The sequence below is a fragment of the Paenarthrobacter sp. NEAU-H11 genome, assembly GCF_050573415.1.
In the GTDB taxonomy this organism is placed as follows: Bacteria; Actinomycetota; Actinomycetes; order Actinomycetales; family Micrococcaceae; genus Arthrobacter.
This window is the reverse complement of sequence record NZ_JBNZGA010000009.1, coordinates 112,175-201,233: the sequence shown is the minus strand read 5'-3', so window position 1 is coordinate 201,233 and position 89,059 is coordinate 112,175. Positions and strand designations below refer to the sequence as shown.

Annotated in this window: 84 protein-coding genes (1 of these 84 only partly in view); 45 read left to right on the top strand and 39 right to left on the bottom strand. The window is 66.2% G+C overall.

The window, feature by feature from the left end:
• The first annotated feature begins 28 nt into the window (after positions 1–28).
• Positions 29–1,258, top strand: a complete 1,230-nt coding sequence (gene manD, locus ACQ3DC_RS13395; protein ID WP_321215139.1) for a D-mannonate dehydratase ManD — start codon at positions 29–31, stop codon at positions 1,256–1,258.
• 184 nt (positions 1,259–1,442) lie between these two features.
• On the opposite strand, the gene ACQ3DC_RS13390 is transcribed toward manD, so the two are convergent.
• On the bottom strand, positions 1,443–1,742 hold the full coding sequence (locus ACQ3DC_RS13390; RefSeq protein WP_157239592.1) for a DUF4193 domain-containing protein: 300 nt from the start codon (positions 1,740–1,742) through the stop codon (positions 1,443–1,445).
• A 229-nt stretch (positions 1,743–1,971) separates the two neighbouring features.
• On the opposite strand from ACQ3DC_RS13390, the gene ACQ3DC_RS13385 reads away from it, so the two are divergent.
• Together ACQ3DC_RS13385 and ACQ3DC_RS13380 are read left to right on the top strand one after the other, a co-directional pair.
• On the top strand, positions 1,972–2,520 hold the full coding sequence (locus ACQ3DC_RS13385; RefSeq protein WP_323058172.1) for a TetR/AcrR family transcriptional regulator: 549 nt from the start codon (positions 1,972–1,974) through the stop codon (positions 2,518–2,520).
• Complete coding sequence (locus ACQ3DC_RS13380; protein ID WP_430752457.1) at positions 2,517–3,470, top strand: DMT family transporter; 954 nt, start codon at positions 2,517–2,519, stop codon at positions 3,468–3,470. Before ACQ3DC_RS13385 ends, ACQ3DC_RS13380 begins: the two co-directional genes overlap by 4 nt.
• Here ACQ3DC_RS13380 and ACQ3DC_RS13375 read toward each other — a convergent pair.
• Positions 3,456–4,502 (bottom strand): aldo/keto reductase, encoded by a 1,047-nt coding sequence (locus ACQ3DC_RS13375; protein WP_157239588.1) that lies wholly within the window; start codon positions 4,500–4,502, stop codon positions 3,456–3,458. The genes ACQ3DC_RS13380 and ACQ3DC_RS13375 overlap by 15 nt on opposite strands.
• A 182-nt stretch (positions 4,503–4,684) precedes the next feature.
• Here ACQ3DC_RS13375 and ACQ3DC_RS13370 point away from each other — a divergent pair, with 182 nt between their 5' ends.
• Together ACQ3DC_RS13370 and malQ are read left to right on the top strand one after the other, a co-directional pair.
• Complete coding sequence (locus ACQ3DC_RS13370) at positions 4,685–5,419, top strand: GAF and ANTAR domain-containing protein (RefSeq protein ID WP_157239586.1); 735 nt, start codon at positions 4,685–4,687, stop codon at positions 5,417–5,419.
• Positions 5,420–5,751: 332 nt separating this feature from the next.
• Positions 5,752–7,947 (top strand): 4-alpha-glucanotransferase, encoded by a 2,196-nt coding sequence (gene malQ, locus ACQ3DC_RS13365; RefSeq protein ID WP_430752456.1) that lies wholly within the window; start codon positions 5,752–5,754, stop codon positions 7,945–7,947.
• A 143-nt stretch (positions 7,948–8,090) separates the two neighbouring features.
• Here malQ and ACQ3DC_RS13360 read toward each other — a convergent pair whose 3' ends face one another.
• Positions 8,091–11,186, bottom strand: coding sequence for an alpha-amylase family glycosyl hydrolase (locus tag ACQ3DC_RS13360; RefSeq protein ID WP_430752455.1), 3,096 nt, complete (start codon positions 11,184–11,186; stop codon positions 8,091–8,093).
• Positions 11,187–11,331: 145 nt separating this feature from the next.
• The gene (locus ACQ3DC_RS13355; protein ID WP_430752454.1) at positions 11,332–12,252 is read right to left on the bottom strand and encodes a lactonase family protein; all 921 of its coding nucleotides are present in this window, start codon (positions 12,250–12,252) and stop codon (positions 11,332–11,334) included.
• Between the two features lie 117 nt (positions 12,253–12,369).
• On the opposite strand from ACQ3DC_RS13355, the gene ACQ3DC_RS13350 reads away from it, so the two are divergent.
• Complete coding sequence (locus ACQ3DC_RS13350; protein WP_430752453.1) at positions 12,370–13,227, top strand: putative protein N(5)-glutamine methyltransferase; 858 nt, start codon at positions 12,370–12,372, stop codon at positions 13,225–13,227.
• 211 nt (positions 13,228–13,438) lie between these two features.
• Here ACQ3DC_RS13350 and ACQ3DC_RS13345 read toward each other — a convergent pair whose 3' ends face one another.
• The 6 genes from ACQ3DC_RS13345 to ACQ3DC_RS13320 form a co-directional block, all read right to left on the bottom strand.
• Positions 13,439–13,903 (bottom strand): YtxH domain-containing protein, encoded by a 465-nt coding sequence (locus ACQ3DC_RS13345; protein WP_430752452.1) that lies wholly within the window; start codon positions 13,901–13,903, stop codon positions 13,439–13,441.
• A gap of 111 nt (positions 13,904–14,014) precedes the next feature.
• On the bottom strand, positions 14,015–14,281 hold the full coding sequence (locus tag ACQ3DC_RS13340) for a GlsB/YeaQ/YmgE family stress response membrane protein (RefSeq protein ID WP_104996554.1): 267 nt from the start codon (positions 14,279–14,281) through the stop codon (positions 14,015–14,017).
• 133 nt (positions 14,282–14,414) lie between these two features.
• Entirely contained in the window at positions 14,415–15,248 is an 834-nt protein-coding gene (locus ACQ3DC_RS13335; RefSeq protein ID WP_430752451.1) for an aldo/keto reductase, read from the bottom strand.
• Positions 15,249–15,329: 81 nt separating this feature from the next.
• Positions 15,330–16,358 (bottom strand): NAD-dependent epimerase/dehydratase family protein, encoded by a 1,029-nt coding sequence (locus tag ACQ3DC_RS13330; RefSeq protein ID WP_430752450.1) that lies wholly within the window; start codon positions 16,356–16,358, stop codon positions 15,330–15,332.
• A complete protein-coding gene (locus ACQ3DC_RS13325) occupies positions 16,352–17,323 on the bottom strand; it encodes an aldo/keto reductase (protein WP_157239576.1) in 972 nt (323 codons plus the stop codon). Before ACQ3DC_RS13325 ends, ACQ3DC_RS13330 begins: the two co-directional genes overlap by 7 nt.
• Before the next feature lie 26 nt (positions 17,324–17,349).
• Positions 17,350–18,171, bottom strand: a complete 822-nt coding sequence (locus ACQ3DC_RS13320) for an aldo/keto reductase (protein WP_157239574.1) — start codon at positions 18,169–18,171, stop codon at positions 17,350–17,352.
• 193 nt (positions 18,172–18,364) lie between these two features.
• On the opposite strand from ACQ3DC_RS13320, the gene ACQ3DC_RS13315 reads away from it, so the two are divergent.
• Both ACQ3DC_RS13315 and ACQ3DC_RS13310 read left to right on the top strand, forming a co-directional pair.
• Positions 18,365–19,267 (top strand): helix-turn-helix transcriptional regulator, encoded by a 903-nt coding sequence (locus ACQ3DC_RS13315; RefSeq protein ID WP_157242758.1) that lies wholly within the window; start codon positions 18,365–18,367, stop codon positions 19,265–19,267.
• Between the two features lie 128 nt (positions 19,268–19,395).
• The gene (locus ACQ3DC_RS13310) at positions 19,396–19,611 is read left to right on the top strand and encodes a hypothetical protein (protein WP_157239572.1); all 216 of its coding nucleotides are present in this window, start codon (positions 19,396–19,398) and stop codon (positions 19,609–19,611) included.
• A gap of 84 nt (positions 19,612–19,695) precedes the next feature.
• Here ACQ3DC_RS13310 and ACQ3DC_RS13305 read toward each other — a convergent pair whose 3' ends face one another.
• Together ACQ3DC_RS13305 and ACQ3DC_RS13300 are read right to left on the bottom strand one after the other, a co-directional pair.
• A complete protein-coding gene (locus tag ACQ3DC_RS13305) occupies positions 19,696–19,908 on the bottom strand; it encodes a dodecin (RefSeq protein WP_139027623.1) in 213 nt (70 codons plus the stop codon).
• Between the two features lie 105 nt (positions 19,909–20,013).
• Positions 20,014–20,736, bottom strand: a complete 723-nt coding sequence (locus tag ACQ3DC_RS13300) for a FadR/GntR family transcriptional regulator (protein ID WP_157239569.1) — start codon at positions 20,734–20,736, stop codon at positions 20,014–20,016.
• A 159-nt stretch (positions 20,737–20,895) separates the two neighbouring features.
• Here ACQ3DC_RS13300 and ACQ3DC_RS13295 point away from each other — a divergent pair, with 159 nt between their 5' ends.
• From ACQ3DC_RS13295 to ACQ3DC_RS13270, 6 genes are all read left to right on the top strand, one after another.
• Positions 20,896–22,386, top strand: coding sequence for a four-carbon acid sugar kinase family protein (locus ACQ3DC_RS13295; RefSeq protein ID WP_430752449.1), 1,491 nt, complete (start codon positions 20,896–20,898; stop codon positions 22,384–22,386).
• Between the two features lie 44 nt (positions 22,387–22,430).
• On the top strand, positions 22,431–23,330 hold the full coding sequence (locus ACQ3DC_RS13290; RefSeq protein ID WP_323058159.1) for an NAD(P)-dependent oxidoreductase: 900 nt from the start codon (positions 22,431–22,433) through the stop codon (positions 23,328–23,330).
• Between the two features lie 70 nt (positions 23,331–23,400).
• Complete coding sequence (locus tag ACQ3DC_RS13285) at positions 23,401–24,867, top strand: GntP family transporter (protein WP_321215152.1); 1,467 nt, start codon at positions 23,401–23,403, stop codon at positions 24,865–24,867.
• Positions 24,867–25,718 carry a class II fructose-bisphosphate aldolase gene (locus ACQ3DC_RS13280; protein WP_430752448.1) on the top strand — a complete coding sequence of 284 codons (852 nt, stop codon included), beginning with the start codon at positions 24,867–24,869 and terminating at the stop codon, positions 25,716–25,718. Before ACQ3DC_RS13285 ends, ACQ3DC_RS13280 begins: the two co-directional genes overlap by 1 nt.
• A 153-nt stretch (positions 25,719–25,871) precedes the next feature.
• The gene (locus tag ACQ3DC_RS13275; RefSeq protein WP_430752447.1) at positions 25,872–27,185 is read left to right on the top strand and encodes an acyltransferase family protein; all 1,314 of its coding nucleotides are present in this window, start codon (positions 25,872–25,874) and stop codon (positions 27,183–27,185) included.
• A 236-nt stretch (positions 27,186–27,421) separates the two neighbouring features.
• Positions 27,422–27,751 carry a GNAT family N-acetyltransferase gene (locus ACQ3DC_RS13270; RefSeq protein WP_157239560.1) on the top strand — a complete coding sequence of 110 codons (330 nt, stop codon included), beginning with the start codon at positions 27,422–27,424 and terminating at the stop codon, positions 27,749–27,751.
• Positions 27,752–27,840: 89 nt separating this feature from the next.
• On the opposite strand, the gene ACQ3DC_RS13265 is transcribed toward ACQ3DC_RS13270, so the two are convergent.
• Positions 27,841–28,158, bottom strand: a complete 318-nt coding sequence (locus tag ACQ3DC_RS13265; protein ID WP_157239558.1) for a hypothetical protein — start codon at positions 28,156–28,158, stop codon at positions 27,841–27,843.
• Positions 28,159–28,489: 331 nt separating this feature from the next.
• Between ACQ3DC_RS13265 and ACQ3DC_RS13260 the strand changes: the two genes are divergently transcribed.
• The 5 genes from ACQ3DC_RS13260 (at position 28,490) to ACQ3DC_RS13240 (ending at position 34,839) form a co-directional block, all read left to right on the top strand.
• Positions 28,490–30,145, top strand: a complete 1,656-nt coding sequence (locus ACQ3DC_RS13260; protein ID WP_370460461.1) for a pyridoxal phosphate-dependent decarboxylase family protein — start codon at positions 28,490–28,492, stop codon at positions 30,143–30,145.
• A complete protein-coding gene (locus ACQ3DC_RS13255) occupies positions 30,142–31,512 on the top strand; it encodes a lysine N(6)-hydroxylase/L-ornithine N(5)-oxygenase family protein (protein WP_430752446.1) in 1,371 nt (456 codons plus the stop codon). The genes ACQ3DC_RS13260 and ACQ3DC_RS13255 overlap by 4 nt, the downstream gene beginning before the upstream one ends.
• Positions 31,509–32,078 carry a GNAT family N-acetyltransferase gene (locus ACQ3DC_RS13250; RefSeq protein ID WP_321215157.1) on the top strand — a complete coding sequence of 190 codons (570 nt, stop codon included), beginning with the start codon at positions 31,509–31,511 and terminating at the stop codon, positions 32,076–32,078. The genes ACQ3DC_RS13255 and ACQ3DC_RS13250 overlap by 4 nt, the downstream gene beginning before the upstream one ends.
• On the top strand, positions 32,075–33,964 hold the full coding sequence (locus ACQ3DC_RS13245; RefSeq protein WP_321215158.1) for an IucA/IucC family protein: 1,890 nt from the start codon (positions 32,075–32,077) through the stop codon (positions 33,962–33,964). Before ACQ3DC_RS13250 ends, ACQ3DC_RS13245 begins: the two co-directional genes overlap by 4 nt.
• 68 nt (positions 33,965–34,032) lie before the next feature.
• On the top strand, positions 34,033–34,839 hold the full coding sequence (locus tag ACQ3DC_RS13240; RefSeq protein WP_157239551.1) for an SDR family NAD(P)-dependent oxidoreductase: 807 nt from the start codon (positions 34,033–34,035) through the stop codon (positions 34,837–34,839).
• Here the strand turns inward: ACQ3DC_RS13240 and ACQ3DC_RS13235 are convergent.
• Entirely contained in the window at positions 34,789–35,898 is a 1,110-nt protein-coding gene (locus tag ACQ3DC_RS13235) for an FUSC family protein (protein ID WP_430752445.1), read from the bottom strand. The two genes, ACQ3DC_RS13240 and ACQ3DC_RS13235, sit on opposite strands and share 51 nt — an antisense overlap.
• A 226-nt stretch (positions 35,899–36,124) precedes the next feature.
• Positions 36,125–37,756: an MFS transporter gene (locus tag ACQ3DC_RS13230; protein ID WP_157239547.1), complete on the bottom strand. Its 1,632-nt coding sequence runs from the start codon at positions 37,754–37,756 to the stop codon at positions 36,125–36,127.
• A 519-nt stretch (positions 37,757–38,275) separates the two neighbouring features.
• Between ACQ3DC_RS13230 and ACQ3DC_RS13225 the strand changes: the two genes are divergently transcribed.
• The gene (locus tag ACQ3DC_RS13225) at positions 38,276–38,536 is read left to right on the top strand and encodes a hypothetical protein (protein WP_157239545.1); all 261 of its coding nucleotides are present in this window, start codon (positions 38,276–38,278) and stop codon (positions 38,534–38,536) included.
• Between the two features lie 129 nt (positions 38,537–38,665).
• Here the strand turns inward: ACQ3DC_RS13225 and ACQ3DC_RS13220 are convergent, their stop codons facing one another.
• Positions 38,666–41,158 (bottom strand): ATP-dependent DNA ligase, encoded by a 2,493-nt coding sequence (locus tag ACQ3DC_RS13220; RefSeq protein WP_430752444.1) that lies wholly within the window; start codon positions 41,156–41,158, stop codon positions 38,666–38,668.
• Positions 41,159–41,198: 40 nt separating this feature from the next.
• Between ACQ3DC_RS13220 and ACQ3DC_RS13215 the strand changes: the two genes are divergently transcribed.
• The 3 genes from ACQ3DC_RS13215 (at position 41,199) to ACQ3DC_RS13205 (ending at position 43,818) form a co-directional block, all read left to right on the top strand.
• Positions 41,199–42,341 (top strand): Ku protein, encoded by a 1,143-nt coding sequence (locus ACQ3DC_RS13215; RefSeq protein WP_421093733.1) that lies wholly within the window; start codon positions 41,199–41,201, stop codon positions 42,339–42,341.
• Positions 42,342–42,542: 201 nt separating this feature from the next.
• Positions 42,543–43,397 carry a class I SAM-dependent methyltransferase gene (locus ACQ3DC_RS13210; protein WP_421093734.1) on the top strand — a complete coding sequence of 285 codons (855 nt, stop codon included), beginning with the start codon at positions 42,543–42,545 and terminating at the stop codon, positions 43,395–43,397.
• Positions 43,390–43,818, top strand: coding sequence for an SRPBCC family protein (locus ACQ3DC_RS13205; RefSeq protein WP_430752443.1), 429 nt, complete (start codon positions 43,390–43,392; stop codon positions 43,816–43,818). The genes ACQ3DC_RS13210 and ACQ3DC_RS13205 overlap by 8 nt, the downstream gene beginning before the upstream one ends.
• Positions 43,819–43,936: 118 nt before the next feature.
• Here the strand turns inward: ACQ3DC_RS13205 and ACQ3DC_RS13200 are convergent, their stop codons facing one another.
• The 5 genes from ACQ3DC_RS13200 to ACQ3DC_RS13180 all read right to left on the bottom strand — a co-directional run bounded on the left by ACQ3DC_RS13200 (position 43,937) and on the right by ACQ3DC_RS13180 (position 48,683).
• Positions 43,937–44,212 carry an HPr family phosphocarrier protein gene (locus tag ACQ3DC_RS13200; RefSeq protein ID WP_157239538.1) on the bottom strand — a complete coding sequence of 92 codons (276 nt, stop codon included), beginning with the start codon at positions 44,210–44,212 and terminating at the stop codon, positions 43,937–43,939.
• A 64-nt stretch (positions 44,213–44,276) separates the two neighbouring features.
• Positions 44,277–46,361 carry a PTS fructose transporter subunit IIABC gene (locus ACQ3DC_RS13195; protein ID WP_430752442.1) on the bottom strand — a complete coding sequence of 695 codons (2,085 nt, stop codon included), beginning with the start codon at positions 46,359–46,361 and terminating at the stop codon, positions 44,277–44,279.
• 2 nt (positions 46,362–46,363) lie between these two features.
• On the bottom strand, positions 46,364–47,371 hold the full coding sequence (locus tag ACQ3DC_RS13190; protein ID WP_321215165.1) for a 1-phosphofructokinase family hexose kinase: 1,008 nt from the start codon (positions 47,369–47,371) through the stop codon (positions 46,364–46,366).
• Positions 47,368–48,174 carry a DeoR/GlpR family DNA-binding transcription regulator gene (locus ACQ3DC_RS13185; protein WP_421093736.1) on the bottom strand — a complete coding sequence of 269 codons (807 nt, stop codon included), beginning with the start codon at positions 48,172–48,174 and terminating at the stop codon, positions 47,368–47,370. Before ACQ3DC_RS13185 ends, ACQ3DC_RS13190 begins: the two co-directional genes overlap by 4 nt.
• 251 nt (positions 48,175–48,425) lie before the next feature.
• Positions 48,426–48,683, bottom strand: coding sequence for a DUF6458 family protein (locus ACQ3DC_RS13180; RefSeq protein WP_133349335.1), 258 nt, complete (start codon positions 48,681–48,683; stop codon positions 48,426–48,428).
• Between the two features lie 241 nt (positions 48,684–48,924).
• Here ACQ3DC_RS13180 and ACQ3DC_RS13175 point away from each other — a divergent pair, with 241 nt between their 5' ends.
• From ACQ3DC_RS13175 to ACQ3DC_RS13165, 3 genes are all read left to right on the top strand, one after another.
• Positions 48,925–49,569 (top strand): alpha/beta hydrolase, encoded by a 645-nt coding sequence (locus ACQ3DC_RS13175; protein ID WP_421093737.1) that lies wholly within the window; start codon positions 48,925–48,927, stop codon positions 49,567–49,569.
• Positions 49,570–49,963: 394 nt separating this feature from the next.
• Entirely contained in the window at positions 49,964–50,716 is a 753-nt protein-coding gene (locus ACQ3DC_RS13170; protein ID WP_321215168.1) for an HAD family hydrolase, read from the top strand.
• 149 nt (positions 50,717–50,865) lie between these two features.
• Positions 50,866–53,208, top strand: coding sequence for a glycoside hydrolase family 65 protein (locus tag ACQ3DC_RS13165; protein WP_430752441.1), 2,343 nt, complete (start codon positions 50,866–50,868; stop codon positions 53,206–53,208).
• A 21-nt stretch (positions 53,209–53,229) separates the two neighbouring features.
• On the opposite strand, the gene ACQ3DC_RS13160 is transcribed toward ACQ3DC_RS13165, so the two are convergent.
• The gene (locus tag ACQ3DC_RS13160; RefSeq protein ID WP_430752440.1) at positions 53,230–54,558 is read right to left on the bottom strand and encodes an MFS transporter; all 1,329 of its coding nucleotides are present in this window, start codon (positions 54,556–54,558) and stop codon (positions 53,230–53,232) included.
• 158 nt (positions 54,559–54,716) lie between these two features.
• Between ACQ3DC_RS13160 and ACQ3DC_RS13155 the strand changes: the two genes are divergently transcribed.
• Together ACQ3DC_RS13155 and ACQ3DC_RS13150 are read left to right on the top strand one after the other, a co-directional pair.
• Positions 54,717–55,529 (top strand): hypothetical protein, encoded by an 813-nt coding sequence (locus ACQ3DC_RS13155; protein ID WP_157239524.1) that lies wholly within the window; start codon positions 54,717–54,719, stop codon positions 55,527–55,529.
• Entirely contained in the window at positions 55,513–56,262 is a 750-nt protein-coding gene (locus tag ACQ3DC_RS13150; RefSeq protein WP_157239522.1) for a LamB/YcsF family protein, read from the top strand. The genes ACQ3DC_RS13155 and ACQ3DC_RS13150 overlap by 17 nt, the downstream gene beginning before the upstream one ends.
• A gap of 97 nt (positions 56,263–56,359) precedes the next feature.
• Here ACQ3DC_RS13150 and ACQ3DC_RS13145 read toward each other — a convergent pair whose 3' ends face one another.
• Positions 56,360–57,718, bottom strand: a complete 1,359-nt coding sequence (locus ACQ3DC_RS13145; protein ID WP_430752439.1) for a DUF445 domain-containing protein — start codon at positions 57,716–57,718, stop codon at positions 56,360–56,362.
• A 49-nt stretch (positions 57,719–57,767) separates the two neighbouring features.
• On the opposite strand from ACQ3DC_RS13145, the gene ACQ3DC_RS13140 reads away from it, so the two are divergent.
• From ACQ3DC_RS13140 to ACQ3DC_RS13120, 5 genes are all read left to right on the top strand, one after another.
• Positions 57,768–58,667: a glycerophosphodiester phosphodiesterase gene (locus ACQ3DC_RS13140; protein ID WP_157239518.1), complete on the top strand. Its 900-nt coding sequence runs from the start codon at positions 57,768–57,770 to the stop codon at positions 58,665–58,667.
• A gap of 58 nt (positions 58,668–58,725) precedes the next feature.
• Positions 58,726–59,175, top strand: a complete 450-nt coding sequence (locus tag ACQ3DC_RS13135; RefSeq protein WP_430752438.1) for a hypothetical protein — start codon at positions 58,726–58,728, stop codon at positions 59,173–59,175.
• The gene (locus ACQ3DC_RS13130; protein WP_370460458.1) at positions 59,172–59,972 is read left to right on the top strand and encodes an AzlC family ABC transporter permease; all 801 of its coding nucleotides are present in this window, start codon (positions 59,172–59,174) and stop codon (positions 59,970–59,972) included. The genes ACQ3DC_RS13135 and ACQ3DC_RS13130 overlap by 4 nt, the downstream gene beginning before the upstream one ends.
• Positions 59,969–60,280: an AzlD domain-containing protein gene (locus ACQ3DC_RS13125; RefSeq protein WP_157239514.1), complete on the top strand. Its 312-nt coding sequence runs from the start codon at positions 59,969–59,971 to the stop codon at positions 60,278–60,280. Before ACQ3DC_RS13130 ends, ACQ3DC_RS13125 begins: the two co-directional genes overlap by 4 nt.
• 461 nt (positions 60,281–60,741) lie before the next feature.
• Positions 60,742–61,068, top strand: a complete 327-nt coding sequence (locus ACQ3DC_RS13120) for a hypothetical protein (protein WP_231754822.1) — start codon at positions 60,742–60,744, stop codon at positions 61,066–61,068.
• Positions 61,069–61,077: 9 nt separating this feature from the next.
• Here ACQ3DC_RS13120 and ACQ3DC_RS13115 read toward each other — a convergent pair whose 3' ends face one another.
• Complete coding sequence (locus tag ACQ3DC_RS13115; RefSeq protein WP_104996592.1) at positions 61,078–61,302, bottom strand: hypothetical protein; 225 nt, start codon at positions 61,300–61,302, stop codon at positions 61,078–61,080.
• Between the two features lie 148 nt (positions 61,303–61,450).
• On the bottom strand, positions 61,451–62,086 hold the full coding sequence (locus ACQ3DC_RS13110; protein WP_157239512.1) for a TetR/AcrR family transcriptional regulator: 636 nt from the start codon (positions 62,084–62,086) through the stop codon (positions 61,451–61,453).
• A 121-nt stretch (positions 62,087–62,207) separates the two neighbouring features.
• Here ACQ3DC_RS13110 and ACQ3DC_RS13105 point away from each other — a divergent pair, with 121 nt between their 5' ends.
• From ACQ3DC_RS13105 to ACQ3DC_RS13080, 6 genes are all read left to right on the top strand, one after another.
• Positions 62,208–62,531: a thiamine-binding protein gene (locus ACQ3DC_RS13105; protein WP_157239511.1), complete on the top strand. Its 324-nt coding sequence runs from the start codon at positions 62,208–62,210 to the stop codon at positions 62,529–62,531.
• Between the two features lie 71 nt (positions 62,532–62,602).
• Positions 62,603–63,280 carry an O-methyltransferase gene (locus ACQ3DC_RS13100; protein ID WP_157239509.1) on the top strand — a complete coding sequence of 226 codons (678 nt, stop codon included), beginning with the start codon at positions 62,603–62,605 and terminating at the stop codon, positions 63,278–63,280.
• A gap of 105 nt (positions 63,281–63,385) precedes the next feature.
• Positions 63,386–63,865, top strand: a complete 480-nt coding sequence (locus ACQ3DC_RS13095) for a Dps family protein (protein ID WP_430752437.1) — start codon at positions 63,386–63,388, stop codon at positions 63,863–63,865.
• A 14-nt stretch (positions 63,866–63,879) separates the two neighbouring features.
• Positions 63,880–65,037 (top strand): acyl-CoA dehydrogenase family protein, encoded by a 1,158-nt coding sequence (locus ACQ3DC_RS13090; RefSeq protein ID WP_430752436.1) that lies wholly within the window; start codon positions 63,880–63,882, stop codon positions 65,035–65,037.
• Complete coding sequence (locus ACQ3DC_RS13085) at positions 65,031–66,437, top strand: PIG-L family deacetylase (protein WP_430752459.1); 1,407 nt, start codon at positions 65,031–65,033, stop codon at positions 66,435–66,437. The genes ACQ3DC_RS13090 and ACQ3DC_RS13085 overlap by 7 nt, the downstream gene beginning before the upstream one ends.
• A gap of 20 nt (positions 66,438–66,457) precedes the next feature.
• The gene (locus tag ACQ3DC_RS13080; protein WP_370460457.1) at positions 66,458–67,177 is read left to right on the top strand and encodes a glycosyltransferase; all 720 of its coding nucleotides are present in this window, start codon (positions 66,458–66,460) and stop codon (positions 67,175–67,177) included.
• A 72-nt stretch (positions 67,178–67,249) separates the two neighbouring features.
• On the opposite strand, the gene ACQ3DC_RS13075 is transcribed toward ACQ3DC_RS13080, so the two are convergent.
• From ACQ3DC_RS13075 to ACQ3DC_RS13050, 6 genes are all read right to left on the bottom strand, one after another.
• Complete coding sequence (locus tag ACQ3DC_RS13075) at positions 67,250–67,426, bottom strand: CsbD family protein (protein ID WP_157239504.1); 177 nt, start codon at positions 67,424–67,426, stop codon at positions 67,250–67,252.
• Positions 67,427–67,557: 131 nt separating this feature from the next.
• A complete protein-coding gene (locus ACQ3DC_RS13070; protein ID WP_157239502.1) occupies positions 67,558–67,815 on the bottom strand; it encodes a hypothetical protein in 258 nt (85 codons plus the stop codon).
• A gap of 357 nt (positions 67,816–68,172) precedes the next feature.
• Positions 68,173–69,372: a YihY/virulence factor BrkB family protein gene (locus ACQ3DC_RS13065; protein WP_430752435.1), complete on the bottom strand. Its 1,200-nt coding sequence runs from the start codon at positions 69,370–69,372 to the stop codon at positions 68,173–68,175.
• Between the two features lie 140 nt (positions 69,373–69,512).
• Positions 69,513–70,175: a DUF3618 domain-containing protein gene (locus ACQ3DC_RS13060; protein WP_430752434.1), complete on the bottom strand. Its 663-nt coding sequence runs from the start codon at positions 70,173–70,175 to the stop codon at positions 69,513–69,515.
• Positions 70,172–70,582: a phage holin family protein gene (locus tag ACQ3DC_RS13055; RefSeq protein WP_157242809.1), complete on the bottom strand. Its 411-nt coding sequence runs from the start codon at positions 70,580–70,582 to the stop codon at positions 70,172–70,174. The genes ACQ3DC_RS13060 and ACQ3DC_RS13055 overlap by 4 nt, the downstream gene beginning before the upstream one ends.
• Before the next feature lie 17 nt (positions 70,583–70,599).
• Positions 70,600–71,445, bottom strand: a complete 846-nt coding sequence (locus ACQ3DC_RS13050) for a hypothetical protein (RefSeq protein ID WP_430752433.1) — start codon at positions 71,443–71,445, stop codon at positions 70,600–70,602.
• 271 nt (positions 71,446–71,716) lie between these two features.
• Between ACQ3DC_RS13050 and ACQ3DC_RS13045 the strand changes: the two genes are divergently transcribed.
• Entirely contained in the window at positions 71,717–72,247 is a 531-nt protein-coding gene (locus ACQ3DC_RS13045) for a MarR family winged helix-turn-helix transcriptional regulator (RefSeq protein WP_430752432.1), read from the top strand.
• A gap of 60 nt (positions 72,248–72,307) precedes the next feature.
• Here the strand turns inward: ACQ3DC_RS13045 and ACQ3DC_RS13040 are convergent, their stop codons facing one another.
• The 8 genes from ACQ3DC_RS13040 to ACQ3DC_RS13005 form a co-directional block, all read right to left on the bottom strand.
• The gene (locus ACQ3DC_RS13040) at positions 72,308–72,643 is read right to left on the bottom strand and encodes a hypothetical protein (protein ID WP_430752431.1); all 336 of its coding nucleotides are present in this window, start codon (positions 72,641–72,643) and stop codon (positions 72,308–72,310) included.
• A 78-nt stretch (positions 72,644–72,721) separates the two neighbouring features.
• A complete protein-coding gene (locus ACQ3DC_RS13035; RefSeq protein ID WP_430752430.1) occupies positions 72,722–73,978 on the bottom strand; it encodes a D-arabinono-1,4-lactone oxidase in 1,257 nt (418 codons plus the stop codon).
• 57 nt (positions 73,979–74,035) lie between these two features.
• Positions 74,036–75,790, bottom strand: coding sequence for an amidase (locus tag ACQ3DC_RS13030; RefSeq protein WP_430752429.1), 1,755 nt, complete (start codon positions 75,788–75,790; stop codon positions 74,036–74,038).
• The gene (locus ACQ3DC_RS13025; RefSeq protein WP_430752428.1) at positions 75,787–76,893 is read right to left on the bottom strand and encodes an agmatine deiminase family protein; all 1,107 of its coding nucleotides are present in this window, start codon (positions 76,891–76,893) and stop codon (positions 75,787–75,789) included. Before ACQ3DC_RS13025 ends, ACQ3DC_RS13030 begins: the two co-directional genes overlap by 4 nt.
• Before the next feature lie 83 nt (positions 76,894–76,976).
• Entirely contained in the window at positions 76,977–77,696 is a 720-nt protein-coding gene (locus tag ACQ3DC_RS13020) for an alpha/beta fold hydrolase (protein ID WP_430752427.1), read from the bottom strand.
• 38 nt (positions 77,697–77,734) lie between these two features.
• Positions 77,735–79,696, bottom strand: coding sequence for a glycoside hydrolase family 32 protein (locus tag ACQ3DC_RS13015; RefSeq protein WP_430752426.1), 1,962 nt, complete (start codon positions 79,694–79,696; stop codon positions 77,735–77,737).
• 174 nt (positions 79,697–79,870) lie between these two features.
• Positions 79,871–81,469: a glycoside hydrolase family 68 protein gene (locus ACQ3DC_RS13010; RefSeq protein WP_430752425.1), complete on the bottom strand. Its 1,599-nt coding sequence runs from the start codon at positions 81,467–81,469 to the stop codon at positions 79,871–79,873.
• A 432-nt stretch (positions 81,470–81,901) separates the two neighbouring features.
• Positions 81,902–83,884: an adenylyl cyclase gene (locus ACQ3DC_RS13005; RefSeq protein WP_430752424.1), complete on the bottom strand. Its 1,983-nt coding sequence runs from the start codon at positions 83,882–83,884 to the stop codon at positions 81,902–81,904.
• A 289-nt stretch (positions 83,885–84,173) separates the two neighbouring features.
• On the opposite strand from ACQ3DC_RS13005, the gene ACQ3DC_RS13000 reads away from it, so the two are divergent.
• The 5 genes in view from ACQ3DC_RS13000 to ACQ3DC_RS12980 are tightly spaced (at most 2 nt apart) and all read left to right on the top strand, a layout consistent with a single transcriptional unit that may run on beyond the window.
• Entirely contained in the window at positions 84,174–85,466 is a 1,293-nt protein-coding gene (locus ACQ3DC_RS13000) for an ABC transporter substrate-binding protein (RefSeq protein ID WP_430752423.1), read from the top strand.
• Positions 85,467–85,468: 2 nt separating this feature from the next.
• A complete protein-coding gene (locus tag ACQ3DC_RS12995) occupies positions 85,469–86,458 on the top strand; it encodes a carbohydrate ABC transporter permease (RefSeq protein ID WP_430752422.1) in 990 nt (329 codons plus the stop codon).
• Positions 86,455–87,372 (top strand): carbohydrate ABC transporter permease, encoded by a 918-nt coding sequence (locus ACQ3DC_RS12990; protein WP_430752421.1) that lies wholly within the window; start codon positions 86,455–86,457, stop codon positions 87,370–87,372. Before ACQ3DC_RS12995 ends, ACQ3DC_RS12990 begins: the two co-directional genes overlap by 4 nt.
• The gene (locus ACQ3DC_RS12985) at positions 87,369–88,853 is read left to right on the top strand and encodes a glycoside hydrolase family 1 protein (RefSeq protein WP_430752420.1); all 1,485 of its coding nucleotides are present in this window, start codon (positions 87,369–87,371) and stop codon (positions 88,851–88,853) included. Before ACQ3DC_RS12990 ends, ACQ3DC_RS12985 begins: the two co-directional genes overlap by 4 nt.
• Positions 88,853–89,059 carry the 5' portion of a LacI family DNA-binding transcriptional regulator gene (locus ACQ3DC_RS12980; protein ID WP_430752419.1) on the top strand. It continues 846 nt past the right edge of the window, so the window shows 207 of its 1,053 coding nt (coding positions 1–207); its start codon is at positions 88,853–88,855; its stop codon lies beyond the right edge, outside the window. The genes ACQ3DC_RS12985 and ACQ3DC_RS12980 overlap by 1 nt, the downstream gene beginning before the upstream one ends.

The window sequence follows — 89,059 nt, the reverse complement described above, 5'->3', positions numbered from 1 at the left end:
CCATCGATTAAGAAAGCCTGGATCTGTTGTGAAAATCATTGCTGCCGATGTGTTTGTGACCAGTCCCTCCCGTAACTTCGTGACGCTGCGGGTCACCACGGAGGATGGTGTGACGGGTATTGGGGATGCCACGTTGAACGGGCGGGAGCTTGCGGTCGCCGCGTATTTGAAGGAGCATGTGGCGCAGTTGCTGATCGGGAAGGATCCGCACCGGATCGAGGATACGTGGCAGTTCCTGTACCGGTCCGCGTACTGGCGCCGGGGTCCGGTGACGATGGCGGCGATCGCGGCGGTGGATATGGCGTTGTGGGACATTAAGGGCAAGGTGGCCGGGATGCCGGTGTACCAGCTGTTGGGCGGGGCGTCGCGGAACGGGTTGCGGGCGTACGGGCACGCGTCGGGCGCGGATTTGCCGTCGTTGTTTGATTCGGTGCGGGAGCATCTGGAGCTGGGGTACAAGTCGATCCGGATCCAGACGGCGGTTCCCGGGATTAAGGCCGTGTACGGGGTGGCGGCGCAGGCGCAGGCTTCGGGGGAGCGGTATGACTACGAGCCGGCCGGGCGGGGTGCGTTTCCGGTGGAGGAGGACTGGGACACCCGTGCGTACCTGCGGCACCTGCCCACGGTGTTTGAGGCGGTGCGGAATGAGTTCGGTCCGGAGATCCCGTTGCTGCATGACGGGCATCACCGGATGACGCCGATCCAGGCGGCGAAGCTGGGCAAGGCGCTGGAGCCGTATGACCTGTTCTGGTTGGAGGACTGCACCCCGGCGGAGAACCAGGAGGGCCTGCGCCTGGTCCGGCAGCACACCACCACGCCGTTGGCGATCGGGGAGATCTTCAATACCGTGTATGACTTCCAGACCCTGATCAAGGAACAGCTGATTGATTACGTCCGGGCTGCGTCCACGCACTTCGGGGGGATCTCCCCGTTGAAGAAGGTGATGGATTTCGCGGCGCAGTACCAGATCAAGTCCGGTTTCCACGGGCCCACGGACATTTCTCCGGTGGGCTTCGCGGCGCAGCTGCACGTGGGCCTGGCGATCCATAATTACGGGATCCAGGAGTACATGCAGCATTCGGACAAGACCAACGAGGTCTTTGAGCAGTCCATGACGTTCGTGGACGGCTACCTCCACCCCGGGGACAAGCCCGGCATCGGCGTCGAGTTCAATGAAGAAGCCGCAGCCGCCTACCCCTACCAGCAGGCCTACCTGCCCTACAACCGCCTCATCGACGGAACGGTCCACGACTGGTGACCACGCGCTGCTGAAGGCCGGTTATTACCGCGCCCGGTCACGAGGTGGCGTGCCCGGGCGCGGCATTGCCGGCATGATTGGCAGGGCAGCCGCGCTGGCCACCACTCCCTTCAGCCCCTGGCGGCCCTGCCGGGAATGCTTCACCGGGCAGCGCATTGCCGGCCTCCGCCGGACAAGCCGCCCCCTACGACTCGCACTCCCGGCAGTACTTTTTGCCGTCCTTCTCCCTGGCGAGCTGGCTGCGGTGGTGGACCAGGAAGCAGGACATGCAGGTGAATTCGTCGGCCTGGACCGGCACCACCTGGATCAGGAGTTCCTCGTTCGAGAGGTCCGCCCCGGGCAACTCGAAGCTGTCCGCGAGCTCGGCCTCGTCCACGTCGGCTATAGCCTCCCGTCGGCCAGACTTCTGGGTCTTCAGCTCCTCGAAGCCGGCGTTCGGCTCTTCCTCGGGCGTCACCCGTGGAGCGTCATAGTCAACTGACATTGATGCGTTCTCCTGTCGGCTGGAAGCAGTTCGTTCTGAACAGAGCAACAACATGGAGGCGGGCCGCGTTATTCCCGACGGCTAAGTAGGTAGACTGATCTAACTACTATTGACCCAAGGAGCCGCTTTGTCCCTCCCGGAGATTGCCCGATCCGCCGCTCCCACTGCTTCCGCCGGTGCAGCCGCCGCCGCGCCAGCCCGTGCCGGCTCGACCAGGCGTAAGGCCCGAATACTGCTGCTTGACGCTGCAGCCCGGCTCTTCTACGCCCAAGGTGTGGGGGCCACCGGGATCGACGCCATCACCGCTGAAGCAGGCGTGGCCAAGAAGAGCCTCTACAACAATTTCTCCTCCAAGGCGGAGCTGGTGGCTGCCTACCTGGAAGCCCGGCATTCGGAGTGGCTCGGCCTGTACCGCCAGCGGCTGGAAACCGCGAAGACTCCGCAGGAACGGGTGCTTGCCGTCTTTGACGCATACATGGACCACGCGAATTTCGCCTACCGGGACGGGTTCAGGGGATGCGGGCTGCTCAATGCAGCAGCGGAACTGCCCGCGGGGGCGGCCGGGCGGGCGGCGGTCCGGAAGCACAAGGAAGAGGTTGAGGAGCTGCTGGCCGGGCATGTCGCCGAACTCCTGCCAGGGGATGAGCGTGCCGCGGGGCTGGCCCGGCACCTGGCTTTCCTGCTTGAGGGTGCCATGGCCAGGGCGGGGCTGGAAGGGGACGACCAGCGCCTGAAGGACGGCCGGACCATCGCTGCCCGGCTGTTGGAGGGGCTGTGAACCCGGGAACCGGAGATTTCAAAGTGCCGCTCTGGGGCGCTTTATGCGTTGCCGTCGCATCCGTGCTGTGGGGAACCACGGGCACGGCTGCCACCTTCGCCCCGTCGGTGAGTCCGTTGGCCGTGGGCGCGGTGGCCATGGGTATCGGCGGCCTGCTCCAGGCCCTTTACGCCGTCGGTGCCATCGCGGGGCAGTGGCCGGGCCTGCTGGACCGCTGGCGACTGGTGTCCCTGGGTGCAGCGGCGGTGGCCGTCTATCCCCTCGCCTTCTACAGCTCGATGCGTCTTTCGGGGGTAGCAGTGGGAACTGTGGTTTCCATTGGCTCGGCGCCGGTGGCGGCCGCCCTCATCGAGCGCTTCGCGGACGGAAAGCCGCTCACCCGCAGGTGGATGGCCGGAGCTTTCCTGGGTGTCACGGGCGCAGCAGTGTTGTCCTTCGCCGGGCAGGGGCACGGGCAGGCAGCCGGTTCCCCCGGCGAGTCATGGACGCCATTGGCGGGAATAGCCCTGGGCCTGGTGGCCGGTGCCACGTATGCACTGTATTCCTGGGCAGCCCACCGCCTTATCGGCGGCGGGCTGTCCTCGCGGGCTGCCATGGGAACTGTCTTCGGCCTCGGTGGGCTCCTGCTGATGCCCGTGCTTGCGGTAACCGGCGCGCCCCTGCTGGAATCCTGGACCAATTTCTCGGTGGGTGCCTACATGGCACTGGTTCCGATGTTTGCCGGCTACGTCCTGTTCGGCTGGGGCCTGGCCAGGATCCGGGCCAGCACTGCCACCGGCATTTCCCTGCTTGAAACGGTGGTGGCTGCAGTCCTGGCGGTGCTGGTGGTGGGTGAACGGCTGCCGCTGCATGGCTGGCTTGGCGCCGCCGTCGTGATTTTCAGCCTGTTCATCCTGACGCCGCGCAAGCCGGCCGCCGGCCCGGCGCCAGGGCCGCTACCGCCGTCGTAGTTCCGCGAACTCAATCGACGGGACGATCGCGCCGGCGTCCCGCTCCACGAAGTTGGTTCCCGGCGGCACCACGTCATCGATGGCGTCCAGAACGGATTCGCTGAGCTGGACGTCCGCTGCCCGCAGGTACGCCTGCAGGTGTTCCTCGCTGCGGGGCCCGATGATGACACTGCTGATGGCGGGGTGGCTGAGGGCGAACCCGATGGAAAGGTCCACCAGCGAAAGCTCCAGCTTGTCCGCCAGCCTGGCGAGTGCATCGGCCGCCAGGAGCTTGCGTTCGCTGGAGGGCCCGGAGATGTCGTACCGGCCGGGCAGTGAATGCACGCGGGTGGGTGCCTTGCCGGATTCCAGGACGAAGCTGCCGGACAGCCAGCCGCCGGCCAGCGGCCCGTAGGCCAGGACGCCCAGCCCGTATTGCTGGGCAATGGGCAGGACGTCGCGTTCGTTGCCGCGCACCAGCATGGAGTACGGCACCTGGTTTCCCAGCGGCGGGATGAGGTGGTTGGTGGTGGCCAGCCACTGTGCCTCCACAAGCTGCGCCGGGGTGAAGACGGACGTGCCGTAATAGAGGATCTTGCCCTGGCGGATCAGGTCGTTGAGGGTGGTGATGGTCTCCAGGACATCGGTGTTGTAGTCCGGCCGGTGTGCCTGGTAGAGGTCGATCCGGTCTGTCTGGAGCCGGCGAAGGCTGCCCTCCACCGCCTGGGTGATCCAGCGGCGCGAGTTTCCGGAATGGGCCGGGTTGGCGCTCATCTGGCCATGGAACTTGGTGGCGAGGAAGACGTCGTCGCGCCGTCCGCGCAGGGCCCGGCCCACCACCTGTTCCGACTCGCCCTGCGAATAGACGTCGGCGGTGTCGACGGCGGTGATCCCGGCGTCCAGCGCAGCCTGGATGATCCGGATGCCCTCATCGGCGCCGGTGGGGGCGCCGTGCGGTCCGCCGTTGCCTTCGCCGAAATTCATGGTGCCCAAAGTGAGCGGGCTGACCGGGGTACCCGACCGTCCGAATACCCGCAGTTCGCTGAGGCTCATCCCCGGTTCCTCCCGTTGCATAGCCACTAATGCCTTCGATCGTCACGAGGCTACACAGCTTCACGCGGGGCTGGCAGGCATACGCCTTAGTCCTTCGCTTTTCTTCGCACGGAGTAACGCAGGAGCCCGGGCGTGACGAATTATGGCGGGCGTTTCCCCCGCGGATCCGCTTATATTGGTGCATGGGCACCCCGAGCAATGATGAACAGTTCATCAAGTTGCATGACCTGATTATTAGCAGCAGCAACGTGAACGACTTCCTCACGGAGCTCTCCGAAGTGGCTGCATCCGCCCTGAGCGAGTCGGCGGGTTCGCGGGTTGAGTGCGGCGTGACATTGCGGCGACGCAAGCGCAGCGCCACCGTGGCGGGCAGCAGCGACCGGGCCAGGGAACTGGACAGGCTCGAGCAGGCTCTCGGTGAAGGCCCGTGCCTGGCCTCGCTGGAGACCATGCAGCCTGTTGTCCTGGCTGACGTGGACACCGATACCCGCTGGCCGGAGTACCAAAAGATCTTGGCCGCCAACGGCTGCCGGAGTGTGCTGGGCGTGCCCCTCGCCCTGGATGAGGACCAGGCAGCGGCCCTGAATTTCTTCGCCTCGGAATCCGGCGTCTTCTCCGACGCTGTCATCAGCAGGGCCCAGGGTTTTGCCGACCAGGCGGGACGGGCCGTGCGGCTGGCCCTGCAGATCGCGGACGCCCGGAACATGGCAGACGACCTCTCGGCCGCCCTGCAGAACCGCACCACCATCGATCTGGCGTGCGGGGTGATCATGGCCCAGAACCGTTGCTCGCAGGAAGAAGCCATGGCGCTGCTCACCAAGGCGTCCAGCCACCGGAACCAGAAACTGAGGGACCTCGCCGCGGAAGTCCTGAGCCGGGTGAGCTCAGGCTCCGTCAGCACGCACTTTGATCCCTAGCCCGTTGCAGGCTGGCCCGTGGCCGGGCCGCTGCATGAGGAACGGCCGCCAGCATGTATTCGAACCGGTCTGGCCCGACGTCGGCAGGCGCCCGCCCGGGCAGCTCCACCCTGGCGATGGTTCCGGTAGGGACTTCGATTCCCACTGCGTGTCCCGCCGGTTTCGTCTCGGCGCCGCCCTGCAATAATCTGAACCAACGGTTGTGCGCGGGGGTGCAGGCGCCCCGGTACAACAGGCAGCAACAGGCAGCACTGTAAGTTCGGGCCACATCACACCAGACGAGGCGGACACGCATGACGGCTTCAGACCAGCAGCACTCATATCGTCCAGGGATGCCAACTGATCCTCCGGGCACCCTCCCTGCTGCGGGGGAAGCTGCTGCCGGCGGGGCCATAGACCCCCACCTGCTCCAGAAGCTCGCGGACGCCCATGGAGTGGGCACTTCCTTCCAAGGCTGGGACGGGCTGCCGCACACTGTGGCCGAAAGTACCCTGATCAAGGTCCTGGCTGCCCTTGGCGTGAAGGCGGACACCAACCCGGCGATTGAGGCCGCGCTGGCGGAAGCGGAACTGGCGCCGTGGCGGCGGATGCTGCCTCCCGCCGTCGTCATCCAGCAGGGCGAGCCGGCGCTGGTCCCGGTCCATGTGCCCGACGGTGCCGCCGTCCGGCTGGGCATTGCCCTTGAGGACGGGGCAGGCACCGTGGACGCCGTCCAGCAGGACGTTTGGGAACAGCCCAAGGATATCGACGGCGTGTCCACCGGCCGTGCCACGTTCGCCCTCCCGCAGGACCTGCCCCTTGGCTGGCACACCCTGACCGCCGAGTCCGGCGGCGCCACTGCCACGGCAACGCTGGTGGTGACGCCGCGCCAGCTCACCACTGCCGAGCCCCTCGAACAGCGCCGCGGCTGGGGGCTTGCCACGCAGCTCTATTCCGTGCGCTCCAAGCGGTCCTGGGGCATTGGCGACTTCGCCGACCTGGCTGACCTGGCTGCCATCAGCGGTGAGCGCGGGGCCGACTACGTGCTGGTCAACCCGCTCCATGCGGCCGAGCCGGTGCCGCCGGTGCAGCCGTCCCCATATTCGCCGTCCACGCGCCGGTTCTTCAATCCGCTCTACATCCGCATCGAAGCAATTCCCGAGCTGGCCTACCTGAGGCCGCGCAGGCGGGCCGCTGTTGAACAGCTTCGGGAGGAAGTCGCCGGGCTAAACAAGGAGGCCGGCCGGCTCGACCGGAACGCCGTCTATGCCGCCAAACTCCAGGCCCTGGAAATGCTCTATCACGTCCGCCGCTCCCCGGCCCGGCAGGCCGAGTTTGACGAGTTCTGCCGGATCTCCGGGACCGGGCTGGACGATTTCGCGCTCTGGTCCGCCATCCGTGAAGACGTCGCGCCGGACGATCCCCTGTGGACGGACCCGGCCACTTCCATGGGCACACCGCAGGCTGAAGCACTGCGCGAAAAGCTTGCGGACAGGATCGGATTCCACCGCTGGCTGCAGTGGATCTGCGATGAGCAGCTCGAGGAGGCCCAGAAGGCAGCCCTGCGCTCCGGTATGCGCCTGGGCGTAGTGCACGATCTCGCCGTCGGCGTGGACCACAGCAGCGCCGATGCCTGGACGCTCCGCCACGTGCTTGCTCCCGGCACCAGCGTGGGCGCACCGCCGGACATGTACAACCAGCAGGGCCAGGACTGGGGGCAGCCGCCGTGGCATCCCGCCCGCCTGGCCGAGGCCGGTTACATCCCGTTCCGGAACATGCTGGCCACCGTTCTGCGGCACGCCGGCGGCATCCGGGTGGACCACATCCTTGGGCTTTTCCGGCTCTGGTGGATCCCGGTCGGGAACGCCCCGGGTGATGGCGCCTACGTCCGCTATGACCATGAAGCGCTGATCGGCATCCTGGCACTGGAGGCCCAGCGCGCCGGGGCCGTCGTGATCGGCGAGGACCTGGGCACCTTCGAACCGTGGGTGCGTGACTACCTTGCCGCCCGCGGCATCCTGGGAACGTCCATCCTTTGGTTTGAGTACGACGGCGATTCCCCCCTTGCGCCGGAAAAGTACCGGACGCAGGCACTTTCCAGCGTCAACACCCACGACCTTCCGCCCACCGCCGGCTACCTTGCCGGCGACCACGTGGCGCTCCGCAGCCGGCTCGAACTCCTGGAACGGTCCGAGGAAGAGGAACGGGCCGAGCACAACGCCTCGCTGGAGAAAATGCTGGCCCTGCTGCGCGAGCGCGGCTACCTCCAGGGGGACCCCGGTTCGCTGGCGGGGACCGAGGAACAGACCATCGAGGCGCTCCACCTCCTGCTCACGCAGACGCCGTCGGTCCTGTTGGGCGTTGCCCTCGTGGACGCGGTGGGGGAGCGCCGCGTCCAGAACCAGCCCGGCACCACCGAGGCCCTGTACCCGAACTGGCAGGTCCCGCTGGCCGGGCCGGACGGCAGGCCGGTGTTCCTTGACGACCTTCCCGCCAACGCGCGGTTCAACTCGCTGCTGGCAGCGGTGGACGGTGCCCTGCGCAGCTAAACGCCACGTGGGCCCACACCAGCAGGGTTCCCTGGGCGAGCTTGCGAGGCTAGGGTGCGGGTGGGGAGGGCCACTTCGCGCCCATCCAATGCTCCGGATGGGACGCGAAGTGACCCCGCGATTTCGGCTTTCGCGGGGCTCCGCTAGCCGGCCGTGATCAGGTGGCTGAAGTGGTCATAGCGGAAAGTGACCGGGCCGCCGTCGTGCTTGAACACGATGTTGCCGCCCGGGGAACTTCCGCCCGCGCCGTAGCTGACACCCCAGGACCGGTCAAGGGCGGCCTTGAACTCGTACGTTCCCGCGGCGAGATTCGGCACGGCCAGCTTCCAGACGAGGCCGGCCGGGTCCAGCACCAGCTGCGCCTGGTCGCAGGCCGGATCCCAGTCCTTGATGCAGCCCAGTTCGCTGTTCATGCTCCCAGCAGCCGCAACGGCGCCGGGCTGCTGGGAGGCGTACACGGCCGTGATCACGTGCGTGCTGTTGTCATAGCGGAACGTCACGGGGCCGCCCGGATGGTCCAGGGCGATGTTCGGCCCGTTGAGCTTGCCGCCGGCGCCGTAGTTCTCCGCCCAGCCGCCGTTCAGTGCAGCCTTGTACTCGTACTGGCCGGCAGGCAGGTCCACCGTGAGCCGCCAGATCTTGTCGGCCGGGTCCAGTGCCATCCTGGCCTGTGAACACGTCGGCTCCCAGGGCGCCGCGCAGCCCATGGCCTGGTTCAGGGACCCAACCACGGTCACTGAGCCGGGCTGCGGGGCATCGCCCACCGTGACCGTCCGGGCCGCGCTGGCCACGCTGAAACCGGGACCGGTCATTGTGGCCCGGTAGGCCACCTTGGTGCCGTCCTCAAGGTTCGAGATGTCGTCCGTGGCCGAGTAAACGGGTGAGGACCCGTCGGTGGCAACCGTGGTCCACTCGCCGCCGGCCACGCTGCGTTCGAAGGTAACCTCGTGGCTTGCCTTCTCGGGATCGACGGTGGCGCTGAGCTCCACCGAGCCTTTCACGTTGCTGCCTTCCACCGGCTTCTGCAGCGTGATGACGGGTGCGGGAACGTTTGCCGTGCGGGACTGTGACGTGGCGGTGTGTCCGCCGTTGTCCAGTACGGTGGCGCGGTACTCCATCGCCGTGCCGGCGTCGAAGGCCGCCACGTCGTGGAAGACCTGGTACGGGGCAGTGTCATCAGTGCCGATGGGCGTCCAGTCCCCGCCTGCTGCCTTGGCTTCGAAGGTGACCTCATAGAACGAGGAACCGCCGACGTCGGCCGTCACCTTGAGGCGCCCGTTGTCACCCTGCGCGGGTGCCGGCTCCTGGAGGACGACGGCGGGCGCTTCCTTGGAGTGCGGGATCCTGCCGGAGGACTGGTACACCACGGCGGAAAGCGGCGGGACGGTGACGGCCAGCTTGCCGTCCGCCGAAGTCTTCGCCTCGTCCGCGCCTTCGCCGTAGATCCGCGTGTAGGTGCGCTTGGCAATGTAGGCGGGTACCTCTGCGGTCTGTGCCTGTTCGCTGTTGTTCAGCGCCACGACATACTCGCGCTGGTCCGCCGCATCCGTGCGGGAGAAGGCGTAGATGCCGGGCCCGTCGGAGGCATAGCGGTGCTGGTGGGCGCCGTCGCGCAGGGCCGGGTGCTCCTTGGTGAGCGCGGCGAGCTCGCTGATCTTGCCGTACAGCGGGTGCCCGGGGTTGAAGTTGTCCTCGGCGTGCGTGGCCTCGGTGCCCAGCAGGTCGTCGTCGAGGTATGCCTCCACTTTGCTGGGGAAGAGGGTCTGGCGTGCGTCCTGGTCCCCGCCGGGGCCGGTGAAGCCCTGCTCGTCGCCGTAGTAGATCACGGGGTTGCCGCGGGAGAAGTACATCAGTTCGTGGGCCAGCCGGTCGCGGGCCACCTTTTCGTCGTCCGTCGCTCCGGGGTTGTCCGCGGCGATGAAGCTGCCGATGCGGCCCATGTCGTGGTTTCCCAGGAAGGTGGGCAGCTGGTACACGTTCGAATCTGCATCCGTGTACCAGTCATCGCCGGCGAAGAACGTCTCCAGGGTGCGGGTGTCCTGTCCCTTGGAGGCGAAGCTCCGCGCCGCCTCCTGGAAGGGGAAGTCCAGGACAGCCTGCATCTGGTTGCGGGTGGTGAACTGGGAGGTGAAGCTCTTGGTGGTGTCGAAGACCTCGCCGAACATAAAGAACTCGTCCTTGCCCTGCGCTTTGGCGTAGTTGAGGACGTCCGGGCCGAACTCCTGCCAGAACTCGTTGTTGACGTGCTTCATCGTGTCGATCCGGAAGCCGTCCACGCCGAAGTCGCGGATCCAGGTCTTGTAGATGTCCTTCATGCCGCTGACCACTTTGGGGTGCTCGGTGAACAGGTCATCCAGGCCGAAGAAGTCGCCGTAGTAGGCGTCCTCACCCGCGAAGGTTGTGTCACCGCGGTTGTGGTACAGCGTTGGATCGTTCAGCCAGGCGGGGACCTTCAGGTTCTGCTCTTCGGCTGTCAGTTCGGGAATGTAGGGGAAGGATTTCAGTGGGTCGAGTTCCGGGAAGTTGTCCGCGCCGGCGTAATCGCGGTCATCGAACGCCACACCGTCCGCGGTCTTGTAGGGCACTTCATCCTTGGAAACGTATCCCTGGCGTGCGCCGTCCTTGTAGCTGATGACATCAGCCGTGTGGTTGGTGATGATGTCGAAATAGACCTTCATGCCGCGGCTGTGGGCCTCATCAATGAGGGCCTTGAGCTCGGCATTGGTGCCCAGGTGCGGATCGATCTGGGTAAAGTCGGTGATCCAGTAGCCGTGGTATCCGGCCGATCCGTCCTCTGTCTGCACCGCTTTGTTCTTGAAGCTGGGGGTGAGCCAGATGGAAGTGGTGCCCAGGCCCTGGATGTAGTCGATCTTGTCCAGGAGGCCCGCAAGGTCTCCGCCGTTGTAGAACCCCTTGTTTGTGGGATCGAAGCCGGACACCATGGGATCGCTGCCCAGGCCGCCCTGGTCATTCGCGGTGCTTCCGTTGCTGAAGCGGTCCGCCATCACAAAGTAGAAGTTCTCATCCGTTACGGGGGCGCGGAGTGAGTGAAGGGCCGACGCCGACCCAGGGTCTTTGGGGCCAGGTGCAGCCTGGGCGGGAAGGACTGCCGCGGAGGCGGCGACGGCGGCTGCCAGCAGTCCGGCGGCAACGGCCCGGGCCGGCGCGGCCGGGGGTGTGGTGGATCCTGGAGACTTTCGGGCGCGTGGGGGCGCGCTGGGACGGGTGCGGAATATCAAGGCTGAGACCTTCCTGGGAGCGGCGCTGCTGTTCAGGCTTGCCGGCGGACAACAGCCGGCAATTGCTGTAAGGGCTCACAGGTAAGCAAGCTTCCTTGTGAGCCACGGCACAACTGTAAGCGCTTGCATTGAATAACTCCAGTGTTTAGCCAATGGCGTCCGCGGTTCCGCTTGGCCTCAGCGCTTCCTGCCGCCGCCCCTTGGAACATCCAGCCGGCCGCGCCGGGGCGGGGACCAGGGCAGTCGGCGACGGGACCTGCACGTCGTTGACCATCCCGGTAGGGATGCCAGTCACGTCATCCAGGGCGAACGTTGCCACGTTGTCCGACCGCTCGTGGGCTACGTGCAGCCACGTTCCCCTGACCAGGTGGTGGCGCGGCCAGTTTCCGCCACTGGGATCTCCGCGGCGGAGTCGCCCGGAGCCCGGCCGCCGGAGGTGGCCGGACCACGGAAGATCACCTCGAATGTCCCCGTTTCCGAACGGGAGGGCAACCTCATGGTCAGCCACCAGGCCGGTGCCCGGCACATAGTTCCAGACCCGGAGGGTGTCATGGCCCAGGTCCGTCGTCATGACGCGTCCGTCCGCCAGCATCAGGCTGGCGTGGGCCCGGCTTTGCCGAGGTTCACCCGGGTCGAGGCCGGCGTGCGGATCCACCGATGGTGCCGCCGGGAAGCAGCCTGTCATCCCGCCGTCGTCATCCAATCCATAGAGCAGGACCTGCCCGTCGCCCCAGCAGGCGGACGTAAGGAAGCGGCCCAGGGGGTCCACTGCCACATGGCATGTTGCATCTCCGGCGGGTTGAGAATCACCCAGCGGCTCCAGTCCGAAGTCACCCGTGCGGCGGAAAGCCCGGACCATCCCGCGCTGCTCGGCCACCGCGTACACCACCGGCAAGGCGGGATGAACGGCAAGGAACGACAGCGAATCCGCGTTCACTGCCGTTCCCAGCCATTCGAGGCTTCCGTCCCCGTGCGCGGCGAGGGCACCGATGCCATCGGCACGGCCGCCTCCACCGGCGGTGTAGCTACCGGTCCAAATGAGATCGTCCTGTGCAGGCGGGATCATAGGTCCATCCTGCCAACAAGCGCTGCCGTGCGGTGCAGTTGCGGACTAGCATTGAACTCCATCCGGCCCAGGCCGGCTCGGCTTGTTGAAACGCCCGGCTCGCAGAAAGGTGTGCCCTTGCCAGTTTCCGGGATCTCCGCGCCCCACGCGTTTGCCGCCACAGTTTCCGCGTTGCGGGCCGCCGGATGTGTATTTGCCGAAGATGAGGCGGGGCTGCTCATCAGTGAGGCGCCCGGCCCTGCAGCGCTCGCTGACTGGGTTGGCCGGCGCAGATCGGGCGAGCCCCTGGAGTACATTCTTGGCTGGGCCGGCTTCGACGGACACCGGATCGCTGTCGAGCCGGGGGTCTTTGTGCCCCGGCGCCGGACCCGACTGCTGGTGGACGAGGCCGTGGGACTGCTGCAGGGCGGCCGGTTTTCTGCACCCCGCATTGTTGTTGACTTGTGCTGCGGGTCCGGGGCAGTCGGGGCGGCCATTGCGCGACGGGACCCGGGCATCGAGCTGCATGCTGCAGACGTCGACCCGGGCGCCGTGAAGTGCGCGCGCCGCAACGTGGGGCCGGTGGGCGGATGCGTGTACGAAGGGAACCTGTTTGCCGCGCTTCCGCCCGGGCTCCAAGGCCGGGTGCGCGTCCTGGCCGTGAATGCTCCCTACGTCCCCACAGATGCGATAAGAACGATGCCGCCGGAAGCCCGCCTCTATGAGTCGCGGACAGCACTCGACGGCGGCCCGGACGGGCTTCACTTCCACCGGCGCGTGGCCGCAGGGGCGCTGGAGTGGCTGTCCTCCGACGGGCATCTGCTCATTGAGACCAGCGAGCACCAGGCTGAGGGAACCGCATCCGTTGTGGCCGCGGCGGGCCTTGCCGTCCGGACAGTCCATTCGGACGAACTCGACGGCACTGTAGTTATTGGCAGTGCCGGCGTTGGCAATGCCGGTGTTGGCGCTGCCGGGCCTGGCACTTCTTTAGCCTGAGCCCGGTCCAGGGCGGGCTCGGCTGGACCCCACCGAACCGTTAGGGCCGGGAAGGGAGGCGTGCGGGCCTGCAGTTTAGCTAAGACGCTGCTGGCCGCCGCGTCCCCCAAGGATCGCGACGGCCAGCAAAGCCATTCAGTTGTAGCACAGACCCGCTGTTTTTCCGCTGTCAAGCGGGACGGGCCGTCACAGGCCGGACGGTGTGCCGGGGCTAGGCCTTTGAATTGGTCTCGTCGGAGGTGCCGAGGTTCAAGGTTTCCGGGTGGGTGGAGTGCGCGGGGATGTGGTCCTCGCCAAGGTCGTCGCCACTTGGGGTGCTCCTGCCTGGAGCGCCAGCGGTAGAGGCACCCGGAACTGTGGTGCCAGTGGCACTGGCTGTCGTGCCGGCGTCGGACGTTGACGATTTGGTTGCGCCGGAGCCGGAGGAGCCTTCACGCTGCACCGCTGAGCCGATCACCGTACCTGCCCGGCGTGCGGCCTCACTCAACTGGTCCGCGACCTCGGGAGCCTTTTCCTTGATGGCTTCCGTTGCAACCGCCACCTTGTCCTGCACGGGCTTGCTGTCCCAGATGCCCGCAGCGCGTGCCTTGAGCTTGTCATAGGCGGCCCTGCCGGACCGCGACCCAAGCACGTACCCGGCGGCAATGCCAACGCCCAAAAGAAGTTTGTTTTTCATGATGAACTCCTGCTCACTGAGAAGGTTTCACTTCCGGCCAGAGAGGCCGGGAGATAGGAAAACCGGCCCGGGGATGTTGTCCCCAGGCCGGTTTCCTGGCTTACGCGACAGTTAGCCGCGAGCGCCGCGCTTGGTGACCATGCCGTAAACCAGCAGCACGATAAGCGCGCCGCCGATGGCCAGCAGCCACGTCTGCAGGGAGAAGAACTCCTGCAGTCCGCTGCCAAAGATCATTCCGCCGATCCAGCCGCCGAGGAGTGCTCCGACGACGCCCAGGACGAGGGTGATGATCCAGCCGCCACCCTGCCGGCCCGGGAGGATCGCCTTAGCGATCGCACCAGCAATAAGTCCGAGAATCAGAAATGCAAGAAATCCCATTTTTCGTTCCTCTTCCTAAATAAAGGAGGCCTCCGGATCCCGGAAGCACTTCATCCTTCTGCCTCAATAGTAATCATGCTTACTATCTATTTGCCAACCCCGGGTTCCCGGAAAAGCCCACTTCAGGCCCGTTTCAGTGCCCTGTCACGTCGGAATCATTGCCCGCACCGGGACCTTCGTCCAGGACCGCTAATTCCGCTAGATCCTGCGGATCCAAGGCGAAATCGAAGATGTCCAGGTTTTCCCTCATCCGGTCCGGATTCGACGTTTTCGGAATCGTTACAATTCCGTTTTGAACATGCCAGCGAAGGACCAGTTGGCCGGGCGTTTTTCCGTGCTTTTCGGCTAGTTGGAAGAGGATGGGAGCACCGAGCAGGCTGGCCCCGGCGCCTCCCAGCGGGCTGTAGGACTCGGTGACGATTCCGTGCTTTGCATGGAATTCCCGCTCGGCCGCGCGCGTGACCGCCGGCGTCAGCTGGATCTGGTTGACGGCGGGGACCACGTCAGTAACGGCCATCAGCCGTTCCAGGTGGGAGGGTTTGAAGTTGGAGACGCCGATGGAGCGCACTTTTCCTTCCGCCTGGAGCCGCTCGAAGGTCTTCCACGTGGAGATGTACTCGTCCCGCGCGGGCAGGGGCCAGTGAATAAGCAGCAAGTCCACGTAATCCAGCCCCAGCCGCTTCAGTGACCCTTCCAGCCCTTCCACCGCCCTGTCGTTCCCCTGGTATTGGCCGTCCAGTTTGGTGGTGATGAACAGCTCGCCACGGTCCACGCCGCTGGCCCGGATACCGTTGCCCACGCCCTGCTCGTTGCCGTATTTCACGGCTGTATCGATGTGCCGGTAGCCGGCTTCCAGGGCCTGCACGACGGCGGTGGCCGCCTGGTCGTCGTCCAGCGGCCAGGTGCCAAGGCCCACCTGGGGGATGGAGTAGCTGTCATTGAGTTTGATCAGCGGTGCAAGTGTCATTTCACCAGTCTCTCCCGGATCGGCTTCCCCGGGCCTTTGAATGCCCGGGGAATATTGGAAGGCGGCGCTGCCCGCCCGGCGTTAGGCACCCCGCCTGGCCCAGCCGGTCAACCGGTCACTGAGGTACATGAATTCCCGGTCCACCACCTGGAGGCCAGGGTTCGCGTCGTGCCAGTCCACGATTTCGCGTGCGCCGTCGGCGAAGGGAATGGTGGCGCAGTAGCCGGGGACCAGGGACTTGATCTTGGTGTTGTCGAAGACCACCGAGTGGGAGCGGTCGCCCAGGAGGTTGGGTCCCAGCTCCGGGCTGTGGGCGGCGATGGTTTCGGAGGCAACGTGGACCAGTTCCGGGTCCGCAACACCGGCTGCACGGGCGAACAGCCGGTAGATCTGGTTCCAGGGCAGGTACTCGTCGGATGTGATGGTGTAGCTCTCGCCTACCGCTTGCGGCAGGCCGAGCAGCCCCACAAAAGCCTTGGCAAAGTCCATGCTGTGCGTCAGGGTCCACAGCGAGGTCCCGTCCCCGTGCACCATGACCGGCAGCCCCGCCCGTATCCGGTGGAGGTCCGTCCAGCCGCCCACCATGGCGATTTTGGTGCGGTCGTACGTGTGGGAGGGGCGCACCACGGTGAGCGGGAAATCCTGTTCTCTGTAGGCCTGGTAAAACAGTTCCTCGCAGGCGATCTTGTCCCGCGAGTACTGCCAGAACGGGTTCTTCAGGGGCGTGGATTCGCGGATTGGAAGCCGGGTGGGCGGCTTTTGGTACGCAGAGGCGGAGCTGATGAACACGTACTGCCCGGTGCGGCCTGTGAACAGGTCCAGGCTGGCCTTGGCGTGGTCGGGGGTGTACGTGATGAAGTCCGCGACGGCATCGAAATCGCGCCCGCCCAGCGCGTCACGAACCGCGGAGGCGTCCCGCACGTCCGCGGTGAGGGTTTCAGCCCCTTCCGGGACCGGCCTTGTGGACCGGCCCCGGTTGAGGATGGTCAGCCGGTGCCCCAGTGCGACGGCGCGTTCTGCGGCCGCCGCACTGATGACGCCGGTGCCGCCGAGGAACAGGATGTTCCTCGGCGGCACCGTACCGGCGTCAGGGGTGGACGGGTTCACCACGCGTAGTCTTCCGGCGCCGTACGGTGCCCCGGGAAGATGTCGTCCAATCGTTTGAGGGTGTCGGCGTCCAGGGTTACGTCCAATGCCCTGACGGCGGCGTCGAGCTGTTCCTGGGTGCGCGGTCCCACGATGGGTGCCGTGACGGCAGGCTGGTGCAGGAGCCAGGAAAGGGCGATGTCGCCCGGCTCGTGGCCCAGCTCATCGGCGAAATCCTCGTACTGCCGGATCTGGTCTTCGTGCTTCTTGAGTGTTTCGGCCGCGCGGCCCTCGGTGCGCCGGACGCCGTCGCGCTCCTTCTTCAATACCCCGCCCAGGAGCCCGCCCTGCAGCGGTGACCAGGGGATGAGCCCCAGCCCGTACTGCTGGGCCGCCGGGATCACTTCCAGCTCCACCTGGCGCATGAACAGGTTGTAGATGGACTGCTCGCTCACCAGGCCGGTGTAGTTGCGCCGCCTGGCCGCCTCCTGGGCCTGGGCAATATGCCAGCCGGCGAAGTTGCTGCTGCCCGAGTAGAGGATCTTCCCTTGCTGGACCGCCACCTCGATGGCCTGCCAGATTTCGTCCCACGGGGTGTCCCGGTCGATGTGGTGGAACTGGTAGACGTCGATGTAGTCCGTCTGCAGGCGCTTCAGGCTGGCGTCGAGGGCGCGGCGGATGTTCAGGGCGGAGAGCTTGGACTCGTTGGGGCGGTCCGTCATGGTGCCGTAAAGCTTGGTGGCCAGGACCGTGTGCTCGCGGCGCTCGCCGCCCTTGGCGAACCAGCGGCCAATGATTTCTTCGGTCCAGCCGCGGTGGCCGGCGCCGCCATAGACGTTGGCAGTGTCGAAGAAGTTGATGCCCTGTTCGCGGGCCGAATCCATGATGGAGTGGGCGTCCGCTTCCTCGGTCTGCGGGCCGAAGTTCATGGTGCCGAGGCAAAGGCGGGAGACTTTCAGGCCGGAGCGGCCCAGATGGGTGTACTGCATGGCTGAATCCTTTGGGTTTCGTGGTTCTACAGCTGCGTGAAGGCGGCGACGGCGGGATCGGAGCCGATGCGGGCTCCCGATTCAAGGGCGCTGATGGCGGCAAGCTCCTCGTCGGAGAGGGTGAGGGCGGAGGCAGCGAAGTTCTCCCGGATCCGGGCGGCCTGGCTGGACTTGGGAATCACGATGTTTCCCGCGGCCAGATGCCAGGCGAGCACCACCTGCGCCGGGGTGGCATTGTGGGCGTTGGCGATGCCGGTCACCGCATTGCCGTTCAGGTCTCCGCCCTGTCCCAGCGGGCTGTAGGCCTCCACGGCGATGCCAAGGCCCCGGCACTTGGCCGCAAGGTCTGCCTGCTGGTAGCTGGGGTGCAGTTCGATCTGGTTGACGGCCGGGACGATCTCCGAGGACTCCAGCAGGGTGTCCAGGTGCTCGGCGAGGAAGTTGGAAACGCCTATGGCGCGGATCTGGTTGTTCTCGTAGAGCCGTTCCATCTCCTTCCAGGCCTGGACGTACAGGTCCTGCGACGGGACGGGCCAGTGGATGAGGTAGAGGTCAACGTAGTCGAGGCCCAGGGCTTTGCGGCTGTTCTGGAACGCTTCCTGCGCGCGGTCCTGCTCGCCGTTCCGAAGCTTGGTGGTTACAAAGATGTCCTCGCGCGGAATGCCGGTAGCCGCGATCGCGGCACCCACGCCCGCCTCGTTCCGGTAGGCGGCGGCCGTGTCTATGTGGCGGTACCCGGCCTCGAAGGCGTCCTCCACGGTCCGCTGCGTGTCCTCCGGCGGTACCTGGAAGACGCCGAAACCAAGCTGGGGGATGGTGACGCCGTTGTTCAGTGTCAGCTCTGACATTGGGGCTCCTTGAAACATGCGGGGGTGGGGTGCCGTTGACTCGACGGGAGAAAGCGGTTTCCGCTGGCTCGCTTTTGAGCCTATGCACTTTTGGCCGGGAAGTCAGCAGGGGAACCTGATTCTGTTTTTCCTAGGACTCCCAGTCCTACCTTCGTTGTAGGAGAGAGCCACCATGGCGGGCACAATGGTCTGCATGGGTCAAAGCGCGGAGTTCGGAAAATTCCTCAAAGCCATGCGGTCCCGCCTGAGTCCTGAGGACGCCGGTGCGGGACCCACCTCCGGTGCCCGCCGGGTTCCCGGCCTCCGCCGCGAAGAAGTCGCCCGGCTGGCAGGGGTGAGTACCGACTACTACGTCAGGCTGGAGCAGGGCCGGAACATCCATCCGTCGCGGACCGTCCTTGAGGCAGTGTCGAGGGCCTTGCGGCTGGACGGCAGCGAGCATGCGCACATGATGGACCTGCTGGAAAACTGTGCCGGGTCCGCGAGGTCCAGCACATCAGCCGCCCAGGCTGTCCGTCCGGCGCTGCGGCAGCTCCTGGAGGCGATGGGCGACGTTCCGGCCATGGTGCTGGGCCGGCGCAGTGACGTCCTCGCCGGCAACAGGATGGCCTTCCTGCTGTTTGCGGATTTCCCCGCGCTGCCGGCTGCCGAACGCAACCTGACCCGCTGGCTCATTCTTGACCCGTCTGCCCGCGAGCTCTTCCGTGACTGGAAAACCGTGGCGGCGGAAGCGGCCGGAGCGTTGAGGCTGGATGTAGGCCGCCACCCCAACGATGCCCAGGCCAACCAGCTGGTGGGCGAACTCGCTGTCCATAGCGAGCACTTCCGCCAATGGTGGGCCGGGCACCGGGTGGCCACCCGGTCGGCAGGAAGCGTGCGCCTGCACCACCCCGCCGTCGGGGACCTGGAACTGAACTTTGAAAACCTTGTCCTCCCGGACGATCCCGACCAGACGCTTCGGGTGTATTCGGCCCGGGCCGCTTCGCCGTCGGCCGACGCCCTTGCACTGCTCGGCAGCCTGGGAGCACCCCAGCCGGCGGCCGAACGTGAATCCGACCGCAACACCGCTCCGGCCACGGCGGAAAGCGGGGAGTGACGGCGGCCGGAGCCGTTGTACTTTTGGCCAGTTGAGGCGGGTGTTTCTGGCCACGAGCCCATTGGGGAAAGATTGCACTTTTCCTAGGCTGGAAGCGCAAGGTTTCTCCACCAAGGATGGTCTCAACGATGAAACGCATCGCACTGCTCAAGGAACGCCAGGCTGCCGCCGCCGACGCCCCCTCCACCGCCACCGGTTCGCACTGCCCGGCGTCGGGCCTGTGGAGCCCGGACCACGATCCGCACACCGTCCTGTCCTTCTTCGAAGGACAGGTTTTTCCCGCGTTCGACGGCATTCCAACCGTTTGGCGGCGCCGCTCGGCCGGCACCGTCTCGGCGAACTAGGCCCGCTTAAACGCCAACTGACTCGCAGCAGACGTCGTCAAAACACGGTTTCGCGACGTCTGCTGCGAGTCAGTTGGGCGGGAGTTAGTGCTCTTCCAGCCGGAAGCCGATCTTGATGGTGACCTGCCAGTCGGCGATCTTGCCTTCTTCGAGGTGGCCCCGGATCTCCTTGACCTCGAACCAGTCAAGGTTGCGGAGGGTCTGGGAAGCCTTGGCGATCCCGTTGCGGACGGCGTCGTCCACTCCCTGGTCCGACGTGCCGACGATTTCAGAAATGCTGTACGTGTGGTTGGACAACTTCGCTCCTCGTGATCAACGGTGCTCCCGGTTGCGGGCGGTCCTTGAAGACTAGTGGCACTTCCAGAACGTTGACCAGCCCTTATCCGATGTTCCGCACCGCCGTCAGGACGAACCCGCGGCCTGCTTCGCCTCGAGCACCAGGTTCTTCAGGTCGTCCAGGGTCTGCTGCATGTGCGCGTCCATGGCCTGCCGAGAACGGGTAGCATCCCGCGACTCCAGCGCTTCGGCAATGTTCTGGTGGTGCCGGATCGCATGCTCCTGGATCTCACGGACGGCCGAGGTTTCAGTGCGCCGCTTTTCCAGCACCCGGTGCAGCGGCTCGAACAGCACAGCCACGAAGACGTTCTCCGAGGCATGCAGGATCAGGTCGTGGAAAGCCAGGTCCGCGGCCACGAACGCGGCCACGTCATTGACTTCGTGGGCGGCACGCATGGCCGCCACATAGCCGTACAGGGCCTGGATCTCAGCGTCGCTGATCCTTCCCGCCGCCAGTTCACAGGCGCCGGCTTCCAGCATGCGCCGCAGTTCGATGAGCTGGATGGAAGCGTCAGCCTCGTTCTTGCCCTCGGAAGCGGCGCGCAGCACGGCCTCCAGCGATGCCCAGCGGTTGAGGGGGTTCACGAACGTGCCCCGGCCCCGCTCGACGCTCAGGATCCGCTGCGCCTGGAGCGTTTTCATGGCCTCGCGGACCGTCATCCGGCTGACCTCATGCCGGGCGCTGAGCTCATGTTCGCCGGGGACGGTGGCGCCGGGCGGGAACTCACCGGCGATGATGCGGTCCAGGAGCTCGTCGGCCACCTGGCCCACCAGTGATTGCCTCGCCATGCTGCCCCCGTTATTCCCTCATTGGATATGTCAGACAAGTCTACTTGCGCGTCGTTATGTCCTGTGCCACACTAAAAACCAAATGCAAGATGTCTGACATCTTACACCTTCCTTTTACATCAGGATCCGTCAGAGGATCCATACACAACGGAGTGCACTGTGACGCTTGAAGCAGACGTCCTGGCCGCGTATCCGGCCGAGGTCCGGATTCCCGCCGAACTGGTAGCCAGCACCCTGGCTGCCTCAAACGCGGAGACCCCGCGTGTCCTGGTCGTGCTCGACGACGACCCCACCGGAACGCAGTCCGTGGCAGACCTGCCCGTGCTCACCCGCTGGGACGTGGAAGACTTCATCTGGGCTTTCAGCCAGTCGAAGCCTGCCGTCTACGTCCTCACGAACACCCGCAGCCTGGACCCTGCCGAGGCTGCCGCCCGCAATGAGGAGGTGGTCCGCAATGCCCTCGCAGCAGCGGGTTCCCCGGAAGAACTGCGCCTTGGCTTCGTCAGCCGCAGCGATTCCACCCTCCGCGGCCACTACCCCCTGGAGCCGGACGTCATCGCCGCCACAGTATCGGACGTCAGCGGGGAAAAAACCGACGGCGTTGTGCTGGTTCCAGCCTTCCCCGACGCCGGGCGGGTCACCATCGGCGGCGTCCATTACATGCGCGGCACCGCAGACGCGGCCGGCACCCTCATCCCGGTGTCCGAAACAGAGTTCGCCAAGGACGCCACCTTCGGCTTTTCCACCTCCGTAATGGCTGACTACGTCGAAGAGAAGTCCAAGGGCCGCTTCGCCGCGGACACGGTCATCGTCCTGGACCTGAACATCATCCGCGCCGGGGCAGCGGCCAGCGACCCGGCCCACGGTGCTCAGATCAGCGCCAACGCCATCGCCGACGCAATCGAACGGGCCACGGATTCCACCCCCATCGTGGCGGACATCGTGACCGAAAACGACCTCCGTGCCCTGTCCCTCGGCCTGGAAGAAGCCGAACGGCGCGGCAAGAAGCTCCTTTACCGCGTAGGCCCTCCCTTCGGCCGTGCCCGGATCGGCCAGGAAATCCGCGCCGAACTCAGCGGTGCGGAAGCCTACGCCGGAAACACACCGTCGGTAGCAGGCGGCCTGATCGTCGTCGGCTCCCACGTCGGCGTCACCACCCGACAGCTCAAGGCCCTGACGGAGCAGCACAGCGCCGCACGCATCGTGGAGATCGACGTCGAAAAGCTCCTCGGCCCGGAATCCGCCAGCCACTTGGACCAGACGGTGGACGCCGTCGTCGAGGCCCTCCACGGCGGGGACGTCATCGTCCACACCAGCCGCCTGCTCATCAAGACAGACGACCCCGCCGAAAGCCTGCGGATCGCACGCACCGTGTCCGCCGCCGTCGTCGCCGTGGTGAACCGGACACTGAAGACCTTCCCGCCGCGGTTCGTCATCGCCAAGGGCGGAATCACCTCCTCCGACGTGGCCGCCCACGGCCTGGAAATCCGGCACGCCATTGTCCGCGGCCCCATGCTTCCCGGCATCGTCTCGCTCTGGGAACCGGTGGACGGCCCCGCCAAGGGCATCCCGTACATCGTCTTCGCCGGCAACGTGGGCGACGACCAGTCACTGGCCGACGTCACCCGCAAGCTCAGCAACACCTTCTAACCCCCACCGGCTCCAGATCCCGCACACATTCAATGGAGAACACCATGACCAGCAACTACACCGTCACAGTCCTGGGCCTCGGCGCCATGGGCCTGCCCATGGCCACGCGCCTCGCGTCCCAGCTGACAGTCCACGGCTTCGACATCGCCGAACCGCGCCTGAAGCTCGCCGAAGAAGCCGGCATCGCCACCTTCGCCTCTGCCCGCGAAGCCGCCAAGGGTGCCGACGCCGTGCTCCTGGCCGTCCGCAACGGCGAGCAGCTCAACGACGTCCTCTTCGGCGAGAACGGCGTGGCCTCCGTGCTTGAGCCCGGCGCCGTCGTCATCCTTGGCAGCACCGTGGGCACCGAAGCCATCCCCGCCACGGTGGCCAAGCTCGCCGAATACGGCGTGGACCTCGTTGACGCACCGCTGTCCGGCGGCCCCAAGCGCGCCGGCGAAGGCGACCTGCTGATCGTCGTCGGCGCTTCCCCCGAAGCCCGCGAAAAAGCAGCCCCCGCGCTGGACCTGCTGGCTTCCACCCTGACTGTTGTGGGCGACAAGCCCGGCGACGGACAGGCCCTCAAAACCGTCAACCAGCTCCTCTGCGGCGTGCACATCGCCGCAGCGGCCGAAGCCATGGCCCTCGCCGACGCCCTCGGACTGGACCAGGCCAAGACCCTCGCCGCCCTCGAGGCCGGCGCCGCGGGCTCGTTCATGCTGTCCAACCGCGGGCCGCGCATCCTTGAGGCCTACAACGAGGAAGGCGCCGAGGTCCTCTCCCGCCTGGACATCTTCGTCAAGGACATGGGCATCGTGGGCAAGGCCACCCGTGCCGCCGGCCTGGCAGCCCCGGTTGCCGCTGCTGCCGAGCAGCTCTACCTGCTGGGCCAGGCCCAGGGCCTCGCCGCCGCCGACGACTCCGCCGTCATCAAGGTCGTTGCGCCCACAAAGCGCACCGCGTAGCCACTTTCCTCAACCAGCGCCTGATGGCCGGTCTTCCGGAAGACCGGCCTGTCAAAGGAGACACCCCGAAATGAACCACCTGATGCACCCGCTGATCGCGCGGGCGGCTGAAACTCCAGCCATCAAACCCGCAGTGGAGCTTGGCACTCCGCTGCTCCTGACCATCGCAGCCCTCGGCATTGCCGTGCTGCTGGTCATGATCATCCGCTTCAAGATCCAGGCCTTCGTTGCCCTGCTCACCGTCAGCATCCTGGTTGCCGTCGCTGCCCAGATCCCGCTCAAGGACGTCTTCACCGTTGTCGCCAACGGTGTCGGCAGCACCATGGGCAAGGTGGCATTGCTGATCGCACTCGGCGCCGTCCTGGGCCGCATGATCGAGGTGTCCGGCGGCGTCCAGTCCCTTGCCGCCCACTTCACCGCAAAGCTCGGCGCCAAGCGGGTTGCCGTGGCCCTCACCGCCGTCGGCTTCCTGGTAGCCATTCCGGTCTTCTTCGAAGTCGGCGTCATTGTGCTGGTCCCCATCGTCTACGCCTTCGCCAAGATCGCCAAGGTGCACCCGGTCAAGTTCGGCCTGCCCATGGCCGGCATCATGCTCGCCATCCACGTGGCCGTTCCGCCGCACCCCGGCATCGTGGCAGGTGCCGGCGTCTTCGGTGCCGACATCGGACTCATCACCCTGATCTCCCTGGCCATCTGCATTCCCCTGGGCTTCCTGTCCTACTGGGTTGCCAGCATCATGAACCGCAAGGAGTACGAGCTCCTCCCGTCCGTCAAGGCACAGGTTGAAGAATTCGGCTCCGACTCGCTGGTCAAGGTAGGCCACGACGGCCCCGGCGCCATGGCTGTTGCCCCGCCCCGTCCCGGCCTGATCATTTTCCTCATCGCCGCCCCGATTGTGCAGATCCTCCTTGGCACCCTGGGCACCCTCTCCATCCCCAAGGACAACTCCTGGTACGGCCTGGCCGCGTTCATCGGCAACCCGTTCTTCGCGCTGCTGGTGGCCGTTGCGCTGTCCTTCTTCCTGCTGGCCGTCCGCCGCAACTGGTCGCTGAAGGAAACCGGCGAAATCTTCGAGGGAGCCCTGCCCCCCATCGCCTCCATCCTGATGGTGGTTGCCGCCGGCGGCGTGTTCGGTGAAGTCCTCCGCACCTCCGGGATCGGCGCCGCCCTCTCCCAGACCCTGGACCACCTGGGCCTGCCCGTCATCGCCCTTGGCTTCGTCATCTCCCTGGCCCTTCGCGCCGCGCAGGGTTCGGCCACCGTTGCCATCGTGACCACCACCGGCCTGCTGACGTCCGCCGTGATGGAAGGCGGCTACACCCCGGCCCAGATCGCCGTGATCGTCATCGCCATCGGCTTCGGTTCGCTCGGCCTGTCCCATGTCACCGACGCCGGGTTCTGGACCGTGGTGCGCTACTACGGACTCACTGTTTCGGACGGCCTGAAGACGTGGACCGTCCTGACCACCATCCTGGGCCTGGCCGGCTTCGTCCTGACCTTCATGGCCTGGATCCTGGTGGGAGGCCTGGGCGTCTGATGCGTACCCGACTCGACCGCCTGGTGACCGCCGCCCTCCAGCAGGGTTCCGCCATCCCGGCCTTCACCTGCTACGACTTCACGACGGCGCTGGCCGTGGTGGCAGCGGCGGAGGAATCCGGCCGTGGCGTCATCCTGCTGGTGGCCCCGAAGACTGCCGCCACGTCGAACGGCCTGCGCCTCATCGGTGCCCTCCGTGGCCTCGCTGACGCTGCGTCCGTCCCGGTGGCGGTGCAGCTTGACCACGCAACGGACCTTCGGGTGATGGCCGACGCCGTTGCGGCAGGGGCGGATTCCGTCCTCGCCGACGGTTCCTCCCTCCCTTACGAGGACAACATTGCGCTGGTCCGGGCGGCCCGTGCGCTGCTGGGGCCGGACGTGGTACTTGAAGCCGAGCTTGGCGGGCTCGCCGGCGACGAGGACCGCGCCTTCAGCGCGGACCAGCCCGGCGTCGCCGTGGCCGGCCTCACCGACTCCGCCCTGGTGGAGGACTTCGTGGCCCGTACCGGCGCGGAACTGCTGGCCGTCGCCGTCGGAAACGTCCACGGTAAATACAAGGGCGAGCCGCAGCTGCGCTGGGACGTGCTGCAGGACATTGCGGTGCGCACGCACCTTCCGCTGGTCCTGCACGGCGCTTCCGGAATCCCGGCGGAGGAGCTGGTGAAGGCGGCCTCCATGAACGTTGGCAAGGTCAATTTCAACACGGAGCTCCGCACCGGCGTCCTGGCCACACTGGAGGAGCAGCTACCGGGCCACCGCGCCGACGGCGAGAACCTGCAGGCGCTCCTGGGCCACTGGAACAGCTCCGCCCGCGACTTCGCAACCACCACGCTGGCGACGCTCACGCGCTGAGATTTCCGCAGGGGAGGGAGGCCGGGATCAACCATGATCCTGGCCTCCCTCCTTTTTGTGATCCTGGTGCCCTCCTCAAGCTCACCCTTAACCTGAGCCTGCTTCCGGGCGCACAATGGAGCTGTAACGAGCAGTTACCGCAAAGGAATGAACATGGGCGGCGCACAGGAGCAGGGGACATCTTCGCAGCCCGGTCCGGCGGGCACCCGCGACGAGGTGCTTGACCTCGTCCGGTTCTTTTGCCTGGCACTGGTGGTGGTCGGCCACTCCATGATGGGTAGCCCCGTACTGCATCCGGACGGAACGGTCACTACCCACAACACCCTGGCCGAGCAGGACTGGTTTGAACCCGTGATCTGGGTGTTCATGGTCATGCCGCTGTTTTTTGTTGCCGGCGGCACCACGGGCCTGCAGTCCTGGCAACGGCTCAAGGCCGGGGGCGGCACCGCCGCTGAGTTCCTCCAGGCACGGCTCCTGCGGATGGTGCGCCCCGCCGCTGCCCTGCTGGCGGTAATGTTCCTTGGGCTCTGGATGGCCGGGCTGCTTGGCGTGCATCCGCAGGTGGTGGAGCTGATGGCAGCCGGGGCCGGGATGCCGCTCTGGTTCCTCGCGGCGTACCTGGCGGCGCAGCTTTCCATTCCGCTCCTGGCCGCCTTCCATGCGCGGAGCCCGTGGCTGGCTATTGGGGTCCTTGCTGCCCTCGTGGTGGCCGTGGACTGCCTTCGCGGAACGCTGCCCTTGCTCGCATATGCCAACCTGGTATTCCTCTGGTGTGCGGTGCAGCAGCTGGGGTTCCTGGCCGCCGACGGCCGCTTCGCCAGGCTCTCCAAGTCCGGCCTGCTGGCGCTCATCCTCGCCGCGAACCTCCTGCTCGGCCTCGTCGCTGCCCTGGGCCTGTACTCCGGGAACATGCTGGTGAACCTCAACCCGCCGAACCTGACCCTCTTCCTCCTGGGTATTTCGCAGGCCGCCCTGATCGAACTTGCCCGGCCTGCGCTGGTTCCGCTCTGCTCCCTCGGATGGGTACGGACGCTGCTTCGGGTGGCGGGCGGCCGTTCGCTGACCGTGTACCTGTGGCACCTTCCCCTGCTGGTGGCAATGTCAGGCCTGCTCCTCCTCACCTCCGTCCCCAAGCCCGCCGCCGGAACCGCGGAGTGGTGGTGGTCGCGCCCCGTGGTCCTGCTGTCACTGCTCCTGCTGCTGCTTCCGGCGGTGGCGGCGTTCGGCCGCCTGGAGGATCGGCCGACGGCGGCACTTCAGGGCCGCCGTCCGCCCGCCATGGCGGTGGCGGCCGCCGTCGTGGTGGTCTTCACCCCCGCCGCGGTAGGGGCCGCAATCAATGGGCTGACGCTGGCATTGCTGGGGGCCGGGGCAGCCTGCTTCCTCCTGGCACTGGTGCTGCTTCACGGGGTGCGGCGCCCGCTGCGGACCGGATCCGCTCCCACGGCAACGGAAATGTCCCGCTAGCCAAACTTCCCGCCAGCCCAACTACTTGGCCGGAGGAATCGCGGCCCGGGCGGCTTCGCCGGGCTGCATGCCCGTCATGGCGGCGGCGGAACAACTGAGAGCGGGCTCGGAACCACCGTCCGCGAAGCGGGAGCTGAGATCCAGTCCTGGCTCCAACGCACCGGACTCCTTCCGGCCGGGCAGGACACCGGGGCGGAGGCATTGCCAGCGGAGTGAAGTAGTGCCAGTGTCGAACCATGACCGAGAACACGATGTCCAGCGAGGATAAGTTCGCCCCCGACGTCTCTGTGCGGCGCAACGATGCGCAGCACCGTTATGAGCTTCACGTGGGTGATGTCCTCGCCGTCCAGTCCTTCTACCGGGACCTGCCGGGCCACATAGACTTCTCCCACACGGAGACCGGCGAGGAATTCGAAGGGCAGGGACTGGGACGTGTCCTGGCCCACTTTGCGCTCGACGACGTGGTGGCGTCAGGAAAGCGGATCATTCCGCATTGCCCGTTCATCGCCGGCTACCTTCGTAAGCACGAGGGGTACGAGCAATACGTGGATTGGCCGGACAGCTGATCCGCTCCTGAACACTTGAGCCGGACGGCTGAGGGGGACCAGCCGATCCAGCGCCGTCGGGGAGCCCGCCGAGGGGCGTTTCCCAGCAGTCAGCTGGCGAGTGCGTGTTCGGCGAGGACCGGGACGTCGATGGTGAAGCCGCAGGCACAGCGGTACGTCTCCACGTGCTCGGAAGCAGCTCCCAGGCCCATGCCCACCGGGACCACCGAGGTTCCGTCCACATAAACGGGCATCCGAACAGGGAGTGCTTCCGGATCCAGCAGCTGCATCGGGGCGCGGCAGTGCATCCGTGAATTGAGTGTGACCAGCAAGCCCATATCCGCGGGCCGGGTGACGCTCAAAGAAGATTCTGCTCCTGCGTCAGGCTCCCCGGGCACCGTAAGCTGGTCTTCAATAACGCTGGTCATGATGTTCATCCTTGGGCTTCTTTCACGAAGCTGCCGGCGTTGGCAGCCCCGCCGCGAACTGCTTGCGGAGGTTCATTTACCCCATAAGCAAAGCATGCTTACTAATTGTTCGCCAAATTGACGCTTGCGCCCTCAGTGCATCTTGCCCGCTTCCGGCTGGCCGGTTATTTTGCAGCAGGACTGCCCCGGCTGCCAGTCAATGACGCCGAAAAGGGCCCGCGCAGGGCAGTTTCACGACTCCTTCGCTAAATGCATCACAAAAGTTTGATTAAAAGGGTTACCTAAGTAAGGCTTGCCTTTTTTCGATGTAATGCCGACCGAAGGAAAACCAGTGCCGCTGCTGCCCCGCCTTGACGAGCTGGAAATGGATGATCCGCCCAACACCAATGGAGCGACGAGCCATGACCGGCCAAACCATGACCGGCCAAACCATCAGACCCCAGTTCAGGAACCTGGCGGCAGGGACTTCGGCTCGCGTGTGGAACTCGCGCTGGCGGCCAGCAACCACCTCCTCAACGCACGCAACTCGCCGCGGTATGTGGCCCAGGTGCTGCAGGGCGTAACGGCCGTTGCCACGAAACTTGAGCGGACCGCCCGGCCGTTCACCGGCGTCGGACCCTCCGAACTGGAGGCCCGCGTAGGCGCCGTGGACCTCGAAAGACCCCTGCCGGACACGGCCGCCGCCCTCCAGGAACTCGAGGATGTGTACCTGCGCGATGCCGTGTACTTCCACGACGCCAGGTACGCCGCCCACCTTAACTGCCCCGTGGTCATCCCGGCGCTGGTGGGCGAAGCGGTCCTGTCCGCGGTGAACTCCTCCATGGACACGTGGGACCAGAGTGCAGGCGCCACCATGATCGAACGCCGGCTTATTGACTGGACCGCAAAAAGGCTGGACCTTGGTGACGCCGCGGACGGCATCTTCACCTCCGGCGGCAGCCAGTCCAACCTGCAGGCCCTGCTGATCGCCCGCAACCATGCCGTTGCCGGCCTGCGGCAGGACCCTGCCCGCGCCGGGCTCCGGCTTCCGGCGCTGCTGGACACGCTGCGGATCTTCACGTCCGAGGACAGCCACTTCAGTATCCAGAAGTCGTCATCAATGCTGGGCCTGGGGTTCGACGCCGTCGTCACCGTCCCCTGCACGCCGGACCACCGGATGGATCCTGCCGCCCTCGCCGAGGCCCTGGCCGGCGCACGGGACGCCGGTTTGACCCCGATGGCGGTGGTGGCCACCGCGGGCACCACGGACTTCGGCGCTGTCGATCCGCTCCCGGAGCTCGCCGCACTGGCCCGGGCCTACGGGGCATGGTTCCACGTGGACGCTGCCTACGGCGGCGGCCTCATTGTCTCCGGCCGCTACCGGCACCTCCTTGACGGCACAGGGCTTGCCGACTCGGTCACCGTCGACTTCCACAAAACCTTCTTCCAGCCGGTCAGCTCCAGCGCCCTGCTGGTGCGCGAACGGACCATGCTGCGCCACGTCACCTACTATGCGGACTACCTGAACCCGCACAGCGCAGCGCTGGCAGCCATCCCCAACCAGGTGGACAAGAGCATCCAGACCACCCGCCGGTTTGACGCCCTGAAGCTGTGGCTGACCCTGCGCATCATGGGCGCGGACGCCATCGGCGCCCTGTTCGACGAAGCCATCGACCTCGCCGCGCGTGTGGGCAAGCTCCTCGCCGCCGACGACGCCTTCGAACTCGCCGCCCCGCCCCGGCTCAGCACCCTGGTTTTCAGGTACCGGCCCCGCCTGGACAGCGGCGACCGGATCAGCGAGGACGCGGCGGATGCCCTCAACCCGGCCATCCGGGCGGCGGTCTTCGCCTCCGGGGAAGCGGTGGTTGCCGGAACCACGGTGGGCGGCCGGCACTACCTGAAGTTCACGCTCCTCAACGCCGAGGCCACGCTGGAGGACATTTCCGGCATCATCAACTTCCTGCGCCGCACGGGCGCCGGGCTGCTGCGCAGCGAGGCGACCGCATGAGCAACACCGCCACCCAAAAGGCAGGCAGGCGCAGGATCTACGACTTTGCCGCGGTCGGCGTCGGGCCCTTCAACCTGGGCCTCGCGGCGCTGGCTGAACCGGTGGAAGGGCTGGACGGCATCTTCCTGGAACGCAGGGAATCCTTTGACTGGCACCCCGGGATGATGCTGGCGCCCGCCCACCTGCAAGTGCCCTTCATGGCCGACCTCGTCACCCTGGCCGATCCCACCTCGCCATACTCGTTCCTGAACTTCCTCAAGCAGGCCGGCAGGCTCTACCGGTTCTACATCCGGGAGAATTTCTACCCGCTGCGGGCGGAGTACAACCAGTACTGCCAGTGGGTGGCCGGGCAGTTGCCCGGCGTCCGATTTGGCACAGCTGTGCTGGATGTAACGTACGACGACGGCGTGTACCGGCTTTCCGTCTCCGGTCCGGGAGGGCCTGAGGTGCTGCTGGCGCGGCGGCTGGTGCTGGGCACGGGCACCTCCCCGGACGTGCCCGGGGCTGCGGCAGGGATCGTGGCCGATTCACGTGCGGGAGCCGGGGGAGTGGTCCTCCACACCGCCGACTACCTGGCGCGGAAGGCAGAACTGCAGCAGCAGCGCAGCATCACCATCCTGGGCAGCGGCCAGAGCGCCGCCGAGATCTACTACGAACTGCTCCAGGAATCGGACGCCCACGGGTACCAGCTGAACTGGGTGACCCGCTCCGGCAGGTTCTTCCCGCTTGAATACACCAAGCTGACGCTTGAGATGACTTCGCCCGAGTACGTGGACTACTTCCACGCCCTCCCGCAGCACCAGCGCGATTACCTGAATAAGGCCCAGAAAAACCTCTACAAAGGCATCAATTCGGACCTGATCGACGCCATCTACGACCTGCTCTACACCAAGAGCATCTCCGGAATGGTGGACACCCGGCTGCTGACCCACTCGAGCCTGACCGCTGCCTACTGGAACCCCGGGGCCGGGACCCACACCCTGCACCTGGAACATGCGGAGCAGGGCACGTCCTACACGCTGGACAGCGAAGCGGTGGTGCTGGCCACCGGCTACGGCTACCAGGAACCAGGTTTCCTCGCCGGCATCCGGGACCGCATCGACCGGGACAGCGCGGGCAGGTTCGCCGTGGACCGGAACTACAGTACCGGGGTCCAACCCGGCGAGATCTTCGTCCAGAATGCCGAGCTGCACACCCACGGGTTCGCCACCCCGGACCTGGGCATGGGCGCCTACCGCAACTCCTGCATCCTGCGCGAAATGACCGGCCGCGAGGTGTACCCCGTGGAGCGCAGCATTGCGTTCCAGCAGTTCGGGCCGCCGGCTGCGGTTGGCTCTCCGCTGGATTGCGGACCGGTGCCGGCATGACATTCACCTTCCGCTGCCTCGACGCCGAAGCCGACGCGCCGCTCCTTCACAGCTGGGTGACCCGGCCCTACGCCTCGTTCTGGGGCATGCTGTCCGCCAGCGTGGAGGACGTGGTGCAGGAATACAGGAACATCCAAGCGAGCGGCCACCACCACGCGGTGCTGGGGCTCGACGGCGGCGTCCCCGCCTTCCTGATGGAGGAGTACCGTCCCGCGTCCTCGCCGCTGGCCGCTGTGTACCCCGTCCTTCCCGGGGACGTGGGGATGCACCTGCTGGTGGCCCCGCCGTCGGCCGCACCCGTGCGCGGCTACACCGCCGCGGTGATGGACGCCGTCCTGGCACGACTCTTCAGCACGCCGGGAGTGGACCGCATTGTGGTGGAGCCGGATATCCGGAACACCAGGATCCACGCCCTGAATCAACGCCTGGGCTTCCAGCCCGCAGGGGCGGTCACCCTTCCGGACAAGGACGCGCTGCTGAGTTTCTGCAGCCGAGACGATTACCTGGCCGCCCGAACGTCCCTTCTGCCCGCCCTTCCGCCCGTAACCCAGGGAGCACCACTATGACTATCGATCTCGATCCCGCCGCCACAACCACCCCCGGGCAGCCCTCCGCCGGCCCTGCACCGCATCCCGGCCGTGTACCGCATCTCACCGGCGAAAGGTGGGACAACGCCAACCGGCACCTGCTCCGCAAGGCACTCGCCGAGTTCTCCCACGAACGGATCCTCACCCCGGAACCGGTGGGAGGTAAGCCTGGCGGGGCCGGGGCGGACGGGCGCGGCCGCTACCGGGTCCGCAGCGATGACGGCACCTCCGAGTACCAGTTCAGCGCCCGGATCCTAAGCATGGACCACTGGGCCATCGATCCCGGCTCCATCCGGCACTTCCGGGGCGGCACCGAGGCGCCGCTGGACGTGCTGGAGTTCATCACCGGGTTCCACGGAATGCTGGGCATCAACCTCCATATGCTCCCCGTCTACCTCGAGGAGGTCGGCAGCACCCTGGCGAGCCACGCCTACAAGCAGTGGGCCGGCCAGCCGACGGCGGCTGAACTCGCGGCAGGGATCACCGGCGGCGAGGACCCGGCGGCCGACTTCCAGGCCATTGAGCGCAGCATGACCGAGGGCCACCCCTGCTTTGTTGCCAATAACGGCCGCCTGGGCTTCGGCATCAGCGACTACCACGCCTTCGCACCGGAAACGGGCGCCCCGGTGCAGCTGGAGTGGATCGCCGTGCACCGCACCCGCGCCGTCTTCACTGCATCGGAAGGGCTGGAGTACCGGGCGCACCTGCAGGCCGAGCTCGGATCCCTGCTGGGCACCTTCACCGCTGAACTGCAGCTGCAGGATCTCGATCCGGACCAGTACTTCCTCATGCCGGTACATCCCTGGCAGTGGGAGAACAAGCTCACGGTCACGTTCGCGGCGGAGATCGCCCGGCAGCGCATCGTCCACCTGGGCGCCGGGACGGACAGCTACCAGGCGCAGCAGTCGATCCGGACCTTCTTCAACACCAGCGACCCCGTCCGCCACTACGTCAAGACGGCCATGTCCGTGCTGAACATGGGCTTCATGCGCGGGCTGTCGCCGGAGTACATGAAGGCCACCCCGGCCATCAACGACTGGCTGCGGAACCTGATCGAGGCGGACGATGCACTTCAGCGCCGCGGGTTCACCATGATCGGCGAGGTCGCCGCCATCGGCTACCACAACGGCTACTACGAGGCAGGCGCTGCGGGCGGTTCGCCGTACCGGAAGATGCTCTCCGCCCTATGGCGCGAAAGCCCCCTGCCGCTGCTGCAGGACGGGCAGCAGCTGGCCACCATGGCCTCGCTCCTGCACGTTGACGCGAGCGGCAGGCCCATGGTTTCGGCGCTCATCGAGCGCTCCGGCCTGCCGGCAGGGGACTGGCTGCGGCGGTATTTCGAGGCCTACCTGGTTCCACTGGTTCATTGCCTCTTCCGGTATGAGATGGCGTTCATGCCGCACGGCGAGAACGTGATCCTGGTGTTCGAAAACGGCGTACCCGTCAGGGCCGTCATGAAGGACATCGCCGAGGAAATCGTGGTGATGGGGGACCGGCTGGACCTGCCGGAGGATGTATCCCGGATCCGGGCGGAGATCCCGGACGGCCAGAAGGTGCTGGCCGTCTTCACGGACATCTTTGACTGCATTTTCCGTTTCCTGGCCGCGCTCCTGGACGGGGACGGAAGACTGGGCCAGGACGACTTCTGGCGGATTGCCGCCGCTGCGGTCAAGGACTACCAGGGGCAGCATCCGGAACTTGCCGGCCAGTTCGCCCGGCATGACCTCTTTGCCGCCGACTTCGAGCTGTCCTGCCTGAACCGGCTGCAGCTGCGCAACAACCAGCAGATGCTGGACCTGGCAGACCCGTCCGGCGGGCTGCAGATGGCAGGACGCCTGGCCAATCCGCTGGCGAGGTTCGCCTGAGGACCACGCCTGGTACCACACGGACAGTGGACCGGGACGGGAGATCGGCGCCTCGCTAGGCTTGCAGCATGACCACGCCGCACCCCCAGCAGGATCTTTCCGGGACAACAGCCCTCGTCACGGGGGCCAGCGCGGGGCTGGGGTCCGAGTTCGCGCGCCAGCTGGCCGCCCAGGGCTGCAACCTGGTGCTGGTTGCGCGGAACCGGGCCCGCCTCGAGGAAGCAGCGGCGGGCCTGGAACGGCGCTACGGAACCACTGCCGAGGTGCTTCCCGCAGACCTGACGGACGACGCCGGCGTGGCCGCCGTCGTCGAACGCCTGTCCGATGCGCGGCGTCCGGTGGGGATCCTTGTCAACAACGCCGGAATCGGCCTGCTGCACAACTTCGAGGACAACCACATCTCGGAGGAGAAGAAACACCTCAAGCTGCACGGGGAAACCGCCATGGAGCTTACCCATGCCGCGCTCAAAGGCATGCTGGAGCGGGGCGAGGGCCGGATCATCAACGTGGCCAGCATCGCCGCTTTCCTGCCGCGGGGCACCTACTCCGCGGCGAAGGCCTGGCTGGTGAGTTTCAGCCGCTGGGCAAACCTGGCCTACGGCAAACAGGGCATCAAGGTCACCGCGGTGTGCCCGGGCTTCACCCACACGGAGTTCCACGACCGGATGGGCATGGACAAATCGGTGGCGCCGTCCTGGGCCTGGCTGCATGCCGAGCGGGTGGTGCGGGAAGGCCTGGCGGACAATGCCCGGGGCAAGGCGGTGTCCATCCCCTCCAAGAGGTACAAGGTGGTGGCGGCCGTTGCCCGGGTGGCGCCGGCAAAGCTAATGGCGGGGCCGCCGCGGAAGCCGAAACAGGGACGGAAACCCGAGTAATGCTGACGGCGAGCGCGACCCCGCCCGCCGGACAGCCACCACCACGCCGATTCCCACCAGCGCCCCCACCATGGTCTCCACAGCGCGCTCCAGGATCAGGACCGCCGGGTCGGCGGGGGCTGCGAGCTGGGTCATCAGCAAAATGACCGGCGTGAAGGAAACCATGGCCAGGCCGTAGTGGCGGGTCATGAACAGCTCGGTGGTGAACTGGAAGAGGATCACCAGGAGCGCCAGCACCACGGCCTGCCGGCCCGGGAACAGGCCCGCCAAGGACCATGGCACCGAAAGAATGGCGGCGGCGGTGACCCCCAGTCCCACGAACGTCCCCACGATCCGGTGGATGCCCCGCCGGACGCTGCTCGGAAGGTCGGCCCCGGCCAGCGGCACCGCAGCCGCGGCCATGGCCCAGTGCGGATGCCCGCTGCCCGTCAGGACGCCCACAGTGCCGGCTGCACCCACTGCCAGGACGTACCGGGAGGCATGCACGAGCATCTCCCGGTGCCCGGCGGGGCTCATGGCCGGAGCAGCCCGGACGGCGCCGCGCTGCCAGGACCTGCGGCGGATCCAGCCGCCGAAGCCCACCAGCATGGAGAACGCGGCAGACCCTGCGGCGATCAGCATGGCCACCTGCCACGGAACCACAGTGGGCACTGAGGCGCAGGCTCCCAGCGCGAGGATCCCAAAGAACGGTCCGTTGGGCTTGAGCCGCACGCGGTCCGCGAAGAGGGATCCGACGCCGGCGAGGACAGCCTCCACTCCCACGAGCCACCATGAGTGGAGATGGTTGACGGACAGGAACACGCCCACCGCCACACCGCCCAGCAGGACGACGGCGGCCTGGGACTGGTGTCGGAGCCGGAGCTGGTGCGGCTCTGAGCGCCCGTACATGCCGATCAGGGCACCAAAGACGGCATAAATCATGAGGTCTGAACGACCTGTGGCCAGGAGCAGGAGTGACGGAACCGCAACGCTGAGGGCAACGCGCAACGCCGCCAAATGGTCATTGTTGGCCGGTTCCAGCCGATGGAGCGCGCGCACCTGCACGAGGACGCGTTCCATGACTCATCACCTCTTGCTGTTCCAGTACGGCCTTTTGGAAGTTATCACCGTGGGGCAGGGCCCGTCATTTCCACTGCCCGGCGCAGGACTCGGAACGTCATTCCGGCCGGTACGCCAAAGGCCCGCCCCTTCGTGCTTCCTCCAAGGAAACACGAGGGCGGGCCTTCTGGGCGTGGGCCGCAAGACGGGGCTCCGGACCGGCAGGACCGGTTCCGCCGGAGTGCGACTAGGCGCCGGCAGGAACCTTGTCGGCCTCGCGTGCATCGGCGTCGCGCGCATCGGTGATGTCCTGGGTCTCGAACGGGAGTTCGTCCAGGTTGAGCAGCGGGTTCTCGTCCTGCGTGGCAACCAGTTCGCGTGCCTCGGCCTGGGTATCCACGCTGGGCATGGACCCTGGCAGCGGGCGCTGGGCCGACTCCTTGAGGAAGTAGATGGCCACGGCACCCACCAGGGAGGTTCCCATCAGGTAGTACGCGGGCATCATGTCGTTGCCTGTGGCGCTGATGAGGGCTGCCACGATGAACGGAGTGGTGCCGCCGAAAATGGCCACCGAGAAGTTGTACGCGATGCCCATCGCCCCGTACCGGCTGGAGGTGGGGAACTGCGCCGGGAGGGCGGAGGCCAGGTTGGCGACGTAGAACGTCACCGGGAATGCGATCAGCGCCAGGCCGGCCAGGGTGGACCAGATCTCGCCGATGCCGATCAGCAGGAAAGCCGGAGTGGCCAGGACCACTGTGCTGACTGCGCCGATCCACAGGACGGGCCGGCGGCCGATTCGGTCCGACAACTTTCCGGTCAGCGGAATGCAGAGGCTCATGACCACCAGCACGGGGATGGTCAGGAGGGTGCCGTGCACCGGATCGTAACCCTTGGACTCCGTGAGGTAGGTGGGCATGTAGGACGTCAGCGCGTAGCCGGCGGTGTTTGCTGCGGCCACCAGGATCATGGCAACAATGATGGAGCGCCAGTAGGCCTTGACGATGCCCACCGGGCCCTTCGCCGTTGCCTGGTCGGATGACGCCGCATGCTTCGCGAGATCCTCCTGGGCATCCAGGGTGGCCTGGAACTGGGGGGACTCCTCGATCTTGCTCCGGAAGTAGACCGCGATCAGGCCCAGGGGCCCGGCCACCAGGAACGGAATACGCCAGCCCCACTCCTCCATGGCTGCCTGGCCGAGCGTCAGCTGCAGGACCGAGACCAGGGCGGCCCCGATGGCGAAGCCCATGTAGCTGCCCAGGTCCAGGAAGCTGGCGAAGAACCCGCGGCGCTTGTCCGGGGCGTATTCGCTGACGAACGTGGTGGCACCGGCGTATTCACCGCCGGTGGAGAAGCCCTGGACGATCTTCAGCAGCACCAGCAGGCCTGCGGCCCACAGCCCGATCTGGGCGTAGCCGGGCAGGAGGCCGATGGCGAACGTGCTCGCTGCCATCAGCATCAGCGTGGCGGCGAGGATCTTCTGCCGGCCCATCTTGTCGCCCATCCAGCCGAAGATCACGCCGCCCAGGGGGCGGGCAATGAACGTGGCGGCGAAGGTGCCCAGCAGGAACAGCGTCTGGGTGGTGGGGTCCGACTCCGGCAGGAAGACCGGACCCATGGTGGTGATGAGGTAGCCGAACACGCCGACGTCGTACCATTCCATGGTGTTGCCCACGATGGTGCCGCCGAGGGCTTTCTTCAGCATGGGCTGGTTGACGACGTTGACGTCCGATTCCTTGAGCCGGCGCCGCGCGAGCAGCTTAGGCTTGCGCGGGCTTTTGGTAAGAGCCGACGACGGGGCGCCAGGGGGTGTAGCTGGGTTGGTTCCAGAGGCGCTGTTGACGCCTGCGGAAGAGTCTGTCGTGCTTCGGTCTGTGGGCATTTGGGCAACTCCTGTGGAGGTCATTTGCTTGCGACTTGTAGCTGCGCCGCTCCGGGCAGGCCTTCAATTTTACGCGAATGCCGTAGCGCCTGCGTGGTTTATGCCGTAGGATCACCCGTTTGGCAGCCGTATCCGGCAGGTTTACCCGAATTCTTTTCCCGGCTTTTCCCGCGCCATCACTGGCATGCGGCGGGACCAGGCCCATCGTTACCCAATCTTTTTCGTTTTATGCGCCACACCCCCGTGAATCTGTCCCAAGATGGCGCTGAAAGTGACCGGGACCACGCCGGGCCGGACCTCCCGGGCGCACACCGGGCCGCGGTCCAGGGGCACTTTTGCCGGCCCAGGCGGAGGGGGTTCACAGGTGCCGTGTGCGTCCCTAAGGTTGTTCCATGGAAACACTTTCTTTCAGGTAGGGGACGCCTGCGGCCAAGCCACCGCGGGCCGCTTCGAAAGTTTTTGCCGGGGCCCGGTTTTGGCCACTCTCGATAGCACTTCATCTGTGGAAGGGAAGAACAAATGGCTGACGAAAAGCGTGAATTCCCCATCAATCCGGAGGTTGCGGACCACCTCGCCGCGGCAATGGACACTCCGGACATGCCGGGTGCCGAAGCGCCCCTTGCCCCACTGGGGGGAACCGGGCAGCGCACCTGGCCGGATGGATACGGAAAGCGCCGGCACCCGAAAGAGCGGGATGCAGGCCACGGCCGGATAGGGCAGGGAGCCGCAGTGACGGCGATCCACCGCACCAGCCGGCCGCAGATGCCGCACTCGTCCTAGGCCCGGACACTTTAGGACGCGCATCCTGCCTGGCGACGCGTACATGGCCTGGCGACACCGAAATCCGGTGCGCCAGGCCTTTTGCGTGTCCCGGATCAATCTGGCCTTCTTCGCGAGTGGCCGGCCGGCTCAGCCTTCGCGCACAACCTCCGCCGGGTCCTTGTCCAGCCGCCAGCCCCGCCACACGGGATGCCGCAGCCTCCCGGTTCCCGTCCACTCGCTGTAGGTCACTTCGCCGACAAGTTCGGGGGCAATCCAGTGCGCGTCGGCGGCATCCGGGCGCGGAACGTCCAGGAACGGCGAGGTCTTCCGGGCCAGCCGTTCCACGGTTTGCCGCAGTTCGGCAAGTTCCCTCCCGCTGAAACCGCTGCCCACCCGCCCCGCGTACTGCAGCTTCGTCCCTTCCGGAATGCCCACCAGCAGTGAGCCCACGGTGTCTTCCCGCCCGCCTTTGCCCGGGCGCCAGCCGCCCACCACAACCTCCTGCGTCTGTTCCACCTTCAGCTTGATCCAGGTACGGGTCCGCTGCCCGCTCACGTACCGGCTGTCGGTCCGCTTGGCCATCACCCCTTCGAGGCCCAGCTCCCGGGCACTCTCCAGGATGTGGTCCACCCGGTCCTCGAGGACCGGAGAAAGCCCCGCGGGGCAGCCCGATGCGGTGAAGAAGTCCTCCAGCCGTTGCCGGCGCTCGGCGAGCGGCAGCCTCCGGAGGTCCGTTCCGTCGTCGTGCAGCAGGTCGAAAAGCATCAGCTGCACGGGAATGGCAACCCGGGCCCGTGCGACGTCGGCGGGCCGGGTGAGCTTCATCCTTCCCTGCAGGAGCCCGAAGTCGGGCCTTCCCGCCGCGCCGATGGCCACGATCTCACCATCGGCAACGAACGGCCGGGCCGGCCAGCAGGCCCGGTCCACGAGTTCGGGGTAGGTGCTGGTGACATCGTTGCCGTTGCGGCTGAATATCCGTACCGTCCTTTCGTCTCCCACGAGGATGGCGCGGACCCCGTCCCACTTGAGTTCGAACTGCCAGTTGCTGCCCTGCAGGTCGGCGGCGTCTCCGGAGGTGGCCATCATGGGCCTGTAGTCCCCGGGCCGCACCGCAACGTCTTTATCCCGTGCCTCCTGGCGCAGCTCATCGTGGCGCGGCTCGTGGTGGTTCGGCGCCCCGTGTGGCTCCTCGTGGGCCGACTCCCTAGCCGGAGCCTCCTCCTGTCCTTCCCGCGGCGGTGCGTGCCGCCGTCGTCCGCCAGGCCGCCCGGGCTCCATGAGGTGGATAAGCCACTGGCCCTCGGAATCCCTTCCCTGCCCCCGCCCTGTGTGGATAAGCGCGAACTTCCTGGTCCCGCCCAGCCCTCCTCCTTCCGAACCGGTGAGGGTGGCAATGACTTCCCTGCCGTTGATCCACTTGTCCAGCTCATACGTCCCGTGGTCCCAGATGGTTACCTCGCCGGCGCCGTATTCCCCTTTGGGAATAGTCCCCTCGAAGCCCGCGTAGTCCAGGGGATGGTCCTCGGTCTGCACTGCCAGGTGGTTCTTGCCGCCGGACTCAGGCACCCCCTTCGGCAGTGCCCAGGACACCAGCACTCCTTCATGCTCCAGGCGGAAGTCATAGTGCAGGCGGCTGGCGTGGTGCTCCTGGATCACAAAGGTATTCCCGCTGCCGGCCGTGCCCGTGAAGGGTTCCGGAGTCTTCCCGGGATCACGCATGGAGCGGTACTTCTCCAGCCGGGGGTCGTTGCCGGCGTTATCGACGGCGGCGAACGGGTCCTTGCCTTCCTGCACGCGCCGGATCACCGCCTTATGGTCCAGGTGGCTGAGGCCGGGGGAGCCGAGCTCCTCCCAGGTCCGGGGCGCAGCCACCATGGGGGTGGGGCGGCCACGCAGCGAGTACGGCACGATAGTCGTCTTGGCTGCATTGTTCTGGCTCCAGTCCACCAGGACCTTGCCCTTGCGCAGGCTCTTTTTCATGTCGCTGACGGCCAGGTCCGGGTGGTCGGCCTCAAGGGCCCTGGCAAGTTCGCGGGCGAAGCCGGAGACCTGGTCAGAGGTCTGGCTCCGGTCCAGGGCGGCGTACAGGTGGATGCCCTTGCTGCCGCTGGTCACCGGCACGGGGTCCAGGCCCACGTCCTGGAGGATGGCGCGCGCCAGGAGGGCTACTTCAACGCACGCCTCCAGGCCGGCGCCTTCGCCGGGGTCCAGGTCCAGGACCAGCCGGTCGGGGTTCAGTTGGTTGCCGTGGGAGTCCACCTGCCACTGCGGAACGTGGATTTCCAGGGAATTGATCTGCCCGAACCAGGTAAGGGTGGCGGGGTCGTTGACCATCGGGTAGTAGATGGTGCGGCCCTTGTGGGTGATGGCTGCCCGGGGGAGCCAGCCCGGAGCCGAGTCCTCAAGGTTCTTCTGGAAGAACACCTCGCCGGGCTTATCGGCGGTCCCGACGCCGTTCACCCAACGCTTCCTGGTGGCCGGCCTGTTGTACGCCGCCGGGATCAGGACGTGGGCCACGGCGGCGTAGTAGGCCAGGACGTCCGCCTTGGTGGTGCCCGTCTCCGGATAGATGATCTTGTCCAGATTGGTGAGGGTCAGTTCCCGCCCTGCCACCCTGACACGCTCCTTAGCGGCGGGCACGGGGCTTCACCTCCGGCGTTGCGTGATGTTCACTTGAGGAATGAGAGCCATCTGGAAAGGTGCCATCGCGTTCGGCCTGGTCAACGTGCCCGTGAAGGTCTACAGCGCCACTGAGGATCATGACATCAGTCTGCACCAGGTCCACAACGCCGACGGCGGCCGGATCCGCTACCAGCGGCGGTGCGAGGTCTGCAGCCAGGTCATCGATTATTCGGACATCGAGAAGGCCTACGAGGAGGACGGCCGGACGGTGGTCCTGTCCAAGGACGAACTCAAGGCCATTCCGGCGGAGAACAACCATGAGATCGAAGTGGTGCAGTTCGTCCCGTCCGAGCAGCTTGAGCCCATGATGTTCGAGAAGAGCTACTACCTTGAGCCGGACTCCAAGTCTCCCAAGGCCTACGTGCTGCTGCGCAGTGCGTTGGAAGACACGGACAGGGTGGCCATTGTCCAGTTCGCGCTGCGGGAGAAGACCCGGCTGGGCGCTTTGCGGATTAAGGACGATGTCCTGGTGCTCCAGTCCCTCCTGTGGCCGGACGAGGTGCGGGAAGCGAAATTCCCTTCCCTTGATGCATCCGTCAAGATCTCCCCGCAGGAGCGCGATATGTCCGCGGCCCTGGTGGAGTCCATGGCGGCCGATTTCGATCCCGCTTCCTTCACGGACGACTACCAGGTCCAGCTCCGCCAGCTTATTGAGGCCAAGCTGGAGCAGGGTGAATCGCTGGACACCGAGGAAACCTTCGGCGTGGAGGCCGGCGAGGGCAGCAAGGGTGAAGTCATCGACCTGATGGAGGCGCTGAAGCGAAGCCTGGACCGGAAACGGGGCGGCGGGTCCGATGCCGCGGCAGGACGGGCGGGTGGCGAAGCCGGCGGGGACTCCGGCAGCGACGCCGGCGAAGACGAAGCCGCCAAACCGGCGCGCAAGCGGTCTACCGCGGCTAAGACCAGTGCCGAAAAGACCGGCACCACGGCGAGGTCCGCGGCAGCAAAGTCCACGGGAACGCAGTCCGGCGCAGCCACATCCGGCACGGCCAAGTCCGGCGCAGCCAAATCCGGCACGGCCAAGTCCACCACGGCAAAATCCGCCGCCGCCAAGTCGACAGCGGCCAAGTCCGCCGAAAAACCCGCCGCCAAGGCGTCCACCAGCAAGGCGACGGGCACCCGGGCGCGCAAGCCTGCGTGATGGCCCCTGTGATGGCCAGCCGCCTGCGGATCCTGATCCGGTACCCGATGCCATGTACATGAAACTACTAAGCTTGCTTGCGTTCCGGTAGCGGGGTGCTCTTTACAGCCGGGTCCGGTGCGTCCACAATGAGTCGCATCGCAGCCACCGCTGTGCCCACAGCGTGCTGACACTCCAACGGCCCTGTGAGGAGCGCTGAACATGAACGATCAGACAGATGCAGCCGAGGCGGACCGGGCACTCAAACAGAAACACCGGGCCATGTGGGCATCCGGTGATTATCCGGCCCTCGCTGACGAGATGCTCCTGGACCTCGGCGCCATCCTGGTTGAAGCCTGCGGCATTACCTCCCGCCACAATGTGCTGGATATCGCCGCCGGATCAGGCAACGCGGCCATTCCCGCGGCCATGATGGGAGCCAAGGTGGTGGCCAGCGACCTCACCCCCGAGCTTTTCGAGGCCGGCCGCCGTGAGGCCGCGAACCGGGGAGTCAGCCTGGACTGGAAGGAAGCCGACGCGGAGGCCCTGCCCTTCGCCGACGCCGAGTTCGACGTCGTCATGTCCTGCCTCGGCGTCATGTTTGCCCCCCACCACCAGGCGGCGGCGGACGAACTCCTGAGGGTGTGCAAACCGGGTGGAAACATAGGACTGTTGAGCTGGACCCCGGAGGGGTTCATCGGCAGGATGTTCGACACCATGAAGCCCTTCGCCCCGCCGCCACCGCCGGGAGCACAGCCGGCGCCGCTGTGGGGGAGCGAAGAGCACGTGCGGGAACTGCTGGGGGACAGGATCACGGATACCGCTGCGCGCAAGCAGACCCTGGCCGTGCGGAGCTTCCATCAACCCGGCGACTTCGTCCGCTACTTCAAGTCCCACTACGGCCCCACCATCTCCGTCTACAAATACATCGGGGAGGACGGGGACAAGGTCAAAGCCCTGGACCAGGCCCTGACGGAACTGGCTGATTCCTTCGGCGATGCCCACGGCGACACCCCGTTCCAGATGGAGTGGGAGTACTTGCTGTTCACTGCGAAGAAGGCCAAGGAAAGTGCCTGATTACGTGGCCACGTCCTCGGTCACGGTTGATGCCCCTCCCACCCGCGTGTGGGATGTCATCACGGACCCGGCGGCCACGAAGGAGTTCATGGTTGGCACCGAGCTCTCCACGGACTGGACCGTGGGCGGACCCATCACCTGGAGCGGCAACTGGGACGGCAAGGACTACGAGGACAGGGGCACGATCCTCGAGGTGGTGCCCGCCAGGAAACTGGTCTACACGCATTTCAGCCCCCTCGCCGGGCAGGAAGACAAACCGGAGAACTATCACACCCTCACCTGGACGCTTCAGGACAAGGGCGGCCGGACGCTTTTGACGCTGACCCAGGACAACAACACCACGGCGGAGGCGGCTGACCACTCAAAAGGCATGTGGGACAAGCTCGTGGCGGACGTGAAGAGGATTTCCGAGGGCAGTTAACCCGCCTGGTTGGGATGGGGCGGGGGATTAACGCAAGCGGCCGTCGTCGGGCGTTTCCCTGGGAGGGAAGGCCCGACGACGGCCGTGCGGCTTGGCCGCCGGGGCAGCCTGTCAGCTGCTAGGCGTCGTGGTCCGTTTCCAGGATCTGGACGAGGCGGTCCAGCGCGGTGTCCGCGCCGTCACCTTCGGCGCGAAGGACCACCACGTCGCCGTGCGAGGCGCCCAGGCTCATGAGGGACAGGATGCTGGCAGCGTCCATCGCCTCGTCCACCGGCTCGCCCTCGCGGGCGATGGTGATGTCCAGGTCGTACTCTCCTGCTGCCTCGGCAAAGATGGCGGCGGGGCGGGCGTGCAGGCCCACGCGGCTGGCGACGGTTGCTGTGCGTTCTGGCATTGTTGCTCCTTAGTCTTCCGGCGGCTGGTTGAAATGCCGGGGTAGAGGTAGTGGGTGAGGCAGGTCAGACGGTTGCTGGGACGGTTTCCACCGTAGCAGCGCTCTTGGGGGCGGCCCAGCGCTTGAGGCCGATCACGGCCAGGGCGGTCACGATGGCACCGGCGACGATCGAGAGGACGAACATCAGCACGTTGCCGATCGCGAAGAACACAAAGATGCCGCCATGGGGAGCCTGCGAGGTGACCCCGAAGGCCATGGTCAGTGCGCCGGTCAGCGCGCCGCCCAGCATGCTGGCAGGAATGACGCGGAGCGGATCAGCAGCAGCGAACGGGATAGCGCCTTCGGAGATGAAGGATGCACCCAGCAGCCAGGCAGCCTTGCCGTTTTCGCGCTCAGCCAGGCTGAAGAGCTTGCGGTCCAGGACGGTGGCCAGGGCCATTGCCAGAGGGGGCACCATGCCGGCGGCCATGACCGTTGCCATGATCTGCCACGGCGCCTGGTTGTCCGCGCTGCCGGCGCTGAGTCCCGCAACGGCGAAGGCGTAGGCCACCTTGTTGACGGGACCGCCCAGGTCGAAGCACATCATGAGGCCAAGGATGATGCCCAGGACCACGGCGGAAGCGCCGGTCATGCCGGAGAGCCAGCCGTTAAGGGCGGTGGTGAGGCCGGCGATGGGGCCGCCGAGCAGCAGGAACATGAGTCCGGAAGCCGCGATGGAGGCGAGCAGCGGGATGATGACCACGGGCATGAGGCCGCGCAGCCAGCGGGGAACCTGCCAGGTGCCGATCACGTGGGCAACGTAGCCGGCCAGGAGGCCGCCCACGATGCCGCCGAGGAAGCCGGCACCCATGAAACCGGAGACTGCACCGGCCACGAAGCCGGGGGCGATGCCGGGCCTGTCAGCAATGGCGTAGGCGATGTAGCCGGCCAGCGCCGGGACCAGGAAGCCCATGGACAGGGCGCCGATCTTGAACAGGACTGCGCCCAGGTAAGCGGCGAGTCCGCCCTCGGGAAGGTTGCCGAAGTTGTTCTCCACAACCACCTTGTCCGCGACTTCGGTGATGTCGTAACCACCCAGGAGGAAGCCCAGGGCGATCAGGAGGCCACCGCCGGCCACGAACGGGATCATGTAGCTCACGCCGGTGAGCAGGGCCCTCTTCAGCTTCTGGCCGATGTGCTCGCCCTTTTCGGCGGCGGCCTGCTCAGCCTGTTCCTCGGCACCGAAGTGCGGGACGCGCCGCGCGTTCGGGTCCGAGGCTGCGGCCAGCGCCTCCTGGACCATCTTGGCGGGTTCGTCGATGCCCCGCTTCACAGGGGCGTTGATGACCGGTTTGCCGGCGAAGCGCTCCTTGCCGCGTACGTCCACGTCCACCGCGAAAATTACGGCGTCGGCGGCAGCAATGACGGCGGGATCCAGCGGCTTGGCGCCGGAGGAACCCTGGGTTTCCACCTGCAGGTCGACGCCGGCCTCCTGGGCAGCGGCCACCAGGGAGTCAGCTGCCATGTAGGTGTGCGCGATGCCGGTGGGGCAGGCGGTCACGGCCACGAGGCGCTTGGGACCGGCCGGGGCTGGTCCGGCCGTAGCCGCGCCGGAAGCAGCGGCGCCAGAGCCCGCCGAAGCAGTGCCTGCCGACGCCCCCGCGGACGCGCCGGAAGCAACAGCTTCAGCGGGTACCGCGGCTGCATGGGCTGCAGGCTTGTCGGCCAGCGCACCGTCCACCAGTTCCACGATCTCTTCGCGGGATGAGGCGTTGCGCAGGGCCGTGGTGAAGTCCTTTTTGATCAGGGACCTGGCCAGCTTCGAGAGCAGCTTCAGGTGCTCCTGGTCGGCTCCGTCCGGGGCTGCGATGAAGAAGACCAGGTCCGCCGGGCCGTCCTTGGCTCCGAAGTCCACCTTGGGATTGAGGCGGGCCATGGCCAAGGTGGGTTCCGTGACGGCGGCCGAGCGGCAGTGCGGGATGGCGATGCCGCCCGGAATGCCGGTGGCGGTCTTCTGCTCGCGGGCGAAGGCGTCAGCGAAGAGGCCTTCAACTTCTGTTGCGCGTCCGGCGGCAGCTACTTTGCTTGCCAGGTGCCGGATCACCGCCTCGGGCGCGTTGCCCAGGTTCTGGTCGAGCTCGACCAGGTCCGTGGTGATGAGCTGGGTCACTGTCAATCCTTTCGAAGGGCCGTGATGGTTACGGCATCCGGGGTGGTTTGGTGTACTGCCGGAACCGTTGAACCGGGCAGGGAGGCGGCTGCGGCACCGTGGGCCACAGCCTGGCGAAGGCAGTCGGCCGGGGCGGCGCCCCGGCCATGGGCGAGCAGGTAGCCGGCCAGCGCGGAATCGCCCGCGCCCACCGTACTGACCGCGGCGACCGGCGGATGCGTGGCCAGCCACGCGCCGTCGGCCGTTACCAGGACAGCTCCCTTGGATCCGAGAGTTGCCAGCACAGCACCCACGCCGGAACGTACGACAGCGGCCGCGGCGGCCGCGGCCGCCACCGGATCCGCTTCCAGTTCGTCAGCGGTAGCCGCGGCGAAGCCGGCTGCAGCAGCCAGTTCCGCCAGTTCTTCGGCGTTGGGTTTGAGGAGGTCCGGTTTCCCGGAACCGTTGACGGCCGGTTCAGCACCGGCATCGCCTCCGGACATTGCGGCCGCGAGCGGCGCACCGGAGGAGTCCACGGCAATGAGCGGTGCGCTGCCGTTTCCGGCTGCGCGGATCCGGCGGGCCGCCGTCGCGTAGAAATCAGCAGGGAATCCCGGCGGCAGCGAACCTGCAAGGACCACCCAGCTGGCTCCGCGGGAGCTCTCCAGCAGCAGTTTGATCAGGGCTTCCTGCTGGTCCGCATCCATGACCGGACCGGGCTCATTGATCTTGGTGGTCACGCCACCGGGTTCCGTGAGGGCCACATTGGTGCGGAGCGGTTCGCTGATGGGCAGGGAAACGAACGGCACCGCGCTTTCCCGCAGCCCGGCCAGGACGGGATCGCTGTCCGCGCCGGGGAGGACGGCAACGGAGTCCAGGCCGGAGGCAACCAGTGCACGGGACACGTTGACGCCCTTGCCGCCCGACTCCTGGCTGACGGAAACGGCACGCTGCACTTCGCCCCGAACCAATGGGCCCGGCAGTGCCACGGTCCGGTCAAGGCTGGGGTTGGCGGTGAAAGTGACGATCATGCGATCACCACGTCAACGCCGGCTTCTTCAAGGGCGGCCGCCAGTTCCGGGCCGGGCTCGCTGTCTGTAATCAAGGTGTCCAGATCTTTCAGGGAGGCGAACTGGACCAGGGTTTCCGTGTCCAGCTTGGAGGAATCGGCCAGCACAACAATCCGGCGGGCCGAGTGGACGAAAGCTGCCTTAACCGCGGCTTCCTCGGGGTCGGGCGTGCTCAGCCCAAAGCTTGCGTGGATTCCGTTGGTGCCGATGAAAGCGATGTCCGGCCGCAGTTTGCCGGCGGCCTCCACGGTTGACTGACCCACGGCAACCTGGGTGATTCCGCGGACCCGGCCGCCGAGTATCTCAAGGGCGATGCCGGGAACGCTGGAGAGTTTGCCTGCGATGGGAACGGCGTGGGTGATGGCCACCAGTTCCGCCCGCGGTCCGGTTGGGTCGGAAGGTTCGACGGCGGCGCGCCGCGAGAGCATGTCCGCCAGGACTTCCGTAGTGGTGCCGCCGTCGATCAGGACGCTGCCGGTGGAGTTGCGTGGAATGAGGGCCAGCGCGGCTTCGGCGATCCGGATTTTCTGGTCCGGCCGCTGGATGGCGCGCTCGTTCACGCTTTCCTCGGTGGTGCTGAACCGGTCTGCGGCAACGGCTCCGCCGTGGACGCGGCGGACGGTGCCGGCATTCTCGAGGGCGGCAAGGTCGCGGCGGACGGTTTCGGTGGTGATGCGGAAGCGCTCGGCCAACAGGGTCACGCTGACCCGGCCGCTGCCGGCAACAAGCTCGGCAATCTTTTGCTGGCGCTCCTCGGCGAACACGTACCCTCCGTTGCGTAGGTCTTCTGGTGGTGTGGATTGTTCACTGTGGCTGCCGTTCCTGCGTGACTGGCATCACATGATGTTGAGTTACTTGACTTTATCTTTGCTTGTGTTGGTTTGTCAATGGAAACCCACATGAAACAAAGTGGCACTTTCGGGGACAGCAAAAAGCCGGGCCGGACCATGGATGGTCCGGCCCGGCTCCTCGGGTCAACGTCGTGTCCTGCGCTGCGGCGCGGAACCCGGTGGTGCTACAGCCCGCCGTCGCGGCTTTCGTTCCGCGTAATGCGTTCCCCGGTGTTCGGGTCAACCACGGAGCGGGTCTCGCTGACGCGCCGGCTGCGGCCCGGGGAAGCGAGGATGAGGGAGGCGATGAGTCCGATGACGCCAACCGCCATCAGGATGTAGCCGATGAGCACCTGGTCCACGAAGGGGATGAGGCCCGGAGCGACCGCCCAGGCAAGGATGGCGCCGAGGGCGATAAGGAAGATGGAGGATCCGATTCTCATGCTTTGCTCCTTGTTGTCACGGATGGAAGCCTTCTTGGGCCGCGGACTTTTGGTAAGCATGCTGTCCGTTAAGCGTCACGCTACAGCCCGGGGTGGCTGTATTCAATGGCGGGGGCCGGCGCGTAACCCATTCGTTGTGCTGTGGCGCCTGTGAAGGAAGAGGCTGATGCGACTCGATGACGTTGCCCGCGGACCGGCACGGCTCGGGCATCAAGCCACGCTTGCTGGCTAGGCTGATCCGATGGAAACAGTTGTGTGGTCCAAACCTGAAGGCGAGCGGGCGGGCACCCCACTACTTGTGATGATGCACGGTTATGGCACGGACGAGTCCCGCATGGTGCGCCTTTTTGAGTACCTGCCGCCCGAGTTCACGTGTGCGGCGCTCCGCGCGCCGATGCCGATTGGTGACCATTACGGCTGGTTCATGCTGGACTACTTCCTGGCCAATGACTTCGCGGATGTCATTAAAGCCTCGAGTGCCGTCCAGGCCTGGATCAACAGCGTCAAGGCCCGGCACAGCAGCGTAAGCCTGCTCGGCTACTCGCAAGGCATGGCAATGGCGAGCACTCTGCTGCGCCTCCACCCTAAGGACTATGAGGCGGTGGTGGGACTTTCCGGTTTTGTGCTCCGGAATGAACTGCTGTCCCTCACGGAATCCTTCGACACCAGGCCGCCCTTCTTCTGGGGCCGGGACAAGGCAGACCTGGTCATCAACGAGGACGCGATCGCCTACACCGAGGAATGGCTCCAGCAGAACACGCTCCTGACCGCCAGGACCTACCCCGGCATGGGCCATGCGATGTCGAAGACGGAGATGGTGGACGTGAGCGTCTTCCTGCGACACTATGTGCTCCGCCCGGACGGGTCCGGAAAAATCGACGCGTGACGCTCTCCCGTGCTGAGACGTGCCTCACGCAAGGCCCGCTAGAAAAAACAGTTGCCAGCTAAATTTGTAAGCGCTTACACTCATCTTCGGCCGTTATCGCGGCCCTGAACTGGGCGGACAAGGAGATCAGCGCGGTGTCGAGGGTTTACTGCAGCCGGATACTGTCCCATGCCCTTTATCCGGCCAGCGATACTGGAGGTGCCGCCGGTTTGTCCGACGACGGGCGCCGCGTCCATCATGGTAGGGATACACCGATCAGCAATGCCAGAGCCGAGGCGCTCCCCATACAGACCGCCGCCCGTGGCCGCAGATCGTTCGGGCACCGATGCCTCCCCAACTCCAAGCATCCAGCCTTCAAGGCTGCCCGCCGTCCTGAAAGGACAACGCACCGCTGATGACTGAAAACACCGCAGCAGACAACGCAGCAGCCGAGGTGTCCGCCTGGGCTGGTGCCTCTGCCATCCTTTTCGACCTGGACGGGGTGCTGACCCCCACGGCAACCGTCCATGAGCGGGCATGGCAGGAACTGTTCGAGGACTACCTGGCGGCGCAGCCCCAGGTTCCCGGATACAGCGAGAGTGACTACTTCGACCACATCGACGGCAAGCCGCGCTTCGACGGTGTCCGCGATTTCCTGGCCTCGCGGGGGATTGTGCTCCCCGAGGGCCCCACTGACGACGACCCCGCCAACACCACCGTGCAGGGCCTGGGCAACCGGAAGAACAGGATTTTCAACGACATCGTGAGCGCGGGGGTGGAGCCCTTCCCCGGGTCGGTGCGCTTCCTCGAAGCCGCGCTGGAACGCGGACTGAAGGTCGCCGTCGTCTCTTCCTCCCGAAACGCTCCGGCCGTCCTGGCGGCAGCCGGACTCAGCGCCCGTTTCCCGGTGGTGGTGGATGGCGTGGTCGCGGCAAGCGAAGGCCTGCCCGGCAAGCCCAGTCCCGCCACTTACGAGTACGCCGCCCGCCTGCTGGGCCTCCCCAGCGGGGAGTGCGTGGTGGTGGAGGATGCCGTGTCCGGCGTCCAGGCCGGCGAGGCCGGAACCTTCTACTCGGTCATCGGCGTGGACCGCGGCGCCGGGCGGCAAACGTTGCTCGACGCCGGAGCCACCCTGGTGGTCAATGACCTCAAGGAACTTCTGCCCTAGAGACGGCAGCCTTCCCCGAGGCCGCCCGCTGCTACCCCCGGCAGCTCCCGTCAGTACGCATTACCCCTGAACGCAGCACCCCCCCCGAAAAGTATCCCCAGGCCGGCAGCAAACCGGTTGCCCGGCCAAACGCCTAAGGACCCAACACCATGGCCCTGATCTCAGCGGACCGCGAAAGATTTCCCAACACACCCTGGCAGCTCGTGGAAACACGCCACGAAGCGGGCAGTGAAGGGACGCTGGAAACACTCTTTGCCCTCGGCAACGGACATCTGGGGATCCGCGGCGCCCACTGGGCCGCCGCCGACTCCGACCTGCCCGGCAGTTTCATCAACGGGCTGCACGAAATCTGGGACATCAAGCATGCGGAAAACGCCTTCGGGTTTGCCCGGACCGGCCAGCGCATCCTCTACATTCCAGATGCCAACAACTTCACCGTGGTTATCGACGGCGAGTCCCTCAGCCTGGCCGAGTCCGAGGTGCTGGATTACCGGCGCTCCGTGGACTTCTCCACCGGAGTGTACGAATGCCGCGTCACCTGGCAGTGCCGCTCCGGCGCCGTCGTCACCACAACCGAACGCCGCGCCGTAGGTTTCGCCTCCCGCGGAGCCTTGGGGATCTCCCTGGATGTGGTGACGGACCGTGAGGTTTCCGTGGATGTCACCTCGTCGGTGATTAACCGCCAGGACCAGCCCGTTGAGGACCACTCTGTCCACGATCCCCGGCGGGCGGGCCGGCACGCCGGACGCGTGCTGCTGCCCCTGCGCCTCGAAGGCGGCGACGGATCACTCCGGCTGGCGTGGGAGGCTGCCGAATCCAAGCAGCGCGTGGGCGTTGCGGTTGACCACTGGACCTCCGCAGGGCACCAGCCGTTCGACACGCTGGTGGACCAGGACGACAGCAGCGTGCGCTACGTCCTGGCCGTCAGCCCGGGAGAGCCGTTCCGCCTCGAAAAGAGCGTCAGCTACGCGGCAGGCCCGGCGATCCAGGACCCTTCGCTCGACCCCGCCGCGGCCGCGGAGGAAGGCCTCCGCCCGGTGGAGGACATCTTTGCCGAGAGCGAAGCGCACTACCGCGACTACTGGGCCACCTCCGACATTGTGGTTGACAGCCAGTCCGTGCTGCAGCAGGCCATCCGCTGGAACCTGTTCCAGCTCGCCCAGGCGACGGCGCGTGCCGGCGTCGCCGGCATCCCCGCCAAGGGCGTGACGGGATCCGGCTACGAAGGCCACTACTTCTGGGACCAGGAGGTGTACCTCCTGCCGTACTTGACGTACACAAACCCCGCCGGTGCCCGGCAGGTCCTCGAATTCCGCCATGGCATGCTCCCCGTGGCCAAGATCCGGGCCAAGGAACTGAGCGTTGACGGCGCCCTGTTCCCGTGGCGCACCATCAACGGGCTCGAAGCCAGCGCGTACTACGCCGCCGGCACGGCACAGTTCCACATCGCCGCTGCCATCGCCTTTGCCACCAACCGGTATTTCTGGGCCACCGGGGACACCGCGTTCCGCGACGGGTTGGGCGCCGAACTGCTGATTGAAACGGCGCGGATGTGGATCTCGCTGGGCTTCTTCGGCAAGGACGGGCTCTTCCACATCCACGGCGTCACAGGTCCCGACGAGTACACCGCCGTGGTCAACGACAACCTCTACACCAACGTGATGGCCCGCTTTAACCTGCGTGCTGCCGCGGCTCTGGAGCATGCGGGCATCATGCAGGAAGAGCGGGAGCTGTGGGAGGCGGCCGCCAACCGGATGCAGCTGCCGTTCGATGAGCGCATGCAGGTGCATTCGCAGGACAACGACTTCATGCACCTGGAACCGTGGGACTGGACCACGCCCCGGTCCAAGTACCCCCTGCTCCTGCATTTCCACCCGCTGGTGATCTACCGCCACCAGGTCCTGAAGCAGGCAGACACCGTCCTGGCAATGTTCCTGCAGTGGCAGGATTTCACGCCTGAGGAAAAACACCGCGCCTTCGACTTCTACGACCCCCTGACAACGGGCGATTCAACCCTTTCGGCCTGCGTCCAGGGCATCATGGCCGCCGAGGTGGGGTACTCACGGCAAGCGCTGGACCACTTCACCAACGCCTTGTTCATCGACCTCGATGACACGCACGGCAACACCATCGACGGCGTGCACATCGCCTCCACCGGCGGGGTGTGGAGCTCCCTGGTCTGCGGTTTTGCCGGGTTGCGTGACCAGGGCCCCATTCCGTACTTCGACCCGCGGCTGCCGTCGGAGTGGGACGGGCTCACTTTCCACCTGAAGATCCAGGGGCGCCTGTTGCTGGTTGAACTCCGTGCAGGGGCCATCACCCTCACGGTCCGTGAAGGGGAAGCCCTGGCCGTGGACGTCCGCGGCCAGCTGGTCACCGTAGGTGCCGAGCCCGTCCAGGTGGCGCTCGAACCGGTGCCGGAACCGGAGCCCACGGTTTTCCCCAGCGGACATCCGACGGCGAGTATCCCCGTGGTGCGTGCCAACAGCTGAGTGAGGTGCGGCGGTGGGAGCCTAGTCTCCTGCCGCCGTCGTGCGCTCCGCCTCGGGTAACCGGTCCAGCGGGTGGGCCAGTTCGTCGTCGGGCATGCGCGCAGCGGCCATGGCAATCACTGCCATGACGGGGCATACGCCGCCGGCCACCAGGAAGATCAGCCAGACAGGCAGGACCTCGGCGGCCGGACCGGCCAGCGCCATTGAGACAGGCATCAGGGCGAGCGAAACGAAGAAGTCCAGGCTGGACACCCGGCCCAGCAGGTGCGGCGGGACGCGCCGCTGGAGCAGGGTGCCCCAGATGACCATGCCCACGCTGCCGGTGGCGCCGAAAACGAACAGCGCGGCGGCGATGGCCCAGAAGCTGTCCATGACGCCGACTGCGGCCAGGGGCAGGCTGCCGGCACCCCAGGACACCATCATCACCGTCAGGTAGCGGCGCGGCAGCCGGAAGGACGCCGTGAACAGCGAGCCAAGGGCGGCACCCACCCCCATGACGGCCAGGAGGAAGCCGAACATGCGGGAGTCGCCGGCAAGCTGGTCGCGCACCACGAACGGCAGGAGTACCTCGATGGGCCCGATCAGGAACAGCACGGAGATGCACGCCCAGATAAGGGTCCACAGCAGCCAAGGTGTTTGCCGGGTGTAGCGGACTCCCTCGCGCAGGTCGTGGAGGAAGGATGTCCCGGGGGCCCCGGCGCCTTCGCCGGCCGCCGCCCCGCGTCCGTCCCGCTCCGCCCCGTTGGTGGGCGCGGCCTGTGCATGCTGGCCCAGGAAGTTCAGGACGATGAAGGCCAGCAGGTGGCAGGCGGCCACTGCCGTGACAGCGTGCGACGGCGACAGGGCAGCCACCACCATGCCCGCCACCGCAGGGCCCGCCGCCTGCTGGAGCACGGGCCGCATGGAACCTTCCATCCCGTTCGCCGCCAGCAGGTCCTGCGCGGGGAGGATGCGCGGCAGGATTGCGGAGTAGGCGGGAAAGAAGAACGCCGCGCCGACGCCGAGGACAAAGGAACCCGCTGCGACGTGCCACAGCTGGAGCAGGCCCGTCATGGCGAGTCCGCTGACGGTGGCTATCACCGCAAGGTTGGCGCCCTCCACGGCAAGGATCAGCCGGCGCTGGGGGACCCGGTCCGCTGCGATGCCGCCGGCCAGGACGAACGCCACCAGGCCGGCGCTGCCCGCGGCCGCCACCAGGGAGAGTTCCAGCGGGCCGCCGCCCAACTGGATCACCTGGTACACCATGGCCACGGCCCACATGCCGGAACCGAAAATCGAGATGGCCAACGCTGCGATGAGCACCCGGTACTCGCGGTGCGCAAAGGGCCGCAGGGCTTTTGGGGTGGGCATAGGGTAAGTCTAGGCTTTGGGCGTATGCCGGGGAGCCAGCCCAAACCGCCCTCCCGGCCGCGGCAGGTGGGGATGGCACTGGCGGTAGCCTAATGTTAAGCAACCTTAGTATTAGCGATTCCGGCATCGGCCCGCCGGCGAGACAAACAGAGGTGACCATGGCTACGCGCAGCAACCCCGCAGTACGAATCGCGCAGGAAACTGCCCACAACGCGGTATTCGATGCCGACGGCAAGCCCAAGCCCGGTGTCCACAACATGCTCCTCAGGGCGGTGGAGATCCAGCGCCCCCTGGTGGTGGCGTACATCCGCCGGCTGCAGAGGAAGCACCCCCGGGCCACGGCCGCGCAGCTGGCTGACATCCTGGAGCGCGACTACCTCCGCGCCGTCACCGGCGGCGGCGCGCTGGTGGGCGCAACCGCCGTGGTGCCCGGTGTCGGGACGGTGGCGTCCCTTGGGCTCTCTGCCGCCGCCACCGTGGGGTTCCTGGAGGCGACGGCCCTCTACTCCACCTCCCTTGCGGAACTGCACGGGATCCGGCTGACCAACCCCGAGAAGGCCAGCACCATGGTCATGGCCATCATGTTGGGCGAGGAGGGGACTGCCCTGCTTGGGACGCTCAGCGGCCAGGCGGCCGGAAGGGAAATGAACGCCAACAAGGCCTGGGGCAATGTCCTTTCCAAGTCGATGGCAGTGCCGGGCTTCGGCAGCATCCGGAGCAGGATCCAAAAGGCTTTCCTCAAGAACCTCCTCAAGCGCCAGGGGTCCGCGCTCTTCGGCCGGGCCCTGCCGTTTGGCATAGGTGCTGTGGTGGGCGGAGCCGGTAACCTCATCATGGGGCGCGCTGTGGTGGCCAACGCCAAGGAGGCGTTTGGCCCCATGCCGGACACCATCCCCGGAGAGCTCACCGCTGCGGCCGCGGCACAGGACAACAAAAAGCTGGAAGGCAACACTTTTGGATCTCAACGCTGACCTTGGCGAATCGTTCGGTTCATGGAAGATGGGGGACGACGCCTCCATGTTCCAGCTGGTCACCAGCGCCAATGTGGCCTGCGGTTTCCACGCCGGAGACCCCGTCACCATGCTGGACAGCTGCAGGGCTGCCTACGAACTGGATGTCACGGTCGGCGCGCACGTGGGGTACCGGGATCTGGCAGGCTTCGGCCGCCGCTCGCTGGACATGAGCTTCGACGAGCTGTTCGGCGACGTCCTGTACCAGTTGGGGGCGCTCGACGGCGTTGCCCACGCCGTGGGTGCGTCCGTGGACTATGTGAAGCCGCACGGAGCGCTGTACAACCGGCTGGTGCGCGACGCGGAACAGGCTTCCGCTGTTGTGGCCGCCGTGAACGCCTACGATCCCGGCCTTCCCATCCTTGGGCTGCCGGGATCTGAGCTGCTGAAGCAGGCGAAGGAGGCCGGCCACCCGGTGTTTGTCGAGGCCTTTGCGGACCGAGCCTACCTTGCCGACGGAACGCTGGTGCCGCGCTCACAGGAAGGTGCCGTGCTGCACGACGTCGACGCGATCGTCGAGCGGGCCGTGCGCCTTGCGACCAAGGGGGAAGTAGTGGCCCTGGATGGCAGCGTTGTGCAGGTCCGGCCGGATTCCCTGTGCATTCACGGTGATACTCCGGGAGCCGTTGGGATGGCTGCCGCAGTCCGGGCCGGGCTTGAAGCGGCCGGCGTGGAGCTGGAGTCGTTCGCCTAGCCTGCGTCCTAAAAGCAACGCGGGGTCACTTTTGGCCGGTGCGGGGCCGTTTATCGGGTACTAAGTGACCTCGCGTTGCTTCGAAACGGTCTGTGGCCTACCCAAATATCAGGTGCGCCACAGTAAAAATTGCCAGCCCGGCCAGCGACCCCACCACGGTGCCGTTGATCCGGATGAACTGCAGGTCCTTGCCCACCTGGAGTTCGATCTTTTGCGAGGTTTCCTCCGCATCCCAGCGGGCCACGGTATCGGTAATCACTCCGGCGATGTCGGAGCGGTACGTCCGCACGAGGTAGCCGGCGGCGTCGCCGATCCAGGTGTTCACCTTCCCGGCGAGCTCGGGGTCGCTGACCAGCCGGGAGCCGAAGTCGCGGACCGCAGCCTTGAACTTGATGGTCAGTTCGCTGTCGGGATCATCCACCGCACCCAGGAGGGCGCTCTTCACGGTGCCCCACGTGCGGGAGGCGAGTTCGCGCACCTCGGGATCGCCCAGGACCTGGGCCTTGATGTCCTCGGCGCGGGCAATCATTGCCGGATCGTGCTGCAGGTCCTGCGCGAGGTCGTTGAGGTACTTGTCGATGGACTGCCTTACCTGGTGGTTCGGGTCGGCCTGCACCGCGCGCACGAACTTCAGGATCTCCACGTAGACCTTGTCGCCCACCAGTCCGTCCACGAACTGCGGCACCCATGTGGGGGAGCGGTCAGACACCAGGTGGGTGACAGTATCGTGGTTGTCATCCACCCAGTCGGCGGCCCGGTCCACCAGCAGGTCCACCAGCTTGTGGTGGTGCCCGTCGTGGAAAATCCGCTCCGCCATCTTCCCCACGGGAGGTCCCCACGGCGGAGCCAGCAGGTGCTTGCGCACCATTCCCTCGATGACCGCCTGGACGTCGTCGTCGTTCAAAACCTTGAAAATACCCCGGATCAGGGCGGCGCCCTCCTTGGCTACCCTGTCTGCGCCGGCCGGCGTGGCAAGCCATTCCCCGGCCCGGCGGGCAATGTTGACGCTGGCCAGCTTCTCCTGGACCACCTGCTCGGAGAGGAAGTTAGTCTCCACGAATTCGCCCAGCGAGGCGCCGATCTGGTCCTTCCGGCGCGGGATGATGGCGGTGTGCGGGATCTTGATGCCCATGGGGTACTTGAACAGTGCGGTAACGGCGAACCAGTCAGCCAGCGCGCCCACCATGCCGCCCTCGGCTGCGGCCCGCACGTACTGCAGCCACGGATACTCCTTCTGCAGCGCGAAAGCGAAGACAAAAATCACCGCCATCACCACCAGCAGCCCGAGCGCCACCAGCTTCATCCTCCGCAGCGCTGCCGCCTTTTCGGCGTCGCCAGGGCTGAGGTGATGGACGACGGCGGCGCGCACCTTCGGGCGGCCGTTCGGGTCGGGCGCGGCGGAAGGCGCTGGCCCGGTGGGTGCTTCCCGGGTAGTTGGCTCAGAGTTCACCTGCATGTGCCAAGCCTAGCCCCGCGGTTCGCGCCGGGTCGGCTACCGTGTCTCCATGACCAGTGACGAGTCCGGGCCGCAGCGGCCCACGGTCTTTGCCCACCGCGGTTCCAGCGCCGCCTTCGCCGAACACACCCGTGCCGCCTATCTGCAGGCGCTGGCAGACGGCGCCGACGGCGTGGAGTGCGATGTCCACCTCACGCGTGACCAGCACGTTGTCCTCCTGCACGACGCCAACCTGGACCGCACCTCGGACGGAACCGGGCCCGTCGCCGAACGCACGCTGCGGGAACTGAGGCACCTGGATTTCTCGTCATGGAAGGGCGTGCGTATTCCCGAAACGTACGGGGCGCTGTCCGAGCAGTTCCTGACCCTGCCCGAACTGCTGGAGATCCTCCGGGGCGCCGGCCGGCCGGTGAAGCTGGCCATCGAACTCAAGCACCCCAGCCCGTACCAGCTCAAGCTCGAGGACCGGGTCCTGGAGGTACTGCGGGACGAGGGCTGGGATCCACTGACCTCTTCGCTGGACAACGTGTCAGTGACGTTCATGAGTTTCAGCCCGGACTCAGTGCGGCAGTTGCTCCACTCGGTTCCCCCTGAATTCGTCTGCCAGCTGGTGGACGATGTGGACATCCGGGTAATCCGCGCGGGTCTGGGCTTCGGCGTGATAACCGGCGGTGCAATTGCCAACCTGATGAAGGCCGCCCAGCTGGAAGGTGAGCGGATCCTGGACCTTGGCGAGGTGGGTATGGCCGGGCCCGGAATCGAGTACGTGCGCCGGCACCCGGCGTCCGTCCAACGCTGGCTCGCCGCCGGCCGGCGCTTCCGGGTATGGACGGTGGACACGGAACAGGATGTGGCGCTGTGCACAGGACTGGGCATCCAGGAGATCACCACCAATGTGCCCGCCCGTGTCCTCAGCCAGCTGGAGCTTGCCTCGCCCCAGGGCAGGTAAGTTCCCGGCCGCAGGGATGGTTTCGGCGCTTCCGGCGGTGCTGTGATTGAGTTGAACCATGCCTCTTCCCCGCTCCGGCCGGGCCGCCCAACACCTTTCTGCTGCAGCCATGAGCGCACTGCTCCTGGCCAGCGCCATGAAGCACTTCCGCGACCCCGGCTTCTACCGCCAGGTGGTGCCCGATTACCTGTGCCGTGACGACGGCGCTGCGCCCTCGCGGCCCTTCGCCCTCCTTTCGAGGGAGGAATGGATCGCGGTGAGCGGCCTGCTGGAGCTGGCAGCCGCCGTCGGAATCCTGGTCCCTGGAACACGAAAGGCAACCGCCACAGCCACCACCATGATGTTCGCTGCGTTCCTCGCGGGGCATGTCGACGCCCTCCGCCGGGCTTACGGGCCGCGGGGAACCCGGGCGCAGCGGAAGGTGCACAGTGTGCGGCTTCCGCTCCAGGCGCCGCTCATTTCGTGGGCTTGGAGCCTGCGGAAGCCCGCCGTGGGGGCGGGCCTGTGACGCTGCTGGCATCCCCGGCAGTGCGGATGGGCATCTCCATCAGTATCGCCACCGGCCTGTACGGCGTTTCCTTCGGCGCGCTCTCGGTCACGTCAGGGCTCAACTTCTGGCAAACCATGGCCTTGAGCCTGCTGCTGTTCAGCGGCGGCTCGCAGTTCGCTTTCATCGGTGTGGTGGCGGGCGGCGGCTCCGGCATCGCGGCCATGAGCGCTGCCACGCTCCTGGGAATGCGCAACGGGATCTACGGCATGCAGTTGAACGCCCTCCTGCACCCCACGGGCTGGCGCAAGTATGTGGCCGCCCAGTTGACCATCGATGAATCCACGGCCACAAGCTCCGGCCAGGCGGACCCCGCTGAACAGCGCCGCGGGTTCTGGGCTGCGGGCATCGGAATCTACGTGCTGTGGAACCTGTTCACCGCCGTCGGCGCGCTCGCCGGCAGCGGCCTGGGCGATCCAAAACAGTGGGGACTGGACGGCGCAGCGGTGGCTGCATTCCTTGGCCTGCTGTGGCCGCGGCTCAAGGGACGCGAGCCCGTTGCCATCGCCGTTGTGTGCGCCGTGGCCACCGTGATCGCCGTTCCCTTTGTCCCTGCGGGCGTCCCAATCCTCGTGGCGGCGGTGGTGGCTGCCGTGATCGGCTGGTTCAGCCACGGCCGCAGTGATGAAGGCCTGGAGCCGGATGTCGACCCCTACCGGGAACGCCACCGGCATGGCGGCAGGGGCGGCAGCCCCCTCGCGGGCCCGCATGAAGGCCGGGCCCGCGCGAAGGAGACAGGACAGGGGACAGCCGAATGAGTCTCTGGATCTGGCTCCTGATTGCGTGCGCCCTGGCCTACGCCTGGAAGCTGGTGGGCTACTTTGTCCCGGCCCGGCTGCTCGAAGATCCGAGGATGTCCCGTGTGGCCGGCACCATGACCATCGGATTGCTGGCATCCCTGACCGTGGTGAATACTTTCGCAACCGGCCAGTCGCTGGTTGCTGACGCAAGGCTGGGAGCACTCGCGGCTGCCGCCGTAGCCCTGGCGCTTCGGGCGCCGTTCCTGGTGGTGGTGCTGGCCGGAGCGGGCACGGCTGCGCTCTTGAGGATCCTCGGCTGGAATTGAGCGGGTGCCCCCGCCGGAAGCCCATGTTGCGATGTGGTGAAGATCAGTCACGTTGTGCTTTCCCGGTTGTACTATAAAAGCGGCTATGCAGTTGGCCATGGGATCTTCAGATGAATGGCGGCCATGGAAAATCAGCTGCACGCGGCCGGGGAAAGAGCCGGGCGTCCTCACCAGACAAACGTTCGACGACGGGCTGGACTGCCTGCCAAACGCTTCTTTACGCGCTTTTCCGGCCTGGCGGATGTTCCGGCCGAGGACCTGGAGTCCCTCTCCCGGAGCCTGTGGAAGTCATTTGAGCTTGATCCCGCATCCCAAATTCCGGCACTGCAGGCACTGGTGCGCCAGGAGCTTCGGGGCAGGGGGGATCCCGGCGAATAGCAGGCCGTGATCCCTGGGGCCTGTCTATGGTGGACTGGAACCAGGCCGCATTCCACTGCGGCGGCCATGAAGGAGGAACCGACATGAATGACGACATGAACGATCAGTCACGTCCGGAGCAGCCGGAGCATGGCCAAGGTGCTGACGGCGGCGCAGCCCGGGACACTGATTCCCGGGAGGCCGATGCCCGGGAGGCCGCGAAGAAGACGGCCGCAAAACCAGGACCCGACGTGCACGCACCGGAGCGGCACGGGAAGCCGCGGCAGGGCTACCTTGATCCAAGCGGTTCCGAAGGTTCCAGGGAGATGCGCGATACTGCACGGCGCCGCAGGGACGCGGAGGAAAAGCTGCAGCAGCACCTGATGGAAGCCAAGGACCATGTTCCCAACGAACACCACGGGCACCACTAAGGCATAGGGTCAGGCCACCCCGTGGGCTTCGCCGTCAGGCGAGCCGGCCCTGCGGCTGCATTCTTCGACAGCCATCTCATACCAGGTCTCCACACCAAATTCGGGCTCGGGCGTGTCCAGGTTCTGGTAGAGGGCATCCAGCAGGTGTGCCAGTTCTTCCGCGGTCATCGTGGGGAGGATTTCCTCCGGCCCGCGGGGATCATTGAGGTAAAGGTTCAGCTTTGAGCTGTTCATCTTAGTGCGGCCGTTGCCCGGGGGAGGTACTTGGATTGCTGCATGCGTCACTCCAAAATCAAGACACAGAGGGCTGGCTGCGTAACCCTTTCTGAAGTCTAGTGGCACCCTCAGGACGCCCACAATGGGGTTGCCGTTCAGTGGACTGCTAGCCCGGCTGGGTCTCCGCCAGGGGAGACGGCGGGACTGGCACATGCGCCGGAAGCGGCCGGGACGGCCGGGACGTGCGGATGGCATCCTCGATCAGGGCCAGCGGCCGGCGCCAGGCGTCGGACCCTGGCTCCATGGTGTCCACTACGCCAATGAGCATTGCGAGCAGCCGGAACATGTCGGTCATGGAGATGTCCGCACGCAGGCTTCCCTGGCCCTGCCCGCGCACCAGCAACACGCTGATTGATTCCATGAGTGAGCCCGTAATGCCGGTCAGGAGCTCACGACGGCCCGCGACGGCGCCCAGCAGGTTGGCATCAGCGCTGGCAGCAGCCATCAGGGCCTCGAGGACCCGCAGCAGTCCGGCGGTCGCGTCGATATTGGCCAGGGCGTCGTCGATCACGGGGTCCACTGTCAGGCGCAGCTGCCGGTTGAGCGCGGCGAGGACCAGCTCTTCCTTGTCAGCGAAGTTCCGGAAGAGGGTGGCCGGGCCCACTCCCGCCGTTGCCGCGATGGTCTGCAGCGGTACTTCGGGGCCATACTCGCGGAAGCACTGGCGCGCCGCTGTGATGATCTTGTCCACGTTCCGCGCTGCGTCGGCGCGGAGCGGCTTGCGGACGACTGCGAGGCTCATGCGAAAAGGTTAGCAATGGAGCTTTCGGCGTTCACTGTTACTGGAGGGTAGTGGGTTATGTGACGCGCCAGGCCACCCGTTTCCCCCTGCAACCCTGCAGGATGCATGGCACACTGGCACCATGTTGCTTGCGTTTTCTGTTGCCCCCTCCGGCGCGCCCAGCGAAGGTTCCCGTCCCTCCGATGCTTCAGTGCACGACGCCGTTGCGGCCGCCGTCAGGATCGTCCGGGAATCGGGGCTTCCCAACAAGACGGATTCGATGTTCACCACCATCGAAGGCGAATGGGACGAAGTTTTTGACGTAGTGAAGCGGGCCACCGAGGCAGTGGGACGGTACGGAAGCAGGGTGTCCCTGGTCATCAAGGCCGATATCCGGCCCGGCTACACCGGTGAGCTGACGGCAAAAGTGGACCGACTGGAAGAAGCGCTCGCTGACGGTTCCTGACCCGCGGCGGCCGCATCCGCCGTCGGCCTTTTGCTCTGGACCCCGACGCGGGCCCGTGCCAGACTGTGGCAATGTTCGAGCACAAGCCCCGGCCAGAGTGGATTGCGGCTGAAGAATACCTGTCCGACGTCGTCGTCCGTCCGGATTCCGCCCTGCAGCAGGCCATTCGCTCCGCCGAAGAGGCCGGCATGCCCGCCATCGAAGTGGCTCCCAACGCCGGAAAGCTGCTCAAGCTCCTGGTCCAGATCTCCGGCGCCCGCCGCGTGCTCGAAATCGGCACCCTCGCCGGCTACAGCACGATTTGGATGGGGCGGGGCCTTCCCGACGGCGGCAGCCTGGTCACCTGCGAGTTCCTGCCCAAGCATGCAGAGGTTGCCTGGGCCAACATCGACGCCGCCGGCTTGGGGGAAAAGGTCGAAATCCGGCTGGGACCCGCGCTGGAAACGCTGGCCGCACTTGAGGAAGAAGCCCGGGAACCATTCGATTTCATCTTCATCGATGCGGACAAGGAGAACAACAGCGGTTACCTGGACTGGGCCGTCCGGCTGGGCCGGCCCGGGTCGACGGTGGTGCTGGACAATACCGTGTGGGAGGGAGCCATTCTTGACCCCGGGATGGACCCGGTCAACGCGCCGGGAATCATCGACGCGCTGAAACTCCTCGGCGAGCATCCCCGGCTCGATGCCACTGTTATCCAGACGGTGGGCTCGAAAGGCTGGGACGGATTCGCGCTGGCCCGCATCCGGTAGCGCTGTGCTCATGTTGCCGCGCTCGATGCTGGAACTGCTAAGTATGCTTAGAATGAATTTTCGGCTGGAGTGCGGCCGGACAGAGAGCAGCAGCGGAGGAAACTGATGAAAGCGTCACCCACCCTGGCCGGCAATCTGCAGACGGTGCTTACCGATCTCATAGAACTGCACCTGCAGGGAAAGCAAGCCCACTGGAACGTTGTGGGCACGAATTTCCGTGACCTGCACCTGCAGCTTGACGAGATTATTGCCGCTGCCCGGCTCTTCGCCGACCAGGCTGCTGAACGCATGCGCGCCCTGCACGCCCTTCCGGATGGCCGCAGCGGCACTGTCGCGGCCGGCAGCCGGCTGGACGAATTTCCCGCAGGGCTGACCTCCACGAAAGAGACGGTCAAGCTCATTACGGCCAGGCTGGAGCGTACGGTCCAGACTATGCGGGATGTCCATGATGAAGTGGATGAGGAGGATCCCACCAGCGCGGACCTGCTCCACGCGGCCATCGAGCGGCTGGAGCAGCTTGCGTGGATGGTCAACGCCGAGACCATGGCGGCCACGGCATCCGTCACCGAGCCGGCAGGCAAGTAGGCGCCGCCGCCCCGATGCCGGAACTCTCCGAAGAACACAGCCCATCACCGGCCGGTAACGCGCCGGCCAGCCCACACACACTGGTCCGGCTGTCCGCGAACGGGGTACGGCCTGGCGGCGTGGATGCCTTGTTCCAGGCCGTCTCCTCGGCCGTCGGCGACGCCCCCGCGTTGCTTGCATTGGCCCGCGACGCCGGGAAGGAGTGGCCGCGGCCCGGCGAAGGCAATACCGGGCTTCTCTGGGAGCTCCTGGCAACGGTGGCCGCGATTGACGTCGCTGCTGCCCGCGTCTTCGAGCCGCACCTGGATGCCCTGGCCATCCTTGCGCAGGCGGGCCATGATCCTGCCCATGCCACGGGGACGTGGGGTGTATTCGCCGCGGAAGGTCAAGGCTTCCGGCTCAAGGCGGAAGCCAAGGGTTCCTCGGTTTTCCTCACCGGGTCCAAGCCCTGGTGCTCCCTGGCCCCGCTGCTTGACCACGCGGTGGTCACGGCCCACACGGACGACGGCGGCCGGGCGGCCTTTGCAGTGGACCTGCGCCACCCCGGCGTGACCTGCGGGGAACCGGCGTGGGTGGCACGGGGTTTGCGGGAAATTCCCAGCGGGCCGGTGCGGTTCGACAGGGTCCCCGCTGAGCCGTTGCAGGGAACCAACTGGTATTTCAGCAGGCCCGGGTTTGCCTGGGGCGGCATGGGGGTGGCCGCGTGCTGGCTTGGCGGAGCTGTGGGCATTGCCCGGGATTACCGGGATTCCCTGCATGCCGGAATTCTTTCAGGCCGGGAGCCTGACCAGATTGCGCTTGCCTCACTCGGCGAACTGGACCGCCTCCTTACCTCCACACTGCAGTATTTGGCAGGAACGGCGGAGCGCATTGACCGCCGGGAACGGGACTCCCTGGAACAGGGAACTGCCGGGCAGGGTGCTGCCGGGCAGGGGACCGCCGGGCAGGCATCGGCGTGGAGCGATGCGCTGCGGGTGCGCGGAACCTGTGCCGGCGCCGTCGAACGCGTCCTGTCGGTGGTCGGCAGCAACCGGGGCCCGGCCCCGCTGGCCTTCGACGAGAAGTATGCCAAACGGACGGCCGACCTGGCCCTGTACGTCCGCCAGCACCATGGCATGCGCGACGACGCCCAGCTGGGCGCCCTGGCCCTGAAGGGTGACGCGTGGTGGTGACCTTCCTGCACACGGACGAGGGGACTGACGAGTCCGCCTGGGCGGGAGGGGGACTCGCAGTCCTTCCGGAACTTCCGCTGGGTCCGCAGGAGCTCGCCGCCATGAAGTTCCTGGTCCTGGCCGCCCACCCGGACGACGAGACGCTCGGAGCGGGCGGCCTGCTGGCACGGCTTCAAACACTCGGCGCAGAGGTGGAGGTGCTGTTGTTCACGGCAGGGGAGGCCTCACACCCCGCCTCCACCACCGTCTCCCGGGAAGAGCTGACCGCCATCCGCCTGGCAGAGTTCGCAGCTGCCCTCGAATCCCTGGGGCTCAAAGACCGCTGGCGCTACCATGGCCTGCCGGACAGCGGCCTGGCGGAGCACGCCGGGGCCATCACCCGCTGTGTCAGTGAGGCCGCGGCGGGGCTGGCCGGCCCTGCGGGCCGGCTCGCCATTGTTGCGCCCTACCGGGCCGACGGGCACGGAGACCACGATGCCCTGGGCGCCGCCGCCGCTGCTGTTGCTGCCGACGGCGGTTATGCCCTGCTGGAGTACCCCATCTGGTACTGGCACTGGGCCGGGCCCGGGCACTCCGACTGGCAGTCCTGGGTACGGCTGCCATTAGAACCAGGCGAAGAGTCCTTAAAGGCGCAGGCCTTGCAGGAGCACACCAGCCAGACGCGGCCCCTTTCGCCGCACCCCGGCGACGAAGTCCTCCTGGATGAGTCCTTCCTGCGCCATTTCTCCCGGCCCTTTGAAACTTTCGCCTGGACTGCTCCGCAGGAGTTTCCGGCCGGAAAGCAGGATGCCGCCGGCAAGGCGCCCCATACCAGCAAGGACGCCCGGCGCATCTTTGACGGTGTCCACTCCAGGGAACCGGACCCCTGGCACTACACCACCAGCTGGTACGAGCGGCGGAAGCGCGCGCTGACGTTGGCAGCGCTGCCCGCCGAACACTATGCCTCCGGGCTGGAGCTCGGCTGCTCCATCGGGATGCTGACAGCCGATCTTGCTGCACGGTGCACGAACCTGCTGGCCGTCGATGCCAGCGGCGCCGCCCTGGAACAGGCAGCCGAACGCCTGGCCCCTTTCCCGGGAGTAGCAGCCAGGCAACTGACGCTTCCCGGTGAGTGGCCCGACGGAAGCTACGACCTTGTGGTGATGTCCGAGGTGGGGTATTACCTCGCCGCCGATGAGCTCGATGTGTTGCTCGAAAGGATCAGGGAATCCGTTGTGCCGGGCGCCGCCCTGGTGCTGTGCCACTGGCGGCATCCCATCTCGGGCTGGGCGCTCGACGGCGAAAGGGTCCACACGCGGGCACGGGACCGTTTGGCGTGGCCCACTGCCGGCCTGTACCGGGAACGCGACTTCCTGCTTGAAACCCTGATAGCGCCCAACGCCTCGGTGCCTGCCCCTTGACGCCGGTTGAGAGGGTGGCCGTGGTAATCCCGGTTCACAATGAGGAAGACCACCTGGACGCCGCCCTCACCGGCGTTACGGCCGCCGCTTCGAGACTGCAGCTGGCCCAGCCTGGAATTGGCGTGCGGGTACTTGTGGTCCTTGACTCCTGCACCGATGGTTCTGCTGCCATTGCAGCCACCTTCACTGCCAGGAACAGCTGTTTTTCTGCCGTGCCGGTCGCCTTCCGCAGCGTCGGGCGGAGCAGGCGTGCCGGGATCTGGCAGGTGCTCGGCGCTTTAAGCGACGACGGTCCTGAGGCCGCGGCAGGACTGTGGCTGGCCAACACTGACGCCGATTCGGTTGTTCCGGACAACTGGCTCGTGGGTCAACTGGAGATAGCTGCAGCGGGGGCCGATGCGGTCCTCGGGTCCGTGGAAGTGGATCCTGCGGGTGTCACGCCGGACTTGCTAAGCCGTTGGGAGTCCATGCACCCGTTCGCGGAAGACCATCCGCATGTGTTCGGAGCAAATTTCGGCATCCGCGGCTCGGCATACCTTCAGGCCGGCGGGTTCCCGCGCCACCTCGCACATGAGGACCGGGTGCTGGCGGCGCGGCTGCGGGAAAAGGGGTTTGACGTAAGGGCCACTGACACCGTCAGGGTGCGGACCTCGGGCCGGACACAGGCGCGGGCCCCGCAGGGGTTCGGCGCCTACCTGCGCACGCTCGGCATGGACATCGCACTGGCGCCGGAGAATTAGGCCAGCGCGGGACTGGACGGCTTAAACGGAAAGGGTCCGCTGCGTTTCCGCAGCGGACCATTTCCAGGAGGACTAGTCCTTTCGGAATGCGTCCTTGACCTTTTCGCCGGCCTGCTTCAGGTCAGCTTTGGTCTGGTCCATCTGGCCCTCAGTCCGGAGGCTTTCGTCATCAGTTGCCTTACCGGCCGCTTCCTTTGCTTTGCCGCCCATCTTCTCGGCGGCATTGTCAATCTTGTCGTCCAAACCCATGGCATTTCTCCCTTCGGCTTGTGGCCTGCGGCAATGCGCATGCCGTTCTCCCATGCTAGCCAGCCTGGGGTGTTGTTCAACAGGTCGCTGGCTGGATCCGCCAGGCAGTTGGCCGCAAAGCCGGGGGATGCTCAGACCAGGTCAGGGGCGCTGGCCACGATGTAGTCCGCGGCCGCGGGTCCGGTCATCGACAGGTTGTTGCTGTCCGGGTTGATTTCGTGTGTCTGCAACGCCGCCCACAGTGCTTCCGGCGGCTGGAGCGAAGCCTTGTGGAGAAGGCACCAACTGGTGTAGAGACCGTACAGCTCATCGCGTCCGAGGCCAAGGCCCGGTTCCCTGTCCGCGACAACTGCTTCGGCAAGAAATTCTTCAAAATGTGTAGCAGGCATGTTCGCTCATTCGGGTTCGACCGTGATGCCGCCGTTTCTGCTTCAGCGGCCCTGCCCGGCCCAGAAAGGCCTTGCAGAATAATCATGAAGGTATGGCAGGCGGCACACTTTGTCCAGTTAGGCCGTCCACCCAGGCCAGGGATTCCGTCCTGAATCGAGGGGGCCGACGGCGACTGGGGGGACTGGCCTCGGTCTCAGAAGAGGCCATCTCGCCGCCGGCCCCGCCTACACCCGGGCCACCATGCCAAACCCGGGAAGATAACAGGACCTCCGCTATCAATTTTCCCCTATCTTGGAAGTCCTGCCTAGCCCCCGGCGGCGGGCCCCGGCAGCGCTCCTGCCGGGGCCCGGTTGCCGTTAGTTCTTCTCGGTGCTTTCTCCGCCGTGGGCGCGGTCCCGGACTTTGTCCCGGACCCTTTCCCGGTGCGGCTCTGTAGGCTGGGCATCGTTCTTGCCGCCGACGTCATTCCCACCGGAAGCCTCATCCTGGCCGTTGGCGGCGCTGTATTTCTCGCGGAGCTCGCGGCCGTGCCTGATGTCTTCCTCTTCCTGTTTCTGCAACTTTTCGCTCTTCTTCGTGTCCCGCGGCGGCAGCTGAATGGTTTCCTCCGCCTCAATGCCGGCCTGCAGCTGCCTTCCCCGCTCCATCTCGGCGTCGAACTCCGCGCCGAATAGCAGGGACATGTTCAGGATCCACAGCCACAGGAGCATGACGATGACGCCGCCAAGGGCGCCATAGGTCTTGTTGTAGTTTCCAAAGTTGCCCACGTAGAACCCGAAGCCAAGGGAGGCCAGCAGGAAGACGAACAGTGCGATGCCGGAGCCCATGCTCATCCACTTGAACTTGGGCTGCTTGACGTTGGGTGTTGCGTAGTACAGTACGGCGATGATGGCGACGATAAGCGCGATCATCACCGGCCACTTGGCAATGTTCCATACGGTCAGGAAAACGCCACTGAGGCCGATCAGGCCGCCCACGGCCTCTGCCACCGGGCCGCTGAGCACCAGCATGCCGGCCAGGACGGCAACAATAACCACAGCCAGGAGCGTGACCACCAGCATTGTGCCGCGCAGCTTGATGAAGGGCCTGCCTTCATCCACCTCGTAGACCCGGTTCATTGCCCGGCCAAAAGCGCCCACGTACCCGGAAGCCGACCACAGTGCGGTGGCAAGGCCGATGCCCAGGGTGAATCCTGCCGCTGGGGCGTTTGCCAGGTCTTGCACCACCCCGCCTACCGTGTCAACAGTCTCGGCCGGGACAAAACCGCTGACGATTTGCAGGAGCGCATTGGTGGTCTTCTGCGGGTCGCCAAAGAGCCCTATCAGGGACACAAGCGCCAGGATGGCCGGAAACAGCGACAAGACCGCGTAGTAGGTCAGGGCTGCGGCGAGGTCAGGGCACTGGTCCTTGGTGAACTCGCGCAGCGTCTTCCTGGCGATGTATTTCCAGTTTGGCTTGTCTAATTCCTTGGGGCTATCCGGCTTCCTGGAGTCGTCCGGATCCGGTGCCTGGCCCGCCTTGGCGGTGCTGGTTTCGGAAGAGTCGTGAGTGGCCATGGGGTGTCCTCTCGATTGGGGCCTGAACCTGACAGGCCGGCTCCGCGGGTTGGCGGGGCCGGCCTGTCAGTGGTGCTTATGTGCCTTTGCGGCGCGCCTATTGCCATGCGGGTGCCACGGCGGGCCGTTGGGTGTTTGGCCTAGGTGTTTTTGACGTTGGAGGTGGCGTCGGTGGCGCGGTCTTTGACGTCGGTGGCGGCGTGTTGGCCTTCGGTTTTGACGTTTTGGGCGGCGTCGGTGGCGGTGGCTTTGACGTTTTCCATGGCTTGCTGGGCGGGTTCCTTGAGGTCCTGGGCCATGTCCTTGGCGGCGTCGGTGACCTGGGTGGCGAGGGGCTCGGCGGCGGTCTTGAGCTGCTGGGCTGCCTCGCGTTCCTTGTCGCTGGCGGGGATCAGGGAGGAGATGAGCATCCCGGCGCCGAACGCGATCAGGCCCGCGGCCAGGGGGTTGCCCTGGGTTTTGGCTTTGACCTGGTCCGGGGCGTTGGAGATCGCGGTGCCGGCGTCGGACAGCGTGGAGGCCACGTTGTCCCTGGCCCCGTGCAGGGTGTCCCCGGTGGAGTGCATCGCGTTGCTGGTGTGCCCGGCGCCGGAGTGCATCCGGTCGTTGACGGTGTTGGTGGCTGAGTCTGCTGTGCCCATGATTTTCTCCTTCACGCCGGTGACCGCGTCTTTTACTTTGTCGGTTTGGCGGTGGACGATGTTGGACGGGGTGACTTTGTCGGCGACCGCGTCAACGTTGGTGCCCAGGCGGGCGCGGGTGGCTTCTATGTCTGAACGGATTGCGTCCGGGTTATCGCTCATCGGTTTACCTCACCTGGTTTTAGGGTTGGGGGAATTTCGGACAGGGTCTCGCCGGTCTGGGGCAGGCCCTTGATCTGTTTGAGTTCCTTGCGCCCGATCGAGGCCAGGACCGCGGCGGTGATGCCCCAGACCACGGCGACGATCAGGGCGGCCCAGCCCAGGGGCATCAGGGCGCCGAGGGCGAACATCAGGGCCAGGGACAGGAAGACGAGCACGAAGTGCCCGGCCACGCCTGCGCCGGCGAGCATGCCCGAGCCCTTGCCGGCCTTGGTCGCGGATTGTTTGAGTTCGGCCTTGGCGAGTTCCACTTCCTGGCGCATCAGCGTGGACAGGTCGCGGGTCACGTCCCCGAGCAGCTCACCCAGCGAGGCGTTATCAGCCTTCAGGTGCGCCTCACTCGGCGGCATCTCCGGAATAGAACTACTCACAGCTGGCGTCCTTCCGTCGAACGGTAAGTGCCGTCGGCAGCGCTGTAGCTGCCGTCCTCATCGCGGTAGGGGTCATCCTCGTACCGCAGGGGGCTGTCTACTGCAGTCCCCCCGGGGAGGGTTGAGGTGGACACCGGAGCCCTCGTGCCTACTGCCGGCTCGTCAAAGAGGTCGTCAGTGCCGGCGGCATAGACAGTCTCCGGTTGAAGGGGCGCAACCGGCTGGGGCTGAACCGACCGCTGCGGGGAAACGCCCTGGACTGCCGCCTGTGCCTCGGGTGCTCCCGCCGTGAGGCCGCGGGTGAGCCGTCCGGCCAGGACGCCTGCGCCGGCTGCGACCAGCAGGAACGTGCCGGGGCGGTTGCGGGCGAACCTCTGGACTTCGCCGAGTAGGTCGCCCGGCTGCTTGGTCTCAAGCCAGGAGGCTACCGTTTCGGTGGTGCTGGCAGCCTGGCGGATCAGGTCGCTGGCCACGCCCTGCTGGTCCGGTGCAGCGGCCATGCTCTGCAGCTGGCTGGAAATGGAGCGGATGCCTTCCGCTGCCTTCTGCTGCTGCGTTCCCGCCTGGCTTGTCAGGCCCGACTTCGCCTGGTGCAGAAGATCCTGCGCACTGGTCTTCGCCTCGGAGGCCACATGCGCGGCTTCCTCCTTGGCGGTCTGGGCAACGCCCTGGGCTGCGGAGGCGGCCTGGTCGGCAACCTGCGAAGCTTCTTCCTTTGCCGCCTGGCTCTTGGAGCCTCCGGCGGGGGAGGTGCCGTAGCGTTCTTCAGCGCCTGTGTCCGGTGCACCGAAAGTATCGGTGGTAGCAGGGCTGGATGTCTGGGGCCATTGGTTCTCTGTCATCGGGCTCTCTTTCATGAAGGGTCAGCTGGCGATCAAGAACCAGCAGTGCTGGCTAGTAGTAAGCATGGTTACTAATTAGATACTAAGCACACTTCCCTTTTGATACGCAAGGGCTGCCGAATATATGGCTGCCGGGCAGGGTCTTTGGCCGCAGTGATAGTAAGCCTACTTGCGAATCTGATGCTAAGCATGCTTATTGTAGAGAATGTAGCGACGCAAGAAGAGGTGATCACACCCTGCACTTCGCCACCCACAGGAAGGCCACGGCCCGATGACCAGCAACCTTGATCCAGATGCCCGGACCAGCTATCGCCTGATTACGTTGGCAGCCCGGCTGGTGCAAAGGCGGCAGGACGATGCCTTGGCGCACTTGGGCCTGACACGGGCTGCCGTCATAGCTTTGGAAAATTTGGCCGCCGGGCCCCTTAACCAGGAGCAGCTCGCGGAGGCCATCCGCGTCCAGAGCCAGACCTTGGGACGCGTATTAATCCGGCTGGAGGGCGCCGGGCATATCACCAGGACCCGCCAGTCCACCGACCGCAGGCAGTTCAAAGTTGAATTAACGGAATCCGGCGCCGCGGCCCTGGAAGCTGCGCGCCGGGCGGAAATCAACGCATATCCGGATGATCCAGGTATTGGCTGGAAGGTCCTCAGCGAGGAACTGGCAAAGTTTGTGAGTGCCTTGCCTGCGGACCGGGAGCATGGCGTAGTCCCGTTTGCCGCCACTGAACACCGCACGGTGAGGCGCCCCCAAGGCGGCCGCGGCAGCGGCCTCCGCGGCGTGGACCAGCCCCGCCCCTGAGGTGCGGCCCGACCGCCCCAGAGGCTTGTCCGACGCCGGGCGGGCTGCCAGGCAGCGCAGCTAAGCCGCGCAGGCGTCCTTGAGTGCCTGGACGGACTCGCCCGGCACTTCGTCTCCGGCCGCGGCGATCTGGCCTAACGGCGTCGTGATCTCTGCGGGTACTCCGGCTGTACGTGCGGCGGAGACCAGGCCGGCCAGCGCCTGCTTGTCCTCCACGCTGACCAGGCCGTCCTGCACCACCGCGCAGGCCTGCCGTTTCACTTCGGCAGCGCCTGCGGCGGCCACCTTGGAGGCGGCGTCGCTGGCGGCATTGCCAGCAGCCTCCTCAACGGCACCACAGCCGGCGAGGAGCAGGAACAGGGGAGCGGCGGACAGGGCGGCAAGGCGGCGTTTCATCAGCCCAGCCTATCGGTCCGAGGCAAACGCGTGCCGGAACAGGGCATCCCGGCAGGACCCCTGCTCAATTCCTGCTGATTAGCGCCTGCTCGCCGCCGGAACGCCGAGGATGCTGTCCAGCAGCGCGTTCCGGAACTTCCCGTCAGGATCGTGGGCCGATGCCAGCGAGCGGAAGTCGGCGAAACGCGGGTAGAGCGACTCCCAGTCATGGCCGGCCGGGGAGAACAGTTTGCCCCAGTGCGGTCGGGTTCCGAAGGGCCGAAGTACCTCCTCAAGTTCCGGCAGGACCGCCTCCACCTCAGGCTGCAGCGGCTTCCACGTGAAGTGGAGGGCCACGCTCTGCTGCCGGTAGAAGGGGCTGAGCCAAAATTCATCGGCAGCACCGGTGCGGATCTCGGAGACAAACAGCAGCGGCGCGAGCTTGGGCGCGAGCCCCCGCACCGCCTCGATGGCGGCCGGGGCGTGCTCCAAGGGCAGGATGAATTCGCTTTGCAGTTCCTCACCCTTGCTGGGTGTGAACTCATGGCGGAAATGGGGCAGGCGGTCCAGCCACTGGCCCGGCTCGTCCATCTGGAGCGTGCAATTCTCGGCGGACATGTCCGGCAGCGGGTGCCTGGGGGTGCGGGCGGCTGTGGCACCGAACAGCTCACCCAGCGGCGGCTCCGAATCCAGTGCCTTGAGCCACACCTGGCTGATGGAACCGCCGGCGTAGTCCGTGAAGAGGCTGACGCTGTAGGCGCTGGACACGATTTCCGGAAAGTTGGCCAGCGCGCGGTCCCAGGGCAGGTTCTCCAGGACGCGCTGGCGCATGCGGAAGCTCGGCCGGACGCTGAGTTCCAGGCCGGTGATGATGCCCAGGGCGCCGAGACCCACCACGCCGGCCAGGAATTCGTCGCCGTCCACGCGGGAGAGGGACGCCTGTTCACCGGAGGGCCGCACCAGGTGGATCGCTTCGACGGCGCCGGCCAGGGACTGGTTGTCCACCCCGGATCCGTGCGTTCCCGTCTGGACCGCACCCGCCACGGAGATATGCGGAAGGGACGCCAGGTTGTGGATGGCCACCCCGGACTGTTCCAGCGAGCGGCACAGCGTTCCGTAGCTGACCCCGCCGCTGACACGGACGGTCCGGCGCTCCGGGTCCAGTTCGATCTCCCGGGGCAGACCGTCCAGGAGCACGTGGACGCCGTCGGTGTCACCCACCCGGTTAAACGAGTGGCGGGATCCCAGGGCTTTGACCCGGCGGGCCCCGGCCACGATGTCTGACAGTTCTTCCACTGACGACGGCTGCCGGACCTCCGATGAGGCGTACTCGAGGTTCCCTGCCCAGTTCTTCATTGAGTCGGCTTTCCGGTCGGTGGTGGAAATGGCTCCCTCAACTGTCAGCGCTAACAATCAGGCTGTCAAGGCGCGTCCGTTCCCTTCCTGCCGGGCGGCGGAGCTGGTGCGCGGCGGCGGGACCCGACGGCGGCCGGTGGCTTCGAAAGCGGCTGCAAGCTGCAGCAGGCAGGTGTCACTATAGGCCCTGCCTGCAAAGGTCAGTCCCACCGGCATGACGATGTCCGCAGCCAGTCCCATCGGGACCGTTACCGTGGGGATGCCCAGATGCCGGGGGACCAGGTTGCCGTTGGACACCCAGACGCCGTTGCGCCAGGCCTGCTCTGCTGAGTGCTCGTTGCGGTCGGCGTCGGCAGGCCCGACATCCGCGGCGGCCGGGAACACCACCGCATCAAGGACCAGGCCGTCCATCCATTCTTCCAGGTCAATCCGGCGAGTTTTCTCCAGGCCGCGCAGCCCTTCGGCCAGATGGGGAATCCCGGACAGGACCGGCACCCCGTTGTCCCGTATCCACGCCGGGTAATCGCTGATGTCGTCCTCAAACCCGTGGTACCGGTCCGGCAGCGAACCGTCCGGGGCAGGGAAGATGCTGGCGCCGTCGACGTCGGACAGCCGGGAGAGGTTCGGGTCACCGTTGGCGTCCAGGAAGTCGTGCCAGGCCCAGGCCGCCAGGTCCACGATCTCCCTGCGGAGGTATTCGGGTGGCACCAGGCCCCTCGTAGCAATGCTGGGCGCGCCCGGCCGGTCGCCTTCATAGTTGGAGACCACCGGGAAATCCACCTCCACCACTTCCGCCCCGGCCGCCTCGAGCGCGCGGCGGGCAGCATCCCACAGATCCATGATGGAAGCCCTGGTCCGGATGCGCAGCCCGGTGGGCCCGCCAATCCCCGGGGCGGGAGCCGTGCCGGCCTCGGCATCGGCATTGATGTACATCCGCGGGACCCCCAGGCGCTTGCCGGCCAGGACGTTCGCCGCAGCTGCGGGGTCCGTGACGGCCAGCTCCAGATAGGAGGCGGGGCGCACCTCGGACGCCTTCGGCACGTCAACCCATGGCTGCATCCGCCAGAAGTCGCCGCGGGTTTCGGCGTCGTCGGCCACCACCACGTCCAGCACCTCCAGGAGGTCATCCATGGTGCGGGTATGCGGAACCACCACGTCCATGGTGGGAACCAGCGGCCAGTTGCCGCGGACCGAGATCACGCCGCGCGAGGGGGTATAGGCGCAGAGTGCATTGTTCGACGCCGGCGCCCGGCCGGAAGACCAGGTCTCCTCCGCGAGGCCGAAGGCGGCGAAGCTGGCAGCCGTGGCGGTTCCGGAGCCGTTCGAGGATCCGGAGGCAAACGCCGCGGTCAGGTATTCCGCGTTGTAGGGGCTTTCCGCCCGGCCGTACACGCCGCGCTGCATGCCGCCGTTGGCCATGGGCGGCATGTTGGTGAGGCCGATCAGGACCGCCCCGCCGGACCGCAGCCGCTCGATGGTGAAGGCATCGCGCCGGGCCACCAGGTCCTTGAAGGCCGGTGATCCGGCCGCTACCGTCAGTCCCGCCACCTGGTAACTGTCCTTGGCGGTATAGGGAATACCGTCAAGGGGGCCCAGGGCGGAGTTCCGCGCCCGCCGTTCGTCGGAGGCCCTCGCCTCCGCAATGGCCGCGGGGTTCAGTACCACCACCGAGTTCAGGCGGATGCCGGACCTGTCGTAGGCCTCGATCCGCTGCAGGTACTCGCGGACCAGCTCCTCGCTCGAGACCCGACCCGCTTCCAGTGCTTCGCGGAGTTGCCTGATACCTGCTTCCACCACGGTGAACGGGCTCACGCTGCCGCCTCCTGTCGCCCGGCCGGCACCGGCTGCTGCTGGGTGATGCAATGGATGCCGCCGCCAAAGGCGAAGATGTCCCGCGCGTCCACCAGTTCTATGGCGCGGCCCGGATAGGCGCGTCCGAGTATTCCTGCGGCAACGGCGTCGTTCGGGTCATCGAAGCTGCAGAGGACTACTGCGTTGTTGGCCACGTAATGGTTGATGTAGGACCAGTCCACGAACCCCTCGTCGTCTTCAAGGGCGGCAGGGGCGGGCACATCGATGATGCGCAGCGGCCGGCCCTGGGCGTCGGTCTGCCCGGCCAGGGCGGAATGGAGTTCCTGGTAGACCTCATGGTCGGGGTGGGCGGGATTGTCCTGGCGGTGCAGCAGGACAGTGCCCGGGCCGGCGAAGGCAGCTACGATGTCCACGTGCCCGCGGGTGCCGAATTCACCGTAATCACGGGTGAGTCCGCGGGGCAGCCAGATGGCCTTGGTGGTTCCCAAGGCCTCGTGGATCGCGTCTTCCACCGATTCCTTGGTGGCGCCCGGGTTTCGCTGGGGATCCAGCTGCACCGTTTCGGTGAGAAGGACCGTTCCCTCGCCGTCCACGTGGAAGCCGCCGCCCTCGTTGACCAGGGAACTCGGATTGACCGGTACCCCTGCGTGCGCCGCCAGCACCCGGCCCACGCTCCGGTCCTTGCCCCATTGCGCCCACTGCTGGGCGCCCCAGCCGTTGAACACCCAGTCGACGGCGGCCACGGTACCGTCCGGACGGCGGGTGAAGGTTGGCCCGCTGTCACGCAGCCAGGCGTCATCGAGCGGAACCCCAAGGACGGTGATGCCCTCCCCGAGCCACTCCCTGGCGGCCGTCGTGTCACGGGGGTCAGCCAGCACGGTCACCGGTTCATAGCGGCTGATGGTGCGCGCAACGCGCGCCCAGGCCCCACGGGCGCGGTCAAGGGTGGGGCTCCCGGATGGGCCGAAGGTGTGGTTGGGCGGCGGGAAGGCCATCCAGGTGCCCTGGTGGGTTTCCCATTCGGCGGGCATGCGGGCGGGGGCTGCGTCGAGCGTCAATGCTGGGGCGGCAGGCGGAAAAGCGGATGAATAAATGAATGGCATTCATTTATTATGGAGACGGCGCTGCTGCCGCGCAAGGGGTTGGGAAGAAACTCCTGAATGATGGGCTAAGCAAGGTGCAGCCGTTACTGGCTCGCGTCGTCGCCCTTCCGGTCAACGGCTGCGAGGATCACCCGTGCCAGTTCCGCCGGCTTGGTGAACTGGGGCCAGTGTCCCGTGGGAAGGTCCACGAACTCCACGTCGCGGACCCGCGCCAGTTCGGCGACATAGGGGTGGCCGGCGTCGATCCATTCGCGGAGCAGCGAGGAGGGGAATTCGCACGCAATCACGGTGGCCGGGACGTCATAGCGGCGGGTATCGTGCAGGTGCTGCCTGCCGTAGGCCACTCCCTTGGGTTGCGGGATGGCACGTGCGCGGAATGCTTCCCGCAGTCCGTCGTCGAGGTCAATGAGGTCGGCATCGTCGAAGCCTTCCCACGGCGGCAGCGGAATGTCGTCGCCGTCGGCCGGCAGTTCGTTGTTGATCACGTCGCCTTCACCCAGAGGACCGCTGTCCACGTAAATGGCTCGTTCCACCCGGTCCGGGCGCGCGTCCAGCGCGCCGTGGATGACGGCGCCGCCCCCCGAGTGGCCCACCAGGACCACCTTGCCCTCGAGAGCGTCAATGGCGGCAACCACAAAGTCGATGTGGTCCTGGAGGCTGATGCCTGACCGGTCCGCGTCAAGGGATTCAAGGCCGGGCAGCGTGAGTGGATGCGGCCGGTGTCCCGCGGCCTCCAGTGCCGGGACCACCTCCTGCCACGAAGAGGCATCCAACCAGAAACCGGGTACCAGGATGATGTCCATGCTGGAACCCTAACTTGTTGCGGCAGGCGTGGGTAGCGTCAGGGGAGCTTGTGCAGCGGCAATTGGCGGGCCGGTGACAGGGGCGTGTAGTCCAGTGATTTAAGCGGGAGCGGCCCCTTGTCCGTGACCGTTTTGATGGCGTGCTGTTCCGAGCGCGGGAAGACGAGCGACGTCAGTGTTTGCTCGCCGTCGTTGACGAACACTTCGACGGAAGAGTAGTCAACGAAGACAGTCAGCTTCACAAGGCCGTCTTTCGCCGGGGCTGTTGCAGCCCGCCGCTGGGTGAAGAGCGGGCCCAGGTCTCTGTCGGCGGGGTGCTGCCGGTCCAGGAACACGGTGCCGTCCTGGAAGTTGTAACCGATGGCTGCAAACGCAGAGCCGCCGCTTTCCATGGAAATCCGTGCCTCGGATCCGTCATGGGGTCCGGGCCGCTCAAGCGTCACGTCCAGCCGGTACGCCCCTCCCTGGGAGGACGGAAGCTTCTTGATGCCGTCGGGTGTGGACCCTTGGAGATCCAACGTCTGGCCCCCGAGCCGGCCCAAGGTTTTCGCAGGAGCAGAGACAAGGGTCGGGCGGTCCTGGACGGTTTTGAGGCGGATGTCCCGGATGAGGGTGTCCATGCCGCCGTGCCAGTCCGCGGTTGGGAGCTTCCGGGCATAGTCCCAGTTGTTCATCCACCCGATTGCCTGCCGGGACTGCATTTTCTGGCCTTCGGTGAGCCGGGGGTCGTCCCAGGTCACGGCTGCGTAGAAGTCGGATCCGGCGTCCAGCCACTGATGGTCCTCGTCCCGGGGCGTGAAGCGGGTTCCGTCCCAGCTTCCGGTCCAATAGGCGACGCCGGTGGTTCTTCCCTCTTCTGTTCCATTGGCGCTTGCCGCGAGCACCCAGGTTCTCTTGGCAGGATCCCCGTCCAGATCCAGCTGGAACAGGTCGGGACATTCCAGTGTCCCCAGGCCGGTCCGCTCGAAACCTGAAACGTAGCGCCAATCCTTGAGGTTGGAGGAGGTATACATGCCGATCTTGTGTCCCTCGGCAAGGACCATGAGCCACTGGCTGCGTTCCCCGTCCCAGACAATTTTCGGGTCCCGCCAGTGCTCCGCTCCGGGGTTGTCCATCACGGGATTGCCCTCGTACGCGTTGAAGGTGTATCCGCCGTCGGTTGAGTAGAACAGGGACTGGCGCTGGACGCCCTGGTCCTGCTGCGTCAGTACTGAGATGACGGCGCCGTGCCCAAATCCGGCAGTGTTTTCGTAGTCCACCACCGCGCTGCCGGTTTCAATGTCCCCCAGCCCGTTTTTGTACTTCTCAATGGCCACCCCTTCGTCCTTCCAGGTCAGCAGGTCTTCACTGGTGAGGTGGTACCACTCGGTTCCGTTTCCCTCCGGATAGTCGGAGTTGTACAGGTAGTAGTAGTGCCAGAGCCCATTGAGGAAAAAGGGCCGCTGCGGATCATTCATCCAGTTGCGTTCGGGAGTGATGTGGTAGTTCGGGCGGTACTTCGATGAGTCCTGCGGCCGGTCGGCGATTGACCCGGGCTCCGCTGGCTGTTCCTGCAGGCCAACGTCGGAAAGCATTCGCCGGAGGGCTTCATCAGTGACGCAGCCGGGCCGGCGGATTTCCCCGGCTCCTGCCGCAACAGCGCCTTCCTCGAGGTTTGACCGCACGTAGATTTCGCCGTCAACCCGGGCTGCTGCTACCCAGCCGTCGTCGCAACTGATGCTCCTGAGGTCCGCTACCCCTTCCGCCTGGACCGGATGGGCGGCAGAGAGGCTGTGGTCACCGCCAGTCAGCCAATAGGAGGCATAAACGCCCGCCGCATCCTTGGATGCAGACTGTGCTGTCGCAACACTCCGAAGGGCCTCTTCTGCCCTCACTTTGGCGCTCGACCCCTCGATCCGGACAACGGTGGAGACAAGGGCAGCCAGGATTGCGAGGGCTGCCGCTATTGCCCAGGCGGTGCGCCGGCTGGCGGGAGTACGGAGATCAGGTTTTTCCGACATGGTGACCATTTCAGTTGGGGCTGCTTGTCCGGGCGCCGGTGCGCCACGGCAACGGAGCGGGACGCCTGGGATGGCGCCCCGCTCCGCACTGGTGCCGGCTACCGCACCGGCAGGGAACTGCCGGTGCGCCGCCTGCAAGCAGGATGTGTCGTCGAGGTGGCCTCGAGGTGTTGGTTACTTGTAGAGTCCCTCGCCGCCGACACGGACGTTGGTGGGCAGGTAGCCGAACGGGCCAAGGCCGTTCTCGCCGAAGCTGCGGTCAACCTGCGTGACGCCGTTCTTGAAGTTGATCTTCACGGTCGGGGACAGGGAGCCGCCGCGGACGCCGTTGACGTTGTCGATGAACGACTGCACGAGTCCATTGGGCTGCACGTAGTGCGAGTAGGCCTGGAACTGCCGGCCGTTCTGCTGGCCCGAGATGGTGCCGCTCGGGTTGTTGGCCGGCAGGTTCAGGTCGGTGGGCGAACCGAGTGCCAGGCCGGAGTTGTTGACGGGCTGGTAGTCGGAGCGCACGCCGTCGCCCACGAAGCCGTAGACGCCGTCGGGGCCGCGCATGCCGGCCGCGTACGTGAACTGGTGACTGATCGTGTACAGGTAGTACTTGTTCTTGCCGTCCTCGTTCTGGATGAAGATCTGGGGACGTTCAGTCTGGTCGTTGACGCAGTTCGCGGAGAGGATCGGAGGCAGGAAGGACCACTTGGTCAGGTCCTTGTTGTCAGCCACGGCGAGGCCCACATTGCCGGTCTGGTAGAAGGCGCCGCTGCTGTTCACTTCGTCGAGGGATTCTGCGTTGGCATCGCCCTCACGGTAGCCGAGGTCTTCCTCGGTGCACTGGTACTCGCCGCGGTTGCCGGCCGTATTGCCTTCGAAGACCATGAAGGTCTTGCCGGGGTGCGCCGGGTCGGCGAAGGTGAACGGGTCGCGGAATGCAAAGCCCGGGTTCTGCTCCTTGGTCTGGTACATCTTGCCGTCCGGCTCGAGCAGCTTGGTGTGCTCGAAGCCGTCGAACCAGACGCGTTCCTCGTTGGCATGGATGTTGCCGAGGGCCTTGGCAATTGCCGCGTCCGGGGCGATGCCGCCGCCGCCGGCATTCCGCTCAGCCACGTCGTGGAAAGTGGTGGCCGTGTAGAAAACGTTCACATGGTTGCCCTGCATCAGGCGGGTGGAGCCGGACCACTCGGTGTTGCCGATGGAAGATCCGTCGACGAAGAGGTGCCCGCCGTAGTTCCACTTGTCCTTGGCCGGGTCCGCATTGGTCTTGCGGAAGAAGAAGCCGATGCGGGCGTTCCAGTGGCGCTGGTCGAAGTTGTAGCCGGCGTGGCGGTCAGCGACGAGCGAGAAGATGACGTCGTAGCCCTTGTAGCTGATCTGGTTGGCATTCTCGTCCGTCAGGGACCAGGTGTCCCAGACCCAGACGTCCTCATTCATGGTGGGGAAATCCTCGGGGATTTCCGGCATGGTGACGTCCGGGCTCATGGAGTTCTGTCCGGGAGCCACCGTGGTGTCGCTCTGCGCCATGATCTGGCTGGCATCGGCGCGGGTCCACTTGGAGGTGAAGTCCGACGCCGGGTCGAAGGCTTCCTGGGTGTGTTCCGTGGGGAGCGGGAAACCGGGGGTCGGCGCCGGCATCTGCTCTGCGGCCGGCGGATCGGCAGGCTCGTTGGCCTGCGCCGACGGCACGGCAAGGAAGGTCGAGGCAGCCACGGCTGTTGCCAGTGCCGCGGCGGCGGACCGCCACCGCGGCATCCGGGGGGTTTGGGGGTGCTTGTGCATTATTGCTCTTCTCGCGGAGTTGTAACTGTTCGTGGAAGACGGGCATCTGCCCTCATTTCCCGATACTCCGGCGGCCCCGATTCCGCAGGCGTCATCAGGGACGCCGTTGTTCGGAGGCGAACCGGCGTAGGACCGCCGGTTCAAAGGCCAGGAGACTTTGTGGGCTCCCGGCCGCACCCACCGTAGGGAGAGGCGGGAACCAGGCGCAAGTATGTTTCCATGCACCCCAAAGCCAGTTCGCGGGACACATGTAAGCGCTTACATCTGAATACGCGCGCGTAAAGGGTCCGGCCATCCAAGTCAAATGTTTCTTCCGGAACAGATTCCCGCCCGGCCCACGCAGACCGGGGACAAGTCCCCTTACGGTCATGCGGCCGCCCCTGGCAGCCTGCGCGGACGGGGGTGGGAAACGCCCGTCCGCGCGCATCCCGCCTAGGGGAAACTGGGGACGTAGCTGGGTATCCCGACGGCGTCCGTCGACACGGGTGCGCCGGTGTCGTTGATGACGTGGTCCAGGGTGCCGGCACCCAGGTTGACGGTCAGCAGGCTGTGCAGTGTCACGCCGGGTGTCACCGGTACCTCGAAGCCGCGGGTGGCGTGGATGGTGGGGTCCACGTTGTTGTAGACGTAACTGCCGCCGCCCCAGAGTTCGTGGGTCTTGACCGAATCGGCGACTTTGTAGCCCGCCCAGCCGAGGACCCCGTCGTGCTGCCAGGCGGCCTGGTTCGGCGCGTCATAGGGCAGCTCGTTCTGGAAGAAGACGGTCCTGCCGTTTTCGCCGTTCCAGATGACGTTGTACTCCTGGTAGTGCTCGACAAACAGGCCGGTGGCGGTGACGTTGTTACCGTTGATGATCACGCCGTTCCTGCCGGTGTTGGTGGTCCAGCCCACCCCGTTGCCGTGGTCGGCGCGCCAGGCCCAGATGTGGTCCAGGAGAACGTTGTCGCTTTTGACCTCCAGGCTGACCGAGGCTTTGCCCACGTGAGGACCGCCGATGCGGAAGAACACGTCATGGAGCACGGTGGGGTTGCCGGGGTCCGTGCGGACAGCCGGGTTGGCGGCGCCGCCGCCGCCGTGCGTGGCCTTCCCGATCCGCATGAGTGCCGGTGAATTCACCTCGCCGGCATCAATCGTGACGGCGGCAATGTCCACGCCGGGCACATCCGCGACGGTCAGCGGGACGGCGCCGTTGATGGCGGTGAGGGTGGCGATCCCCAGCCCCAGGACGATGGTGTTGGCCCTCTTGACCTCGATGCTCTCATCAATGCCGTAGACCCCCGGGGTGAACAGGAGGTTCTTGCCGCGTGCCAGCTGGGAATTGATGGTCTTGACCGAATCCGAGGGGCGGGCCACATAGAAATCTGACAGCGGGATGCTGCGCCCCGCCGTCGGGCCGTTTTCCCACGTGGTCCCGGCGGAGTCCGTGCGGACGGCGGGAACGAACACGCTGTACTGGCCGGCGGCATCCAGCGTGAGATAAGGCTTTTCGCGGCTGATAGGCGTGCTCGCCAAAGTGGTGTACGGCGGGTTCGGGAAGGACTGCGCCGGTGCCCCGTCCACTCCGGAGAAGACCTGGTTCCAGACGCCGTTGGACCAGTTGCCGATGCTGCTGTCACGCACGAAGTACTGCTGCTGTGAGCCGTTGATGACATCGCCCGTCTTGGAATCGGCGATGAAGCCGCCGCTGGCGTATTGCGGTCCGGCGGTGCAGTAGTCCATGAGGGAGAGGTTGCCGCCGGTGATGTTGATCCGCCGCATGGGGGACGCCTGCGAGGCCGCCCAGAAATTGGCGGAGCTGCGGCAGCCTTCGAGGCCGGTGACATTGATGGTGAGGTTGGACAGGGACCGCCAGAAGTTGTTCAGGGCGATGCAGTTGTCCGCGGTGAGGCACCGGTTGTAGACGTCCACGTGCCCGTTGATGGTGACATCCGTGGGGGAAGCGCCCAGCCCCGCCACCTCGGTGGAGTAGCCCACCTGGACGATGAGCGGCTCTTCGGCACTGCCGTAGGTTCCCGGCTTGAACAGCAGTGAGTAGCGTTTGGAACCCATCTCATCGTCCACCTGTTCAGCGGCGATGGAATCAACCGTGGCCTGGATTTCGGCCACCGGCATGCCGGGGTCGAAGATCCGGACGTTGGGTCCGAAGTCAGGCTCTGCAACCTGGGGAAGGGCAGGGGGAGCAGCCGGTGCGGGAGCCTGTTGCGCCGATGCCTTTGAAGCCGATGCCTTTGAAACGGCGGGAGCGGCCGGCGCAGCAGCGGCCATGCTTCCTCCGCTGGCGACCAGGCCGGCGAGGAGGGCGACGGCGCCGGCGACAGTGCCGGCGACGTGCCGGCGCCGGGCCTGGGTGCGCCCCTGCTGCGGGTTCTGGGGTCTGCCGGCGCGCGGAGGATGGGGGACGTGGGCTAGCGGCATTGCTTGTCCTGTTCGTTGGCGGGAATCGTCGAGCGTGGGCGACAGGAAAAGCTGCAGCCGTGGGAGCGCTCTCGTCGGGGAAGCGTAACACCGCGGGGGAGTACCGGCAAGGGTCGCGTGGAAGCGCTCCTACCGGCTCTTGACAAGGAGTTGTGAGGTGGGACACCATGTGGTGAGAGCGCTCCCACGCTCGGGCCACTGCCCCGGGGCAGTTCCACCGCACCACCTCTCCGCCTCCGACCGTCATGTGGGTCGACAGGGCATTTTTTCTGACGAAGGAGTCTTTCCTGTGAAAAACCCAACCAAGTTCTCTGTGTTGTCGGCTGCGGCCGCCTGCCTGGCCCTGTCGCTGACGGCCTGCGGCTCGTCCGCCCCTGAATCAAGCGGCGTCGACGGCGCCACCGGCTCCGGTCCCGTCACGCTCACGGTGGGTACCTTCAACGAATTCGGGTACGAAAAACTCTTCGAAGAGTACGAAGCGCTGAACCCGAACGTGACCATTGAGCACAAGAAGGCGGCAACCACCAACGAGGCACGGGACAACCTCACCACGCGCCTGGCCGCCGGCTCCGGCCTGTCCGATATCGAGGCCGTTGAGGTGGACTGGCTTCCGGAACTGCTGCAGTACCCGGACCGCTTTGCAGACCTGAAGGACCCCGCTGTGGAAGGCCGCTGGCTGGACTGGAAGGCCGAGGCCGCCACGACCGCCGACGGCAAGCTGCTTGGCTACGGGACCGACTCCGGCCCTGAAGCCGTCTGCTACAACGCCGAGCTGCTCAAGAAGGCCGGCATGCCCACCGAACGCGGGGAAGTTGCCAAGATGCTGGGGACCACCTGGGACAGCTACTTCGAGGCCGGCAAGGCCTTCAAGGCCGCAAGCCCGGATTCCGCATGGTTCGACTCGGCGGGGGCGATCTACCAGGGCATGAGCAACCAGCTCGAGAAGGTCTATGAGGAGGAGGACGGCACCGTCATCGCCACGGAGAACCCGAAGGTCAAGGACACCTACAACCAGGTCCTGGAAGCCTCCACCAAGGACGGGCTGTCCGCCCACCTTAGCCAGTGGAGCGACGACTGGGCCTCCGGCTTCCAGACGGGCGCCTTCGCAACAACCCTCTGCCCGGGCTGGATGCTGGGGGTCATCGAGGGCAACGCGGCCGGGGTCACCGGCTGGGATGTTGCCGACGTCTTCCCCGGCGGCGGGGGAAACTGGGGTGGTTCCTACCTGACGGTTCCCACCCAGGGCGAACACCAGGCCGAGGCCAAGAAGCTGGCAGGCTGGCTGACCGCCCCCGAGCAGCAGATCAAGGCCTTCACCGCCAAGGGCACCTTCCCCAGCCAAAAGGAGGCACTGGAAAGCCCGGAACTGCTGGGCCAGACCAGCGAGTTCTTCAACGGCGCCCCTACCGGCCAGATCTTCGCCGAACGCGCCAAGGCTGTTGACGTGACCCCGTTCAAGGGAACCAAGTACTTCGCCATCAATGACGCCATGCAGCAGGCCCTCACCCGCGTGGACGTCGACAAGTCGGACGACGCCGCCTCCTCCTGGGAGAAGTTCGTCACCGCAGTGAAGTCCCTCTAGGCATGGCTGTCACCGACCGGGTCCGGCCACGGAGCGCTGCGGGGCAGGCCCCGCCTGAGGACACGAAGGGTGTCCGGCGCCTGGCTTTCTCGCAGCAGGTCTCCAAGTGGGACGTCAAGTTGTCCCCCTACCTCTACATCTCGCCGTTCTTTATCCTGTTCGCCGTCACCGGGCTCTTCCCGCTCGTCTACACAGCGTGGGTTTCCCTGCACAACTGGAACCTCATTGGCGGACAGGGGAAGTTCACGGGCCTGGAAAACTACGCCTTCGTTGTATCCCAGCCCTACTTCTGGAATGCAGTGGGCAACACCTTCAGCATCTTCATCCTGTCTTCAGTCCCCCAGGTTGTCATCGCCCTGGTGATCGCGGCGGTGCTGGACGCGAACCTGAGGGCTAGGACGTTCTGGCGGATGGGGGTCCTGGTGCCGTTCGTGGTGGCGCCAGTGGCGGTAGGCCTGATCTTCAACAACCTCTTCGCGGACCAGTTCGGGCTGATCAACGAGATGCTGAAGGCGGCAGGGCTTGACCCGGTCCGGTGGCATTCCGACTCCGTTGCGAGCCACCTGGCCATCGCCACCATGGTGAACTTCCGCTGGACCGGCTACAACGCGCTGATCTTCCTCGCCGCCATGCAGGCCATCCCGCGCGACGTGTTCGAGGCGGCAACGATCGACGGCGCCGGCAGGCTGCGGCAGTTCGTCTCCGTCACTGTCCCCATGCTGCGGCCCACGGTGATCTTCGTGGTGATCACCTCCACCATCGGCGGCCTGCAGATCTTCGACGAGCCGCGGGTCTTTGACCAGTCCGGCCTGGGCGGAGCGGACCGGCAGTGGCAGACGCTGACCATGTACATCTGGGAACTCGGCTGGGGCCAGCGCAACTTCGGCAGGGCCTCCGCCGTGGCGTGGCTGCTCTTCCTGATCATTGTGGTGATCGCCCTGCTCAACTTCCTCATCACCAAGCGCATCGCAAGCCAGGGAGGCCGCAAGTGAGCTCCATTCCCATGATCGAACAGACCGCCGGGAAAGGGGCAGCCAAGGCAGCGGCGCGGCGCGGGCCAGGTACCCGGAAACAAAAGTCGGGCCACGGAAGTGACCGCCGGCCCGGCTTCCTCACCTACGGCTTCCTGGGCGCTGTCCTCCTGGCGTCCCTCTTTCCGCTCTATTGGTCCTTCCTGGTGGGCAGCCATGACAACACCGTCCTGAGCCGCGGCATCCCGCTGCTGCCTGGCGGGAACTTCCTGGCCAATGCCGCGAAAGTCTTTGACAGCATCCCGTTCTGGAAGGCGATGGGCAACAGCCTCATCGTCTCGTGCGTGACCGCGGCGTCCGTCGTCGTGTTTTCCACCCTTGCCGGATTCGCCTTTGCCAAGCTCCGCTTCCGCGGCAGCAAGGGGCTGCTGGTGTTCGTCATCGCCACCATGGCGGTTCCCACCCAGCTGGGCGTCGTCCCGCTGTTTATCGTGATGTCCAAGCTGGGGTGGACCGGCTCGCTCTGGGCGGTCATCATCCCCGGCGTCGTGACCGCCTTCGGCGTGTTTTGGATGACCCAATACCTGCGTGACGCCCTCCCGGATGAACTCATCGAGGCCGTGCGGATGGACGGGGCGTCCATGATCCAGGCCTTCTGGTACATCGGGTTCCCGGCCGCGCGCCCTGCGGCCGCCATGCTCGCCCTGTTCACCTTCGTGGCCACCTGGACGAACTTCTTCTGGCCGTTCATTGTCCTCGACCCGTCAAACCCCACCCTTCCAGTGGCACTGCAGCTGCTGCAGGCCGCGCACTTCGTGGACTATTCCGTGGTCCTGGCGGGCGCCGTCCTGGCCACCGTCCCACTCCTGCTCCTGTTTATAGCGGCGGGACGCCAACTCGTATCCGGAATTATGCAAGGAGCAGTCAAAGGATGAGCCCCACCCAACTTCCGTTTCCGGAGGGCTTTCTCTGGGGCGCGGCAACAGCTGCCTACCAGATTGAAGGCGCAGCACACACCGGCGGCCGGCAGGACTCCATCTGGGATGTGTTCGCCCGGCTGCCCGGTGCCGTGGCCGACGGCCACAACGGTGACGTGGCCTGCGACCACTACCGGCGCTACAAGCAGGACGTGGCGCTCATGGGCCAGCTGCACATGAAGGCCTACCGGTTCTCCACGTCCTGGGCCCGCTGCATGCCCGACGGCGTTACGCCCAATCCGGAAGGGATTGCCTTCTACTCCCGCCTGGTGGATGAACTGCTGGCCGCCGGAATCACACCGTGGCTTACCCTCTACCACTGGGACCTGCCGCAGGCGCTTGAAGACAAGGGCGGCTGGGCCAACCGGGACACGGCCTACCGTTTCGCCGAGTACGCGGCGCTCATGCACGGCGTCCTGGGGGACCGGGTCCGGATCTGGACCACCCTCAACGAACCGTGGTGCTCGGCGTTCCTGGGCTATGCGGCCGGCGTCCATGCGCCGGGACGGCAGGACCCGCGGGCAGGACTTGCCGCCGCCCACCACCTGCTGCTCGGGCACGGCCTGGCGGCCCGCGGGCTGCGCCGCGAGGATCCGGACGCCACCGTGGGCATCACCCTGAACCTCACGGTCGCAGACCCACGCGATCCCGCCAGCGACAGCGACCGGGACGCCGCCAGGCGGATCGACGGCCAGTTCAACAGGATCTTCCTGGACCCGCTGTTCAGGGGGGAGTACCCGGCAGACCTTCTGGCAGACGTGGCGCACCTTGGACTGGCTGACCTGGTGCAGGACGGGGACATGGAGGCCATTTCCACGCCGCTGGACCTGCTGGGCGTCAACTACTACCACGGTGAATCCCTCACGAAGGACCCGGCGGACCCCGGGGAACAGGCGGGGCAGGAGACGACGTCGGCTCCCGGACAGGCAGCCCGCCCGGTGTCCTCCCCGTTCGTGGCAGCCGACGGCGCCCGATCGGTGTCCCGCGGCCTGCCGGTGACGGGAATGGGCTGGGAGGTCCAGCCGGAGGGGCTGCGGCGGCTGCTCAACCGGCTGCAGGCTGAGTACACGGGTCCTGCCGGGATCCCCCTCTACATCACCGAAAACGGTGCAGCGTACGACGATGTCCCGGACGAGGCGGGCTTCGTGGACGACCAGGACCGGCTGGGGTTCTTCGCAGCACACCTCCAGGCGGTGCATGGTGCCATAGCTGACGGCGTGGACGTCCGCGGATACCTGGCGTGGTCCCTGCTGGACAACTTTGAGTGGTCCTTCGGCTACCACCAGCGCTTTGGCCTGGTCCGGGTTGATTATGCAACCCAGGAGCGCATCCCGAAAGCCAGTGCCTGGTGGTACTCGGCGGTGGCCGCATCCAATGCCATTCCTGCCGGCAGCAGCCCCGTGCCGTCGACGGAGCCAGGTGTCGTATTGTCTGTGTAATGAACGAAAAGTCCCGCCGGCCCGGCCTCCTGCACGCCGGGCGGCCCAGCCCGACGCTCGAGGACCTCGCCACGGCCGCCGGAGTGTCCCGCTCCACCGCGTCCAGGGCGATCAACGGCGGGCTGAAGGTCAGTCCGGAGGCCCAGGCCGCCGTCGACGCTGCGATCGTGGCGCTCGGCTACACGCCGAACCGTGCGGCCCGGAGC

What these genes read in the sequence shown, in the direction of transcription:
- ACQ3DC_RS13390 (WP_157239592.1), bottom strand. Translation starts at nt 1,742, where the DNA reads ATGTCAGTTGACTATGACGCTCCACGGGTGACGCCCGAGGAAGAGCCG.
- ACQ3DC_RS13375 (WP_157239588.1), bottom strand. Translation starts at nt 4,502, where the DNA reads ATGAGCCTCAGCGAACTGCGGGTATTCGGACGGTCGGGTACCCCGGTC.
- ACQ3DC_RS13370 (WP_157239586.1), top strand. Translation starts at nt 4,685, where the DNA reads ATGGGCACCCCGAGCAATGATGAACAGTTCATCAAGTTGCATGACCTG.
- malQ (WP_430752456.1), top strand. Translation starts at nt 5,752, where the DNA reads ATGCCAACTGATCCTCCGGGCACCCTCCCTGCTGCGGGGGAAGCTGCT.
- ACQ3DC_RS13355 (WP_430752454.1), bottom strand. Translation starts at nt 12,252, where the DNA reads ATGATCCCGCCTGCACAGGACGATCTCATTTGGACCGGTAGCTACACC.
- ACQ3DC_RS13345 (WP_430752452.1), bottom strand. Translation starts at nt 13,903, where the DNA reads ATGAAAAACAAACTTCTTTTGGGCGTTGGCATTGCCGCCGGGTACGTG.
- ACQ3DC_RS13340 (WP_104996554.1), bottom strand. Translation starts at nt 14,281, where the DNA reads ATGGGATTTCTTGCATTTCTGATTCTCGGACTTATTGCTGGTGCGATC.
- ACQ3DC_RS13335 (WP_430752451.1), bottom strand. Translation starts at nt 15,248, where the DNA reads ATGACACTTGCACCGCTGATCAAACTCAATGACAGCTACTCCATCCCC.
- ACQ3DC_RS13325 (WP_157239576.1), bottom strand. Translation starts at nt 17,323, where the DNA reads ATGCAGTACACCCATCTGGGCCGCTCCGGCCTGAAAGTCTCCCGCCTT.
- ACQ3DC_RS13320 (WP_157239574.1), bottom strand. Translation starts at nt 18,171, where the DNA reads ATGTCAGAGCTGACACTGAACAACGGCGTCACCATCCCCCAGCTTGGT.
- ACQ3DC_RS13315 (WP_157242758.1), top strand. Translation starts at nt 18,365, where the DNA reads ATGGGTCAAAGCGCGGAGTTCGGAAAATTCCTCAAAGCCATGCGGTCC.
- ACQ3DC_RS13310 (WP_157239572.1), top strand. Translation starts at nt 19,396, where the DNA reads ATGAAACGCATCGCACTGCTCAAGGAACGCCAGGCTGCCGCCGCCGAC.
- ACQ3DC_RS13300 (WP_157239569.1), bottom strand. Translation starts at nt 20,736, where the DNA reads ATGGCGAGGCAATCACTGGTGGGCCAGGTGGCCGACGAGCTCCTGGAC.
- ACQ3DC_RS13290 (WP_323058159.1), top strand. Translation starts at nt 22,431, where the DNA reads ATGACCAGCAACTACACCGTCACAGTCCTGGGCCTCGGCGCCATGGGC.
- ACQ3DC_RS13285 (WP_321215152.1), top strand. Translation starts at nt 23,401, where the DNA reads ATGAACCACCTGATGCACCCGCTGATCGCGCGGGCGGCTGAAACTCCA.
- ACQ3DC_RS13280 (WP_430752448.1), top strand. Translation starts at nt 24,867, where the DNA reads ATGCGTACCCGACTCGACCGCCTGGTGACCGCCGCCCTCCAGCAGGGT.
- ACQ3DC_RS13275 (WP_430752447.1), top strand. Translation starts at nt 25,872, where the DNA reads ATGGGCGGCGCACAGGAGCAGGGGACATCTTCGCAGCCCGGTCCGGCG.
- ACQ3DC_RS13270 (WP_157239560.1), top strand. Translation starts at nt 27,422, where the DNA reads ATGACCGAGAACACGATGTCCAGCGAGGATAAGTTCGCCCCCGACGTC.
- ACQ3DC_RS13265 (WP_157239558.1), bottom strand. Translation starts at nt 28,158, where the DNA reads ATGACCAGCGTTATTGAAGACCAGCTTACGGTGCCCGGGGAGCCTGAC.
- ACQ3DC_RS13255 (WP_430752446.1), top strand. Translation starts at nt 30,142, where the DNA reads ATGAGCAACACCGCCACCCAAAAGGCAGGCAGGCGCAGGATCTACGAC.
- ACQ3DC_RS13250 (WP_321215157.1), top strand. Translation starts at nt 31,509, where the DNA reads ATGACATTCACCTTCCGCTGCCTCGACGCCGAAGCCGACGCGCCGCTC.
- ACQ3DC_RS13245 (WP_321215158.1), top strand. Translation starts at nt 32,075, where the DNA reads ATGACTATCGATCTCGATCCCGCCGCCACAACCACCCCCGGGCAGCCC.
- ACQ3DC_RS13240 (WP_157239551.1), top strand. Translation starts at nt 34,033, where the DNA reads ATGACCACGCCGCACCCCCAGCAGGATCTTTCCGGGACAACAGCCCTC.
- ACQ3DC_RS13235 (WP_430752445.1), bottom strand. Translation starts at nt 35,898, where the DNA reads ATGGAACGCGTCCTCGTGCAGGTGCGCGCGCTCCATCGGCTGGAACCG.
- ACQ3DC_RS13230 (WP_157239547.1), bottom strand. Translation starts at nt 37,756, where the DNA reads ATGCCCACAGACCGAAGCACGACAGACTCTTCCGCAGGCGTCAACAGC.
- ACQ3DC_RS13225 (WP_157239545.1), top strand. Translation starts at nt 38,276, where the DNA reads ATGGCTGACGAAAAGCGTGAATTCCCCATCAATCCGGAGGTTGCGGAC.
- ACQ3DC_RS13215 (WP_421093733.1), top strand. Translation starts at nt 41,199, where the DNA reads ATGAGAGCCATCTGGAAAGGTGCCATCGCGTTCGGCCTGGTCAACGTG.
- ACQ3DC_RS13210 (WP_421093734.1), top strand. Translation starts at nt 42,543, where the DNA reads ATGAACGATCAGACAGATGCAGCCGAGGCGGACCGGGCACTCAAACAG.
- ACQ3DC_RS13200 (WP_157239538.1), bottom strand. Translation starts at nt 44,212, where the DNA reads ATGCCAGAACGCACAGCAACCGTCGCCAGCCGCGTGGGCCTGCACGCC.
- ACQ3DC_RS13190 (WP_321215165.1), bottom strand. Translation starts at nt 47,371, where the DNA reads ATGATCGTCACTTTCACCGCCAACCCCAGCCTTGACCGGACCGTGGCA.
- ACQ3DC_RS13180 (WP_133349335.1), bottom strand. Translation starts at nt 48,683, where the DNA reads ATGAGAATCGGATCCTCCATCTTCCTTATCGCCCTCGGCGCCATCCTT.
- ACQ3DC_RS13175 (WP_421093737.1), top strand. Translation starts at nt 48,925, where the DNA reads ATGGAAACAGTTGTGTGGTCCAAACCTGAAGGCGAGCGGGCGGGCACC.
- ACQ3DC_RS13170 (WP_321215168.1), top strand. Translation starts at nt 49,964, where the DNA reads ATGACTGAAAACACCGCAGCAGACAACGCAGCAGCCGAGGTGTCCGCC.
- ACQ3DC_RS13165 (WP_430752441.1), top strand. Translation starts at nt 50,866, where the DNA reads ATGGCCCTGATCTCAGCGGACCGCGAAAGATTTCCCAACACACCCTGG.
- ACQ3DC_RS13160 (WP_430752440.1), bottom strand. Translation starts at nt 54,558, where the DNA reads ATGCCCACCCCAAAAGCCCTGCGGCCCTTTGCGCACCGCGAGTACCGG.
- ACQ3DC_RS13155 (WP_157239524.1), top strand. Translation starts at nt 54,717, where the DNA reads ATGGCTACGCGCAGCAACCCCGCAGTACGAATCGCGCAGGAAACTGCC.
- ACQ3DC_RS13145 (WP_430752439.1), bottom strand. Translation starts at nt 57,718, where the DNA reads ATGCAGGTGAACTCTGAGCCAACTACCCGGGAAGCACCCACCGGGCCA.
- ACQ3DC_RS13140 (WP_157239518.1), top strand. Translation starts at nt 57,768, where the DNA reads ATGACCAGTGACGAGTCCGGGCCGCAGCGGCCCACGGTCTTTGCCCAC.
- ACQ3DC_RS13135 (WP_430752438.1), top strand. Translation starts at nt 58,726, where the DNA reads ATGCCTCTTCCCCGCTCCGGCCGGGCCGCCCAACACCTTTCTGCTGCA.
- ACQ3DC_RS13125 (WP_157239514.1), top strand. Translation starts at nt 59,969, where the DNA reads ATGAGTCTCTGGATCTGGCTCCTGATTGCGTGCGCCCTGGCCTACGCC.
- ACQ3DC_RS13120 (WP_231754822.1), top strand. Translation starts at nt 60,742, where the DNA reads ATGAATGACGACATGAACGATCAGTCACGTCCGGAGCAGCCGGAGCAT.
- ACQ3DC_RS13115 (WP_104996592.1), bottom strand. Translation starts at nt 61,302, where the DNA reads ATGAACAGCTCAAAGCTGAACCTTTACCTCAATGATCCCCGCGGGCCG.
- ACQ3DC_RS13110 (WP_157239512.1), bottom strand. Translation starts at nt 62,086, where the DNA reads ATGAGCCTCGCAGTCGTCCGCAAGCCGCTCCGCGCCGACGCAGCGCGG.
- ACQ3DC_RS13105 (WP_157239511.1), top strand. Translation starts at nt 62,208, where the DNA reads ATGTTGCTTGCGTTTTCTGTTGCCCCCTCCGGCGCGCCCAGCGAAGGT.
- ACQ3DC_RS13100 (WP_157239509.1), top strand. Translation starts at nt 62,603, where the DNA reads ATGTTCGAGCACAAGCCCCGGCCAGAGTGGATTGCGGCTGAAGAATAC.
- ACQ3DC_RS13095 (WP_430752437.1), top strand. Translation starts at nt 63,386, where the DNA reads ATGAAAGCGTCACCCACCCTGGCCGGCAATCTGCAGACGGTGCTTACC.
- ACQ3DC_RS13090 (WP_430752436.1), top strand. Translation starts at nt 63,880, where the DNA reads ATGCCGGAACTCTCCGAAGAACACAGCCCATCACCGGCCGGTAACGCG.
- ACQ3DC_RS13075 (WP_157239504.1), bottom strand. Translation starts at nt 67,426, where the DNA reads ATGGGTTTGGACGACAAGATTGACAATGCCGCCGAGAAGATGGGCGGC.
- ACQ3DC_RS13070 (WP_157239502.1), bottom strand. Translation starts at nt 67,815, where the DNA reads ATGCCTGCTACACATTTTGAAGAATTTCTTGCCGAAGCAGTTGTCGCG.
- ACQ3DC_RS13065 (WP_430752435.1), bottom strand. Translation starts at nt 69,372, where the DNA reads ATGGCCACTCACGACTCTTCCGAAACCAGCACCGCCAAGGCGGGCCAG.
- ACQ3DC_RS13060 (WP_430752434.1), bottom strand. Translation starts at nt 70,175, where the DNA reads ATGAGCGATAACCCGGACGCAATCCGTTCAGACATAGAAGCCACCCGC.
- ACQ3DC_RS13055 (WP_157242809.1), bottom strand. Translation starts at nt 70,582, where the DNA reads ATGCCGCCGAGTGAGGCGCACCTGAAGGCTGATAACGCCTCGCTGGGT.
- ACQ3DC_RS13050 (WP_430752433.1), bottom strand. Translation starts at nt 71,445, where the DNA reads ATGACAGAGAACCAATGGCCCCAGACATCCAGCCCTGCTACCACCGAT.
- ACQ3DC_RS13045 (WP_430752432.1), top strand. Translation starts at nt 71,717, where the DNA reads ATGACCAGCAACCTTGATCCAGATGCCCGGACCAGCTATCGCCTGATT.
- ACQ3DC_RS13040 (WP_430752431.1), bottom strand. Translation starts at nt 72,643, where the DNA reads ATGAAACGCCGCCTTGCCGCCCTGTCCGCCGCTCCCCTGTTCCTGCTC.
- ACQ3DC_RS13035 (WP_430752430.1), bottom strand. Translation starts at nt 73,978, where the DNA reads ATGAAGAACTGGGCAGGGAACCTCGAGTACGCCTCATCGGAGGTCCGG.
- ACQ3DC_RS13025 (WP_430752428.1), bottom strand. Translation starts at nt 76,893, where the DNA reads ATGCCATTCATTTATTCATCCGCTTTTCCGCCTGCCGCCCCAGCATTG.
- ACQ3DC_RS13020 (WP_430752427.1), bottom strand. Translation starts at nt 77,696, where the DNA reads ATGGACATCATCCTGGTACCCGGTTTCTGGTTGGATGCCTCTTCGTGG.
- ACQ3DC_RS13015 (WP_430752426.1), bottom strand. Translation starts at nt 79,696, where the DNA reads ATGTCGGAAAAACCTGATCTCCGTACTCCCGCCAGCCGGCGCACCGCC.
- ACQ3DC_RS13010 (WP_430752425.1), bottom strand. Translation starts at nt 81,469, where the DNA reads ATGCACAAGCACCCCCAAACCCCCCGGATGCCGCGGTGGCGGTCCGCC.
- ACQ3DC_RS13005 (WP_430752424.1), bottom strand. Translation starts at nt 83,884, where the DNA reads ATGCCGCTAGCCCACGTCCCCCATCCTCCGCGCGCCGGCAGACCCCAG.
- ACQ3DC_RS12995 (WP_430752422.1), top strand. Translation starts at nt 85,469, where the DNA reads ATGGCTGTCACCGACCGGGTCCGGCCACGGAGCGCTGCGGGGCAGGCC.
- ACQ3DC_RS12985 (WP_430752420.1), top strand. Translation starts at nt 87,369, where the DNA reads ATGAGCCCCACCCAACTTCCGTTTCCGGAGGGCTTTCTCTGGGGCGCG.